The sequence below is a fragment of the Bradyrhizobium sp. CAR08 genome (assembly GCF_052871955.1).
In genome coordinates this window covers 166240-259791 of record NZ_JBIXJX010000014.1, presented here as the reverse complement: position 1 = coordinate 259791, position 93552 = coordinate 166240, and the positions used below count along the sequence as shown (strand labels likewise).

At 63.5% G+C, this 93552-nt stretch carries 88 protein-coding genes and 1 pseudogene; 46 read left to right on the top strand and 43 right to left on the bottom strand.

The window, feature by feature from the left end; all coding sequences use genetic code 11:
* The 3 genes from ACIPUD_RS28035 to ACIPUD_RS28025 all read left to right on the top strand — a co-directional run.
* The coding region (locus tag ACIPUD_RS28035) for a transposase domain-containing protein (RefSeq protein ID WP_143274074.1) at window positions 1–114 on the top strand (114 nt) is incomplete at its 5' end.
* 133 nt (window positions 115–247) lie between these two features.
* Window positions 248–1090, top strand: a complete 843-nt coding sequence (locus ACIPUD_RS28030; protein ID WP_446481925.1) for a hypothetical protein — start codon at window positions 248–250, stop codon at window positions 1088–1090.
* Window positions 1078–1563 carry a hypothetical protein gene (locus ACIPUD_RS28025; protein WP_446481924.1) on the top strand — a complete coding sequence of 162 codons (486 nt, stop codon included), beginning with the start codon at window positions 1078–1080 and terminating at the stop codon, window positions 1561–1563. Before ACIPUD_RS28030 ends, ACIPUD_RS28025 begins: the two co-directional genes overlap by 13 nt.
* Before the next feature lie 250 nt (window positions 1564–1813).
* Here ACIPUD_RS28025 and ACIPUD_RS28020 read toward each other — a convergent pair whose 3' ends face one another.
* On the bottom strand, window positions 1814–2176 hold the full coding sequence (locus tag ACIPUD_RS28020) for a hypothetical protein (protein ID WP_446481923.1): 363 nt from the start codon (window positions 2174–2176) through the stop codon (window positions 1814–1816).
* On the opposite strand from ACIPUD_RS28020, the gene ACIPUD_RS28015 reads away from it, so the two are divergent.
* A complete protein-coding gene (locus tag ACIPUD_RS28015) occupies window positions 2163–2588 on the top strand; it encodes a hypothetical protein (protein WP_446481922.1) in 426 nt (141 codons plus the stop codon). The genes ACIPUD_RS28020 and ACIPUD_RS28015 overlap by 14 nt on opposite strands.
* Here ACIPUD_RS28015 and ACIPUD_RS28010 read toward each other — a convergent pair.
* Window positions 2585–2701: a hypothetical protein gene (locus tag ACIPUD_RS28010; RefSeq protein WP_446481921.1), complete on the bottom strand. Its 117-nt coding sequence runs from the start codon at window positions 2699–2701 to the stop codon at window positions 2585–2587. The genes ACIPUD_RS28015 and ACIPUD_RS28010 overlap by 4 nt on opposite strands.
* 49 nt (window positions 2702–2750) lie before the next feature.
* Window positions 2751–3152, bottom strand: coding sequence for a recombinase family protein (locus tag ACIPUD_RS28005; RefSeq protein ID WP_446481920.1), 402 nt, complete (start codon window positions 3150–3152; stop codon window positions 2751–2753).
* Between the two features lie 419 nt (window positions 3153–3571).
* Here ACIPUD_RS28005 and ACIPUD_RS28000 point away from each other — a divergent pair, with 419 nt between their 5' ends.
* The 4 genes from ACIPUD_RS28000 (at window position 3572) to ACIPUD_RS27985 (ending at window position 8151) form a co-directional block, all read left to right on the top strand.
* Window positions 3572–3916: a hypothetical protein gene (locus ACIPUD_RS28000; RefSeq protein ID WP_446481919.1), complete on the top strand. Its 345-nt coding sequence runs from the start codon at window positions 3572–3574 to the stop codon at window positions 3914–3916.
* A 463-nt stretch (window positions 3917–4379) separates the two neighbouring features.
* The gene (locus ACIPUD_RS27995; protein WP_446481918.1) at window positions 4380–5615 is read left to right on the top strand and encodes a hypothetical protein; all 1236 of its coding nucleotides are present in this window, start codon (window positions 4380–4382) and stop codon (window positions 5613–5615) included.
* On the top strand, window positions 5612–6136 hold the full coding sequence (locus ACIPUD_RS27990) for a hypothetical protein (RefSeq protein WP_446481917.1): 525 nt from the start codon (window positions 5612–5614) through the stop codon (window positions 6134–6136). The genes ACIPUD_RS27995 and ACIPUD_RS27990 overlap by 4 nt, the downstream gene beginning before the upstream one ends.
* Window positions 6133–8151, top strand: coding sequence for an AAA family ATPase (locus tag ACIPUD_RS27985; protein ID WP_446481916.1), 2019 nt, complete (start codon window positions 6133–6135; stop codon window positions 8149–8151). Before ACIPUD_RS27990 ends, ACIPUD_RS27985 begins: the two co-directional genes overlap by 4 nt.
* Before the next feature lie 174 nt (window positions 8152–8325).
* Here the strand turns inward: ACIPUD_RS27985 and ACIPUD_RS27980 are convergent, their stop codons facing one another.
* From ACIPUD_RS27980 to ACIPUD_RS27965, 4 genes are all read right to left on the bottom strand, one after another.
* Window positions 8326–8724: a hypothetical protein gene (locus tag ACIPUD_RS27980; RefSeq protein WP_446481915.1), complete on the bottom strand. Its 399-nt coding sequence runs from the start codon at window positions 8722–8724 to the stop codon at window positions 8326–8328.
* A 51-nt stretch (window positions 8725–8775) separates the two neighbouring features.
* Entirely contained in the window at window positions 8776–9054 is a 279-nt protein-coding gene (locus ACIPUD_RS27975; protein ID WP_446481914.1) for a hypothetical protein, read from the bottom strand.
* Between the two features lie 90 nt (window positions 9055–9144).
* Window positions 9145–9483 carry a hypothetical protein gene (locus ACIPUD_RS27970; protein ID WP_446481913.1) on the bottom strand — a complete coding sequence of 113 codons (339 nt, stop codon included), beginning with the start codon at window positions 9481–9483 and terminating at the stop codon, window positions 9145–9147.
* Window positions 9447–10799: a phage major capsid protein gene (locus tag ACIPUD_RS27965; protein WP_446481912.1), complete on the bottom strand. Its 1353-nt coding sequence runs from the start codon at window positions 10797–10799 to the stop codon at window positions 9447–9449. The genes ACIPUD_RS27970 and ACIPUD_RS27965 overlap by 37 nt, the downstream gene beginning before the upstream one ends.
* A gap of 162 nt (window positions 10800–10961) precedes the next feature.
* On the opposite strand from ACIPUD_RS27965, the gene ACIPUD_RS27960 reads away from it, so the two are divergent.
* The 4 genes from ACIPUD_RS27960 to ACIPUD_RS27945 all read left to right on the top strand — a co-directional run bounded on the left by ACIPUD_RS27960 (window position 10962) and on the right by ACIPUD_RS27945 (window position 14877).
* Entirely contained in the window at window positions 10962–12626 is a 1665-nt protein-coding gene (locus ACIPUD_RS27960) for a CHAT domain-containing protein (protein WP_446481911.1), read from the top strand.
* Between the two features lie 250 nt (window positions 12627–12876).
* Window positions 12877–13557 carry a hypothetical protein gene (locus ACIPUD_RS27955; protein ID WP_446481910.1) on the top strand — a complete coding sequence of 227 codons (681 nt, stop codon included), beginning with the start codon at window positions 12877–12879 and terminating at the stop codon, window positions 13555–13557.
* Window positions 13558–13571: 14 nt separating this feature from the next.
* Window positions 13572–13787: a hypothetical protein gene (locus ACIPUD_RS27950; RefSeq protein WP_446481909.1), complete on the top strand. Its 216-nt coding sequence runs from the start codon at window positions 13572–13574 to the stop codon at window positions 13785–13787.
* A 4-nt stretch (window positions 13788–13791) separates the two neighbouring features.
* Window positions 13792–14877 (top strand): tyrosine-type recombinase/integrase, encoded by a 1086-nt coding sequence (locus ACIPUD_RS27945; protein ID WP_446481908.1) that lies wholly within the window; start codon window positions 13792–13794, stop codon window positions 14875–14877.
* 591 nt (window positions 14878–15468) lie between these two features.
* Here the strand turns inward: ACIPUD_RS27945 and ACIPUD_RS27940 are convergent.
* The 6 genes and pseudogenes from ACIPUD_RS27940 to ACIPUD_RS27915 all read right to left on the bottom strand — a co-directional run bounded on the left by ACIPUD_RS27940 (window position 15469) and on the right by ACIPUD_RS27915 (window position 20622).
* Window positions 15469–15669: a hypothetical protein gene (locus ACIPUD_RS27940; protein ID WP_377791940.1), complete on the bottom strand. Its 201-nt coding sequence runs from the start codon at window positions 15667–15669 to the stop codon at window positions 15469–15471.
* Between the two features lie 782 nt (window positions 15670–16451).
* Window positions 16452–17782: pseudogene (locus ACIPUD_RS27935) on the bottom strand (tyrosine-type recombinase/integrase).
* Window positions 17783–18312: 530 nt separating this feature from the next.
* Window positions 18313–18990, bottom strand: coding sequence for a hypothetical protein (locus ACIPUD_RS27930; RefSeq protein ID WP_026232578.1), 678 nt, complete (start codon window positions 18988–18990; stop codon window positions 18313–18315).
* Between the two features lie 54 nt (window positions 18991–19044).
* Complete coding sequence (gene greA / locus ACIPUD_RS27925; protein ID WP_204512277.1) at window positions 19045–19527, bottom strand: transcription elongation factor GreA; 483 nt, start codon at window positions 19525–19527, stop codon at window positions 19045–19047.
* Between the two features lie 91 nt (window positions 19528–19618).
* Window positions 19619–20134: a hypothetical protein gene (locus tag ACIPUD_RS27920; RefSeq protein WP_446481907.1), complete on the bottom strand. Its 516-nt coding sequence runs from the start codon at window positions 20132–20134 to the stop codon at window positions 19619–19621.
* 149 nt (window positions 20135–20283) lie between these two features.
* A complete protein-coding gene (locus tag ACIPUD_RS27915; protein WP_085349549.1) occupies window positions 20284–20622 on the bottom strand; it encodes a hypothetical protein in 339 nt (112 codons plus the stop codon).
* A gap of 254 nt (window positions 20623–20876) precedes the next feature.
* Between ACIPUD_RS27915 and ACIPUD_RS27910 the strand changes: the two genes are divergently transcribed.
* Complete coding sequence (locus ACIPUD_RS27910; RefSeq protein WP_007596464.1) at window positions 20877–21110, top strand: DUF3551 domain-containing protein; 234 nt, start codon at window positions 20877–20879, stop codon at window positions 21108–21110.
* Window positions 21111–21434: 324 nt separating this feature from the next.
* Window positions 21435–22970, top strand: a complete 1536-nt coding sequence (locus ACIPUD_RS27905) for a peroxidase family protein (protein ID WP_446481906.1) — start codon at window positions 21435–21437, stop codon at window positions 22968–22970.
* A 192-nt stretch (window positions 22971–23162) separates the two neighbouring features.
* Here ACIPUD_RS27905 and ACIPUD_RS27900 read toward each other — a convergent pair whose 3' ends face one another.
* The 3 genes from ACIPUD_RS27900 to ACIPUD_RS27890 all read right to left on the bottom strand — a co-directional run bounded on the left by ACIPUD_RS27900 (window position 23163) and on the right by ACIPUD_RS27890 (window position 27303).
* Window positions 23163–25016 (bottom strand): caspase family protein, encoded by a 1854-nt coding sequence (locus ACIPUD_RS27900; RefSeq protein WP_446481905.1) that lies wholly within the window; start codon window positions 25014–25016, stop codon window positions 23163–23165.
* Between the two features lie 184 nt (window positions 25017–25200).
* Complete coding sequence (locus ACIPUD_RS27895; RefSeq protein ID WP_446481904.1) at window positions 25201–25719, bottom strand: hypothetical protein; 519 nt, start codon at window positions 25717–25719, stop codon at window positions 25201–25203.
* 36 nt (window positions 25720–25755) lie between these two features.
* On the bottom strand, window positions 25756–27303 hold the full coding sequence (locus ACIPUD_RS27890; protein ID WP_085349553.1) for an acetolactate synthase large subunit: 1548 nt from the start codon (window positions 27301–27303) through the stop codon (window positions 25756–25758).
* A gap of 266 nt (window positions 27304–27569) precedes the next feature.
* Between ACIPUD_RS27890 and ACIPUD_RS27885 the strand changes: the two genes are divergently transcribed.
* Entirely contained in the window at window positions 27570–28148 is a 579-nt protein-coding gene (locus tag ACIPUD_RS27885; protein WP_007596474.1) for a L,D-transpeptidase, read from the top strand.
* A gap of 68 nt (window positions 28149–28216) precedes the next feature.
* Window positions 28217–29032, top strand: a complete 816-nt coding sequence (locus tag ACIPUD_RS27880; RefSeq protein ID WP_018453696.1) for a DUF2927 domain-containing protein — start codon at window positions 28217–28219, stop codon at window positions 29030–29032.
* A gap of 37 nt (window positions 29033–29069) precedes the next feature.
* Here the strand turns inward: ACIPUD_RS27880 and ACIPUD_RS27875 are convergent, their stop codons facing one another.
* Complete coding sequence (locus ACIPUD_RS27875) at window positions 29070–29876, bottom strand: class I SAM-dependent methyltransferase (protein ID WP_085349555.1); 807 nt, start codon at window positions 29874–29876, stop codon at window positions 29070–29072.
* Window positions 29877–29977: 101 nt separating this feature from the next.
* Window positions 29978–31105: a threonine synthase gene (locus ACIPUD_RS27870; protein WP_446481903.1), complete on the bottom strand. Its 1128-nt coding sequence runs from the start codon at window positions 31103–31105 to the stop codon at window positions 29978–29980.
* A 386-nt stretch (window positions 31106–31491) separates the two neighbouring features.
* On the opposite strand from ACIPUD_RS27870, the gene ACIPUD_RS27865 reads away from it, so the two are divergent.
* From ACIPUD_RS27865 to ACIPUD_RS27850, 4 genes are all read left to right on the top strand, one after another.
* Window positions 31492–32748: a GTP cyclohydrolase II gene (locus ACIPUD_RS27865; RefSeq protein ID WP_018453693.1), complete on the top strand. Its 1257-nt coding sequence runs from the start codon at window positions 31492–31494 to the stop codon at window positions 32746–32748.
* Window positions 32749–32755: 7 nt separating this feature from the next.
* Window positions 32756–33994: a URC4/urg3 family protein gene (locus ACIPUD_RS27860; RefSeq protein ID WP_446481902.1), complete on the top strand. Its 1239-nt coding sequence runs from the start codon at window positions 32756–32758 to the stop codon at window positions 33992–33994.
* A 91-nt stretch (window positions 33995–34085) separates the two neighbouring features.
* Entirely contained in the window at window positions 34086–34715 is a 630-nt protein-coding gene (gene upp / locus ACIPUD_RS27855) for a uracil phosphoribosyltransferase (protein ID WP_007614501.1), read from the top strand.
* 78 nt (window positions 34716–34793) lie between these two features.
* Window positions 34794–35003, top strand: coding sequence for a hypothetical protein (locus tag ACIPUD_RS27850; RefSeq protein ID WP_026232575.1), 210 nt, complete (start codon window positions 34794–34796; stop codon window positions 35001–35003).
* Window positions 35004–35021: 18 nt separating this feature from the next.
* Here the strand turns inward: ACIPUD_RS27850 and ACIPUD_RS27845 are convergent, their stop codons facing one another.
* Both ACIPUD_RS27845 and ACIPUD_RS27840 read right to left on the bottom strand, forming a co-directional pair.
* Entirely contained in the window at window positions 35022–36131 is a 1110-nt protein-coding gene (locus ACIPUD_RS27845; protein WP_026232574.1) for a M48 family metallopeptidase, read from the bottom strand.
* A gap of 3 nt (window positions 36132–36134) precedes the next feature.
* Window positions 36135–37280, bottom strand: a complete 1146-nt coding sequence (locus ACIPUD_RS27840) for a YjgN family protein (RefSeq protein ID WP_446481927.1) — start codon at window positions 37278–37280, stop codon at window positions 36135–36137.
* A 379-nt stretch (window positions 37281–37659) separates the two neighbouring features.
* Here ACIPUD_RS27840 and ACIPUD_RS27835 point away from each other — a divergent pair, with 379 nt between their 5' ends.
* Both ACIPUD_RS27835 and ACIPUD_RS27830 read left to right on the top strand, forming a co-directional pair.
* The gene (locus ACIPUD_RS27835; protein ID WP_018453688.1) at window positions 37660–38925 is read left to right on the top strand and encodes a cytochrome P450; all 1266 of its coding nucleotides are present in this window, start codon (window positions 37660–37662) and stop codon (window positions 38923–38925) included.
* Window positions 38926–39018: 93 nt separating this feature from the next.
* A complete protein-coding gene (locus ACIPUD_RS27830; protein ID WP_018453687.1) occupies window positions 39019–40293 on the top strand; it encodes a cytochrome P450 in 1275 nt (424 codons plus the stop codon).
* 290 nt (window positions 40294–40583) lie between these two features.
* On the opposite strand, the gene ACIPUD_RS27825 is transcribed toward ACIPUD_RS27830, so the two are convergent.
* Entirely contained in the window at window positions 40584–41504 is a 921-nt protein-coding gene (locus ACIPUD_RS27825; protein ID WP_085349559.1) for a LysR substrate-binding domain-containing protein, read from the bottom strand.
* 124 nt (window positions 41505–41628) lie between these two features.
* Here ACIPUD_RS27825 and ACIPUD_RS27820 point away from each other — a divergent pair, with 124 nt between their 5' ends.
* The 4 genes from ACIPUD_RS27820 (at window position 41629) to mdlC (ending at window position 46538) form a co-directional block, all read left to right on the top strand.
* Complete coding sequence (locus ACIPUD_RS27820; RefSeq protein WP_018453685.1) at window positions 41629–42798, top strand: acyl-CoA dehydrogenase family protein; 1170 nt, start codon at window positions 41629–41631, stop codon at window positions 42796–42798.
* A gap of 10 nt (window positions 42799–42808) precedes the next feature.
* Entirely contained in the window at window positions 42809–43912 is a 1104-nt protein-coding gene (locus tag ACIPUD_RS27815; RefSeq protein WP_026232572.1) for a CaiB/BaiF CoA transferase family protein, read from the top strand.
* A gap of 15 nt (window positions 43913–43927) precedes the next feature.
* A complete protein-coding gene (locus tag ACIPUD_RS27810; protein ID WP_247489384.1) occupies window positions 43928–44776 on the top strand; it encodes an FAS1-like dehydratase domain-containing protein in 849 nt (282 codons plus the stop codon).
* 139 nt (window positions 44777–44915) lie between these two features.
* A complete protein-coding gene (gene mdlC, locus ACIPUD_RS27805) occupies window positions 44916–46538 on the top strand; it encodes a benzoylformate decarboxylase (protein ID WP_446481901.1) in 1623 nt (540 codons plus the stop codon).
* Window positions 46539–46598: 60 nt separating this feature from the next.
* Here the strand turns inward: mdlC and ACIPUD_RS27800 are convergent, their stop codons facing one another.
* Both ACIPUD_RS27800 and trhA read right to left on the bottom strand, forming a co-directional pair.
* The gene (locus ACIPUD_RS27800) at window positions 46599–47393 is read right to left on the bottom strand and encodes an SDR family oxidoreductase (RefSeq protein ID WP_018453681.1); all 795 of its coding nucleotides are present in this window, start codon (window positions 47391–47393) and stop codon (window positions 46599–46601) included.
* A 56-nt stretch (window positions 47394–47449) separates the two neighbouring features.
* Window positions 47450–48145: a PAQR family membrane homeostasis protein TrhA gene (trhA, locus tag ACIPUD_RS27795; protein ID WP_018453680.1), complete on the bottom strand. Its 696-nt coding sequence runs from the start codon at window positions 48143–48145 to the stop codon at window positions 47450–47452.
* A gap of 184 nt (window positions 48146–48329) precedes the next feature.
* On the opposite strand from trhA, the gene ACIPUD_RS27790 reads away from it, so the two are divergent.
* Window positions 48330–49799 (top strand): YcjX family protein, encoded by a 1470-nt coding sequence (locus ACIPUD_RS27790; RefSeq protein ID WP_026232571.1) that lies wholly within the window; start codon window positions 48330–48332, stop codon window positions 49797–49799.
* Window positions 49796–50824, top strand: coding sequence for a YcjF family protein (locus ACIPUD_RS27785; protein WP_018453678.1), 1029 nt, complete (start codon window positions 49796–49798; stop codon window positions 50822–50824). The genes ACIPUD_RS27790 and ACIPUD_RS27785 overlap by 4 nt, the downstream gene beginning before the upstream one ends.
* A 193-nt stretch (window positions 50825–51017) precedes the next feature.
* On the opposite strand, the gene ACIPUD_RS27780 is transcribed toward ACIPUD_RS27785, so the two are convergent.
* Entirely contained in the window at window positions 51018–52583 is a 1566-nt protein-coding gene (locus ACIPUD_RS27780; protein WP_018453677.1) for a glycosyltransferase family 39 protein, read from the bottom strand.
* A gap of 225 nt (window positions 52584–52808) precedes the next feature.
* Here ACIPUD_RS27780 and ACIPUD_RS27775 point away from each other — a divergent pair, with 225 nt between their 5' ends.
* The 4 genes from ACIPUD_RS27775 (at window position 52809) to ACIPUD_RS27760 (ending at window position 56606) form a co-directional block, all read left to right on the top strand.
* A complete protein-coding gene (locus ACIPUD_RS27775) occupies window positions 52809–54542 on the top strand; it encodes an adenylate/guanylate cyclase domain-containing protein (RefSeq protein ID WP_018453676.1) in 1734 nt (577 codons plus the stop codon).
* 135 nt (window positions 54543–54677) lie between these two features.
* Window positions 54678–55877: a SorA family sulfite dehydrogenase catalytic subunit gene (gene sorA, locus ACIPUD_RS27770; RefSeq protein ID WP_018453675.1), complete on the top strand. Its 1200-nt coding sequence runs from the start codon at window positions 54678–54680 to the stop codon at window positions 55875–55877.
* 11 nt (window positions 55878–55888) lie between these two features.
* Window positions 55889–56197 carry a SorB family sulfite dehydrogenase c-type cytochrome subunit gene (gene sorB, locus ACIPUD_RS27765; protein WP_026232570.1) on the top strand — a complete coding sequence of 103 codons (309 nt, stop codon included), beginning with the start codon at window positions 55889–55891 and terminating at the stop codon, window positions 56195–56197.
* A gap of 208 nt (window positions 56198–56405) precedes the next feature.
* Window positions 56406–56606, top strand: a complete 201-nt coding sequence (locus tag ACIPUD_RS27760) for a cold-shock protein (RefSeq protein ID WP_007596519.1) — start codon at window positions 56406–56408, stop codon at window positions 56604–56606.
* Window positions 56607–56774: 168 nt separating this feature from the next.
* Here the strand turns inward: ACIPUD_RS27760 and ACIPUD_RS27755 are convergent, their stop codons facing one another.
* Entirely contained in the window at window positions 56775–57236 is a 462-nt protein-coding gene (locus ACIPUD_RS27755) for an Lrp/AsnC ligand binding domain-containing protein (RefSeq protein WP_018453673.1), read from the bottom strand.
* Between the two features lie 114 nt (window positions 57237–57350).
* Between ACIPUD_RS27755 and putA the strand changes: the two genes are divergently transcribed.
* The 3 genes from putA to ACIPUD_RS27740 all read left to right on the top strand — a co-directional run bounded on the left by putA (window position 57351) and on the right by ACIPUD_RS27740 (window position 62509).
* Window positions 57351–60350 (top strand): bifunctional proline dehydrogenase/L-glutamate gamma-semialdehyde dehydrogenase PutA, encoded by a 3000-nt coding sequence (gene putA, locus ACIPUD_RS27750; protein ID WP_018453672.1) that lies wholly within the window; start codon window positions 57351–57353, stop codon window positions 60348–60350.
* Window positions 60351–60463: 113 nt separating this feature from the next.
* Entirely contained in the window at window positions 60464–61669 is a 1206-nt protein-coding gene (locus ACIPUD_RS27745) for a CaiB/BaiF CoA transferase family protein (protein WP_085349570.1), read from the top strand.
* A 192-nt stretch (window positions 61670–61861) separates the two neighbouring features.
* Window positions 61862–62509 (top strand): glutathione S-transferase family protein, encoded by a 648-nt coding sequence (locus ACIPUD_RS27740; RefSeq protein ID WP_446481900.1) that lies wholly within the window; start codon window positions 61862–61864, stop codon window positions 62507–62509.
* A 9-nt stretch (window positions 62510–62518) separates the two neighbouring features.
* On the opposite strand, the gene ACIPUD_RS27735 is transcribed toward ACIPUD_RS27740, so the two are convergent.
* The 6 genes from ACIPUD_RS27735 to ACIPUD_RS27710 all read right to left on the bottom strand — a co-directional run bounded on the left by ACIPUD_RS27735 (window position 62519) and on the right by ACIPUD_RS27710 (window position 67746).
* Window positions 62519–62683: a hypothetical protein gene (locus tag ACIPUD_RS27735; RefSeq protein ID WP_007596528.1), complete on the bottom strand. Its 165-nt coding sequence runs from the start codon at window positions 62681–62683 to the stop codon at window positions 62519–62521.
* A gap of 27 nt (window positions 62684–62710) precedes the next feature.
* Complete coding sequence (locus ACIPUD_RS27730; RefSeq protein WP_446481899.1) at window positions 62711–64258, bottom strand: hypothetical protein; 1548 nt, start codon at window positions 64256–64258, stop codon at window positions 62711–62713.
* 93 nt (window positions 64259–64351) lie between these two features.
* Window positions 64352–65326: a hypothetical protein gene (locus tag ACIPUD_RS27725; RefSeq protein ID WP_166517553.1), complete on the bottom strand. Its 975-nt coding sequence runs from the start codon at window positions 65324–65326 to the stop codon at window positions 64352–64354.
* 269 nt (window positions 65327–65595) lie between these two features.
* Window positions 65596–66093 carry a TPM domain-containing protein gene (locus ACIPUD_RS27720; RefSeq protein ID WP_446481898.1) on the bottom strand — a complete coding sequence of 166 codons (498 nt, stop codon included), beginning with the start codon at window positions 66091–66093 and terminating at the stop codon, window positions 65596–65598.
* Between the two features lie 3 nt (window positions 66094–66096).
* Window positions 66097–67005, bottom strand: a complete 909-nt coding sequence (locus ACIPUD_RS27715; RefSeq protein WP_018453666.1) for a TPM domain-containing protein — start codon at window positions 67003–67005, stop codon at window positions 66097–66099.
* Between the two features lie 132 nt (window positions 67006–67137).
* On the bottom strand, window positions 67138–67746 hold the full coding sequence (locus tag ACIPUD_RS27710; protein WP_007596535.1) for a LemA family protein: 609 nt from the start codon (window positions 67744–67746) through the stop codon (window positions 67138–67140).
* 184 nt (window positions 67747–67930) lie between these two features.
* Between ACIPUD_RS27710 and ACIPUD_RS27705 the strand changes: the two genes are divergently transcribed.
* The 3 genes from ACIPUD_RS27705 to ACIPUD_RS27695 are packed head-to-tail and all read left to right on the top strand — an operon-like array spanning window position 67931 to window position 71151.
* Complete coding sequence (locus ACIPUD_RS27705) at window positions 67931–68785, top strand: enoyl-CoA hydratase (RefSeq protein ID WP_018453664.1); 855 nt, start codon at window positions 67931–67933, stop codon at window positions 68783–68785.
* A 5-nt stretch (window positions 68786–68790) separates the two neighbouring features.
* On the top strand, window positions 68791–69939 hold the full coding sequence (locus tag ACIPUD_RS27700) for an acyl-CoA dehydrogenase family protein (protein ID WP_446481897.1): 1149 nt from the start codon (window positions 68791–68793) through the stop codon (window positions 69937–69939).
* A 15-nt stretch (window positions 69940–69954) separates the two neighbouring features.
* Window positions 69955–71151: an acyl-CoA dehydrogenase family protein gene (locus ACIPUD_RS27695; RefSeq protein ID WP_377791924.1), complete on the top strand. Its 1197-nt coding sequence runs from the start codon at window positions 69955–69957 to the stop codon at window positions 71149–71151.
* Window positions 71152–71258: 107 nt separating this feature from the next.
* Here the strand turns inward: ACIPUD_RS27695 and ACIPUD_RS27690 are convergent, their stop codons facing one another.
* From ACIPUD_RS27690 to ACIPUD_RS27675, 4 genes are all read right to left on the bottom strand, one after another.
* Window positions 71259–73583 carry a xanthine dehydrogenase family protein molybdopterin-binding subunit gene (locus tag ACIPUD_RS27690; RefSeq protein ID WP_247489369.1) on the bottom strand — a complete coding sequence of 775 codons (2325 nt, stop codon included), beginning with the start codon at window positions 73581–73583 and terminating at the stop codon, window positions 71259–71261.
* A 124-nt stretch (window positions 73584–73707) separates the two neighbouring features.
* The gene (locus ACIPUD_RS27685; protein WP_018453660.1) at window positions 73708–74793 is read right to left on the bottom strand and encodes a S1C family serine protease; all 1086 of its coding nucleotides are present in this window, start codon (window positions 74791–74793) and stop codon (window positions 73708–73710) included.
* A 168-nt stretch (window positions 74794–74961) separates the two neighbouring features.
* A complete protein-coding gene (locus tag ACIPUD_RS27680) occupies window positions 74962–75837 on the bottom strand; it encodes a dihydrodipicolinate synthase family protein (protein ID WP_018453659.1) in 876 nt (291 codons plus the stop codon).
* A gap of 63 nt (window positions 75838–75900) precedes the next feature.
* The gene (locus tag ACIPUD_RS27675) at window positions 75901–76866 is read right to left on the bottom strand and encodes a VOC family protein (RefSeq protein ID WP_446481896.1); all 966 of its coding nucleotides are present in this window, start codon (window positions 76864–76866) and stop codon (window positions 75901–75903) included.
* Window positions 76867–77067: 201 nt separating this feature from the next.
* On the opposite strand from ACIPUD_RS27675, the gene ACIPUD_RS27670 reads away from it, so the two are divergent.
* Together ACIPUD_RS27670 and ACIPUD_RS27665 are read left to right on the top strand one after the other, a co-directional pair.
* On the top strand, window positions 77068–77934 hold the full coding sequence (locus tag ACIPUD_RS27670; protein ID WP_018453657.1) for a S1C family serine protease: 867 nt from the start codon (window positions 77068–77070) through the stop codon (window positions 77932–77934).
* Entirely contained in the window at window positions 77931–78302 is a 372-nt protein-coding gene (locus ACIPUD_RS27665; protein WP_018453656.1) for a response regulator transcription factor, read from the top strand. The genes ACIPUD_RS27670 and ACIPUD_RS27665 overlap by 4 nt, the downstream gene beginning before the upstream one ends.
* On the opposite strand, the gene ACIPUD_RS27660 is transcribed toward ACIPUD_RS27665, so the two are convergent.
* The 4 genes from ACIPUD_RS27660 to ACIPUD_RS27645 all read right to left on the bottom strand — a co-directional run bounded on the left by ACIPUD_RS27660 (window position 78299) and on the right by ACIPUD_RS27645 (window position 83116).
* Complete coding sequence (locus ACIPUD_RS27660; RefSeq protein ID WP_018453655.1) at window positions 78299–79372, bottom strand: sensor histidine kinase; 1074 nt, start codon at window positions 79370–79372, stop codon at window positions 78299–78301. The genes ACIPUD_RS27665 and ACIPUD_RS27660 overlap by 4 nt on opposite strands.
* Complete coding sequence (locus ACIPUD_RS27655; protein ID WP_018453654.1) at window positions 79359–80051, bottom strand: response regulator transcription factor; 693 nt, start codon at window positions 80049–80051, stop codon at window positions 79359–79361. Before ACIPUD_RS27655 ends, ACIPUD_RS27660 begins: the two co-directional genes overlap by 14 nt.
* 97 nt (window positions 80052–80148) lie before the next feature.
* Window positions 80149–80589, bottom strand: coding sequence for a hypothetical protein (locus ACIPUD_RS27650; protein WP_018453653.1), 441 nt, complete (start codon window positions 80587–80589; stop codon window positions 80149–80151).
* 190 nt (window positions 80590–80779) lie between these two features.
* Window positions 80780–83116: a Tex family protein gene (locus tag ACIPUD_RS27645; RefSeq protein WP_018453652.1), complete on the bottom strand. Its 2337-nt coding sequence runs from the start codon at window positions 83114–83116 to the stop codon at window positions 80780–80782.
* Between the two features lie 314 nt (window positions 83117–83430).
* Between ACIPUD_RS27645 and atzD the strand changes: the two genes are divergently transcribed.
* Together atzD and ACIPUD_RS27635 are read left to right on the top strand one after the other, a co-directional pair.
* The gene (gene atzD / locus ACIPUD_RS27640; protein ID WP_247296127.1) at window positions 83431–84543 is read left to right on the top strand and encodes a cyanuric acid amidohydrolase; all 1113 of its coding nucleotides are present in this window, start codon (window positions 83431–83433) and stop codon (window positions 84541–84543) included.
* 124 nt (window positions 84544–84667) lie between these two features.
* Complete coding sequence (locus tag ACIPUD_RS27635; RefSeq protein ID WP_085384401.1) at window positions 84668–86137, top strand: amidase; 1470 nt, start codon at window positions 84668–84670, stop codon at window positions 86135–86137.
* A gap of 38 nt (window positions 86138–86175) precedes the next feature.
* Here the strand turns inward: ACIPUD_RS27635 and ACIPUD_RS27630 are convergent, their stop codons facing one another.
* Complete coding sequence (locus tag ACIPUD_RS27630) at window positions 86176–86496, bottom strand: hypothetical protein (RefSeq protein ID WP_027565258.1); 321 nt, start codon at window positions 86494–86496, stop codon at window positions 86176–86178.
* Between the two features lie 148 nt (window positions 86497–86644).
* Between ACIPUD_RS27630 and ACIPUD_RS27625 the strand changes: the two genes are divergently transcribed.
* Both ACIPUD_RS27625 and ACIPUD_RS27620 read left to right on the top strand, forming a co-directional pair.
* The gene (locus ACIPUD_RS27625) at window positions 86645–87553 is read left to right on the top strand and encodes a PaaI family thioesterase (protein WP_446481895.1); all 909 of its coding nucleotides are present in this window, start codon (window positions 86645–86647) and stop codon (window positions 87551–87553) included.
* 69 nt (window positions 87554–87622) lie between these two features.
* Entirely contained in the window at window positions 87623–87988 is a 366-nt protein-coding gene (locus ACIPUD_RS27620; protein ID WP_166517536.1) for a hypothetical protein, read from the top strand.
* Here the strand turns inward: ACIPUD_RS27620 and poxB are convergent.
* The 3 genes from poxB to ACIPUD_RS27605 form a co-directional block, all read right to left on the bottom strand.
* Entirely contained in the window at window positions 87985–89721 is a 1737-nt protein-coding gene (poxB, locus tag ACIPUD_RS27615; protein WP_085349586.1) for a ubiquinone-dependent pyruvate dehydrogenase, read from the bottom strand. The genes ACIPUD_RS27620 and poxB overlap by 4 nt on opposite strands.
* A gap of 80 nt (window positions 89722–89801) precedes the next feature.
* Complete coding sequence (locus ACIPUD_RS27610; RefSeq protein ID WP_018453644.1) at window positions 89802–90434, bottom strand: 2-dehydro-3-deoxy-6-phosphogalactonate aldolase; 633 nt, start codon at window positions 90432–90434, stop codon at window positions 89802–89804.
* Between the two features lie 13 nt (window positions 90435–90447).
* Window positions 90448–91362: a 2-dehydro-3-deoxygalactonokinase gene (locus ACIPUD_RS27605; RefSeq protein ID WP_018453643.1), complete on the bottom strand. Its 915-nt coding sequence runs from the start codon at window positions 91360–91362 to the stop codon at window positions 90448–90450.
* Between the two features lie 239 nt (window positions 91363–91601).
* Between ACIPUD_RS27605 and ACIPUD_RS27600 the strand changes: the two genes are divergently transcribed.
* Both ACIPUD_RS27600 and ACIPUD_RS27595 read left to right on the top strand, forming a co-directional pair.
* Window positions 91602–92699 carry an LLM class flavin-dependent oxidoreductase gene (locus tag ACIPUD_RS27600; RefSeq protein ID WP_085360501.1) on the top strand — a complete coding sequence of 366 codons (1098 nt, stop codon included), beginning with the start codon at window positions 91602–91604 and terminating at the stop codon, window positions 92697–92699.
* A gap of 57 nt (window positions 92700–92756) precedes the next feature.
* On the top strand, window positions 92757–93326 hold the full coding sequence (locus tag ACIPUD_RS27595; RefSeq protein ID WP_204512308.1) for a flavin reductase family protein: 570 nt from the start codon (window positions 92757–92759) through the stop codon (window positions 93324–93326).
* The last annotated feature ends 226 nt before the right edge of the window (window positions 93327–93552 follow it).

Below are 93552 nucleotides of genomic sequence, written 5' to 3'. Positions count from 1 at the left end.
CTCGCCTACCTCACCGACGTCCTGACCAGGATCGTCAACGGACATCCAAACCGCGACATCGACCTGCTACTGCCCTGGGCCTACCGCGCTCAAGCCCTCAAAGCCGTGGCCTGACAACGACGCTTACCCTCAATAGCCCCTCCAGTTTTTGCAACGCGGCCCTCGGTTGAGGGAGGCGGAATTGTCCGACTTTAAGGACGAACGTGGGCCAAGGCGGCTTACGACGCGCGCAGCGCATGCGGTCGAGTTGCCGCGCGCGCTGACCGCTCGCTCCGAACATGACGTGATGCGGGAATTTATCAAGCGCAACAGGAATCATCTCCGGTACCACCATCAACGCAGGCAGTGGCTGGTCTGGCGCGAGCATTACTGGAAGCTGGACGGCAAGCAGGTCGCTTTTGCCGATGCGCTCGACCTCTGCCACCAGATCAGGTCCAAACCCGCGCAGAAGGTGCGGTTTGCTGCCGCAGTCGAACTGGCGGCGCGAGCGCAGGCGGACGTGTCAACCGAGGCCGACGAATGGGATCGCGATGAGATGCTGCTCGGCACGCCTGACGGCGTGGTCGATTTGCGCAGTGGCGAACTACGTGGTGGCCGTCCCGACGATCTGATTAGCAAAGTCACGCTGGTCAGTCCGACCGACGATGCCGAATGCCCGGTGTTCGATGCGTTCGTTGCCTTTGCGCTTGACGACAACGCAGACAACATCGCGTTTCTAGATCGCTATCTAGGGTACTGTCTGACCGGGCTGACGCGCGAGGAGTTCTTGCTATTCCTGCTCGGCAAAGCAGGCGCGGGAAAAGGCACGCTGACGAAGACGGTGATGAACATCATGCATCAATATGCCAAGGCGGTGCCGATTGAGATGTTTACCGACAAGTCAACAAAACGCGAATACTATCGCGCCGATCTGCAAGGCTATCGCTTCATCGTCGCCGCCGAGCCTGAGAAGGGATCGGCATGGAATGAGGCCTTCGTCAACGAGGCCACCGGTGGCGATCTGATGAGCGGGCGTCATCCTGGCGGGAAGCCGTTCGACTTCGATCCGGCACAAAGCTGTGTATCCACGGCAATGCGGTGCCAGACCTGAAGGCGGCGGCATCCGGCTTGAAGCGGAGGCTCGGTATCCTGCCGTTCAATAGGGTGCCAGATAAACCGGATGAGCGGCTGAAAGAAAAGCTGCGGGAGGAGTATCCGGCTATCCTGCGGCGCATGATCAATGGCTCCCTCGCCTATCAGCGGCAGGGTCTTGCCATACCGGCAAATGTGCGCTCCGCAGCGAGCGAGTATTTTGACCGGCAGGACCGGCTGTGCAGATTTGTCGAAGACGAATGCGTCTTACTGCCGACGGCGCAGGTGCGCTCCAGCGAGATGATGCAAGCCTGCAATCGTTGGGCCGACCACAATGGGGAACGGCGGCTCAACACTACGATGTTTCACGATCTGATCGAGAACGCCACCGACCCCACGATCCGCAACGAGAAGCGGCACGGCAACACCAGTTGGGTGCGGGGATTGGCCTTCAAACCCCCGCCGCAGGGAGAGGTTGGTAGGGCTGGTTAGGGCGACTACCACCGGGTGCCAACGCGCGCGCGTGGGGCAACCATGATATTGGACCTAACCACACCTAACCATCACTGAAATTGTTCCCGAAAAACGGAATGGCGAAACGTCACCGGCGGATGCCGCGCAAGAAGTCTGCAACAGATGCCGGTGCAGGAGCGGCGAAGCCGTGCATCTGGCGACCGGGTCGAACCCAATGTAAAATTCACTTATGCCCGGACGTCCATCGGTATGGCCTGATCGCAGCCTCTTAGAGTTTCACCCGCAACTCAATGCCAATGCGATGAACCGCGTCGGCGCATTCGTGGCGGGCGCGAGAACCGTCTGGCGATGGCCGCAGGGTCAGAAAGCTACGGTGCTCGCCACACAGGGCCAGATTTTTTTGATCCGTGATCGCGTCCAGGTGATTCGATTTGGGCCGATCCCGCTCGCGCTGATGTACGGCGGCGAGCGCGTGCGGTTCTTCTGTCCATCGTGCGGGCGTGGCTGCTATTATCTTCACGATAAGGCTGGCGTGTTCGCGTGCCGCAAGTGCTGCCGATACGACTGGCGATGCCGTCATCGCAATCGCTACAATCCGTTCGTGTTGGAGGAAGCCGATGGCCGATCTCATAGTCGATCTCGTCGATGACGATCTCGACGCCCAAATTCTTACACATCGGATGGCGGGGATCAGCGTGCGCGCCATCATGCGCCGCTATGGAATGACCAAGCGCGATGTCGAAGCCGCGCTGGATCGGGCACTGCCGCAGATCAACAATGCGACGCGGATTGCCACCATCAAACTAGAATTGGAACGGCTCGATCAGTTGATCCGGCCATTCTTCGTCAAGGCCCTCGCTGGCGACACGGCCGCAGCTTCTATCTTGGTGAAGTTGAGCGAACGCCGATCATCCTTACTCGGGCTTGACGCGCCGCTGCGCATCGACGCCACGCTGGTGGAGAGCTACGACAATCCGACCACCACAGCCGATCTTGAATCCGCGATCAACCTTTTGGTCGGAAAGCCCGCGCAATCGCATTAGCCTGCGGTGATCGAATCCGCGTGCCTGTCGGCAAGGCGGGAGATCGTGCTGTGATTGACGTTAAACGATCTTGCGACGGCACGCATCGCTTCGCCCGTATCGAGGCGCGCCATGGCCTCGCGTTGCTGATGAATCGTCAGCTTGGGTTTGCGCCCGAACTTCTTACCCTCGGCCTTGGCACGGGCGCGCCCCGGACGTTCGTTGCAGGATCAACTCGCGCTCGAATTCAGCAATGCCGGAAAGAACGGTCAGCATCAGCCGCCCGTGCGGCGTCGTCGTATCCGCCCATGCATCGCCTAGCGACCTAAAGTCAGCCCCGATGGTGCGGATGCGATCAACCATGCGCAACAGGTCCAGTGCCGATCTCGCCAGACGGTCGAGCTTTGAGACCACCAGCACGTCACCGGGATGCATCATGCCGAGCAGCCGCTTTAGCTCGGGCCGAGCGGCAACGCCGGAAACCTTCTCGCTGTGAACCTTGTCGACGCCAGCGGCGGCAAGGGCGGCGTGCTGCGTGGCCAGGGTCTGGCCTGTCGTTGAAACGCGGGCATATCCATAGATCATTTCGCACCTATCTTTCGCACCAGCTAACTGTCTGTGAACGCTGGAGATTTAATCGGTGCGGTAGTTGTAAGTTATGCACCATCCACCGGCAAGCCCCAGTGCGAGTTTAAGCCATCGCACAATCAAAGGTCGCGGCGCGACCGGGGAGTTGAATCTCCGGGCGCGAGCGGTTCCGTCCGGGTTCCACGGCACCGCCCCGCGACTCGATCTCAAAAAGTGGTCGCCGCGCGCCGATGTGTCCGATTCCCGTTTCAACCCCCTCCAGCGGCGCGCCGCGCCTCGCTGGTGAGTTCGTCCGCATCCGCCCGTTTCCCCCTCCCGCCGATTTCCGACGCATGGGTGGTCCCCTTGGATTTGGCGGGACCAGGACCAGCGTCATACAGTGGGCTGCCTGTGGCTGGGGACCGCCGGAGTCATCAATGCGCGACCCGAACACCGTTGCAGGAATTGTCAACGCATTGAGACAGGTCCATGGCGATGGCATTGCGCGGGCCATGCTCAATGACGGCATGTCGCTCGCCGTTCTAATCGACACCTTGCTGCGCTCGTCGATGGTGAACCGGGAGGCGATCAAACTGATCACGCGAATGCTCAACTCTGGCGATTTCATCATCACGCCCGAGTTTGGCGCGGTGTGGCATCTCAAGTTTCTCTATGACCGTCCCAAATCACTCCACGTCGTTGACATAGCCGTCGAGACGCTGGAGCACGGAACTGTTGTCAGCACGGGCATACGTTTGCGGCTGCTGCCAACCGGGGAATGAAGTCAATCGAATGCCTGCACGGGAGTTTGTCTACTGTGCGAGGCGTTTGCAGATCAGTTCACGAGCGAACCGAGTGCCGTCCGCCCGCGCTTTTTCGATGGTACACGCAGGTCGGATGGGGACCCGCGTAACGGCTAACTCGGTTGCTTGCCATGGATGAAGACACGAGCCGACAATATCCTGACGCGGACCGGCACCTTATTCGCTGACATGTTGGACTAATGATGTACCGAAACACCGCTTGCAGCAGAGGTTGCGAATAAGGCAAGGTACTCGCCGGGTAAAGGGGACAATTTCGCATGCTGATCTTACGGGTCTGTCTGGTGGCTCCAATTTGCGCGAATGCGACTTGGCTCCGCCAATGCCAGCAATGACTCAATTGGAGGCCGACGATGCCGTCCAGAAGTCCCTCGACGCCTTATACGCGGGCCGGTTGGCTCTCCTGTGTGGCGCTGGATTGTCCATGGCTGCACCAAGTTCGCTCCCCAGCGCGGCAGCACTCGCGGTGCAAGCCAAAGAAAAATACGATGCGACCTTTGGAGATACTCGCCCACCTCTGCCCGCATCCATCGACGACCAAGCACAATTCTTCTTTGAACGAGGCGAGTTAGCGACGGTCTACCTGCGGACCTACATCGACAGGAACGCCTTCGCGTCGCCTCCGAACAGTGGACACATAGCGGCAGCAGACCTCTTACTGGTCGGGGGAATCTCGATCGGCGTCTCAACTAATGTCGACACGATGATCGAAAATGCCGGAAACCAACTGTTCGGCCATGTTGGTGTCGGCACTAATCGTGCCGTCGTTGCAGCGTTGCCGCCCGGTCAGTCTCCGCTTCTGAAGGTTCACGGCTGTTGGTCTGATCCGAGCGGAACTATCTGGGCACGCGGCCAAGTTGATGCGGAGCCAACACATACGCGAATAGTCGACAATGCCGATTGGCTCCGAACGACGCTGCTCGACAAAGACATTGTCATCGTTGGCTTCTGGACCGATTGGGACTATCTCAATACTGTTTTGGAAAGGACCCTCGGAGCAGTTGCTCCCGCGCGGATCATCGTCGTCGATCCGTGTCCGTCCGACGATCTAGAAACAAAAGCCCCCGCCTTGTTTGCTCTTGGCCAGCGCGCAAGCGCCGAGTTCATCCACGTCCGTTCATCTGGTGACGCCTTCCTAGAGAGTCTCCGCGTCGCCTTCTCGAAGGGTTTCCTTCGACGCGCTTTGCAGCAGGGCGTTGCGGGCTACCAGCAACAGTTCGGCGCACCGCCCGACCCGCAATGGCTGCAGGTTGGCTCGACTGACGCGACCACTCTGTGGCGAATTCGACGGGACCTAGAGGGCTGCAATCCAAATCACCCAGCGAAGCTCCGAGACCCTGTTCCCGAACCGCTACTCGGACTGACCATTTTACAGCTAAAGAGACGCGGTGCTATTGACGCTGCGGGCGGCTACTATGATTTAAACGGCACCCGCATTCGCGTGCTAAGAGCCGCCAACAGGCTCTTGCACGAAGTCGAAGCGGCCTTTGTCCGCGAAACTGCACCCGCGACTGCTCCCAACATTACAATCGCGGTAGGAGCGGAGCCGCTAAGGGTACCGGCGAACATCGCTCGGAACACAGGGACCGGCTCTATCGCGAGAGGGGCCTCTGGCAGATGGCTTTCGCGTGGCGACGCGACGGAGGAGCTAAAACTGTGACATCCACCATCAGTAAAGTTCAGACCATCCTGACCGACGCCGGGTACGCGATGGGTAAGATCGGTCAAACGACCACCTTCGAGGACGACGTCGTTCTTGGATTCGTTTTTATGTACCCGGACGCCGCTGCGCTTATGGAACGTTGGTATGACGACCACACACAAGTCTTGAAGAATGCGCAGTTTGCCTTGCGGCGCTCTGATGCCAAGGCATGGAACGTCTACTTCCTTGCTCTAGCCGACCAACCGGCCAACTACGCGGAGAAGGTAACTCTTAGCGCGATTGAGGAAAACTTGGTCGGCACTCGGAAGATCGCTAGGGCTGGCATGATTGTCGGAGACGATCTTCGCGAGGCACTTCTGCCATTGTTGCCCATCCACAATACATCGCAGGTGCAGGCCGTAGACATGCCCGCCGAGATACGACTGCGAACCACCGAACTGTCGACAGAGCTCGTCGAAGTCTTTCTGTCTGATGCACCCGTAGACACAGTCCTGCAAATGCTGGAAGGCAAGCTATGAAGCTAGCATATGTAGACCTCAGCGGTTTTCGCGGCTTTGAGAAGAGGCTCCGAGTTGATTTTTCGCCTAGTTTCACGATTATCGACGGGCGAAATGGCGCAGGTAAAAGCACCGTCTTTGATGCGGTCGAATTTGCCCTGACAGGCACAATTAGCAAGTACTTGGATGCGAAAGCGGACGGGGAAACCGTTTCTGACTACCTTTGGTGGTCGGGAGCAACAACGCCAGAATCGAGATTCGTTGAAGTTGGGTTTTGGCACGAGGGGAAGATTCATCAGGTCAGACGGACGCCTCGTGAGGACGGAGCGTCGGGACTTATTACTATTATAGGTCTGCTGTTAGACAACCGTTTGGCACCGCAAGGTGCCATTGAACAGCTTTGCTCCGCAACCATCATCCGGGACGAGCATATTGCTCGATTAAGCTTAGACCTCAAAGAAGCGGACCGATTTTTGCTGCTCAGAAACGCAATTGGTGCGACAGACGCTGAAAAGTGGATCACGCGCTCGCAGCAATTGGTTACGGGAACTAGCAACAGACTGAAAAATGCTCAAGGCCAATCGGAAGATGCTCACCTTTCCGTGCTACGGGCCAGTCGTCGGTTAGAACAAGCCCGATCTCTTTTGGCACCTCCTCCGGCTGTACGTCAGGCAACTACTCGGCTTCAAGCCAAGCTCAACACCAGCGCGACCGAGGACGATCTTATTAATCTTGCGCATGTAGAGATCGCGCGGCTCGCCCCCCAAATAGAGATATTGAATGGACTGCGACTGAATCAGCCGCGTGTTTCCAGAGATAAGGCCGACCTCCCAAGTCTTGAGAGCCAATTGGAATCCCTCACGCGGGCAGCCGCTGAAGCCGACAAGCAATTCAGACAAGCAAGTTTGGCGGCTGAATCCAATCCGCTCTCCGCTTCCAGTCTGACTGTCCAGGCCCAACAACTCGAACAGTTGGTATCTTTAGGTAAGGAGATCGGCGAGCAGGACGGTAAGTGCCCCCTCTGCGCAAGCGAGATTGATCACAAGCATTTTGAGGCTGGCCTTGCTAGGGCGATCGAGTTGGCGACGTCCATTGACCAGCGCGCAGTCAAGCAAGCTGAACTCGAGCGCGCTCTTGCCGCAGCTCGTGTGGTGAAGAGCAACGCCGACGAAAGAAGGCAAACGGCGCAGTCGAGAATCGATCAACTCAAGCAAGCAATTCAGTCGCAGGAAATAGCTCTGAAAGCGGCGGGTGTATCCGATTCCGGACACCCGTCACTCTCCCAAATCATCGCCGACCTCGAGACGCGACGGGAGGAAATGGCAGCAGACCTTCGACTCCTTGAGACGGTGAACGTAAATCCCGTTATCGCCGCAGCAAGCGAGGAATTAACGAAAGCACAGGAACGGTTCGCGAAAGCTGAGGCAAATCTCGGAAGGGTTCGTCTAACCGATGAGAGCGCTAAGGCTCTGCACGATGCGGTAAGGCGCGCCGCAGCAGAATCCCTGGAAGAACGTCTGGACCGAGCGCTCCCGCTCATGGCCGAACTTTACAAAAGACTTAGGCCTCATCCCATCTGGGAGAATATCGAATACAGCATTCGGGGGGATGTACGTCGCTTTCTTAAGCTCCAAGTTGGTGACGAAATTAATCCTCAGTTTGTGTTCTCCAGTGGGCAGCGGCGAGCAACGGGTCTTGCCTTTCTGCTTTCCGTGAACCTGTCGATGGCTTGGAGTAGATGGCAGTCAGTTCTGTTGGATGACCCCGTGCAGCATGTGGATGATTTCAGAACCGTCCATTTGGCGGAGGTCTTGTCGCGTTTATGTGCTGGCGGTCGTCAAGTCGTATGCGCGGTGGAAGATAGCGCACTAGCCGATCTCATGTGCCGCAGACTGAGTTCCCACATCGAGGATTTGGGTAAACGCATCACCTTTGGCGCGGATCGTGATGGAGCACTCGGAGTGCGGTCGCAGGAGATCGTGCCTAAACTCGCCACCAGAATCCTCTCAGCGGATTCAGGAGCCTTAAGCGCGTGATGTTGTGCACAGCCAATCGGAGCCGCATAGGCGCGCAACCGGAGTTGCAGGGCGTCGTGTAGTTATTGCGGCGGCATGAACTCAAGCATGACAATCAGGTCATGCCGTTCCAGCACTGCAGGTCGACGCCCAAAAAGACGGTGCGCTGACCTGCGTTCCTCTCGCACGCCAGCATCAATCGCCGCGAATGATTCCAGCGGCAATCATGTGCGGTCGGTGATCGATCATGGTCTGGCTGTCGCCCGCATCCTCGAGCATGACCCCGCAGGCACAGAACAGCGCGCGACCACCTTCCTTTCCTCCAAACAGCAATCTTCGCCGCTCGTGATCAGCCGCCATCAAGTTTGCACCGACCTTCAGCCTTTCGAGGCGCAACTTGGCGAGTTGGTGTCTCCGCCAATCCTCGAAATACTTGTCTCGCTGCTCGCGGCTCATATTCAATTCCGGCTTGCTGCGCACGAGCCGAATGAAGCTAATTTGATCATCTTCGGGGACCCAGAGCGGGTCCTTGCCGTTTTCGGCAGCGATGACGTCCATTTCTACAAACAGGCATTTCTGCTCTTGCTCGGTCATGGCTTCGGTCCTTTTTGCTGCGTGGGTTGATCTCCTTTTTGTGGCAGGGTCTTAGAACTCGGGTGTCTGCGTCGTGACTTCGGCTCGCGTATTGTAGAGCCGATAACCATCCACCGGATCGTCCGCCATTTCGTTGAGGACCAAGATGTCGATCCATGACATCAATTTCATGGCGTCGACGTCATCGATGTCGAGCGGGCCGTTATGCTCGTATTTTTTGAACTCCGCTTCGGTGTTGCCCGACGCGAGATACTTGCGCAGCGCGGCGGCGCGCACCTTGGCGCGGTCGCTGACTTCCAGATTGAGGGTCAGGATAACGAATTCAGTCATGTTTGATCTCCTTTGTGGTGATTGTCTAATTCTTCCAACGTGGAAGAACTACAGTTCGTCTTCGGCCATCGGCTCGTAGGCGTTGGCATTTCAGAACGGGATCACTGCCGCGCGTGCGTTCTGGGAACGATCCGGCTGCGGCAGCGCGGTGGCGGTCAGATAGTAGCCGTTGCGCGACCAGTAGCTCGTCTCGCGCGGCAGGTCGGCGGGATCGCAGCGCGCGCGATAGTAACCAAACCACGGGCCGATGTCGTCGCCGCTGCCATGGATGTGCAGTCTTTGACAGAATGGACATAGGACCGAGAGGGTATTGCGTCCGACCCGGCGCACGCGCATGATCGGGATGTGCCCATCAACGAACAAGCTCATCATCTGGCGTGGCCTTTTGATGTTTACTTGATCCGCAGCAATCGTGCCGCGTTGGCGCACGTCACTGCTCCGCCGACGCGGGCCTCAAACTTAAATAGCGAACAGAACCCTGCGCTATAAGGGTCATGCTGCATCGTGACGGCCTTGCGGTTTGCGATCATGTAGGCCGACTTCCAGTTTCCGTAGGCGACGGGAGTTGCACCGGGTGCGACATCGGGCATCTGCGTAGCGATCCGCAGCGGCGAACCGAGCAATGTGAAGACCAGCGGGTCTTGCAGGCTCGGGACGAGGATTGGCCTGCCATTGGCATCGCTCATGCTGAACAGCAATTCGGCGGTATTTTGGTTCATCAGATAGCCGCTCGACGTCGGGTCCCAGAACTGCATCGGCACCTGAAAGCGCAGCATGACAAGGTCCTGCCAAGTGAACTGTCCTGCTGGTGTCGGCGCGGCGGTGTCGCAGATCGGAATGCCTGCGGCGGGGTTGAGGATGCCCATGGGCATGCCCACACCGGAGCCGATCATCACCGCTTCGCTGACCGTGTTGCGGAACGCGCGGGTGACCTTGCCGAGCAGCCAGTTCTCTATATTGAAGCCGCTGTCTTCGAGCAGGTCAGAGGTGGCACAAGCGATGTATCGCAGCGGCTCCGGCTTGATCTCCAATTCCCCGAGCAGGCTGGCCAAATCGATGCCTGTCGGATTGTTGGCGAAGCAGGCGCTCTGGCAGGCCCACGCTGCATTGTCGATGTCGCCTCGGTCCACCAGAAACTTGATCGACGAGCCGCTGATCGTGACGGCGTCGAACAGCGATGTGATGTCCGTCGGACTGACCACGCAGGACAAAATGCGGTCGCTCAATTCAACCGGCAAAATAAAGCCGTTGCTGCCGAACGAGAACGACGACAGCGCTTTGCGCATCGGTTCAGGCAGCCTCCCGACGTCGGCGCTGTGCATCAGCGCCTTGATGGCCTCGATATGGGTCGTGGCCTCGGTGATCTGCTCCTCCGAAGCCGTGAACGGATGCTGCACATCATGCTTGGGAATTTTCAGATCGTGCTTCAACCGTAGCAATCCGATGGCCGCCTTGCGGTTGGCGTCTTCGTCAAAGCTGTCGGGGCCAGGACGGCCGACGCGCAGCGCCAGTCGGTCAACGTCGTCTTTGATCTGCTTGAGGCACCGGTCCCGGTCAGTGTCGCCTGCGGCGATAGCGTCTCGCGTCGCCCGGACTTCGTTGAGGAGGTCGATTAGCTCCGCACCCATGGGAAACCCCTGTCTGCGCCCGACTGCTGCTGGTGGCGCTCCAGTGATCTCCCTGCCGAATACTAGATTAAAGGCGACCGCGCCGCCATACGATTTTCCATCGGATGTGCGTCGCAATGAGACTGGGCGTATCGCAACACCCCGGTGGACTTCACTGTCACACCTATCATCGATTCGATTGCAACTCTGGCGGGCGTTTAGTAAAGGAACCGATCTTTTGTGCGTAACCTAGAGGGAATTGCCTTGGATCGCGAGAACTCAGAGGCGGCAGGAGGCGACTTGAAACTGCGGCTGGACGATCTGTACCGGATGACGTCGTTTATTTATCACGACGGCAATCTGGGACGAAGCCGCGAAGCGACCTTGCTGCACTTCGTCGAGGTCTGCGGGATGCTGACGCTCCTTGATCGAAAGAAGAAACGTGATCGCGTTGATATCCCTGGGGCACTTTGCAAAGCGTTGGGCTGGTACTTTCCGTTGCTGGCTAAAATGGGAGTGGACAGCGTCGAGCGCCTCCTTTTCACCAAATATCCATCAGTCTGCCCTTATTGCCGGAAATCGCCGCACGTCGAGCAGCAATGCAAATTGGTCAAGGGAACGGAAGGAGTTGTGTCGCACGCACTCGTTCGCGAACTCACCGAGGCCAATTGGGAGTCCCGGCCTAAGGGCCTTAACGACTGGCAGCGGATGTTCGACGATATCTACCCACGCTCTCTAAATGCCACGGGCGGATTCAGCATCATTGCTCTTCTCGAAGAACTCGGTGAACTCGCTGAGGCGATTCGAGTGTTCGACCGCTATCCACATTATTTCTATGGGGAAGCCGCAGACGTTTTTTCTTATCTCATGGGATTGGCGAACGAGTATGCGATCCAATGCGCCGAACGGGGGGAGACGTTCAACTACGAACTGGAGTTTCTGTCCCGATATCCGGGGCTTTGCATCGCGTGCGGAGGCCGAGTTTGCATATGTCCTACGGTACCTCCGGCAACGGTCGGCCGGATGGCTAAGGAGATGCCGATCAGCGTGCCCAGCATCTTAGATGCTGGCAAATTTGACGCTGCCGGTCGCGAGACCGCTGACAAGGTCCTTGAGAGTGTGGGCAAGGTACCTGCGCTTGCCAAGTACTTGCCCTACGACCGTGGCGACATGAATACGGCGCTCACTCAACTCGCCTTTCGACTCGCCAACGCGCTGGAGATCGACCACAAGGATACTGCCGACCGCTTGCTCGCGTTAGCAATCGAATTAGGGCGGGAGAAGCGCCCTAGCGGGACGGTTGCGCATAAGATCACCGCCGACATTCTCGACGTCCTCAAGGAGGCATGGCTTCAGGCCGATCCTGCCGTGCAACAATCGATTGCGATTGAACAACCTGACCTCGGTAAACTGGCCCATATCTTAGAGACCCGCGTTCTGATTGTTACCGGCAATCCGCGCGGCAAGAATGAAGCCCTTCGGCTAGATAAAGAAGTTAGCGCTATTCGCCTTAGGGTGAGACTTGGATCGGCTCGAGATCGGATTCATATTGAGACGTTGACGGCGGCGAGCGTGGACAGTTTGCGCCTCGCCCTACTATCCAACAATTACGACATCATCCACTTCGCGGGACACGCCGATGCGGAGGGGCTTGAATTGCTAGGCGATGACGGAGTCCACAACCTTACGTTCGACGCTTTTGCGAAGATGCTTGCGGGGCAAGAAAGTTTGAAATGCGTGGTTCTCAATGCGTGTAGCGCCATGCAGGGTTTAAGCACAGCATTTGCGCCGCTTGTGATCGCTATGGTCGATGACATAGACGACGAAGAGGCAATCGTGTTCGCGAAAGGGTTCTACGATGCCGTCGGTGCTGGCCAAAGCCCGTTAAAAGGATATGAAAGTGGAGTTACTGCGCTCGAGTCAGAGGGATTCGATCCGCACCTTGTAGCCAAGATTACACGTTAATTCTTGCCCACCCATCGGCCAAAGTGACTTTATCGGACGCCGTAGAGCCACGCCGGGATCGCAGATTTTCACGTTTGGCTGCTCTTAAGAAAGGCCGTTGACACGAAGACTCGATCAACGCGGTCCGTTGCGAACCGACACGATGTCGTTGGTGCAGTTGGATTGGAACTTGGGTTTTGGCATAAAAAACCTTGGTAATTTCCCAGGAATTGCTCTATGACATTCGTGGGATTTTCCCATGGAATGCGTTATGAAGTTGAAAACGCTCGCTTCTCACCTCGCAAACCACCTCGACCGAAGCCCATCCACCTTCGTCGAATTATATCGGGCGTTGCGCGAGGGACTATTCGCGGCCCTCGCCGATGGCGTTGACGGTTTTAGTCCGCCTCCCGTACCCGCCGACTTTTTGGATCGCGACATGACCGCGCTGCTGATCGGGCGCAGTGGCCCACAGGGCGGCGTTGCAGCCGATCCGTATGTCGTCGCATTGCTCGTGATCGCCTCGCTGGTTGATAGCCCTCGTGTCGATGTGGCGCGCCGCGCGTTCGACGTCTTTGCAGCGACATCGGACTCCGGCGTGTGTCCGCTGACCGGGGCGAGATATTTTGGCGAGGCTCTTGTCGCTGCCCTCACTAACCGAGACCTCTTCTTCCCGGCTGACCGCATCGCGCTTGTTGAACTATCTCATGACGCGGGGCACGCCATGATCAGCTATGACGGCGACAACCCCGACGACGACCAATGCCGAATGTCGCGCTTCGTAGTTCCGAATCGGCCATGGCCCCCAAAAACCTCGTTCTTCTCTGGCAAGCTGACCTTTGTCGGCCTGCGCCGACTGCACGAATTCATCCGTGGCAATCCCGAATTCAACACCGAAGCCGCCGACGAAATCAAGTTGCGGCTCAACGCCAATAAAGTGACCACGACCTAAGATGGAAGCTCCTGATGGTGCGGCGTCGCTGCACGTTCAAACTTACCGATCTTACACGCGCGTTGAAGGCAGCGCAGGCTGCACATGCGGTAGTGAAGATCGAATTTGAGGACGGAAGGATGACCGTCACCACCATGGATGACGAGAAGCAAGCGACAGACAGCAACGACGCTAACGACAGCAACGAATGGGACGAGGTGTTCGGCAAAAATGGCTCGGATAAGACTTAAATACGTGAACGGCTTCTGTAACAAGAAGCGTAACAACGGCAAGGTGCGATACTATTTTCGCCGTCGCGGCTCCAAGCCGGTGCCGCTAACGGGGTTGCCGGGTTCGGAAGAGTTCATGGCGCAATACGCCACGTTATTGGCAGGTATACCTGATCAAGAACCGCGCGCACTCGGCGCGAGCCGCACACAGCCAGGCACAATCGACGCGCTGTGCGTCTCTTATCTTGAATCGACTTCGTGGACGACGCTCGCCGATGACACGAGATTGGCGCGCTTCCGGATCATCGAGAAATTCAGACTGAAGCACGGCAACAAAAGAGTGCGGATGCTGGGCGAGCCGCACGTTATTAAGATGATGGGAGAGATCAAAAGCCTGTCGGGGAAACGCTCTTGGCTGAAAACGATCCGGCATCTCTTGCAGCATGCTGTGCCGACGATGATCAGGAAAAATCCGGCCGAAGGTATTGCGCAAGTGAAGCTGCCAAAGTCGAAGGGCCATCACACATGGACTGATGATGAGATCGCGACCTATCGTGCGTTCTGGCCGTATGGCACGCAACAACGTCTGGTGATGGAGTTCGCTCTTGAGACCGTGTCGCGGCGCGGAGAGGTGGTGCGGCTTGGGCCACAGCATATCAGCCACGGGCGCATCCGGATCGAGCGCACTCATGGCTCAGAGGACGTCGATATTCCTGTATCGGGGGACTTGCAGGCGGCCTGCGACGCAATGCCGAAGAAACACCTAACTTACATTGTCACGGCCTACGGAAAGCCACGCTCGAAGTTTGGTCTCGGGACCGACTTTGCGGAGTGGGCGCGCGCCGCTGGGCTGCCGGATCGGTGCCGCATGCATGGATTGAAGAAGAGCGGTATGCGTCGCCGTGCGGAAGTCGGCAATACTGCGCATGAATTGATGGCCTTTTCGGGCCACAAAACGCTAACGGAAGTGCAGCGTTACACCGAAGCCGCCAATAAAAAACGATTGGCAGATTCCGGGGCTGCGAAGATGCGGCAAGAGCAAAGCGAGAACGGCGTTGTTACAAACAAGGTAGTCCAAAAGTTACAAACGGCCCGCAAGTCTTTGAAATGATGGAGGCTAGAATATGGGTTGGCGCTCCCTAGGGGAATCGAACTCCTGTATCAGCCTTGAGAGGGTAAATTCGATCCGCTTGATGATTATTGTGAGGAGAGCTCTGCGATAGGACTTTGGGATATCAAGCCGGGCTCGGCTGCATGAGCAGGCGTTGCTGCACCAGTTTCGCCTCAGAAACGACCCTGCCGAAGCGCAACGAACCCGACCAGATTCAAACAAAACCTCAGCAAAATCAACAAAGCCGATCGTTATCCCGCCGCTCATAACGGCCTGATTGATGGTTCGAAGCCTACCGGACATATCGGGAAATCGCCCGCGCTTGATTTTTGACTTGCCTCCTTGACCTTGCGGCTTTCAAGGCGCCATTACTTCGTATACCTGAACGCCGCGTGATAGCTCGCCACTAGATGGACTTCTTTTCTGCTGAACCTTCCAGAATGCTCCTCTAATCAACCGCCAAGTGCGGTTGCCAGCTGAAGTCATAGAGAGCGCTCAACAACTTCATGGACAGCAGCGACGAGAACGCAGATGACTTGCAACAACGTTCTGGTCGAGAGCATTCTATTGAAGAGCGTCATGATGCCGCGTCTAGCGCTGGTGACCGAGCCGGATTCCAAGCTTGAGCGCCTTTTGGCGGAGTGAGCCTTCGGAGCGCTTTGTGAGTTTCGCGATTTTTGCAACCGGCGTCTTCGCTTTCGAATGAGCGCGCAGCTCTTTCACGTCGGCCTTTGTGTATTCGCGACGCACAGTTTTCTTCTTCGTAGCCGTGTTCTTCGCCTTCTTCGCCACTTTTAGCTCCTCGATTCGAGAGTGGGCGTACTAGCACAGGCGCATTGAGGCGCATCTATCCATCATTTTGACTATGGTCCGATCCGTGAACGGTCTCGTGACGCCAGTATTGCAGTCGATTTGCCCGACCTGTCAGATTGTTCCGGCAATCAGTCGATCGAAGTGAGAGCTTTGATCTACGTTTCTTCTCTGCCGCATTTGCGGGCCGGCATGCACGATGCCTGTAAGATGACGCTGCAAGAGCTCCGGACGCGGCTCGACCTACCTGCGCCCTCACGCGATGCGTAGGCAGGGAGAAAGCTTCTTCTCGCTTTACAAAATGCTTTGCCTAGCCATTCCGCGGACAGGAACGATTCGTCCTATTTGCACGCCACAGCTACCCAGCCGCAATATCTGTGCTCTCGATCCCTTTCTTGCTCGAGAAGCCTCGAACCTAATGCCTAGACCAATCACGGTCCAGGGCAAAGGCATGAGCGGCAAGGGCGAAGCGACTCGGATCGAGCGATTAAAGGCGCCGAATAGTCTGGATAAGCCGCTCGCGGCGAAGCGCCGTCGAAAGAACCGTGGCTTGCCCCCGCCAGCGACGTTCGATATCGATACGCTGCCGGGCAGCTCCAACTTGACCGCATGGGAAGCGGCAGCGGTCATCCGGCGCACGCCCGGTGCACTTGAGCAGTGGCGGCGCGACCCGAACCACCCGCTGAAATGGCGCTACGTCGATGGCCGGCCCCTCTATCGTGTCGATGCGGTGCGGGACTATTTGGCCAAGTGCGATAAGACGACTAGGACGCCTCGGCCGCATAATGCTCACGGAGACGGCCGAGCAGCTCGGCCTTGATCGGGTCAAGCGGATTCGTCCGCTGCAGGCGCACGATCTTCCCGATGCGTTTCGCGCCAACCAGCTCTGCAACGTAGTCGTGAGCCGCCTCGAACGCCATCTTGCGGATGATCCACTGTTCGTCGTGATTGTAGACTTGATCGATTCCGCTTGGCTTCTGCCCAACGCACAACCGCTGGATTTCGTTGTCGTAGCCACAGCGCGACATGATGTGCGCAAACTGCGCCTTAGGTCATGCATGGTGAACTTGGCAACGCCCGCTTCCTTGACCAGGCGGTTGACCATCTTGGTGAAGCCCGACATCTGCCCACCGGTCTTCGGTGACGGGAAGACATAGTCGGACGTCGCGCGCTGGAAATGTTTCGCGGCCGTGAGCACCTCGTCAACCAGATGAGTGCGCGGCACATCGTGGTGCAGCCCCATCTTGGTCCACGCCGCATCGAACGTGATCCGGTCGTCCATGATGTGCTTTCGCCACTCGATCATGGTAGGCTCACTGCGCCGCGGGCCGCCGAGCAGGCACATGCGTGCCAGGAAACCGAAAGCCCCGAGCTTGCCGGATGCATCCCAGACCTTGATGATTTCCTCATCGGTCAGCGCGCGGCCCTTTGTTCGGCGCCCGACTCTCTGCGCGCGAGTTTCCTTGGGCGCGCGATAGCCGGCGAGCACGTTGTGCTCGACGTAACCTTCGCCGACACACCATTCGAGGAAGGTATGCACGTGCTTGCGCAAGTCCTTGGCGGCACCGCGCTTGCCAGTCTTGGCAATCTTGTCGACCGCAGCCATGATTTGCCGTCGCGTCAGGTCCCCCACGCCGCTCTCGGCGTGATCCTTGAGCCCGCGCCGCAAGGCCGACATTGCTGGCTTCCAGTTGACGACTTGACGTTCGGTCAAGGACGTCTGGTAGGGACCATCTTCAACAATGAGGGCCGCGAGCGTGGTGCGCTGCTTATCGGCTGCCTGTTGCCGCCTCGCCTCGCGCTTCGCATCGTTCGGGTCCAAGCCCTTGACGACCTCGCCTGCCGCGATGGTGGCGGCCTTGCGCGCGGCCTTTTCATTATATTTGGGCCACGCGCCGAGGGTCTTGCGCTGGGTCCCCCTCACCCCCGGCTTAGTGAAGAGGTAGACCCAGGTTCGGCCGCCGGTGGCGCGCATGCGCAAGGCAAGGCCGGGCAGCTTGTCGTCGTGGAGATAATGCTGCGCCTTACCCGGCGGCAGCGTTGCGTTGCGGATCACCGCATCGGTGAGTGTCAGCTGGTTGGCCGGCTCCGTCATGATCCATTCCCTCTCTCTGTGCCCTGATGTGCCCCGCAACAAGGGCGGCCAACCTCGAACAGAACCGGGTCTCAGACCTCCCCCGTTTTTGTGCCCCGAGGGAAAATCCAAGGCGGGCACAACGGGGGCATACAAAATGTAGCAAGGTCGCCTATGGGCTCTTATGGCCGCACAAGGCCATAACAACCATCAATTAAAGGGTTTTTTACATTTCAACTATGGCCGGATTTGGTTGGCTCAGGTCTACCGATTGTGGTTCACACGGGAGAGGTCCAAGGTTCGATCCCTTGTGCGCCCACCATTCACCTTCCTGAACCATAATTTGTTGCGGACGATAACCGACGCTCGGCGGCTGTCTTCACCCGTCCAAATCAAAAACAGCGAAAACAACCCCATGCACAGTAGCCGACCTCAGTCGGATCAATGAGTTACAGGATTGCGACTTTTCCGAAATATAATTTGACTCGTCGGGCAAAACACCGGCATGATGGCATCATCGCGGGGGACCTGAAGCGCGATCGCATCAAGCTTCACGCAACCCGCGCCGGTCGCCAGGCTGCGTACAAACCGACCAGGGTGCCGATAGTAACCAGCGCTGCGGCCAGCAGCAGCTGCAATTCTCCATCGTCCGTGGTGCCTACGGACGACACAAGTCTGGTCACCACGACGAACAGAATGCCCACAGAGGCTGCTGCGCCCACGCCGAGATAGGCGAGCTCGCGCGTCAGGTTGCGGCCGAGGAGTCCGAGTGCCGTGAAATACATCGCGCAGGCGTTGGGATGAACGAACAGCGCAATTCGCGCGTAAGGACCGTAGGCGTCGAGGAGGGACTCACACCGGTTCAGTGCCGCCTTTGAGGCAATCCGCTGCAACAGCGGTCTGAAAAAACGAGCCTGTCCGTAGCTCAGAACGGCGCCCAGGATGATGGCCAGCCATGCCACGATGAAAACGGAGACGTCCGCGGGCTTTGGATTGAGCGCCACGGACATCAGGATGAGAGCGGTTCCGGGGAAATAGCCAAAATACGGGAAGACCGCCTCCAGCAGCACGCAGACGAATATGAAGGCCGGAAACCACGCCGAGCCGGTCGCATCCTGGACGATGGCGTTCAGGTCGAAGAGATTTGTCCTGTACAGGACGAGGTACATGCACATGGCCAACCCGGCCAGCGCGTAAAACGGCAATGCTCCCGACAGAAACCGCCTCATCCAGCTATCGCGCCTTGTTGCGCGGACACAGCGGAAACCATCGATAAACGCCCCCTACTCAATCGACAAAATCTCGATCTCCTGCGCACCCGATCCCACGACATCCCCGACCGCCTTCCCCATCAACGACTTCGCCACCGGTGCCACAAATGAGATCGTGCCGGCCTTGGGATCGGCTTCGTCCTCGCCGACGATGCGATAGGTTTGCACGCGGCCATCGGCGCGGCTGAACGTCACCGTGCTGCCGAAGGCGACGACATCGGTCGAGGCCGGGGCGGGAATGACCTGCGCCGTGCGCAGCCGTTCGGTGAGATAGCGGGCGTCACGCAAGGGCACCGCCGACTGCCGGCGCTTTTCGTTGACGTCTTCGATGGCTTGCGCGGCTTCATAGGCCTCGCGCGCGTCCTGAAGCTGCTTTTGCAACGCCTGCAAGCCTGCTTCCGTCACGAGATTTGGATGCGGCGAGATCGGCCGATCCGGCAACAGCGTCTCGGCGGCGGTTTCCGCGCTCTCTTCCTTGGTAAAGGCAACGCTCAAGTCGAAAATCCTGTCGAACTGTTCGGGCTCACGGCCCGCGCCTTCGCGCCGCAAGCAATCGCGGCGGGCAGAAGCTGGCGATCATCCCGGATCATATCTCAAGTACGACGAAACGGCGCAGCTTGAAAACGATGTCCGGCATGGCCTGCCGGAACCGCGTGGCATCCCGGAACGTGGTCGAGAACGGCGCGAAGGTGATCATCGCGTTCCAGTGCCTGTAGCCGTAGACCGTGACGGAGGCGCCGGTCGCCGGAAAATTCTCGAGCTTGCGCAGCTCACCCAGGACGAGATCGGCGATCGCTTCAGCAGGCAGCAACTGCTTGCCATCAGGTGTCGTGGCGATCTTCGCTGGCGGCTCGACTGACTTCGCGGGGGCCAGCGCCGCATCGGGCGCGTTCTCGGAATTTGTTTCGGGCTTGTCCTCGAGGTTGGCCGGCGGTGTATCGGCGGCGGGCAGCTCGACCAGCTCAAATCCGTTCGTCGGCGCGGTCGGCGGCGGAACCTCGATGACCGGCGGCGGCGCAACACTGTCTGCGGCGCGCCTGTTGCCTCCCAGGATGCTGCTGATCATCGCCACGAGGCCAGCATCCTTCACGTCGTCACTCATTACTCCCCCCAGGCTTCGACCTACTCTAGCACCGCTCGCGCGGACCGCCACTGGGGATGTATGGCCGGATTCCGTCCGGCCAAGGTCCTATTTCACGCGATGGCATTGGCGGCGCGATGCCCGATCACGCCGCGCTGCCGTGCGATCCGTCACTGCTTATCGAACGGAATGTATTGTTGGTATTGCTTCGGCACCGAGCTGCGGTAGCGCGCGGGCACCGTGCCGCTGTCGACCGAGTGATCGATCTCCTGCTGCCGCGTCATCTTCTTCTTCGCCGGCTTCTTCGACGCACTCTTTTTGGAGTCGGTCGGCTGGCTGGAGGTGTCGCTGGTTGCGCCCGGCGCGGTCGTCGTCGTTGCCGGCGCGGCGGTTGTCGTCGCAGACGCCGCGGTTCCGGCGGCGGCTGGTGCGCCCTGCGCCAACGCGAGCGGTGCCTGCATGAGAAGCGCCAGCGCTGCTGTCGCAGCCAGCAAGTATGATTTCTGCATTAGAACCTCCAAAATACCTGATCCGAATAAGGCAAGCGTATTTCTGCGGGATCGACGCGTGCAAGTCCGTTCACGATGGGCTCGAACCCCATGGTGAACTGTGGCCGAGATCACATTGCCGGCAGCAGGCTGCGTCATGATGTGCCTTGTCGCGAACGCAAAGCATTCTGGCGACACCAATACAGGCATGACTGCGCAACAGACGAGCCAGGCTCGCTGGCATTCCCACCCACTCGCTCTCGAAGGAGACTGACATGCGTCGCACCATCCTCACTCTCGCATCGCTCGCGGCCCTGCTCGCCGTAGCATCCCCGGCAGCCCAGGCACATCCTGCGAACGATCGATATTGCATCCAGGGCCGCTCGTGGGGTTACCCCGGCAATTGCCAGTTCGCCAGCTATCAGCAGTGCCTCGCTACCGCCTCCGGCACGTCGTCCTATTGCGGCATCAACCCGCGCTACGCGTTCTCGCAGCAGCGCGACTACTGACGAATTGGCGGCGTGCGCGTATGACGCGCGCGCCGCCACAATTTTTGCGTGAAGACGACCCGCTCCGCCGACGTGCCGGCGAATTGAAACTGTGCGAAGCCGCTTGCGTCCGTCGATGACGAGAATGTTATCCGTCATCAGCACCGAGAAATTCACGATGCGCAGCCGTGGCTTGCGGGCCAAGGCGCACCTTCCGAAAATTTCGATACCGGGCAATTGTGATCCATCTCGCTCGTGGCAGGCGTGATCGCGCCTAGGCTGCAAACTCCAGCGCGAGAAACCTTAGCCCGATCTTTCCATTCGACTTTTCAGGAAGGTGTTTCAATGAGCAGCCGCCACGCAATTGTTCCGCGCGGTCTGAACGCAACGCGTTCGCCGCTTTCGCAAGGCCGCTTCGGCCGCATGTTCCGCAAGCTCGCACCGGCCAAATTCGGCCCGAACGATTCCAACACGATCGCAAACCTGTCGGCGCTCGCCGACAAGATGGTCGCCGGCTTCGACGGGCCGAAGGACGGACCGGACGCGGAAGAGAGCGGCATTCCCTCGCTCTACACTTATTTCGGCCAGTTCATCGACCACGACATCACCTTCGATCCGGTCAGCTCGCTGACCAAGCAGCAGGACCCCGACGGTCTCGTCGATTTCCGCACGCCGTCGCTCGACATGGACAATGTCTACGGCCGCGGTCCGAACGACCAGCCCTACATGTATGACGGCATTAAGTTCCGCCTCGGCGAAAAGGTCACCGGCGCGGGCGTGCCCGATGCGGTCGATTTGCCGCGCTTCAAGGGCCGCGCGCTGATCGGCGATCCCCGCAACGACGAGAACAGCATTGTCTCGCAGTTTCAAGCCTTGATGCTGCGCTTTCACAACCGCATGGTCGACGACAATGACAGCCTGTCGTTCGAAGACGTGCAGCAGCGCGTTCGATTCCACTATCAGTATGTGGTGCTGAACGACTTCCTGCCGCGCATCGTCCACGCCAGCGTGCTGGACCAGCTGAAGACCGCGGGTCACTACGATCGCAGCAAGCTCGCTTACTACCATTGGAAGACTTATCCGTTCATGCCGGTCGAGTTCTCGGTCGCGGCCTACCGGCTCGGGCACTCCATGATCCGCCCTGGATACCGGCTGAACGACGCGGCCAACATGCTGCTGCAGATCTTCCCCGATCCCAACAATCCCGACCACAACGCACTGACCGGCTTCCGCGCCATGGGACCGGGACGCGCCATGGACTGGGGCCGCTTCATCGATCTCGACACGCGCCCCTACGGGGTCGAGGACGTCGACACCAATCCCGACAACAAGAGGCGGCTGCAGTTTGCCTATCGCATCGATGCCTCGCTGGTGGACCCGCTGCGCAAGCTGCCGCCGGAAGTCGCGTCCAATCCGGCGTCGCTGGCGCTGCGCAATCTCGAGCGCAGCTGGCGGCTCGGACTGCCGTCGGGCCAGGCCGTCGCCAGGGCGATGAACCTGACGCCGCTGAGCGACGACGAGATCATCATCGGCAAGGCCGTCGACGAGCCCGGGACGGGCGATCCGCAAGTCAAGATCGCGAGCATCGCGAACGGCGTGTTCGCCGACAACTGCCCACTGTGGGCCTACATCCTCGCCGAGGCGCGGCAAAACGCGACCGACATGCCGATCTCCGCCACCGGCGGGCCCGCCACGGTCAAGACACCGCAACTCGGACCGGTCGGCGGTCGCATCGTCGCAGAAGTCTTCCTCGGCATGATGTTCGGAGATAATTCCTCCGTGCTGTCGCTCGACCCGCAATGGACGCCGGTGACCGGCTCCGGCTTCGCGCTGAAGGACCTCGTCGCCTACGCGCTCGGCCAGCGCGATCCGCTGCATTGAGCGGGTGACGGACGATGATGATGCAAGGCCGCTCGTCATGCGAGCGGCCTTGCGGCTCCCCTCTCATCAACCGGCAGAGGTGAACCGCGGCGTGCATCGATCAAAAGGCGATGGCGGAAGCGACAATGCAACCTTGGGCGAAGTTCTGCTAGCCTGCTTGGGGCCATAGCAGCCCAAGCCCATGCAAGGCGATCAATTGCAGACTTCTCTGCTCCGGCCAGCCTGGCCCGTCATCACCGAGCTCATGTCACCACTGCTGGCGCTCTCTATCCTGCATCCTTTGCCGACAGGGCGGCAGCCAGCAGCATTGCAAAATATCTGGCTCGATGCTTGCGGCTTCGATGGCGACGTCTCAACCTGCTTCCGTTCTGCATCTCGCTTCTTGGACTCCTCACGGCTGGCGACCGGCTTCTTATCTTGGACCTTCTCGCATTCATTATCGTCATTGACGCGATAGCCAACTCGGCAGGCGATCTTCACGCAGGTGTCGCCATCCGCTCTGAAGCCCCGATCACAGACCTGCGGACAGACCCGTCCGGGTTTGGCCTTGATCGTATCGAGCGCGTCGAAGCTCGCGAGCTTGGCGTCGAACTTCGTGCCAGCGTATTTGTTGAAGGTGGAAAGCGATCGCTGCGACGCTGCATTCCAGTCTCCATCCGCCGCGCCAGATAGACAACCGACGCGACGCAGCTCCGACTGCACAAGCTTCGCTGTTTCCCGCGGTGATAGGGTCGGCTGCGACGAGGTCGGGGCAATGGCTGCGACCTTTTGCTCGCCACCGTCGTTCGCCTTCTCGGCGGACTGTCTGGCAGCGAGTTCGGCTGCGGCCGTGTCACTAGCGATCTTGTCCGCAAGCGCCTTTTCGGCGGTCTGCTTCTCGGCGAGCGCTTTGGCAACGGCGGTTTCAGCTTCCTTTCTCCGCTGCTCGGCGGCGGCGGCTTTGGCCTCCTCAACCTGCTTGGCCTTCTCGGCAGCGAGCCGGGCGTCCTCGGCGATTTTGGCGGCAGCGGCCGCCTTGTCCTGCTCGGCCTTCTTGGCGCGGTCCGCCGCGAGCCGTGCTTTCTCATCTTCAGCCTGCCGGGCCTTCTCAGCAGCGGCGGAGCGCGCTTGCTCGGCCTCGATCTTCCTCAACTGGACCTTGGCGAGATCGGCGTAGAAGCCATCCGGGTACGTCCGCAGGAAGGCATGCCATGCGTCTTTCTCGCCTGCCTGCAAAGCCAGCTCATAGTCTCTGCGAACCGCGTCCTGCGGGCTTGCCTGCGGTCCAGGAGCGGCTACCGGCTTCGCGGGCACCAGCGGCACGTCGTCGCCGCCGAGCGAGCCGTATACATAAGGCTCCTGCTTGTAGCCGGTGTTCTTGAGTACGTCGTCTCGGATGAAGCCGAAGGCCTTGCGCAGGTCGAGCCCCGGCGTCGGCAAACGCTCGACCAGCGCTGCGGCGAAGGGACTGTTCTTCGAGTCGCCATCCGAGGCGGTCGAGCCCGCCTTGGCGGCGAAGGCGATCATCGTGTTCGGGCTTGTCGGCTCGATCTTCGCGAGGCCCCGGCCAATGGCTCGGGCAGCGACCGTCCGCTTCATCGTCTTGGCGAAAGGATTGTCGCGGCAGGCGTCCAGAATGACGAGCCGGAGCTGCTTCGCAGGCTCGACGGCAAACAGCGCGCGGTCGAGTGCCACGGTCTCATCGAGAACGTCGCTATCGGTCTCGAGAGTTGCATCGGTTGGAATCAGGTAATTGGTCCCGTCGAGCTCGATGCCGTGACCGGCGTAGTAGATGACGGCAACTTCGGCGTCTCGCGCCCGGCCACCAAAGTCGCGCAGAGCCTTGCGCATCTCGGTAGCATTGAGATCAGTCCTGAGGTCGATCCAGTCGAACCCGGCCTTCTTGAACATGCCACCGACCAGAGCAGCATCGTTCGCCGGATTGGCGAGCCTCGGCACGCTCCTGTAGGCGGAGTTGCCGATGACCAGCGCGACGCGGCGCTCGGCATGCGCCGAGCCGCAGGCTAGGATGAAAAAGAACAATGAAAACCAGCGAAACGCGCCCATCGAAGCCCCGAGTACTATGTGCGCAGCGTATGTAGAGCCTGTCAAAAGGCAAGCTCCTGTTCTGTGACGCTGGTCACGCTCATGGTCGGCTGGTCGTCGAACGCCTACAACGGATCATAGCAGTCGATGTCGTCCGGCGGGGCGACTCAGCTTCGTCCTCGAATATGACTTATGAGTAGACGCTCTAACGCGCAGCCCCAAGGTGGACCTCCTCCAGCCGCGTAGCGAACCAGCGCGACAGCGGCTGATCGAGGACGCCGCTGACATAGACCTCCGAGATCGTCACGTTGTCCTTGTCCAGCACCAGCAGCACGCCGATCCAAAAGGCGAACCAGACATGCGCATCGGTCAGCGCCATCAGCTTGTGCTGGTCGTGGTCGAGCGCGGTGTGATTGCTCGCCTTGCGGATCTCCACGGTGAGCAAATTGTTCGGGATCTCGCGCTGATGAACCACGACGTCAGGGTAGATCGACTTGCCCAGATGATCGTCGGTCGAAATGATGGTGCCGTGCGGCAGATGCAGCGTACGCTCGCCGAGCCGGTCGTAGTTGCAATCGACCGACCAGCCGGGGAATTGCTTCTCCAGATGCACGGCGAAGCGGTGCGTGATGGCACGCTCGCCGATGTCCTTCTCGAACAGGAATGCTTCGTGTGCGTAGAAGTCCCGGAGCGCCGCGATCACCTTGTTCAGCTCGGTCTGCATCTTGCCCCCGGCCCTCGGCGCTCCTGATGCGGTGCCCTACATCTGGACTTCGATCAGCCGCGGTCCGGGCTCGGCGACGGCCTCGGCCAGCGCCTTGTTGAACTCGTCCGCGTTGGTGACGGCGCGGCCGGGCACGCCCATGCCCTTGGCCAGTGCCACGAAATCCAGCGTCGGCCGGTCGAGCCGCAGCATGTCGTTGGCGCGCTGTCCGGGCTCGCCGGCGCCGACATTGTCGAACTCGCCGCGCAGGATCTGGTAGATGCGGTTGGCGAACACGATGGTGACGATGTTGAGGTTTTCTCTCGCCTGCGTCCACAGCGACTGGATCGTGTACATCGCGCTGCCGTCGCCGACCATGCAGATCACCTTGCGGTCCGGGCAGGCGATCGCGGCACCGATCGAGAGCGGCGTCGAGAAGCCGATCGAGCCGCCCATGTTCTGGAGCCAGTCGTGCGGAGCAGCCGCCGCTGTCGGCGGGAAGAAGGCGCGGCCGGTAGTGAGGGATTCGTCGACCAGGATCGCGTTCTCCGGAATCGCATAGGCGATCGATTGCGCGATCGAGGCGTGGGTCAGTGCGCCGGTCGGCTTGAGCAGCTCAGCCGCGGCCTGCGGCTTGACGTCCTTCGCGCTGGCCTTCACCGCGCCGGCGAGCGCTTCCAGTGCAGCGACCGAATTCTCCCCCCAGGAGGTCATGCGATGCACCTCGCAGCCCTCGGGCTTGAGGATGCTCGGCTTGTTCGGATAGGCAAAGAACGCCACGGGATCGTCGGACTCGACCAGCACGATATGGCGGAACCTGGCCAGCATCTGCAGCGCGTTGTCGATCACGTAATGGATGCGGTCGATCGAGAAGCGGCCGCGGCCGCGCGCCATCCTGGGACGGAAGGTCGGGCCCATCACGGTGCAACCGGTCTTGGCGGCGATGCGCTCTGCCAGCGCCAGGCCCTGCTCGCTCAGCGCACTGCCGGTCATCAGCAGCAGCGTGCCCTCGCCGTCGCCGTGCAGGATCTTTGCGGCCTGCTCGACCGCCTGCGGCGAATAGCTCGCGCGCTGCTGCTCGGCCGGAACCTCGGCGATGCCGTCCGCTTCGTTCCAGGCGGTGTCGGCGGGCAGGATCAGGGTCGCGATCTGCGGCGGCGCGCTCTTGGCGGCGGCGATCGCCGCGGCACCGTCGGCAGCGACCGATTTGGAGTCCGGCGAAGTGCGGACCCAGGACGACATCGGCCGGGCCAGGCCCTCGATGTCGGAGGTCAGCGGCGCGTTGTAGTCGATGTGGTAGACGGCGTGCTGGCCGACGATGTTGACGATGCCGGAATTCGCCTTCTTGGCGTTGTGCAGATTGGCAAGGCCGTTGGCAAGACCGGGGCCGAGATGCAGCAGCGTCGAGGCCGGCGTGCCCTTCATGCGGAAATAGCCGTCGGCGGCGCCGGTCACCACGCCTTCGAACAGGCCGAGCACGCAACGCATGCCGGGCACGCGGTCGAGCGCTGCGACAAAATGCATCTCGGAGGTGCCGGGGTTGGAGAAGCAGACGTCGACCCCGCCCTTGACCATCGTCCGCACCAGACTTTCCGCACCGTTCATCCGTCAGCTCCCGCAACCGGCAATGTTCCAACAATCCATCCGATCAATCATTGTTCGCTCGTCTCGTCAAAGCAATAGCCGGCGTCGCCGCCCTGCCCCGCGCGGCGATGCGCTGGTTTGGCTAATCCTTTCCGGCAAATTGGCGCGGTTGCCGGTTTGGTAACTCCAACCGTTAAGGATGCCCCGTCTCACGAGGCCGTGGCTTGCGGAAAGCCCGCAAATATGGCCTGTAACTTCAGTTGAATCGATTTTTTGCTGGGGGAACAATGATCCGGTATTTTGCCGCGCCGATTGCCGCCATCGCACTGCTGTCGGCGACCGCCGGCGGCGCCTTCGCCGAGGAGTTCGACTCGCGCGACATCATGGGCGGCGGCCCGAATTTCTTCCGCGGCGGCTCGAGCCCAGTTCCCCGCACCACCGTCATGTATAACGGCAACTACGCCCCGGGCACGATCGTGGTGAACACCTCGGAGCGCCGGCTCTATCTGGTGCTCCAGAACGGCCAGGCCCTGCGCTACGGCATCGGTGTCGGCCGCGACGGCTTCCGCTGGGGCGGCGTGCACCGGATCACCGCCAAGAAGGAATGGCCGGACTGGACGCCGCCGTCACAGATGCTGGCGCGCCGGCCGGACCTGCCGCGTCACATGAAGGGCGGCGTCGAAAATCCGCTCGGTGCGCGCGCGATGTATCTGGGCTCGACACTCTATCGCATCCACGGCTCCAACGAGCCGGAGACGATCGGCCAGGCGGTGTCCTCGGGCTGCTTCCGCATGACCAATGACGACGTCACCGACCTCTACGGCCGCGTCGGGGTCGGCACCACGGTGGTCGTGCTGAACAACTAGCAAGAATCGGCGGCGCGTGGATATGCGGCCTTGTGCGTCGGTTCCGAATACGGCAGCGTCGCCTGGCAATGAGCGCATTGGCCCCGTCTCCGTCCGGCTTTCGCATCGTGCTGCTGGCGCTCGCCACCGTCGCGTTCGCGCCTGACACCGCTACCATCGCCGTCGCGGGCGAATTGCCCGCGATCGCTTCGCGCCAGCGCGCCGAGAAGAAGAGCTTTACCGACGGCGAGATCGTCGACGGCTTTCTGAAGACGGCGTTCGGCGCCGAATACCACCTTGCCGGCCGTGTCGATCGCATCCGCAAGTTCGACGGACCGGTGCGCGTGTTCGCCGAGAGCGATCGCGCCGACCGCAAGGCGCAGCTCGCGAAAGTCGTAGCCGACATCGGCAAGCGCGTGCAGCATCTCGACATCGCCATGATCGACTCCAGCGAAGCGGCGAATGTGCGCGTGAAGCTCGTGCGCGACCGCGATCTGTTCCGCACCATCTCGAGCTTCTACGGTGCGGAGAAGGCCCGCGAGATCCGCACCTCGCTCGATCCGCAATGCCTGTCCGGCTTCCGCAAGAACGACAATTTCGAGATCGAGCATTCCGACGTCATCCTCACCGTCGACAACGGCGATTTCACCTTCCTCGACTGCGCCTATGAGGAGCTGCTGCAATCGCTCGGCCCGATCAACGACACCGCCAGCGTGCCCTGGACCATGTTCAACGACAACGTCTCGATGGGCTATTTCGACGTCTATGACCAGTACATCCTCAACCTGCTCTACGATCCCCGCATCAAGGCCGGCATGACCGTGGCTGAGGTCAAGGCGGCGCTGCCCGACGTGCTCACCGATGTACGCATTTGGGTGAGGCGCGTGAACGATCTGAAGGAGTGAGATCGCAAGGGGAGAAGGAAAGCACCGTGGCGCGGCTTTACGCCTTCTTCGCCTTCGACATCAAAAATTGCTGGCGCATCACGTTGTTGCTTCCGTCGTAATATTCGGAGATCAGCGCCTCGAACTCGCTGCGAAAACTCCGCAGCCTGTCCGGCTCGTCCTTGTACTGGGCGACGAGCTTGATCAAAGGCCCGATCGTCGTTTCCATGGTGCGGCGGAAATGCTGCGGGCTGAGTGCGGACGGCGTCATGATGTCCATCTCGAAGGCGATATCCTTCACTTTCCCCGCGAGACGTTCGGCGACGATCTTCGGATCGCCCCACGACACCGGTGATGCCACGCCCTCGGGCGGCGGCAGATGGCGGCCGATCAGCGCGAACATCCGGCCGACATAGAGATGCGGCGGCCAGGTGGAGAAGGCGATGGTGCCGCCGGGCTTCAGCACGCGCAGCATCTCGCCGATGGCGACCTCGGGGCGCGGCGCGAACATGTGGCCGAACTGGCTGAGCACCACGTCGAACTCGTTGTCGCCATAGGGCAGGCTTTCGGCGTCGCCTTCGGCGAAGTCGACATCGAGATTCGCCAGCTGCGCGTGCTCGCGGGCGCGCTCGAGCAGGACCGGCGACAGGTCGAGACCCCTGACCTTCGCACCGCGGCGCGCCGCCGTGATCGCGGCAACGCCGGTGCCGCATCCGACGTCGAGCAGCATTTGGCCGGTCGCGACCCCGGCGAAGCTCACGAGTTTGGCGGCCGAGGGCGTGGTGAACACTTCCATCGGCGTGAACAGCGACCAGGCTTCCTTCTGGACTGCCTTGAAACCAGCAAACGGGTCTTGGTCGGCCATGGAACTCTCCCTTGTTCGATGCCAGTTTTCATGAGGCTGACGACGGATGCCAAAGGTTCAACGCAAGCCCATGAAGGCGACGGCTTCGCCTCCTCGCGGTCCTATTGCACGAGATCGGCAACGATGGTCGCGGCCTTGAGGCCGGTGCCGGTGAGGACCGCGACCGTGGTCTCGGTCGCCTTGATGCTACCGGTGGCGGATAGTTTCTCCAGCGCGGCGGCAGCACTTGCGCTGGTCGGCTCGGCGAACAGGCCCTGCCGCGCAAGACGCCGCAGCGCGGCGACGATCTCGTCCTCGGTCAGCGCGACAGTGCCGCCACCGCTCTCGCTTAACGCGCCGATGATCTCGCGCAGGCGCAGCGGATGCTTGATCGCGGTGCCTTCGGCGATGGTCTTGTTCACCTCGCGCGCGACAGGGGTGTCGACGCCGGCCTTGAAGCTTGCATCGATCGGCGAGCAGTTGAGCGGCTGCGCCGCGAACAGCCGCGGCAGCTTGGTGATCTGGCCGGCTTTCAACAGCTCACGGAAACCAAAGGCGCAACCCAAAAGGCTGCTGCCGGCGCCGACGGGAACGATGACGTTGTCGGGGGCGCGGAAGCCGAGGTCCTCCCATATCTCATAGGCGAGCGACTTGGTGCCTTCGAGGAAGAACGGTTGCCAATTGTGGCTGGCATAGAAGGTCTGGCTCGACTGCCGGATCGCCTCGGCCTCCGATTCCTCGCGCGGCCCCTCAACGAGCTGCACCGTGGCACCATAGGCGCGGACCTGTGCGATCTTGGCCGGTGACGTGGAAGCAGGCGCCAGAATCTTCACGCGCATGCCGCCGGCGGCACCCAACCCCGCCATCGACGAGCCGCCATTGCCGGACGAATCCTCCAGAATGGCGTCGACGCCGATCTGCCGAAGGAAGGACAGCATCACGGCGGAGCCCCGGTCCTTGAAGCTGCCGGTCGGGTTGAACCATTCGAGCTTGAAGAACGGGCGCAGCTCGCCCCAAGCCTGCTGCACCAGCGGCGTGAAGCCTTCGCCGAGCGTGATCGGAGTCTCGATCTCGACCGGCAGCGCCGCCCGGTAGCGCCAGAGCGAACGCGTGCGCGGCTCGATCTCCTCCCGCGACATCCCTGCCCCCGGCGTCACCAGCAGCGGCGTGCGCTCGTCCGAGCACCAGCGCGGCTGGTCCAGCGGATAGAGCTTACCGTTGCGGGGGTCGATGTAGGCGGGGGCGGGCATGGCGGTCTCCAAGGAAGGCGATGCGGCAAAGGCGATCTGTACGTTTTGGTTTGATGACACGTTTTGTCCGGAAACTCGACGCCCGGCACGCCAACCGTGTGGCGCCTCTTGAAAACGTGAAAACCATAATTACTTCATCATCTTACTGCGATGGCGGAGAGCTCCGCCAGTGCGGTAGCGTGGCACGCGGGCAAGCGCTGCCGGGTCGCACGATGACGGGAATTTGGCATCGAGCCGCCCTGCCCCGCGCAGCACGATTAACTTGTCTGTCGCGACTGCCCGCTACAATATGTTGGATTGAGCTCGCGCCGCCGGTGCCGCATCGGCAGCGCGACGAGCCAAGGCCCGTCCGAGCGGCGGGCCGTTGGCTTTTTAGGAGTTTGGTCATGAGCCGCGCGAACCGTACCGACCACATCCGCCTCACCTCCCATCCGGAGCCGGGCAGGACAGCCGCCTTCCCGATCCACTGGGGCGCCGCCGACGCACGCACCCGCGGTCCGATCATCGGCACGGTGTCGCGCGCGGGAGATCGCAACGTGATCGGCAGCCATGGCGGCTCCTATGCGATGTACCGCGCGCTCGCGGTGTCCGCCGGCGCGCTCGATCCGATTCGTAGGCCCGACCTCACCAACACGTTTCCCGCGGCGACCATCGGGCCGTTCCCGCAATGGAGCGATCCCGCCAAGATCGTCGCGCTCGATCCCTGGGGGCATCTCGTCGCCGAGAATTTCGGCAAGGACATCGCCGAGGGCATCGACATCAGGCCGAGCATCGCGGTGACGCGCGCGCGGCTGGACCTGCCGGAGATCCGCGAGGCGCTCGCCGCCAAGCGCCTGCGCGCCGACGGCGACGTGGTGCACGCCAATGGCAGCGTGTCGGTGGTGAAGATCGCGATTGATCCGGTCTGGTATCTGCCAGGCCTTGCGGAGCGCTTTGCGACCAACGAGACCGAGCTGCGGCGCACGCTGTTCGAGCAGACCGCCGGCATGTTCCCCGAGCTGGTGACCCGGCCGGACATGAAGGTGTTTCTGCCGCCGATCGGCGGCACCACCGTCTACATGTTCGGCGACGTCACCAAGCTGCCGGACCATCGCACCAAGATCACCTGCCGCGTGCATGACGAGTGCAACGGCTCCGACGTGTTCGGCTCCGATATCTGCACCTGCCGGCCCTACCTCATTCACGGCATCGAGGAATCCGCGCGCGGCGCGCAGGAGGGCGGACTCGGGCTCGTGATCTACAACCGCAAGGAAGGCCGCGCGCTCGGCGAGGTCACGAAGTTCCTGGTCTACAATGCGCGCAAGCGCCAGGAGGACGGCGATGCGGCCGCCGCCTATTTCGAGCGCACCGAATGCGTCGCCGGCGTCCAGGACGCGCGCTTCCAGCAATTGATGCCCGACACCATCCACTGGCTGGGCCTGAAGCGCATCGACCGCTTCCTCTCGATGAGCGACATGAAGCATGACGCTTTGACCTCGCAGGGCATCGACATCGTCGAGCGCGTGCCGATCCCGCCCGAGCTCATTCCCGCCGACGCCTATGTCGAGATCGCCGCGAAGAAGGCCGCCGGCTATTACTCCACCGACATTGCGCCGGAGAAGGACGTCGACGGCGTGGTCGGGCGTTCGCTGGAAAAATACTGATCGATTGATGGCAGACGCTTTGGAATTGCAGGCCCGTTCGCTGCTTAGCGCAGCAGCGGTTCGCGCGCGTGCCGGCGAGATGTTTGGGATCGGTCTGAACGGCGGGCTGACGCATTTCACCATCGATCTCGATCGCATGGATGGCGTTGCCGACGCCGTTCTCGCCGTGACGCGCGAGGCCTATCCGACGCTGGAGATTCCGTTCCATGCGCGCTGGCGGCATTTCGTGCTTGATGGCGTCGACCGTTGGGCGCGGCTCGCGGACGCGACGTCATGGCCCGACCGCGCGGCACGGGCGCGCGCGGAGTTCGACCTTGCCATCGTCAGCGTGCTGCTCGACGCCGGCGCGGGTGCCGCGTGGCGATACCGCGACGCGGTGACGGGACAGAGCGTCGGCCGATCCGAGGGACTCGCGATTGCGAGCCTCGACATGTTCGCAAGCGGCCTTTTTTCCCACGATCCCCGCGCGCCCTTCAGGACCGATGCCGACGTGCTCGCGCGACTGCCACTCGCCGCGCTCACTTCGGCCTTTCAGGTGAGCGATGCCAATCCGCTGCTCGGGGTCGAGGGGCGGACCGATCTGCTGCGCCGCTTGGGCAAGCTGGTGGCGGAGCGGGCGGACGTGTTCGGCGCGCACGACACCCCGCGGCCGGGCGGGCTGTTCGATCACATCGCGGCGCAGGCGAAGGGCGGCGCGGTTCCCGCGCCCGCGATTCTCTCGGCGGTGCTGAATCAGCTCGGACCGATCTGGCCGTCGCGGCTGGAGCTTGCCGGGATTCCGCTCGGCGATTGCTGGCGCCACCCGGCGATCAAGGCCGATGACGCTACCGCGGGCCTTGTGCCCCTGCACAAGCTGTCGCAATGGCTGAGCTATTCGTTGATCGAGCCGCTGCAGCGCGCCGGATTCGACGTCACCGACATCGACGGCCTGACCGGGCTTGCCGAATATCGCAATGGCGGGCTGTTCGTCGATCACGAGGTGCTGCGCCTGCGCGACGCCGCCGATGCCGAGCGCGCGCATGCGGTGGATTCCCTGCTCGTCGTCGAGTGGCGCGCGCTGACCGTGGCGCTGCTGGACCGGCTCGCCGAACTGGTCCGCGCCAAACTCGGGCGCACTCCTGAGACATTGCCGCTCGCCAGCATTCTCGAAGGCGGCACCTGGGCCGCGGGCCGCGCCATCGCCTTCGCGCGCCGGCCCGATGGTTCGCCGCCGCTCAAGGTGATCAGCGACGGTACGGTGTTCTAGTCTCTCGTTCGAGTTCGCGGAAACAGATCCTTCATCCGGCGCTTCGCGCCACCTTCTCCCACAAGGGGAGAAGGAAGAAAGGCATCCGATCATGCAAGGCGTCACGATCGTCGATCATCCGTTGGTGCAGCACAAGCTGACCCTGGTGCGGGACAAATCGATCTCGACCAAATCGTTTCGGGAGCTGATCAAGGAGATCGGCATGCTGCTGTGCTACGAGGTGACGCGCGACCTGCCGCTCGCCGATACCGTTATCGAAACGCCGCTGGCGACGATGCATTCGGCCAAGATCGCGGGCAAGAAGCTGGTGTTCGTGCCGATGCTGCGCGCCGGCACCACTTTCGTCGACGGCATGATGGATTTGGTGCCGACCGCGCGCGTCGCCCATATTGGCCTCTACCGCGAGCCGCACAGCTTTGCCGCGGTCGAGTACTTCTTCAAATCGCCGTCCGATCTCAGCGAGCGCCTGGCGATCGTGGTGACGCCCGTGGTTGCGACCGCCAACACGGCTGTGGCCGCAATCGACCGGCTGAAGGAGCGCGGCGCCAAGGATATTCGCCTCGCCTGCCTGATCGCCGCCCCCGAAGGGCTCGAACGGCTGCGCGGACTGCATCCTGACGTGCCGATCTGGACGGCCGCAGTCGATGAAGGTCTCGACGAGAACGGCTTTATCCTGCCGGGCCTCGGCGACGCCGGCGACCGCGCCTACGGGACGAGATAGGCGCCGGCTTGCAAACCGCGTCACGTTAGGAACAGGTTCGCTCGCGCAAGGTTTTCCTGCTCTACGATGGAGAGCACGATGACCTATCAGGATGACCGCAGGGCAGACAGAGCACGCCGCAACAGCCCGGTGGGCTGGGCGATCGGCGCGATCTTCGTGATCGCCGTGGTCGCTGCCGTCTTCTTCTACAATGGACGCGACGTCGGCCCGCAGACCACGACCTCCAATCCGAACAACGCGCCGAGCGTCACCACCGGATCGAATCCACCTGCTGCGCCCGCGAAGTGATGCGCTGAGGGCGGGCCGTCACACCTTGCCGCTGCCGCAGATCCCCTTCAGCGCCTGCCACTCCGCATCCGTGAGCAGCGGCGGGCCGCTGGCGGGGCGGTCTTCTTTCGTCATGCGCGCGAGGCGGTCCTCGGTCAGCGGATGGCTCGCCAGGATCGACGTGAGGCCGCCGCCTTCCTTGCCGGTGATGCGGAACATCAATTCGGCTGCAGGCTTAGGCGAACGGCCGAGCTTGTGCATGATCTCGATGGCAAACGTATCCGCAGCGGTCTCGGCCTCGCGCGAATAGGAAGCCTCAACCACGCTGCGCGAGGCGAAGATCACGGCGCTCGAGCCAGTGACGTCGCCGAACAACAGGCCGATCAGGAACGAGGTGCCGCCGTTGTAGATCAGGCCGCGCATGTTGTCGTAATGCTTGAGATGACCGAGCTCGTGGGCGAGGATGCCGGCGATCTCGTCGGCATTTTCGGCCTTGTCGAGCAGGCCCTTCAGCACGAACACCTTGCCGCCCGGCAGCGCGAACGCGTTCGGCACCGGGGTCGGCAGCACGCCCGCGGTCATGGAATCGTCGTCGAGGCCGGCGGCATCGCGCAGCCGATTGACGAGCTTGACGAAGGCGGCTTTCCCCGCCCCATCCTGGCACTCGCTGCGCCCGAAGATCGTCTTCACCTGAACCTCCGCCGCATCTCCAATGCGCCGCTCGATCGGTTTCGGCACCAGCGGCGCGAGGCGGTCGGCAGCGAGCGGCACGCCGAACAGCACGACGCAGACAATGGAGACGGCGGCAGCCATCGACCAGCCGACGATTTTTGCGACCCCGCGGCGCGAGGTCTGGTGCTCGTCGAGCCGCATGCAGCGCGCGGTCACGTCTGACGCGAGCAGAGCGTCGCGGATTTCCAGCCGGGCCAGCGGCGGAGCGGAAGCGCAGGCGAGCCGCAAGATGCCGGGCGGGCTATCGGCGCGGCGGATGTCGGCATAGGCCCAGCGAACGGGCGTCGCACCCTCTTCGAGGATCTCGAGCGCGTCACCGAGCGTCAGCGCCACCTGCCGCCTGCGGCTCGACACGCCGTCGAAGAAGATCGTCGGCTTTGCGGATTGCGCCGGGACCTCTGTGGACAACTCACTCACAGCTCAGAATCCCGCGACATCGAGTCCATCGGCAAAGCCTTCGCCGAGCGCGCTGGCGAGCTCGGCGCTGCCGCGCACATCCGCCGCGGCTCCGATGTTGTGCACCTCGACAGTTTCCAGCACCTTGGCCCAGAGATCGCGCTGGAGATAGACCCGCATGACGATGTTGAGGGCGAGAGCGAGTGCGAAGTAGCCGATCACCATCATCACCAGCGTCGGGATGCTCTTGGCGGCATTGCCCGGCACCAACGCCTGCTCGACCGAAAGACCGCTCAGCTTGACGACGAGCATGGTCGCTCCGCCGATATAGGCGGCGAAGATGGCCGAGAGCAGCATCCACCAGCCGATCACTTTCCAGTACAACGCGTAGAATGCGTTGTGCGGCAATTGCGAGGACACGCTGACGTCGCCGATGCGGATACCGTCGAGCCACCAGCGCCACTCGCGCGCCTTGAACTCGGCATAGAAGAACGGCGCGAGCGGGAAGATCACCATCGCGATCGGGCTCAGCAGCCACAGCCACCAGCCGCGCTTGAAGAATGTCCAGCCGTCGCCTTCGAAATCGCCGCGTAAATCGCCGTAATGGGTGTGCCGCATCTTGTAGCGTTCGAGCGAGGCCTCGCGCCACGGCAATGCGAGCCCGAGCGTCAGGAACACGAGCAAGCCCCACAGCATGGCGCGGAACGAATAGGCCCAGCCCGATCCGTCCATCCAGAACCGCACGCCGCGCCAGACCGTGCGCGTCAGGCGATAGCGCCGCGCGCGAAAGATCGCAAACTGACCAAAGGCGTAGAAGCTGATGAACAGCGGCGTCGAGGCAAAGCCCTGCCAGCGTTCGAACTCGATACCGACAAGGAAGTAAGCGAGGTAGATCGGCACCAGGATCGCGAGCGCGAACAGGAAGCCGACCAGCAGCTCCTTGGCCCGCCCGGTATATTCGGCGGCGTCGCCATCAACCGCGGTGTTCGCCCACAGATGACGGCGGATGTCGGTGACGAGCCAGAACCGGTAGAAGCCGAAGGTGACGAGCTCGAGCAGGGCACCCTTGGTGACCAATTTGCGAAACTCGGTACGGTTGCCGGTGAAATCGACCCGCGTGGGCGGCAGCGGCGGGGGTAAGGGTTCGGAGCCGATGGGGGCCCATTGCATGTCGTTCACGGCGGCAACCTCGGGGTGCGGACCTGGTTCGATCAAACTTATAGATCAGAGATTAGTCGATCCCCAAGATGGGCGGGTTCGATTTAGCTCGATTCCGGTCGATTTCTGGCACGATTCCACGGCCGAGGGCGTGCGCGAGATCACGTTGTTGGATCAATGGCCTCGTAGTCCGGATGGAGCGCAGTGCAATCCGGGACAGCGGCAGTGGCGGACCGAATCCCGGATTTCGCTCCGCTCCATCCGGGCTACATCACACCCATGTGGCAAAACTCGCCCTTGCTCCGGCGCAGACAACCGGCTGTAATTGCAAATCAAATACCGCAGCGCAGAATTCAACGAGAACGCGCGGTTGATGTCAGGGAGAGCGGTCATGCATGGGACCATCGAAAACGCGGCGAAGCTCGACGCGTTACGCGCACGCGCTACGTCACTGCCGCTGGAGCAGTTCGATCCGGGCGACCCAGAGCTGTTCAGGACCGATACGTTCTGGCCCTATTTCGATCGCCTGCGCCGCGAAGATCCCGTGCACTATTGCAAGGACTCGATGTTCGGGCCGTATTGGTCGGTGACGCGCTACAACGACATCATGGAGATCGAGACCAATCATTCGGTATTCTCCTCGGCCTCCTCGCTCGGCGGCATCACCATCCGCGACATCGATCCGGAACTGCGCCGCGAGAGCTTCATCTCGATGGACCCGCCGCGCCATGCGGCGCAGCGCAAGACCGTGGCGCCGATGTTCACGCCGACGCATCTGGACAATCTCGCGCTCAGCATCCGCCAGCGCTCGGCCGAGTGCCTGGACAATCTGCCCCGCGGCGAGGTGTTCGACTGGGTCGACCATGTCTCGATCGAGCTCACCACGCAGATGCTCGCGGTGCTGTTCGACTTTCCCTGGGAGGATCGCCGCAAGCTGACGCGCTGGTCGGACATCGCGACCACCATTCCCGGCCCCGACGGCCTCGTCGCCACCGAAGACGAGCGTCAGGCCGAGCTGACGGAATGCGCGGGCTATTTCACGCGACTGTGGAAGGAACGCATCGAACAGCCGCCGAAGAGCGACCTGTTGTCGATGATGGCGCATGGCGCCGCGACGCGCGACATGGACGCGAAGAACTTCCTCGGCAATCTCATCCTTCTGATCGTCGGCGGCAACGACACCACCCGCAACACCATGTCGGGCTCGCTCCACGCGCTGAGCCAGCACCCGGAGCAATATCGCAAGCTGCGCGAAAACCCAGCGCTTCTCGACAGCTTCGTGCCGGAAGTGATCCGCTGGCAGACGCCGCTGGCCCATATGCGGCGCACAGCGCTTGCGGACTTCGAGTTCCGCGGCAAGCAGATCAAGAAAGGTGACAAGGTCGTGATGTGGTACGTCTCGGGCAACCGCGACGCCGATGCGATCGAAAAGCCTTACGAATTCATCATTGACCGCGCGCGGCCGCGCACGCATCTCTCGTTCGGCTTCGGCATCCACCGCTGCGTCGGCTTGCGGCTTGCCGAACTCCAGCTCAAGATTATCTGGGAAGAGATCCTCAAGCGATTCGACCATATCGAGGTGGTCGGCGAACCCAAGCGGGTCTATTCGAGTTTCGTGAAGGGTCTTGAAACCTTGCCGGTGAAGATCGCGGCTTAGATTCGCAAAGATGAGTTCGACACGTCCACAAGGAAGCTGTGCCCCCTCTCCCGCACGCGGGAGAGGTCAAGCAAGCAACTGGAGCAAACCACCATGAACATCCAAGCGCCGGTTCAAGTGGACAAGGCCGAACGCATGCGCAGGGCGCGCGAGGAGGCCTATGCGACGCCGCTGGCGCAATTCCACCCGGGCGCGCCCAGGCTGTTCCAGGACGACACCCTGTGGCCGTGGTTCGAGCGGCTGCGCAAGGAAGAGCCGGTGCATTACTGCACCAATGCGCCGATCGAGCCGTATTGGTCGGTGGTGAAGTACAACGACATCATGCATGTCGACACCAATCACGGCCTGTTCTCCTCGGATTCAACGCTCGGCGGCATCGGGATCCGCGACGTGCCGGAAGGCTATGACTGGCCGAGCTTCATCGCCATGGACCAGCCGCGTCATTCGTCGCAGCGCAAGACGGTGTCGCCGATGTTCACGCCGACGCATCTGGACGAACTGGCAAAACTGATCCGCCAGCGCTCGCAGACCGTGCTCGACAATCTGCCGCGCAACGAGACCTTCAATTTCGTCGAGCGCGTCTCGATCGAGCTGACGACGCAGATGCTAGCCACCCTGTTCGACTTCCCCTGGGAAGAACGGCGCAAGCTGACGCGCTGGTCCGATGTCGCGACCGCGCTGCCCAAGAGCGGCATCGTGGCCTCGGCCGAAGAGCGCCGCCGCGAGATGGACGAATGCTACGCCTACATGTCCAAGCTCTGGAACGAGCGCGTCAACTCCGCGCCGCGCAACGACCTGCTGTCGCTGATGGCGCACAACGACGCCACGCGCTTCATGGACCCCGATAATCTCATGGGCAACATCATCCTGCTCATCGTCGGCGGCAACGACACCACGCGCAACACCATGACCGGCTCGGTGCTGGCATTGAACGAGAATCCGGAGCAGTACGACAGGCTGCGCGCCAACCCGGAACTGATCGATTCCATGGTGCCCGAAGTGATCCGCTGGCAGACCCCGCTCGCGCACATGCGGCGCACCGCGCTGCAGGACACTGAAGTTGGCGGCAAGCACATCAAGAAGGGCGACCGTGTCGTGATGTGGTACGTCTCCGGCAATCGCGACGAGGAGATGTTCGAAAAGCCGAACGAGTTCATCATCGACCGCCCGCGGCCGCGGACCCATCTCTCCTTCGGCTTCGGCATCCACCGCTGCGTCGGCATGCGCCTCGCCGAACTCCAGCTCAAGATCGTCTGGGAAGAGATGCTGAAGCGCTTCGACCGCATCGAGGTGGTCGGCGAGCCCAAGCGGATCTATTCGAGCTTCATCAAGGGGTACGAGTCGCTGCCGGTGAGGATACCGGGGTAGGCCCCACTGTCATGCCCCGCGACCCGGCTACGCCAAGGCTTCGCCGGGCTGAGGTCCAGGGGCGCCGAAGCTTTAGCGTAGGCGGCAAGCGGGGCGTCCAGTATGCCGCGGCTTCTCGGCTCAAGCACTGCGGGCTCTGGAATACTGGATTTGCCCGCCTTCGCGGCAATGACACCGAGGGTGGATTGAGAGCGGGCGACTCCACCCCAGCTATAAAATTCCGGCATGACAGCTCGCGCAACATGCGATGGGTCGCATACGGCCTTCTGTCCTAAACCGCACCGCCACATCTAACTCAACTTGATGTCCCACACGCCGTCCTTGCGGCAGGCGGCGACTTCCTCGCGCAGGAGGGCGGTGACGGCAAGCGAGGCCGTCGAGACCGGACGGTCGATCGGAGAGGCGAATATGAGTTCGCGCGTCATCGGCTTCGAGACGACAGCCGTTTCCAGCCGCCCGTCCGCGACCTCGCCGTGGACCGACGAGGGCGGCAGCAGCGCGAAGCCGAGGCCTTCCTCGACGAGGCTCGTGAGCACGCGGAACGAATCCGCTTCGAGCTGGACGTTGAGCTTGATCTTGCGCTGGGCCGCCGCATGCTCGATCAGCGCACGGAGACCGTGGGAATGACTGGGCAGCACCAGCCGTTGCCGCAGCAGCCAGCCGACATCGACGCTCTTCTTGCGCGCGAGGCCACAACCGCGCGGACCAACCGCGACGATGTTGTCGCGCCCCAAGCTCTCCACGTTGAGATGCAGATCGGCGGAGCGGCCGTAGAGGATGGCGAGATCCATCTCGCCGCGATGCAGCCATTCGACGAGATGGCCGCTGTAGCTCTCGACGATGCGCAGCGAAATGCCGGGAAATTTTTCGACGCAGCGCCGCGCGAAGCGCGCCGACAGCACGCAGCTCACGGTCGGGACCAGGCCGAGCACGACCTGGCCCGATGGCGGCCCCTTGGACGACTGGATGTCGTCGCGGATCTGGTCGATCTGCCGCACGATGCCGGAGGTGCGCGCCAGCAAGAGGCGGCCGGCATCCGTGAGCACCATGCCGCGGCCGTTGCGGGTGAACAATTCCGTGCGCAGCTCGTGTTCCAGGAGCTTGATCTGCCTGGAGAGCGCCGGCTGCGCCACGCGCAACGTATCGGACGCCTTGGAGAGGCTGCCGAGCTCCGCCACGCAACTGAAGGTCCTGAGCTGACGGAAATCCATGCTTGCCAATCCTGGAAGGCTACTCCATACGCTATAGCAAATGAGCATAGGGGGCTGGCAGTGTTTTCACAACGCCAGAGGATCGGCCGGCATTATCTTAACTGCCGCACATACGGGAAACCCCATGAGTGAAGAACACCACACCGAAGATCACGCCGACATCCGCGAAGCCGTCGCAAAGCTCTGCGCGCAGTTTCCCGGCGAATACTGGCGCAAGCTCGACCGTGAGATGGCCTACCCCAAGGCCTTCGTCGACGCGCTGACCGAGGCCGGCTATCTCTCGGTGCTGATCCCCGAGGAATATGGCGGCGCGGGCTTGAAGCTTTCAGCGGCCGCGGCGATCCTCGAAGAGATCCAGCGCGCGGGCTGCAACGGCGGCGGCTGCCACGCCCAGATGTACACGATGGGCACCGTGCTGCGGCACGGCAATGACGAGCAGAAGGCAAAATATCTGCCGAAGGTCGCGAGCGGCGAATTACGGCTGCAGGCCTTCGGCGTCACCGAGCCGACCAGCGGCACCGACACCACGTCACTGAAGACCTTCGCGCGCAAGGACGGCAATGCCGGCTACGTCGTCAACGGCCAGAAGATCTGGACCAGCCGCGCCGAACATTCCGACCTGATGCTCCTGCTGGCGCGCACCACGCCGAAGGACCAGGTCAAGAAGCGCACGGATGGACTTTCGGTGTTCATCGTCGACATGCGCGAGGCCAAGAACAAGGGCCTTGAGATCCGCCCGATCCGCACCATGATGAACCACGCCACCACCGAAGTGTTCTTCACCGACATGAAGGTGCCGGCAGAGAATTTGATCGGCGAGGAAGGCAAGGGCTTTCGCTACATCCTCTCCGGCATGAATGCCGAGCGCATTTTGATTGCTGCCGAATGCGTCGGCGACGCCAAATGGTTCATCGCCAAGGCCACCAGCTACGCCAAGGAGCGCAGCGTTTTCGGCCGGCCGATCGGCCAGAACCAAGGCATCCAGTTCCCGATCGCCAAGGCCTACGCCGCGATGCGCGCGGCCGAACTGATGGTGAAGGAAGCGACGCGCAAATACGAGGCCGGGCTCGACTGCGGCGCGGAGGCCAACATGGCCAAGATGCTCGCGGCCGATGCGTCCTGGGAAGCGGCGAATGCCTGCGTCCAGACCCATGGCGGCTTCGGCTTCGCCGAGGAGTACGACGTCGAGCGCAAATTCCGTGAGACGCGGCTCTATCAGGTCGCGCCGATCTCGACCAATCTCGTGCTGTCCTTCATCGCCGAGCACGTCCTCGGCATGCCCCGCTCGTACTGAGGCAGCCATCATGGGAGCACTTGACGGGATCAGGGTGATTGCGGTCGAGCAGGCGGTGGCGGCACCGTTCTGCTCGTCGCGGCTGGCGGATGCCGGCGCGGAAGTCATCAAGATCGAGCGGCCTGAAGGCGATTTCGCGCGTGGCTATGACGCGGCGGCCAAGGGCCAGAGCAGCTACTTCGTGTGGCTCAACCGCGGCAAGCAATCCGCGGTGGTCGATCTCGCCACCAGGGAAGGTTGCGCCGAACTGGAGCGACTGATCGCGAGCGCCGACGTGCTGATCCAGAACCTCAAGCCGGGCTCGATGGACAAGCTCGGCTTTTCGCGGGAGCGGCTCTTGAAGGATTATCCCAGGCTGATTTCATGCACGATCACCGGCTATGGCGACGACGGCCCCTATGCGCACCGCAAGGCCTATGATCTCCTGATCCAGGCCGAGAGCGGCCTTGCCTCGATCACCGGCAATCCCGACGGCGCCTCGCGCGTCGGCATGTCCATCGTCGACGTCGCGACCGGCGCCACCGCGCATGCGGCGATCCTGGAGGCGCTGATCGGGCGCGGACGCACCGGCAAGGGCGCCGACATCCGCATCTCCATGTTCGACGTGATGGCGGACTGGTGCACCGTGCCGCTGCTCAATTCCGAAGCCGGTAATCCGCCCAAGCGCATGGGGCTGCGCCATCCCTCGATCGCACCCTATGGCGTGTTCACGTCCAGCGACGGCAAGGACATCCTGATCTCGATCCAGAGCGAGCGCGAATGGAAGACGCTTTGCGCAAAAGTGCTGGACCAGCCGGATCTGCCCGCCGATCCGCGCGTGGCCAACATGGTCGAGCGCGTGCGCAACCGCGACTTCACCGACAAGACGGTCGCGGATGCCTTCGGCAAGATGACGCGCGATGAGCTATTGAAGCGGCTGTCCGAGGCCGACATCGCCTTTGCCGAGGTCAACACCATGGCGGACCTCACCAAGCATCCGCATCTGCGCCGCATCGAGGTGGACACGCCGCAGGGACGCGTCAGCTATCCCGCGCCGGCGCCGATCATTGTCGGCGAGACGCGCAGCTATGGTGCTGTACCGGCGATCGGCGAAAATCCCCAATCCAAGAAATAACAAGAGCGAGGCGTCATGACCGAGAAGCTCGACATCGATCATCTCAGGCAATGGATCGGCCGCAGCGAAGAGGCCACCGACACCGTCACCGCGCAGCTCGTGAAGGGCCTGCGTGCGACGCTGTTCCAGGAGGTCGGCGCGCCCAAGCCGGGCGACGCGGCGCCGTTCACGGTGCATTGGTGCCTGGCGCAGCCGGTGTTTCCGATGTCGATGCTCGGCCCCGACGGCCACCCCACCCGCGGCGGCTTCCTGCCGCCGGTGCCGCTGCCGCGCCGGATGTGGGCCGGCGGCGAGATCGAGTTCCTGCAGCCGCTGCGCGTCGGAGACGAATCGACGCGGAGCTCGCGCATCGCCGACGTGCAGGTGAAGACCGGCTCGACCGGCACGCTGTGCTTCGTCTCGGTCGAGCACAGCATCTCCTCGCCGCGCGGCATCGCCATCCGCGAGCGGCAGGACATCGTCTATCGCGAGATGACGACGACGTCCGCGCCGGCAAAGGCGCCGCCTCCGCCGCCGAAGGCGCAGCATCGCCAGACGCATGTCTCCGATCCCGTGCTGCTGTTTCGTTATTCCGCGCTGACCTTCAACGGCCACCGCATCCATTACGACCGCGACTACGTCACCAAGGTCGAGGGCTATCCGGGCCTGATCTTCCACGGGCCGCTGCAGGCAACGTTCATCATCGAGATGGCGGCGAAGCTGCACGGCGGCAAGCCGCCGAAGAGGTTTACTTATCGCGGGGTGCAACCGCTGTTCGAGGGCAGCGAGTTTTCCATCAACGCCAACGAGACCGAGGCGGGCATGGAGCTGTGGACCGCGAACGCGGAGGGGCAGCCGACGATGAAGGGGACGGCGGTGTGGTGATACACTGCTGCTAGACCCTCACCCTGAGGAGCGCGCCCTTTGCGCGCGTCTCGAAGGGCGAGGCCACCAGCCGGGCCTTCATCCTTCGAGACGCGCGAAGAGGCGCTCCTCAGGATGAGGAATTAGAGGAACGGAAACCATGGCGAAGAACGGCAAGACCGGCAGCAAATCCGTCACCGTCAAGCAGGCGACGCTCGACCTGCTGCGCTCCTTCGGCATCAAGAAGGTATTCGGCAATCCCGGCTCGACCGAGCTGCCGTTCCTGAGCGACTGGCCCGACGACATCGACTACGTGCTCGCGCTTCAGGAAGCCTCCGCCGTCGGCATGGCCGACGGCTATGCGCGGGCGACGCGCAATGCCGGCTTCGTCAATCTGCATTCGGCCGCCGGCGTCGGCAACGCGCTCGGCAACATCTATACCGCGCATCGCAACCAGACGCCGCTGGTGATCACCGCGGGCCAGCAGGCACGCTCGATCCTCCCCTTGCAGGCGTTCCTGTATGCGGAGCGTGCGTCCGAATTCCCACGGCCTTATGTGAAGTTCAGCGTCGAGCCGGCGCGGCCCGAGGACGTTCCGGCCGCCATCGCGCGCGCCTATTACACCGCGATGCAGCCGCCATGCGGGCCGACCTTCGTCTCGATCCCGGTCGACGACTGGGCGCATGCGGCCGCTCCCATCGAAGCACGCAAGGTCAGCCGCGAGATCGGGCCCGAAGCTGACGCGATGAAGGCGCTGGTCACCGCATTCAGTTCAGCCAAGCACCCTGCCCTCGTCGTCGGCCCCGGCGTCGATCGCGCCGGCGCTGTCGACCTGATGGTGCGCGTGGCCGAGAAGGCCAGGGCCAGCGTCTGGGTCAGCCCGTTTTCGGCGCGCTGCTCGTTCCCGGAACGTCATCCCCAATTCGTGGGCTTCCTGCATGCCTCGCCGGCGCAATTGTCGGACGCGCTGCGCGAGCACGACCTCGTCGTCGTGATCGGCGCGCCCGTATTCACCTTCCACGTCGAAGGCCACGCCGCGATCTTCGATGGCGGCGCGACGATCTTCCAGATCACCGATGACCCGGATGCCGCGGCGGTGACGCCGGTCGGCACCAGCATCATCGCGACGATGAAGCCGGCGCTCGCAATGCTGCTCGACCTCTTGCCGGAGAGCAAGCGCGCGGCACCGAAGGGGCGAACGCTGCCGCCGGCGCCGCAAGCCGCCGATCCGTTGCCGGTCGAATTCCTGCTGCATTCGCTGTCGCAGGCGATGCCGGACGGCGCGTCGCTGGTCGAGGAAATCCCCTCGCACCGGCCGGCCATGCAAAAGTTCATGCCGATGCGCGGCCAGGACAGTTTTTACACCATGGCGAGCGGCGGCCTCGGCTACTCGCTGCCGGCCGCGGTCGGCATGGCGCTCGGCAAGCCGACGAGCCGCACGGTGTGCCTGATCGGTGACGGCTCGGCGATGTATTCGATCCAGGCGCTGTGGACCGCCGCGCAGCGCAAGCTGCCGCTCACGATCATCGTCATCAACAATTCCGGCTACGGCGCGATGCGCTCGTTCAGCCAGGTGATGCAGGTGAGGAACGTGCCGGGACTCGAGTTGCCGGGGATCGATTTCGTGCGGCTGGCCGAGGGCATGGGCTGCCATGCGGTGCGGGTGAGCAAGGCGGCCGAACTGGGCGAGGCGCTCAAGCGCGGGATGGCATTCGAAGGGACGAGCCTGGTGGAGGTGGTCGTGGATTCGGCGGTGCCGGTGCTGTACGGGCAGAAGCATTGAGGGCCGACCGTCGTCCTGGCGAAAGCCAGGACGACACCGGAGGTCGTGGCAGGCCCCTTCCTACGTCCCGAAATCTTCCCGCATCTTAGCCTGGATCTTGGCCATGCCGCCGATCCAACGGTCGTAATTCTCGGTCTTCTTGCGCATGTAGCCGAGCACCTGCGGGTGCGGCAGGATCAGGAACGTCTCCTGATCGAGACCGGCGAGCACGTCCTTGGCGACCTGCTCGGGCGAGAGGTCGCCGTCGCCGGATTGCGGGCCTTTGGGGATCGAACGCAGCATGTTGGTGTCCACGCCCTGCGGGCAGAGGATCGAGACACGGATGTTGTGCGCCTTGTGCGAGATCGCGAGATTTTCGGCAAAGCCGACCGCGGCATGCTTGGTGGTGGAGTAAGCCGGGCTGCCGACCTGCGACAGCAGGCCGGCGGCCGAGATCGTGTTAAGGAAATAGCCGCCGCCGCGCGCCTTCATGCGCGGGATCAGATGCCGCGCCGCATAGACATGCGCCATGACGTGGATCGCCCAGCTGCGCTGCCAGGGCTCATCCGAGGCGCCGCCGGCATTGACCGACATCGGGTCGAAGCCGCCGCCGATGCCGGCATTGGAGCAGAACAATTCGATCGGGCCGAACTGACGCTCGGTCTCCTCGATGACGTGGGAAATATCCTTTTCCTGCGCGACATCGCATTTGAAGGCCGCGCCATCCACCGTGGCCGCGACCGCCCGCGCGTTGTCCGCGTCCATGTCGGCGACGACGACCTTGGCCGCACCCGCCTTGTGAAAGGCTTCGCACAGCGCCTTGCCGATGCCGTTGGCGCCGCCCGTGACGACCACGACCTTGCCGGTCACCTGCATGCGACGTCTCCTCTTGTCTTGTACCGTTTTGGCTTATTGCGCTTCGCGGAGCTTGCTCAGCTCAACACGAGGTCGAGCACCGCGGTATAATGGCACGCCGCGCCGGCCAAGACAAAGCCGTGCCAGATCGCATTCTGGAAGCGCAGCCGCCGCCAGGCATGAAAGATCACGCCGAAGCTGTAGAGCAGTCCACCCGCAAGGACGAAGCCCAGCACCAGCGCAGGCAGCGCCTTGACCACGGAATCGTAGAGCATGATGCCGCTCCAGCCCATCGCTAGGTAGATCCCGACCGCAACGCGGTCGAACCGGCCGGGGTAGAGAAGTTTCAGCACGATGCCGAGGAGCGCCACGCACCAGACGCCGGCGAGCAGCACCAGCGCGAACCCACTGTCCTTCACCTCCAGGATGAACGGCGTGTAGGTCGCCGCGATCAGGAGATAGATCGCCGAATGGTCGAAGCGCCGCAGCAGCCATTTGGCCGGCGAGACTGGCCACAGATTATAGGTCGCCGACAACACCAGCATCGAAAGCAGGCCGGCGACGTAGATCGAGACGCCGACGATGTCGGTCGCGTCGGCAAAGAGCACCGTCAGCACCACCAGCACGGTCGCGGCAATGATGCCGCAGAGCACGCCGATCGCGTGGATCACGCCGTCGGCGATCAACTCGGCGCGGTCGTAATGCCAGCCGACCGCGTCGGCGGCTGCGTGGACGGAGGAGGATGCGAGCTGTTTCAATTGGAAGACGGTCATGGCAATCCGCAAGGTGAGTTAATACCCTCTTGTATGGGTGTTTCGGGATCGGCGCGTCGTTCAAACGGCTGATTTGCCGACAAAGACGGTGGAAGTATGAAGCTTGATTTTCCTCAGGCAGTTGCCACTTTTGTGATTAGTCCTTTTTGCCTATCCGCCCTCGCCCGGGATTCCCAACGTTCATATGGCATTTAGTTTCCAGGATATGATCGAGGAGGCGCGCCTGTCGGCTCGGGCGCTGATCGACTACGGCGAGCATTTCTTCAATCCGACGGTACGATTGGGGGTTACCGGCCTGTCCCGGGCCGGCAAGACGGTGTTCATTACCGCGCTGATCCACGGCCTCACCCGTGGCGGCCGGTTTCCGGTGTTCGAGGCCTATTCATCCGGGCGGATCGCGCGGGCGCATCTGGCGCCGCAGCCGGACGACGCGGTGCCGCGCTTTGCCTATGAGAGCCATCTGCGCGCGCTGATCGAGGAGCGGCGCTGGCCGAACTCGACTGTCGACATCAGCGAGCTCAGGCTCGTCATCGACTACCAGCGCCAGAACGGCGCCGACCGCACGCTGACGCTCGACATCGTCGACTATCCCGGCGAGTGGCTGCTCGACCTGCCGCTGCTTCAGAAGAGTTTTGAGCAATGGTCGGCCGAAAGTCTCGCCTTGTCACGCGAGGCGCCGCGCGTCCATCTTGCCGCGGATTGGCACGCGCATCTCGCAACGCTCAAGCCCGAGGCGCGCGAGGACGAGCAGGCGACGCTGACGGCCGCAAAGCTCTTCAGGGGCTATTTGCAAGGCTGCCGCGACGAGCGGTTTGCGATGAGCCTGCTGCCGCCCGGCCGCTTCCTGATGCCGGGCAATCTCGCCGACACACCGGCGCTGACCTTTGCGCCGCTCGACGTACCCGCGGGTGGCCAGGCGCCGGAGGGATCGCTGTGGGCGATGATGGTGCGCCGCTATGAGGCCTACAAGGACGTCGTGGTGCGGCCGTTCTTCCGCGATCATTTTGCTCGGCTCGATCGCCAGATCGTACTGGCCGACGCGCTCGCCGCGTTCAACGCCGGCCCCGAAGCGCTGCACGATCTCGAAGCCGCACTCGCGGGCATTCTCGACTGCTTCAACATCGGCCGCAGCACATTCCTCTCCGGCCTGTTCCGGCCGCGGATCGACCGCGTGCTGTTCGCGGCGACCAAGGCGGATCATCTGCATCATTCCAGCCATGACCGGCTCGAGGCCGTGCTGCGCCGCGCGGTCACCCGCGCCGTTGCGCGCGCGGAAAATACCGGTGCGGCGATCGACGTCGTCGCGCTCGCCGCCGTCCGCGCCACGCGCGAGGCGCAGGTCGCGCATGGCCGTGACAAATTGCCGTCGATCTTGGGAACGCCCGCCGCGGGAGAAAGCGCCGGCGGCGAATTCTTCGACGGCAGCACCGAGGTGGCAACCTTTCCGGGCGACCTGCCCTTGGATCCCGAGCCGTTGTTCAACGGCACCGACGCATTCCGCGGCCTCTCGACCGAGGCCGCCGGGAAGAGCGATTTTCGCTTCCTGCGCTTCCGTCCGCCGAAGCTCGAACGTGAGGGGGCCGACCACCCGGCGCTGCCTCACATCCGCCTCGACCGTGCCTTGCAGTTCCTGATCGGAGACAAATTGTCATGAACGACCGATCGAAGCCACGGCGACCGGCGACGTTCCGGCTCGACGACCCCGGCGTCGTCGTCACCGAGGCCGACGAGACGACCCGGCTCGGCCGTACCACCATCCAGATCACGCCGGAGCCCGATCCGGCGAATTTGCCGGTGCCAATCGCAGCGACGCTTCCGGCGCGGCGCGGCTTTCCCTGGGGCCCAATGTTCTGGTCCGGCGTTGCCGGGCTGACGCTGCTCGGGGTCGGACTCGGCGTCGTCCGTCTGATCGAGGATCTGTTTGCGCGCAGCGACAGCCTCGGCTTCGTCGGAGTGGCCCTTGCCTTCATCACCGCGCTTGCGCTCGCGGTGGTGACCGGACGCGAGGCTTTCGGGCTGGCGCGGCTAGCAACCATCGAAAAGCTGCATCAGCGCGCAGCCGCTGTTCTTGCCAGCGACGATCGCAAGGAGAGCCGCATCATCGTGCAGGATCTGCTCAAGATAGCGCATCAGAACCCGCAGCTCGCGCGCGCCCGTGCCGCCCTGGAGAGCCACGCCGGCGAGATCATCGACGGCGCCGACATGATCCGGCTCGCCGAGCGCGAATTGATGTCGCCGCTGGACATCGAGGCGCGGCGGCTGGTGTCGTCAGCCGCGCAAAAAGTCTCAATCGTCACGGCGGTGAGCCCGCGAGCGGCGATCGACGTGATGTTTGTGTTCATCGTGTCGCTGCGCCTGATCCGCCAGCTCGCTTTCCTCTATGGCGGCCGGCCTGGCGCGCTGGGCATGATCCGCCTGCTCCGCCATGTCATCGCCCATCTCGCCATCACCGGCGGCATGGCGGCGAGCGACAGCCTGGTGCAGCAGATGCTCGGCCACGGCATTGCGGCGAAGCTGTCGCAGCGGCTGGGCGAAGGCATGCTGAATGGATTACTGACGGCGCGGCTCGGCCTCGCCGCAATCGACGTCACACGGCCGTTGCCGTTCGCCGCACTGCCGCCGCCGAAGCTGTCGGACCTCGCGACGGATCTGCTGCGGAAGAAGGACGAGGAAGAGTAGAACGCCATCTTGCGCGGCGGACTCGTTTTCCCCTCTCCCCTTGCGGGAGAGGGTGGCTCGCCGCAGAGCGGCGAGACGGGTGAGGGGTTCTCTCCGCGCGCGCCTCTCGCAGTCGTCTTAGCGGATAGAGACCCCTCATCCGGCGCTTCGCGCCACCTTCTCCCGCAAGGGGAGAAGGAAGAAGGCCGCCTTGCTAGGCGAGCGTACGCCGCTCAAACTCGCCCGCCAGCACGCGCCACCGGAACAGCGGCGAGTCTTTCGGCGGCGACAGCTCTGGGGTCCAGCCGGTGAGCTTTTCCAGCGTGTACGTGTCCATCACGAGACCGCGCCAGCGGCGCTCGACCTGACCGAGCGGCTCGCGCTTGGCGGGGATGTTCTCCCACAGTGATGAGCGATTGTCCGGCTCGCGCCCGACATAGATGCCGACGTGGCCCTTGATCCGGTCCATGCCCGGATCGCGAAAGTCCTGGAAGCGGCCGCGCTCGTTGATCTCGATCACCGGCACCCGGCCCCTGAACAGCCAGCGCATCATGGCATAGGTGCGGTAGTCCGTGGTGGCGATCCAGGTCGCGCCAGTCTCGTCCAATGCGGCCTGTGCGCGCGCGGCGACCTGCTCGTAACCGGACTCGGCACCGATCGGATCGATCTTGCCAAGTAAATTCCAGGGCGCGGCGACGTAGTAGAGGAACACGATGACGACAAAGGCGGTGCCGGAGACCACCGCCGTGTTGACCCAGAACAGCGACGATCTGATCATCCGCGCCGACCATTTTTCACGCGACAGCATGGTGAGGTTGACAGCGGCGGCGGCGAAACCGACCGGCCACATGAACATCGGCCAGGTGTCGCCGACGCGGAGGGTCAGCGATTTCGCCAGGAAATAGAGAAACGGCACCAGGACCGCGGTCGACAGCAAAATCGCGACCGGCTCGCGCGTGCTATAGCCGCGCCACGCCGTCAGCACCACCCCCGTCAGTACCACCGGCAGCATGACGAAGCCGACCAGTCCGAATTGCAGGCCGATGTAGTCGCCGAATGTGCGGAGCGAGATGCCGTAGCTGGTGGTGGCGCGCACACCCTGGAAGCGAATCGCGGCCCAGTCGTGCTGCACGTTCCAGATCAGGACCGGCGAGAACACGGCGATTGCGATCAGGACCGCGAGATAAGGATAGGGGCTGCGCAACCAGCGCCAGCGCCAATCCGGCACCAGCAGAAAGGCGGCAACCGCCGGTGCGAACATGATCACGGTAAATTTCGACAGCATCGCGAGCCCGGCGAACAGGCCGGCCGCGAGCCACCAGCGGCCGTCGCCGCCCTGCGCGAGCCGCACCAGGCACCACATCATTGCCACCGCAAACGGGATCATGGCGACATCGGGCGCGACCTTGGCCATCAGCAGTCCGTAATAGAGCGCGGCCTCCGGCATCAGCACCGCGAGCACGACGGCGCGCACATCATGAGTGAGGCGGCGGACGATGTCCGCGAGCAGGAGCTGCGTCACCAGCATCGCGACGATGCCGCCGAAGCGCACACCGAGTGTGGTGTCGCCGAAGATCGCAGTACCGAACCGGATCAGCCAGGCGATGCCGGGGGGATGATCCAGGAAGCTGAGCGCCGTCTCCTGCGACCAGGTCCAGTAATAGGCCTCGTCCGTGCGCAGCTCGATGACCGAGGCGTAGACGATGCGCAGCAGCGTCATCGCGGCGATGATCGCCGCGGCCATGACGAGCGGCCGGCGCGCCGCGCCGGCGGGGAGCATCGTGATGTCGGGAGCTGTCCTCACGGCGGCGCTTTTCGCCAACCTGGGAGGGGGAGTCAATGTTGGGTACCGTCGTCCCGGATCCGCGTGCGCCCCCGGGGGTGCTTGTCCAGGACGACACGGAGATTGCGGCCGCTTGCCGCGCATGTGATCGGGCGCGCTATCCACCCCCGGAATTAAACGCGACGCTGGCTGTTCTCCTTCATGAACTGATACAACAGAATCATGGCCGCAACCGCATCCACACGATTTTCCGATCTTTCCCGCGCCATCAGCGTACGCCAGGTGCGGCTGGTTTGCGGTGTCATCCTGTTCGCCTATGTGGTCAGCCATTTCCTCAACCATGCGCTCGGCAACATCTCGGTCGATGCCATGGAGATCGGGGTCTACTACCACATGCTGTTCTGGCAGTTCCTGCCGGTTGCGATCGTGTTCTACACGGCGGCGCTCACGCATATGGGGCTCGGCATCTACGCGTTGTATCAGCGCCGGCAGTTCCGTTGGCGGACGGTCGAGCCGCTGCAGCTCGTGCTGGGCTTGAGCATCCCCGCGCTGGTCATGGCGCATGTGATCGGGGTGCGGCTCGGTCAGACGCTTTACGGACACCAAAAACTCTATCCGCAGGAACTCTATCTGTTCTTCGTCGCGTCGAACCGTATCTGGACCATGACGATCCTGCTTCTCATCGCCTGGGTGCACGGCTGCATCGGCATCTATTTCTGGCTTCGCCTCAAACCGTTCTTCACGCGCGCGGCGCCCTATCTGCTCGCGGCTGCCGTGCTGATCCCGACGCTGTCGCTGCTGGGTGTCTACCAGGGTGGCCGCAGCGTCGAGGTCGAGGCCGACGACGGGGAATGGCGGACGCACAATCTCACGCGCCGCCAGCTGGGCACCACGGCAGAGGCCGCGATGCTCGACCGCATCACCGGCGGCCTCACCGCCGGCTATCTCGGACTGCTCGCTTTGGCGCTGCTGGCGCGTGGCGCGCGCGCCCTGTGCGAGCGGCGCGGCGGCATGATCGCGCTGTCCTACGGCAACGGCAAGACGGTGCGCGTCCCCAAGGGCCTCTCCGTGCTGGAAGCGAGCCTGCGCCACAATGTGCCGCATGCCAGCGTCTGCGGCGGCCGCGCCCGCTGCTCGACCTGCCGCATCCGCATCATCGGCGATCATGGCGCCCTGCCCGAGCCGTCGCAGCGCGAGGCGTTCGTGCTCACCCGTGTCGGCACCAGTGACCCCTCGATCAGGCTGGCCTGCCAGCTGCGGCCGACGTCGGATCTCTCCTTCTTCCAGCTCTTCACCGCGCATACGCTTTCGGCGAACACACAGGCCTCGACGCCTGCCAGAATCGGCCAGGAGCGCTATCTCGTCAGCCTGTTCGTGGATATGCGCGGCTCGACGCAGCTGGCCGAGAAGCGGCTGCCGTTCGACACCGTGTTCATCGTCAACCGCTTCCTCGGCGCCGTCTCGCAGGCTGTGATCGAGAATGGCGGCCAGCCGAACCAATTTGTCGGCGACGGCATGCTGGCGCTGTTCGGACTGAGCGCCGATCCGCAAACCGCCTGCCGGCAGGCGCTGAAGGCCGCCGCCGGCATCGCCAGGCATATCGATGAGCTCAACGAGCTCCTGTCCCACGATCTACGCCAGCCGATCCGCTTCGGCATCGGCATCCATGGCGGCGAGGTCATCATCGGTGACATCGGGTATCGCGATCACATCGTCTTCACGGCGCTGGGCGATGCTGTCAACGTCGCGGCCCGCCTCCAGGACATGACCAAGACGCTGGCCTGCGAAGCGATCGTCTCGGAGGAAGTCCGCCGGACCGCCGGCCTTGCCGACGATGCGCTGCCGCAGCAGGAGGTCGCGATCCGCGGCCGCGACGAACCGATGGCCGTGCGTGTGGTTGCGGACGCGAGGGAGCTGTCGGCGCTCGTCGATCCCGGCGAACGCGTCGCGGCGTAACACCGGCTTGCTGCAACGCAGCGGCATGGGCCTGCTGCGAAAGCACGAATTGACTTCATCTGAGTCGTTGCGACAGATGAGTGAGAGATCGCGGTGATGACCGTGATCCAACGAAAAGCTCCGGGAGGAGACCACATGTTCGATCGACGCGACCTGCTCAAAGGAGCGGGCCTTGCCGCTGTTGCGACTGCACTGAACTCGACCAAAGCGCTGGCACTCGACACCGTCGCCCTGCCCTTTGCCAATGGCGAACGGCCTTTGGTGAAATATCCGCAGAAGCGGCCGATGATCGGCCTGACCAGCCGCCCGCCGCAGCTCGAGACGCCGTTCGCGGTGTTCAACGACGGCCCGATCACGCCGAATAACGCGTTCTTCGTGCGCTATCACCTTTCCGACCTGCCCTACAGTCTCGACCCCGACAAGTTCACGCTCGAGGTCAAGGGCAAGGTCGACAAGCCGCTCAAGCTGTCGCTGAAGGATATAAGGAAGATGAAGGCGACCGAGATCGTCGCCGTCAACCAGTGCTCCGGCAACAGCCGCGGCTTCCTGGATCCGCGCGTGGCCGGCGGTCAGCTCGCCAACGGCGCGATGGGCAATGCGCGCTGGCGCGGCGTGCCGCTGAAGGCCGTGCTGGCGATGGCGGGCGTGCAGAGCGGCGCCAAGCAGGTCACCTTCAACGGCATGGACGGTCCGGTCAGCGACAAAACGCCCGATTTCGTCAAGGCGCTCGATATCGATCACGCCAACGACGGTGAGGTGATGCTGGCCTATGGCATGAACGGCGAAGACCTGCCGTTCCTCAACGGCTTTCCGCTGCGCCTGATCGTGCCCGGCTATTTCGGCACCTATTGGGTCAAGCACCTCAACGAGATCACCGTCGTCGACAATGTCTATGACGGGTTCTGGATGAAGTCGGCCTATCGCATTCCGGACACGCCGAACAATGCGGTCGAGCCGGGCACCGCGCCGAAGGCGACGATCCCGATCAACCGCTTCACCATCCGTTCCTTCATCACCAGCGTCCCGGACGGAGCCAAGCTGAAAGCAGGCGGCACGACGCTGCGCGGCATCGCCTTCGACGGCGGCAAGGGTATCAAGGAGGTCGCGGTCTCCACCGACGGCGGGAAGACCTGGACCAACGCCAGGCTCGGCAAGGATCTCGGCAAATACTCATTCCGTGAATGGACGCTGCCGGTGAAGCTCGCGGCGGGCTCCCACGAGCTCAAGGTGCGCGCCACCGGCAATGGCGGCGAAACCCAGCCGGATACGCCGCGCTGGAATCCGGCGGGTTACTTGCGCAACGTCGTCGAAACCGTCCGCGTTACCGTGGCTTGAGGGGAATGATCATGCAGCGCACCGTTTTCCTCGCCATCACGCTCGCCCTCGCCGCCGTGGTGGGTTCGGCACTTGCAGCACCGGTCAATTACAAGACCCCCGATGAGGTCGCGGCGTTCAAGCTCGGGCCCAATCTCGAAGTCGTGCAGGGCAATTGCAGCGCCTGCCACTCCGCCGACTACATCAACACGCAGCCGCCGATGAAGGACAAGAAAGGTTTCTGGCAGGCCGAGGTGACCAAGATGATCAAGGTCTATGGCGCCCCCATCGACGATGCCGATGTCAGCAAGATCGTCGATTATCTGGCCGCGACTTATTGACGGATGGCGCGCGGCGCGCCGACCAAGTGACCGCGAAAAGGGCAAATCCGGCAAAAACGCCGCGAAGTTGAGCGGAATTCGCCGAAATGCCGATGTGGTTTGAGCTACCAAGCCAGCCACATTCCGCGTATCGTATTAGGACCGAACCGGCCGGTTGGCGGGGACTGGCGGTTCGAGATCTCGGAGGAAGACCCGCGGAGAAGTCGTGATGGCTAAAGGTACGGTCAAGTGGTTCAACCCGACGAAGGGTTATGGATTTATCCAGCCTGCGTCGGGCGGCAAGGATGTGTTCGTGCATATCTCGGCAGTGCAGAAAGCCGGTCTGTCGTCCCTGAACGAAGGACAGACGGTTGAATATGAAGAGATCGCAAACCGAGGCAAAAGCTCCGCAGAGAACCTCAAAGTATAAGCCCGCCGGCTTTTGCTAACTCCCGGATCGATCCGGGAGCCGGGCCAAGAAATTTTAGAAACGGTCAGTGCACTCGACGACAGGCGTTGCGATTGCACAGGGAGAACTATTTGCCCGCGAAGACCGCCCATTGGACGCCACAGCAATGACAATCGCGACGGCACTTCGTTAGTCCACCGGCAATGGTGCGTCGCGCTTGATCTCCTCCATCACCGCATAGGTTCGCGTTTCGCGCACGCCGGGCATCGACAGCAAGGTCTCGCCGAGGAAGCGCCGATACGCAGCCATGTCTGCCAGCCGCGCCTTCACAAGATAGTCGAAGCCGCCGGCGACCATGTGACACTCCAGCACCTCGGGCGCCAGCTTCACCGCGCGGGCAAAACGCTCGAAATTGTCGGGCGTGGTCTTGTCGAGCAGCACTTCGACAAACACCAGGAGGCCGAGGCCGAGCCGGTGCGGGTTTAGCCGCGCGCCATAGCCCTCGATAAAGCCCTCTCGCTGCAAACGCTTCAGCCGTTCGCCGATCGAGGTCGGCGACAGCCCAATGCGCTCCGCGAGCTCGACATTGGCGATTCGCCCGTCCTGCTGCAAAATCGAGAGGATCTTCCGGTCGGTTCGATCTAATTCCATATTCCGTAAGGTCAAATGACTGGGCGACTTCATTTTCTAAGCCGAATGAGCTAAATTGTCTATCGAGCTAAGGTAGCGTGAGCATTATCCTGAATTGAAGCCACAGGACACGCCATGCCGAACATTCCGCCTCCCTTCTCCGCCGCCTACGCGCCCGATGACGCCGATATCGCCGCGCGCCTTTTGCCATCTGTGCATCTCGGCCCGCCGCAGGAGGCGCGGATCGATCGCACCGCGACGCGGCTGATCGAAGCCATCCGCAAGCGCGACGACCGGCTTGGTGGAGTCGAGGATATGCTGCGGGAATTTGCGCTCTCGACCAAGGAAGGGCTGGCCTTGATGGTGCTGGCCGAGGCCCTGTTGCGCGTGCCGGACGCGCGCACCGCCGACCAGTTCATCGAGGACAAGCTCGGCGAGGGCGACTTCATCCACCACGAGACCAAGTCCACCGCCTTCCTGGTCAACGCCTCGGCCTGGGCATTGGGCCTCTCGGCGCGGGTGATCCAGCCCGGCGAGACGCCCGATGGCACCATCGGCCGGCTGGTGAAGCGGCTGGGCGCACCCGCCGTGCGCACCGCCACGCGCCAGGCGATGCGGCTGATGGGAAATCATTTCGTGCTGGGGGAGACCATCGCGCAGGCCTTGGAGCGGGCCCGGCCGCGCTCCGGCGAGAGGCAGCGCTATTCCTTCGACATGCTCGGCGAAGGCGCCCGCACCGCCACCGACGCAAGGCGATATTTCGACGCCTATGCCAGCGCGATTCTGACTATCGGCAAGGCGGCGGGCAGCCATCCCCTGCCCGATCGGCCCGGCATCTCCGTCAAGCTGTCGGCGCTGCATCCGCGCTTCGAGGCAATCAGCCGCGACGGTGTGATGGCCGAGCTGGTGCCGCAACTGCTGGACCTGGCGCAGCGCGCCAAGGTCCATGATCTCAACTTCACCGTCGACGCCGAGGAAGCCGACCGGCTGGAATTGTCCCTCGACGTGATTGCGGCAACGCTCGCCGATCCCTCGCTTGCCGGTTGGGACGGATTTGGCCTCGCGATCCAGGCCTATCAGAAGCGCGCCGGCGACGTGATCGACTATGTCGATGCGCTCGCCCGGGCGCACGACCGCAAGCTGATGGTGCGGCTGGTCAAGGGCGCCTATTGGGACACCGAGATCAAGCGCGCGCAGGAGCGCGGGCTCGACGGCTATCCCGTGTTCACCCGCAAGGCGATGACGGATCTGAACTACGTCGCCTGCGCTCAAAAGCTGTTGAGTCTGCGGCCACGCATCTTCCCGCAATTCGCCACCCATAACGCGCTGAGCGTCGCGACCGTGCTGGAGCTTGCCGGTGCGAACGGCGGCTTCGAATTCCAGCGCCTGCACGGCATGGGCGAGGCGCTCTACGAGCAGCTCGCCAAGGATCACCCGGACATCGCCTACCGCACCTACGCCCCGGTCGGCAGCCATCGCGACCTGCTCGCCTATCTGGTGCGGCGACTGTTGGAGAACGGCGCCAACTCCTCCTTCGTGGCGCAAGCGTCCGATTATCGCGTGCCGGTTACGGCGCTGTTGCAGCGCCCGGCGGATGCCATCGTCCGGCCGCAGCACGCGGCCCATCCCAAGATTCCGTTGCCGGGCGACCTGTTCGCGCCCGAGCGGCGCAATTCGCGCGGCGTCGAATTCGGCGCGCGCGCCGCGCTCGACCGGTTGCTGACGGAGGTCAAAGCCGAGACGATCGACCTCAAGCCGATCGCGGACGCAACGCCGGATCAGGCCAATGCGGCAGTGGCTGCGGCGCGCGCCGGCTTTGCCGCCTGGAGCCGGACACCCGCAGCCACGCGCGCGGCGGCGCTGGAGCAGGCCGCGCATCTTCTGGAGAACCGCGCGCCCCATTTCATAGCGCTGCTGCAACGCGAGGGCGGCAAGACGCTCGACGATGCGCTGTCGGAGCTGCGCGAGGCCACCGACTTCTGCCGCTATTATGCCGCGCAGGGTCGCAAGCTGTTCGGCAACGATGTGGCGATGCCGGGCCCGACCGGCGAGAGCAATGCGCTGGCCATGCGCGGCCGCGGCGTCTTCGTGGCAATCTCGCCATGGAATTTTCCGCTGGCGATCTTCCTCGGCCAGGTCACGGCGGCGCTGATGGCCGGCAACAGCGTGGTGGCCAAGCCCGCAGAGCAGACCCCGCGCATCGCGGTCGAGGCGGTGCGGCTGCTGCACGAGGCCGGCATCCCCGCAAGCGCATTGCACCTCGTCACTGGCGACGGCCGCATCGGCGCCGCACTGGCCGCGCACCCCGATATCGGTGGAATCGTCTTCACCGGATCGACCGAGGTCGCGCGCAGCATCAACCGGGCGCTGGCAGCCAAGGACGGGCCGATCGTGCCGCTGATCGCGGAGACCGGCGGCATCAACACCATGATCGCGGATGCGACCGCGTTGCCAGAGCAGGTCGCGGACGACGTCGTCACCTCGGCGTTTCGTTCCGCCGGCCAGCGCTGCTCGGCGCTGCGGCTGCTGTTCGTGCAGGAGGACGTAGCCGACCGCATGATCGAGATGATCGCGGGCGCGGCGCGCGAGTTGAAGATCGGCGATCCAAGCGACGTCGCGACCCATATCGGGCCGGTGATCGATGTCGAGGCCAAGCAGCGCCTCGATGCGCACATCGCACGCATGAAGAGAGAGGCGCGGCTGCACTTTGCCGGCACCGCGCCGGAGGGCTGCTTCGTGGCGCCGCACATCTTCGAGCTTGGGGATGCCGGCCAGCTCACCGAGGAGGTGTTCGGCCCGATCCTCCACGTCGTGCGCTATCGTGCGGAAAATCTCGAACGCGTCCTGCAAGCGATCGAGCGCACCGGCTACGGGCTGACGCTCGGCATCCACTCCCGCATTGACGATACGATCGAGGCGATCGTCGACCGCGTCCAGATCGGCAACATCTACGTCAACCGCAACATGATCGGTGCCGTGGTTGGCGTGCAGCCGTTCGGCGGCAACGGCCTGTCCGGAACCGGCCCGAAAGCCGGCGGCCCGCACTACCTCGCGCGCTTTGCGACCGAGCAGACCGTGACGATCAACACCGCAGCAGCCGGCGGCAATGCTGCCCTGCTCGCAGGGGATGAGTGAGGCGCGGCGAGGAGCGTTGCATCCCGCCGAAACATCGGTCTAATGCTGCCGTGACGTGGCCCTCGCCAATTCCAGCGCGCGGGATACAACACGAGTGAGGGAGCAACGCCGCAATGGAAAAGGGCATTTTTGCAGGGCTCAAGGTGCTGGATTGCGCGAGTTTCATCGCAGCACCAGCGGCCGCGACCGTGCTGTCGGATTTCGGCGCCGATGTCGTCAAGATCGAGCCGCCCGGCGCCGGCGATCCCTACCGCAATCTGCCCAACATTCCGGGCTATCCGACCAGCGAGCACAATTTCGCCTGGCTGCTGGAGGCCCGCAACAAGAAGAGCATCGCGCTCGACCTCGCAAAGCCCGAGGCGCAGGCCGTGCTCTACAAGCTGGTCGAAGAGGCCGACGTCTTCATCACCAACATGCCGCCGCCGGTGCGCACCAAGCTCGGCATCACCTATGACCATCTCGCCCATCTCAATGATCGCCTGATCTACGCCTCGTTCACCGGTTATGGCGAGAAAGGCGAAGAGGCCAACAAGCCCGGCTTCGACAGCAACGCCTATTGGGCGCGCTCCGGCCTGATGGACCTCGTCCGCGCCGACACCGACACGACGCCAGCCCGCTCGGTCGCCGGCATGGGCGACCATCCCTGCGCCATGGCATTCTACGGCGCGATCGTCACCGCGCTGTACCAGCGCGAGAAGACCGGCAAGGGCTCGCACGTCGCCTCCAATCTGATGGCGAACGGCGTGTGGGCTGCGAGCGTGCTGGCGCAGGCAAAGCTCTGCGGCGCAAAATTCGCCGAGCGGCGGCCGCGCGAACGCGCATTGAACGCGGTCGCCAACCACTACCAGTGCAAGGACGGCCGCTGGCTGATCCTGTCGCTGCTGAGCGAGGAGAAACAGTTTCCAACGCTGGCCAGGTGTCTCGGCCGCGAAGATCTCATCACCGACCCGCGCTTTGCCACCAAACCCGACCGCCACGCGCGCTCCGTCGAGCTGATCAAGATCTTTGACGAGACCTTCGCGACCAGGGATCTCGCCGAATGGCGCAAGATCCTCGACGGCAACGGACTGGTGTTTGGCATTGTCGGCATTTTGGACGACATCCCGAACGACAAGCAGATGCTCGATAACGAGGTGCTAGTGCCGTTCGAGAACGACACCATGCTCACCATCTCCAGCCCGATCTGGATCGACGGCGCCAAGAAAGTGCAGCCGCGCAAGCCGCCCGGCGTCGGCGAGCACAGTGACGAAATTTTGCGTGGCGCGGGATACGACGACGCCGCGATCAAGCAGCTGCGGTCGCAGGGGGCTGTGGGGTAAGGAGACGACAGCGGTCATACATCCACGCTGTCGTCCCGGCGAAGGCCGGGACCCATATCCCAGAGAGGAAGTTGTCGGACGAAGCTGATAACTCCAAATCTTCGCCAAACTGCGTTCGGTGGTTATGGGTCCCGGCCTTCGCCGGGACGACGACGTAGATCGCTTCAACAATCACAGTCATCGCGAGGTCCCATGCCCAGCTACCGCCTGCACTACTTCCCCGAATCCGGCAACAGCTACAAGCTGGCGCTGATGCTGACACTTTGCGGCGAGAGGTTCGAGCCGGTCTGGACCGATTTTGGCGGCGGCGTTACCCGCACGCCGGAATGGCGCAAGAGCGTGAACGAGATGGGCGAGATTCCCGTGCTCGAGGTCGACGGTGTGAAGATGACGCAGACCGCGCCTCTCCTGCTCAAGCTTGCCGAGCAGTACGGGCGTTTCGGTGCCGAGACCGAGGAGGAAAAGTTCGAGCTGCTGCGCTGGCTGTTCTGGGACAACCACAAGCTCACCGGCTACATGGCGACCTACCGCTTCATGCGCGCCTTCACGCAAAGCAACGATCCGCAGGTGCTGAAACATTTTCGCAGGCGGCTCGAAGACTTTCTCGGCATTCTCGACGGTCATCTCCAGCACAACGAATTCGCGATCGGAACCAGGCCGACCGTCGCCGATATCTCGATGATGGCCTATCTGCACTATCCGAGCGACGAGCACGGCTTCGACTTCGCGGAAAGCTATCCCGCCATTCACGCCTGGCTTGGCCGCATGGCCGCGCTGCCCGGCTGGAGGCCGGCCTACGAGCTGCTGCCCGGCAAGCGGATGACGAATTACGCGAAGTGAGGGCGCCGACTACTTCAGCGCCAGCCAGCCGAGCGTGAACAGGATTCCGCCGATGATGACGACGACCGCGACCGCCCAGGTGCTGACGCGGATGCTGCCGGTAACCTGCTTGGCCTCTTCATTCTGCGCGATCTCGCGATTGCGCTCCTTGTTGGCTTCGCTGGAGTCCGTCATGGGTCATCCAAACCGGTTCGAGACAGCCTAACGCGTCTTGATGAAGCACATGCCGATGCGGCGCGAAGCCGCGGCAGCCTGACAGGTCAATCCTTTAGCACAGCTCCATGACGTAAAACTCCTGTCGGTCGATCGCGATCCCGCATTTTCCAGGGAACAATGCGCGCCCCAGCCGTCCTGATATTCGGTCCCCGCCAGCTCAGTGCTGCCGCGGGTCTGCGGCCGGCTGGCAAATCCACGTGAGAAATCAGGACGTTTGCCTGCGGCCATCGCGGTCAGGATGTCACGGCGGCGGACCTGGTCGCCAAGAAAATGCGGCGAGGCCGGCACGATGGTCGAGTTGGACGGCTTGTCCGCAAGCCAATCAACGCCCGGGAAGTGAAAGCCGCCGATGCCGCGGGTCTGGTGGCAGCCGGCGCAGGTGACGTCATTGAGGCGGCGCTGGAAGCCCGCGACCGAGCGGACGTTCTGCATGTCCCCGCGCGCGGCAGCTTGCTTCAACGCACCAACCACGTCGTTGTCGGAGAAGACCGGCTCGCCCTGTCCCTCTCCGTTGCCCTCCCCTTGCACCATCCCGAACTCCGGCTGCAACGGAGAAGCATCGAGGCCGGCTGGCGTCGGCACGATTGCAGCCTTGGCCAGGAATTTCTCGGGGATCAGCACCGTACCGCGATCGAAGTCGCGAAGATGATCGGGCGCGAGCAGCCAATCCCTGAAGTCGCGCCGGAGATCATTGTCAGCGAGAATGCGGTCGCGGTCGATCTGGTTCTCCAGCGTCGATTCCTCGAACGTCTTCGAGGCGGCGTCGTACTTGAACACCTTGAGCAGATAGTCGGAGCGGAAATCGTGCAGCGCCGATTTCGCCGCAACTGAGATCTGAATGTTGGTCTCGATGCGATCGAGCATCGCATCGTAAGGGAAGAAGTCGCTGCCGATCAGCCCCTGCCAGTCGCCATTGCCGAGCCAGCGTCGCGCGACCTCGGCGCAGGTGATCGGCTTGCCGTTCCCGTCCATCTGGCGCACATCGCGCGCCTTCATCACCAGATTGAGCGTCATCGGCAGCCGCGTGGCTGTCCTGCCGCCATCCGGTTTGGTCTCGAAACGCACAAGACGATAGATCAGCCTGATCTCGCCGCAGGAGTCTTCCGAGACATAGGCCCGGTCCATGCGGTTGACAATGCCGGCCAGCACGAAACGGGTGTCGCGGGATTTCAGATTGGCGCGATCGAACAATTGTACGTCGAAGCCCTCGCCGATGCCGATGGTCTCGGTCGGATATGCCGCCTTCTGCTGGGCGACGTAGCGATCGATCTCCGCCTCGATCGCGGGAGGAATCTCCTTGAGCTGCGACAACCACGAAAACATCAGATCGGTCGTCAGCGGAAAGTTCGCGTTCCGCTCCGGCCACAACAGGCGCGAGATCGTGAGCGCATCGTGCTGGTCGAGCTCGCGCAGGAGATCGGGATCGGTGATCGCCGTGCCGCGTGCCAGTTGCGCGTTCTCCGCGGCCAACAACGACACGATGCCGCCGAAAAATACGGCGGCGGCAACGAGAATTCGCAAGGCGCGGCTCATGCCTCAGGTAACACCGCGCAGGGACGGCTATTCAAGCAAAAAGGCGCTTCACATCGTGGTGAAGCGCCTTTTCGGAAATCGGATATGGGCCGCTCAGCGCGCGACGATCAGCCCCTTGCTGGTGACGACCACCCAGCGGCCGTCCTGACGGCGGATCGCGTCGACACGGCCAACCCCTGGGATGGGGTCACCGGCATACACCTCGTAGAGGCCACCGCGGCCCTCGACCAGTGCGCCGCCGTTGGAGACGTCGCGCAGCACCCAGCCTTCGACCGTCGGCAACCGGCCGACCTCGGTCTTGGGTGCGACGGGAGCCGGCGCAGCTGCGGCGGTTGCAACCTGGGTCGGTGCGATCGAACCAGTGGTCTCCTTGGCGGGCACGGCGGCTGCGGCCTGGACGGGCGCCGCGGGCGGGGTGGCGCGGAGCTTGTCGACCGTCTCGGACAGCTTTGCGATCTTGGCCATTGGCTCGGCCTGCGCCTTCTCGAGCTTGTCGAGGCGGTCGTTGGTCCGGTTGAACTGGCCGAGGCCGGTCTTGGAGGTATGCTCGACGTTGGCTTTGAGCGCGACGACATCGGCATCAATCCGGGCGACCGAGGATTCCAGCGCGCTGGTGTCGGCAACCTGTGCCGGCGCGGAGCTTGCGAAGTGCATCATCCCTGCGGTCGCGAGCGCGCCGCTGATGGCGCCGACACTGGCTGCAATCGCCACTACCGCGGCCATCGCCGACAGGCGGCGCGTGCCGCCGCTCTCGCGCGGCTCGTCCGCCTTCACATGCGGCGCAAACTCCTCACGGTCCCAGGACCGCTCTGCGGGTGCCATGACGATGAGCTTGCCGGGCTTTGGCTCGGACTTGGTCTCGGCTTTGGGCTCAACCTGGGCCTCGAACTTCGGCACCTCGATCCGCGGCGGCTCAATCTCGATCGGATCAGGCTTGGGCGGCGCCTCGTGGTCAGGGGCAATCGAAGGGGCCTCGATTCCCGCAGACTCGACGGCCTGCGGCGCGGTCGCGGCGGCTTCGACGACGCTCGTCTGCTCACCGGTCGTTTGGGCAGCCTGCTCAGCCATTGGTTCGCTCACAGCTCAAATACTCCACTCTGGATTGACCTTTTGGTAACTTTCATTGCTTGCGAAATCCTTACTTCGGGACCCGCTTACCGAAATTTTAGGGAGTCATCCGGGGCCGAATTGGGCCGGGAACGTGGAACCGGTGTGGCGGGTATGAAGCAATTTGTAACCGGGCGAAGATGAACGGCCGCGCAACGGACAGGGTCTGCCGCCCCCACGTGGTCAACGACGGGCGTGGATGACGCCCGCTCTGTCCACATCACTGTTCGTCACATCAGCACCGGTGCATCCGGCAGCTCGTTGGGGTGCAGGCCGCTTGGCGGAAAGTGCTTTGCCAGCTCCCGGGACACCGCCTCGATGCCGCCGATCACGCCGCGCTCGAACTGCCCCGACCTGAACTCGACTTCCATGGCGCGGCAGATGCTCTCCCAACGCTCGCCACCAACCTTCGCATCGATACCGCGGTCGGCGATGATCTCGACATCGCGGTCGGCGAGCAGGAGATAGATCAGGACACCATTGTTGTGCGCGGTGTCCCAGATGCGCAGTTGCGAGAACACGTCGAGCGCGCGCTCGCGCGCCGGCTGGTTGCGAAACAGCGGGCCGCCGTCGAGCGCGCCTTCCACCACGAAGCGGAGCTGGCCGGAATGGCTGGCTTCGCCGCGCTTGATCGCCTGCTCGATGCGGTCGAGCACGCCCTTCGGGAACACCTGCTTGGCACGCCAATGGTGCTGGAGCAGATGCCGGGTGATGCGCCTGATGCTCATGACCTACCAGCTCCCCGAGGCGCCGCCGCCGCCAAAACTGCCGCCACCACCGCTGAAGCCGCCGCTCGACGACGACCCGCTGCTCCAGCCGCCGGATGACGAGCCGCTCGACCACGAGCCACGACGCGAGGACCCCGTGCCCGATCCCGCCCCAAACAGATCGGCGATAAACGTCAGGACAGCGCCGAGCACACCGACGCCCAGTCCGATGATCGCTGAGCCGATCACGAACCAGGCGAGGACACCAACGATCGCTCCCGTTATTCCCGAACCGAACAGCCGCCCGAACATGGAGCGCAGGATGCCTCCGATCACCAGCGGGCCGAACAGCAGGAAGTAGAAAAGCGGCTCGACGTCGTTCCAATCGCCGAAATTCACGCTGCGCGAGGGCGTCGGCAGCGGCTCGCCGTCGATGACGCGGATCATGCGGTCGACGCCCGCCGTGATGCCGCCGGCGAAATCGCCGCTCCTGAATTTCGGCGTGATGGCTTCATCGATGATGCGCCGCGACGTGACGTCGGTGAGCGCGCCCTCGAGGCCGTAACCGACCTCGATGCGCAAATGCCGGTCGTTCTTGGCCACAACGAGGATGGCGCCGTCGTCGACCTTCTTGCGTCCGATCTTCCAGGCCTCCGCGACGCGGATCGCGAATTGCTCGATGGTCTCCGGGTCCGTCGTCGGCACGATCAGGACGGCGATCTGGCTGCCCTTGCGCATCTCGAAGTCCTGCAGCTTTTGCGACAGCGCGGCGATGTCGCCGCTGGAGAGCGTGCCGGTCTGATCGACCACGCGGCCGGTCAGTTGCGGCACGGCGACATCGGCTGAGGCGGGGAGCGCAAAGGTGAACAGGAGCGCGAAGACGAGGACGAATGCTGAGAAGCCCAAAACGGCACGCCACAACATCGTTGTCATCGCCCGCGAAGGCGGGCGATCCAGTATTCCAGAGGCAGCAGTGATTGAACCGTGAAGCCGCGGCGTACTGGATTCCCCGCTTTCGCGGGGAATGACGGTGGTGGGTGGGGCATGCATCGGGGTCGAAGGCACTTACTTCGACGGCGCGGGCGCCGGATTGAAATCGACCTTCGGCGCGGTCGAGATTTCCTTCTCGTTCCCGACCGTGAAGTTCGGCTTTTCCTTGTAGCCGAACATCATCGCCGTGACGTTGCTCGGGAACGAACGGATGGTGACGTTATAGTCCTGCACCGCCTTGATGTAGCGGTTGCGCGCCACCGTGATGCGGTTCTCGGTGCCTTCGAGCTGCGACATCAAATCCTTGAACAGCGCATCCGACTTGAGCTGGGGGTAGTTCTCGGTGACCACGAGCAGCCGCGACAGCGCGCCGGAGAGTTCGCCCTGGGCGGCCTGGAATTTCTGGAATGCGGCGGGATCGTTCAGCACCTCGGGCGTCGCCTGGATGCTGCCGACCTTGGCGCGGGCATTGGTGACGCCGAGCAGCACGTCCTTCTCCTGCTGCGCAAAACCCTTCACCGAGTTGACGAGGTTGGGCACGAGATCGGCGCGACGCTGATACTGGTTCACGACCTCGGACCAATTGGCCTTGATCTGCTCGTCCTCGCTCTGGATCGCGTTATAGCCGCAATTGGTGAGGCTCAACGAGGCCAGCGCCGCCAGCACGGTCAGGATCTTGCGCATCAAATTTCTCCCGGTGGAATCGGGCGCAAGCTACCAGATTGCGCGCGCGAGATGCCAGACATCTTGCGTCCCGGCCGTGGCCTGTGAAAAGCAGCCGATGTACGCAAGCCTCTTGCTTAATCCTGGCTGTAATAGTCAACTTGAGGGAACAATAATGCCAGGTCGGGAACGCCAGGGGAACGCGATGAGCTCGTTCGAGACCATCCTCGTGGAGAGGCCGGAGCCGGCGATTGCCCGGGTCGTGATGAACCGGCCCGACGCGCGCAACGCGCAGAACCTGCAAATGACCTACGATCTCAACGCCGCCTTCGACGAGGCGGTGCAGGACGACGCGGTCAAGGTGATCATTCTCGCCGGCAATGGTCCGCACTTCTCCTCAGGCCATGACCTGCGACCCGGCAGCAAGAATGAAGCGGGCGTGGATTTTCCGCCGATCGGAAATTGGGGCGGCTTCGCCGAAGCAAACGCCCATGGCCGCTTCGCGCGCGAGCAGGAGATCTATCTCCAGATCACCCGGCGCTGGCGCAACCTCGCCAAGCCGACCATTGCAGAGGTTCACGGCAAGTGCATCGCCGGCGGCCTGATGCTGGCCTGGGCCTGCGATCTCATCATCGCGAGTGACGATGCGCAGTTCTGCGATCCCGTGGTCACCATGGGTGTCTGCGGCGTCGAATGGTTCGTGCATCCCTGGGAGCTCGGCCCGCGCAAGGCCAAGGAATTTCTGTTCACGGCCGACGCATGGAGCGCGCAGGAGGCGCATCAACTCGGGATGGTCAACCGGGTCGTGCCGCGCGCAGAGCTGTCATCCGCCGTGCTGGCGCTGGCGCGCAAAATCGCGTCAAAACCGTCCTTTGCGCTGAAGCTGACCAAGGAAGCCGTGAATCGTTCGGTTGACGTGATGGGCCAACCGGCTGCAATCGACCAGGCCTTTGCGCTGCATCAGCTCTGTCACGCGCATAATCTTCAGGAATTCGGCATGATCGTCGATCCATCGGGCCTGCACCCCTCCGTCCGCAAGCCGCCGGCGGCCGCGGAGTAGACAGGATGGATCTCAATCTCAGCGACGAGCAACGCCTGCTGCGCGAAAGCGCGGAGCGCTTCGTGGCCGAAAGCTACGATGCCGATCACCGCCGCAAGATGGCGAACGATCCGCTCGGCTTCAGCCCGGCGGTGTGGACGCAATTCGCCGAGCTCGGCTGGCTGGCGTTGCCGATCGCGGAGGAGTTTGGCGGGCTCGGCGGCAGCGCGGTCGAGATCGGCATTTTGATGGAAGCCTTCGGCCGCGGGCTGGTGTCGGAGCCGTATATCGCGACGGTCGTGCTTGGCGCCGCGTTGATCGAGCGATGCGGCAGCATGGCGCAGAAGCAGGCAATCCTGCCGAAGATCGCGGACGGATCGTTGAAGCTCGCGCTCGCGCATTCCGAGCGCGCTGCGCGGTTCGATCTCGCTAGGGTCGCGACGACCGCGACCAAGACGGGCCAAGGTTGGCGCCTTGCCGGCAGCAAGATTGCCGTGCTCGACGGCCATGCCGCCGACGAGATCATCGTCTCCGGGCATATCCATGATCATCAGGGCTCCTCCGGCCGCATCGGCCTGTTCCTGGTGCCGGCGACAACTCCGAGTGTTGCGATCTCCGACTACGAGCGCCTCGGCGGCGGGCGGGCCTGCAACATCGAGCTGTCGGACGCGCAACTGCCGGAGGATGCCTTGCTCGGCAACGGGCATGACGCGCTGCCGGCAATCGAATGGGCTGTTGATCGCGCCATGGCTGCGCTTGGCGCCGAGGCCGTCGGCATCATGCAGGTACTGCTGGATACTACGCTGGAGTACACAAAAATCCGGAAGCAATTCGGCCGGCCGCTCGCCGCCAACCAGGTGATCCGCCACCGCCTCGCCGACATGGCGGTCCAGGTCGACGAAGCGCGCTCGATGGCGCTGCGCGCCGCGCTGAAGCTCGACGCCGATCCGGTCGAGCGCGCGCGGGCCGCATCGGGCGCGAAGGCGAAGATCGGCAAATCCGCGCGTTTCGTCGGCGAGCAGTCGATCCAGCTTCACGGCGGCATGGGCGTCACCGAGGAGCTCGAGGTCGGCGCTTATTTCAAGCGGCTGGTCGCGTTCGACACGTTGTTCGGCGGCAGCGCGCACCATTATGGCCGCCACGCCCTGCTTGGCCGCCCCACCGTGCCGGCCTGACACAAGGAGCGCATCATGGACCTGTCGTTCAATGCCGAGGAGCGCGCCTTCCAGGACGAGGTGCGCGGCTTCATTGCCAGAAACCTCACCGAGGAGATGAAGCGCGCGACCGCGCTGACGCCGTCGGTGTTCTCCGACCCCGATATCGGCATGGCCTGGCAGCGCACGCTGCACAAGCAAGGCTGGGGCGCGCCGGGCTGGCCGGTCGAGCATGGCGGGCCGGATTGGACCCCGGCGCAGCGCTGGATCTTCGAGACTGAAAGCGCGCGGGCCGGCGTGCCCAATGTCAATGTGATGGGCGTGAAGATGGTCGGGCCCGTCATCATCGGTTTCGGCTCGCCCGAGCAGAAGAACTTCTACCTGCCGCGCATTCTGTCCGGTGAGGATTATTGGTGCCAGGGCTATTCCGAGCCGGGCTCCGGCTCCGACCTCTCCTCGCTGAAGACGCGCGCCGTGCGCGATGGCGACGACTACATCATCAACGGCACCAAGATCTGGACGACGCATGCCCACCACGCCAACCGCATGTTCGCGCTGGTGCGCACCAGCGACGGCCCGCGGCAGCAGGACGGCATCAGCTTCATCCTGATCGACATGAAGACACCGGGCATCACGACGCGTCCTATCCTCACCATCGGCGGCGACCACGAGGTTAACCAGGTATTCTTCGACGACGTGCGCGTTCCCGTGGCGAACCGCGTCGGCGAGGAAGGCAAGGGCTGGACCTACGGCAAGTATCTGCTCGAGTTCGAGCGCGGCTCCGGCATCGCCTCGGCGAAGCTGCGCGAGGGGCTGAAGGCGATCGCGGAGCTTGCCGAGTCCGATCTGACGGGCCGCGCGATCGACAGTCCCGACATCGCGACGCGCATCTCCGAAGTCGAGGTCGACATCGACGCGCTGGAGATGACCGAGCTGCGCGTGCTGTCGGCGCTGCAGACCGGACAGAATCCCGGTGCGGTGTCGTCGATCCTGAAGCTGCGCAACAGCGAGATCCGCCAGGCCGTGACCCGGCTCGGCGCCGACGTGATCGGCCATGACGCCCTCGCGGTCGAGCCGATGCGCCCGCTCTACAAGCTCAACCACGAGCCGGCGATGCCGGAGGAGATGCTGACGGTGATGCCGGAATATCTCAACGGCCGCGCCTATACGATCTTCGGCGGCACCTCGGAGATCCAGCGCGATATTATTGCGAAGATGATGTTGGGGATCTGAGGGGCACTGGCGCTACATTCTCACTGTCGTCCCGGTCTCACTGTCGTCCCGGCGAAGGCCGGGACGACGAGTTGGATTTGTGGCGACAGCCAGCACGACAATGGCCGCTAACCGCCCACCTTCGCATCCCGGATCGCCTGCCAAATCTTCTGCGGCGTCAGGGGCGTGTTGAGCTGGGTGATGCCGAGCTCGGCGAGCGCATCCATCACGCCGTTGGTGACGCAAGGGGGGCCACCGATGGCGCCGGATTCGCCGCAGCCCTTGGCGCCGAGCGGATTGGTGCGACAGGGCGCGGAATCGTCGAGCGTCACCACGATCGGCGGAACGTCGTCGGCGCGCGGGATGCAATAGTCCTGGTAGCTCGCGGTGAGCAGCTGGCCGTCGGCATCATAGGACACCCCCTCATACAGCGCCTGGCCGATACCCTGCGCCACGCCGCCATGGATCTGGCCGGTGACCAGCATCGGGTTCACGGCGACACCGACGTCGTCCACGGTGGTGTAGCGCACGACCTTGGAGACGCCGGTCTCGGGATCGATCTCGACCTCGCAGATATGGGTGCCGTTCGGCCAGCTCGGACCATCGACCTCGCCTTCGGAATCGACGCTGAGCTTTGCGCCGCCTTCCTTCTCGGCCAGATCGAACAGGCTGATGCGGCGGTCGGTGCCGACCACGGTGAGCATGCCGCCCTGGTATTCGATGTCCTCGATCGAGGTCTCCAGCACGTTTGCCGCCTTCTCACGCGCCTTCTGAATCAGATCGTTGGAGGAGACAGCGACCGCCGTGCCGCCGACGAACAGCGAACGCGACCCGACGCTGCCGAAGCCCGTCGCCAGATCGGTGTCGCCCTGGACCACGTCGATCTTGTCCATGGCAATGCCGAGCGTGTCGGAGATCATCTGCGTGTAAGTGGTCTGCAGCCCCTGCCCCATCGCCATGGTGCCGGAATGCAGGACGACGCGGCCCTGCGCGGTCGCGTGCAGGCTGACCTTCTCGGTGTGGGCGCGGCCGCCGGTCCACTCGATATAGGAGGTGAGCCCGCGGCCGTAGAGCAGGCCCTTCTTCTTCGCCGCTTTCTTGCGCGCGGCAAAGCCGTCCCAATCCGCAAGCTTCACGGCGCGATCGAGCATGTGCGCGAAGGCGCCGGAATCGTAAACCTGCCCCGCAGCATTCGTATAGGGCAGTTGCGCCGGCTTGATGTAATTCGCTTTCCGGATCGCGCGCGGATCCATGCCGATTTTTCGTGCAGCCGCGTCGAACAGGCGCTCGACGATGAACACGGCCTCCGGGCGGCCCGCACCGCGATAAGCGCCGACCGGCGCGGTGTGGGTCATCACCGACTTCACCTCGAAATGTACCAGCGGCAAATCGTAGACGCCGGTCTGCACGAACGGCCCCAGCACCAGCGGGATGATGTTGGCCGCGCCTGAGGAATACGCGCCGGTGCAGCCGATCGAGCTGACGCGGTAGGCCAGCACCTTGCCCTTCTCGTCGAGCGCAAAGGAAGCTGTCGAGGTAAGATCGCGGCCGTGGGTGCCACCGACGAATTCGTCGGTGCGGTCGCCGCGCCAGCGGATCTTCCTGTTCAGCTTGGTTGCGGCATAGGCGACGATGCCGTCCTCGGGATAGAGGTTGGTCTTCTGGCCAAAGCCGCCGCCGATATCGCCGACCAGCACGCGAACGCTGTCCTTGGGACGCTTCAGCACGGCCTCGGCCAGCACGTCGCGGGTCGAGGCAGGCGTCTGCGACTGCACATGCAGCAGGAGACGGCCGGACGTCTTGTCGATCTCGGCAATGGTCGAGCGCGGCTCCATCGCCGAGGGCACCAAGCGCTGGCTGACGAGATCGAGCTCGACGGTATGCGCCGCCCTGGCAAAAGCCTCGTCCACCTTGGCGGCATCGCCGTAAGCCATCGCGCCGACGATGTTGTCGGGGGCCTCCGGCCACACCACGGGCGCGCCGGGCTTGACCGCCTCGACGGGATCGACCACCGCCGGCTGCACGTCATATTCGACCACGATCGCTTCGGCTGCGCTCTGCGCGTCGGCACGCGAGGAGGCCACCACGGCAGCCACGGCCTCGCCCGCATAGCGCACGATGTCGTGCGCCAGCAGACGGCGTGGCGGCACCGTCATCGGCTTGCCGTCGGGGCGCTTGAAGATGCTCAAGGTCGGGATAACGCCGATGTCGTCCTTGACGAGGTCGGCGCCGGTATAGACCGCGGTCACGCCGGGCATCGCCGTGGCGGCGCTGGTGTCGATCGAGACGATCTTCGCATGGGCATGCGGCGAGCGCAGCAGGTACAACCACAGCGCGCCATCTTCCGGCTTGTCGTCGATGAACTGCCCCTTCCCGGTGAGCAGTCGCTGGTCTTCCAAACGCTTGACGGGCTGCCCCGCTCCGAAACGCAAATTGCCGGGAAGAATGTTCATTCCACCATGTCCTTGAAACCCAGAAAACGACCGCGGGGGTTTTAGCCGATTTTGCGGTCGATACAACCGAGCCGCGGTACATCTGCATTGCGTGTCACGCCCGCTCTGGCCGCAGATTGCCGGGTCAGGAGCGCTCTATGTCGATGATGCCCACATTGATATCACGGGTGTCCGAATCCCGCTTTACCGTGAGGCGAACGGTCTTACCGGCACCGGCCTGCTCGAGCGCATCAGTCAGGTCGGAGAGCCGCCGCACCGGCTTGCCTTCCACCGCGGTGATGATGTCTCCGACCGTTCCAGTCGACAAGTTGACACCGCGAATCCCCGCCTGTTCCGCAGGGCTGCCGGGGGCTGTCCGGACCACGATCACCCCTTGGACGCCAAGCCGCGTCGACACATCCTCGCTGGCGGCGACGATGCCGATGCCGGGCGTCGGCACGCGGCCATTGCGAATAAGCTCGGGGACAATCCGGTTCACGACGTCCACCGGCACCGCGAAACCGATGCCTGCATTCGAGCCGGACGGCGATATGATCGCAGTCGTGACGCCGATCAGCCGGCCGGCGGAGTCCAGCAGCGGCCCGCCCGAATTGCCCGGGTTGATTGCGGCATCCGTCTGGATGACATTGGCAATCTCCCGGCCGCCATGGGTCGGAAGCCTCCGCTTGAGGGCACTGATGATGCCGCTCGTCATCGACTGATCTAGCCCGAAAGGATTGCCGATCGCAAACGCGGATTGCCCGACTTTCAGGTCGGTCGAACTGCCGAGAGCCACCTGCGGTGGAAGCTCGCGCACGCTGCGGATCCGCAGGACCGCAAGATCGTAATTGGGGGCGGTGCCGATCAGATCAACCCGAGCCACCTCTCCCGACGCAAAGCGGACCGCGATCTCGCCGCCATTGGCCACAACATGGTTGTTCGTGACGAGATGCCCGTCGCGGTCCCAGACAAATCCCGTGCCGGAAGCGCCGCCCTGCCCCTCCTCTCCCATGACTGGAGTAGCGGCCGATCTCACCGCAACCTGGACAACCGAGGGCGACACTCGTTCGAAGATGTCGATGGTGGCCCTTTCGGCCTCGGACAGCGGACCACGTTGCTCGACGGCGCGCGCGGAGGGGGTTGTCCATGGCGCATGCTGGACCTTCACGGCAGTTACCACGAGCAGCAGGGCGGCAAAAGCCGCCGCAATGATTGCGTAGCGACGATTCATCAGTGATCACCGTGTCGTATGCTGAAGACGATCTCTCGAATGCACATGCCGGGAGGTGACAGAGCCAGCTCACGCAGCAACGTCGAAAATGAATGGAAGTTTCTCGAATCGGGCAGCTAAGGACGGTTCCGCTGCCCGTGCCGGGGCCCATTGCCGCGTGACAAACCGCTACGCCAGCTCCCGCAATGCCGCTTCTACGACCTTGCGCGCATCGGCGGTGAGAGCGGCCTGCGGCGGGACAGGATCGCCGACGTCGTACCCCTGGATGGCCAAGCCGGCCTTGATGCAGGCCGCCAGGTTGAAGCGGGCAAAAGCTTCGTTGATGCGCCACAGCCTGCGCTGGAGCGCCATCGCCTCGTCCCAGCGGCCGGCCTTGCAGAGGTCGTAGAGCGCGACGCTCTGGCGCGGAATGATGCAGGCGGGGCCCGCCATCCAGCCGAGGCCGCCGATCAGCATCACCGCGGCCGGGATATGGGCGGAGGCGGAGAACACCCGCAAGGCATCGCCGCAGCGGTTCATGATCGAGAGCAGCCGGCCGGTGTTGGTCGAGGCGTCCTTGATGTAGCCGATGCGCGGATGTTCGGCGAGGCGCGCGATGATTTCGAGGGTGAGATCGGAGCGCTGGAATTGCGGATTGGTATAGATGACGACGGGGATGTCCACGGCATCCGCGATGGCGCGGAAATAGGATTCGATCTGGGCGTCGGCGAGCGGGAAATACGCTTCCAGGATCGCCAGAATGCCGTCGGCGCCGAGCTTCTGATACGCCTTCGCCTGCGCCACCGCATCTGCCGTCGAGGTGGAGGCGACGCCCGCGACAACAGGCACACGTCCCCTTGCCGCCTCGATCGTGGTCTGCACGACCGCGGTGCGTTGGGCGGCGTTGAGATAGGCGAACTCGCCGGTCGAGCCGAGCGGGGTCAGACCGTGGACGCCCGCGCCGATCAGATCGTCGCAGAGCTTTGCGAGGACGTTCGTCCGCACCGCGCCATCGGCAGCGACGGGAGAGACGAGATAAGGGAAGACGCCGCGAAAATCGGACATGTCAGGTGTGAATCCCGGAAACTGGCTAGCGCCTGACGGTCTTACCAACGCTCGTGCCGGCGATCAAATCCTGATCAGCCGCACCCGCGTGCCCCAGGGATCGATCGCCTCAACGCCGTCCGCTAGCGCCGTGACTTTCGCGCCGCCCTTGCGCAGGCGCTCTTCCTGTGCGGCGAGCAGATCCTGCTTAGCTGTCACCAGCGAGAACCAGGCGAGCCCCGTTGTCTGATCGTCGCGTTGGCCGGCGCCCTCGCTCTGCCACACGTTTATGCCGAGATGATGATGGTAGCGTCCCGACGACAGGAACGCGGCGCCGTTGCGGCTGCGGGTCGGGTCGAGTCCGATCGTGCCGTGGTAGAAATTCTGCGCCTGCGCGAGGTCGCCGACGCGCAGATGCATGTGGCCGATGCGCATTCCGTCCGGTGCCTTGGCATAATCAGGCACGCGCGTATTGGTCAGCGACAGCAGGTCGGGAATGTCGAGCTCGTCGGCCGCCATCTTCACGTTGCCTTCGCTCCACTGCCATTGCGAGGGATCGCGGTCGGCATAGACCTCGATGCCGTTGCCTTCGGGATCGTCGAGATAGACGGATTCGCTGACGAGATGATCGGCAAAGCCCGACAGCGGCACGCGATGCGAAGCGGCTGCTACCAGCCAGCGGGCCAAGTCCTTGCGGGTCGGCATCAGGAAGGCGGTGTGATAGAGGCCGGCGGCGTTGCGCGGCTCGATCTCGGCATCAGGACGGGCCTCCAGCACCAGCAGCGCGATGCCGGCCGTGCCGAGCTTGGCGGCGCTCGCCGAGCGTTCCATCACGGTGAGCCCGATCACGTCGCGGTAGTAGTTCGCAACCTTGTCGAGATTCTTCACCCGGAGCGTCACCATGCCGACGCGCATCGGCGTGCGGCAGGCATAGGTCGGACCGCCGCCCTGCGGTGTGCCCTCGGCGCGCGCCGCGCCCGCAGCCGCCATTGCGAGCGAGCTGGCGCCGGCGAGTTGAAGCAGGGTGCGGCGGGTAAGGTCGATGGTCATCAATCAGGGCTCGCAAAAAGGCTTGAGGCCGTACGGCACAAGGTCGAGCCGATTGCTACACGTTCCCGTGAGCGGCTCCAATCACATGTTCGTCGGCCGTGCTCTTACGGACCAGCTTCCCTGCTTATTTCCTGGCCATGCGGCCAGTTACGCGATCGCCCGCGACATCCCAGATTGAGGACAGCTTTACAGGAGCCTGCCATGACCGACTCAACTCCCCTGACTTCGCTGTCGTCCGCGCTCGCGGATATGGTGTCCCGCACCGCGCCGTCCGTCGTCGCCGTCCATTCGCATCGTTCCCGCGCCACCGGCTTCGTCTGGAAACCCGGCCTGATCGTCACCGCCGACGAGGCGCTGGCCGACGAGGGCGACGTCGAGATCGGCCTCCCCGACGGCAGCACCGCGGCCGCCACGATCGCCGGCCGCGACCATACGACGGATATCGCACTGCTGCGCGCCGATACGGCGATTGCCCCGGTCAAGCTGGCCACAATTGTGCCGCCCCTTGGCGCGTTGTCGGTCGTCGTCGCCACCAACCGCGATACGCCGAGCGCCGCGCTCGCGATGGTGTCGCAGTCCGGCAAGAGCTGGCGCTCCCTGCGCGGCGGCGACATCGACGCGCGGATCGAGCTCGACGTCCGCTTGCGCTCCAGCCAGCAGGGCGGCCTCGCGCTCGACGCATCGGGCGAAGCCTTCGGCATGGCCGTGCTCGGCCCGAGGCGTGTGCTAGTGATCCCGACAGCGACGATCGAGCGGGTCGCGGCCCAGTTAGAGGCGCGCGGCCGCATCGCACGCGGATATCTCGGCCTCGGGCTGCAGCCGGTCCGGCTCGACGACGGCGTCGGCGCGATGGTGATGAATGTCGACAAGGCCGGCCCTTCGGCGGCGGCCGGCATCCGCCAGGGCGACGTCATCGTCGCGGTCAACGACCAGAAGCTGTCCGGCGTGCGCGCGCTGTCGCGGACGCTGGGTCCGGCGAGCGTGGGCGCGGTGGTCGATATCGCGGCGCGCCGCGGCGGCGAGCCGGTCAGCTTCAAGGTCACGATCGGCGAGAGGCCGGCGGCGTGAGCGAGGACATCGCGCCCGAGATCGTGTTGGCTTTGGAGATCGACGATCCCGCCCTCGCCGATCGCCTGGCTGCTCTGCTCGGCAATATCGCCGGGCTTCGCCTCGCCGAACCCGGCGAGAAAGCCGTCGCGACGATTGTCACTCGCGATCCGCGCATCATGCCTGAGGACATTGCGCTGACGCAGCGTGAGCTCGACGTGCTGGCGTTGATGGCGGAAGGCGGCTCCAACAAGATGATCGCGCGTCAGCTCGGCATTTCCGTCCACACGGTGAAATTCCATGTCGGCTCGCTGCTCGACAAGCTTGACGCTACCGGCCGCACCGATGCGGTGGCACATGCGGCCCGCCGCGGCGTGATCGAGCTCTAGGTCGGGTGCGGCGGGAAGCTGAGCTGGACCGTCAGGCCCGGCGCGTTGTCGTGCAGGGCAATCTCGGCACCATGGAGGCGAGCGACCGCGGCGACCAGGCTTAAGCCAAGGCCGTTACCCGGGGTGTAGCGGCTCTGCTCGAGCCGGTAGAAGCGTTTGAACACGTGATCGCGCTGATCCGCCGGAATGCCCGGGCCGTCGTCGGCGATCGCGATCGTCGCACCGCCGTCGGTGCTGCTGCAGGTGACGGTCACCTGCCCGCCTTTGCAGCCGTGCTTGATCGCGTTGTCGACGAGATTGGCGATAGCGTCGAACAGCAGGTCGCGATCGCCAATAATCGCCACCTCGCGATCGCCGCCGAGGCTGAGCCGCGTCGCAACCTGTTCGGCGGCGGCATCGTAGAGCTCGACGACCTCGCCGGCGATTTCGGCGAGATTGAGGGTGCGAAACGCACTACGGCGGGCGCGGGTCTCGATCTCCGAGATGCGCGTGATGGAGGCGAACATGCCGAGCACGGCGTCGAGATCGGCGATGGTGTCACCGATCAGCGCCGCGTCGGCCTCGCCATTGCGCGAGGCGTGATAAGCCTTTTCCAGCCGACCCCGCATGCGCGTCAGCGGCGTACGCAAATCATGGGCGACGTTGTCGCTGACCTGCTTGACCTCTCCCATCAAAGTCTCGATGCGGTCGAGCATCTGGTTGAGGTTTTCGGCGACCCGGTCCCATTCGTCGTGACTGCCGCGCAAGGGAATGCGCTGGTCGAGGCCCGACATCATGATGGCGCGGCTGGTGGCGTTGATCTCCTCGATCCGCCCGACCGTGCGGCGCGTCACCAGCACCGCGGCGAGCCCGGCGAGCACCAGCATCAGCACGGCGACAGCGGCCATTGCGAGCTCGATCATCGCGGTGAAGCCGCTGTGGTCGCCGGCATCGCCGACACGGCTCTGCACATAGGCGATCGTGCCGAAATAGACATAGGCCATGATCGCCGCGACGATCAGCCCGAACGCCGCGATCGCGATCAGCGCAAGGCGGAAGGTCGAGGAGCGGAGCGTTTTAGCCAGGAGCACGGAGACAATATCCGATGCCGCGGATGGTGTGGATCAGCGGATAGGCCTGGGCATCATCGACCTTGCGACGGACGCGTCCGACATAGACGTCGATGATGTTGGTGGAGGGATCGAAATGCAGATCCCAGACATGCTGGAGCAGCATCGCACGCGAGACGACGCGGCCCTCGTTGCGGACCAGATATTCGAGTAATTGGAATTCCCGCGGCAACAGCGGAATCTTCCGGCCGCGGCGGCTCGCGCTGCGTGCGATCAGGTCGATGGCGAGATCGCCGACCCGCAGGATCGTCTCCTTGGCGACGGTGTCGCTGCGCCGGCCGAGTGCCTCCAGCCGCGCCAGCAATTCGGTGAAGGAGAACGGCTTGACGAGATAATCGTCGCCGCCGGCCCGCAAGCCGCGCACGCGGTCGTCGACCTCGCCAAGTGCGGAAATGATTAGGAACGGCGCGGCGATGCCGTCGTCGCGCAACTGGCGCATCACGCTGATGCCGTCGATATCGGGCAGCATGCGGTCGATGGTGATCACGGCATAGTCGCGCGCGGCGCCGTGGCTGAGCGCTTCGCGCCCGGTGGCGGCGAGATCGACGTCGTAGCCGGAAGTCGTCAGCTCCTCGACGAGCTGGCCTGCGGTTTCCGCGTCGTCCTCGACGACCAGAATGCGGCGGTGAGCTCCGGTCATGACAAACTCCGCGCGACGATCGCCACCAGACTATCCCGTTCCGGGGCTGAGCGGAACCGTCCGATGACGATCGCGACAATGGTGCGGTACGGCGATGCTAGTACCAAGAGTCTCCGCACACATTGACCCATTGCCACCCATAGGGCGTCAAGCTCCTGCGCCAGCAGCCGTCATAGTAGCCGGCATAGATGAAAGGTGCTCCGAAGAAGAAGCGATGGTGGTGCCGGAAGAAGGCATGGCGGCCGATGAAGGGCCTGCCGTGCCAGCCGGAGCCAGCGAAGCGCGGCCCGATCGCCGCATGCGCGAAACGTGCACCGCCAAAGCCCGGGCCGCCGAAACGGGCGCCGCCCATGCCGCCGACGCGCATACCACCGAAGCCACCGGTGTGCATGCCGCCGCCACCGAAATGCCCACCACCGCCGAATCCGCCATGACCGCCACCGCCACCGCCACCGCCTCTGGCAAGCACCGGTGAAGCGAGCGCCATCACCGCTGCGATCGTCACCGCGGTGAGGCCTTTGAGAATCCTGTTGTCCATCGAAGCATCCTCCGTGCTGCGCGACAATATTCTGCCGCGCGAGGAGGATCAGATGAGAGGAAGGGACAGGCGCCTTCAACTTACAAACGCGCCAGATTCTGACGCGGAAGTTAGGGAGACGCTGCTCTCTCACTCCCTCGCCCCGTTCTTGCGGGAAGAGGGTGGGGTGAGAGCGGGGAGAGGTTAGAAGCTACGCCCGCTTGCCGCCGTTTTTCTCGGCCGCGCGGCGCAGCGCTTCGGCGAGCGCACCGCCGCCGGAAGACTCCTGCTGGCGCGGGGCCGACGACGTCATGCGGGACGGGTTACGTGAGCTGTTATCCCGCTGCATGCCGGGCGCGTCCTTCTTGGCGCCGACCTCGTCGTCGAGCCGTAGTGTCAACGAGATACGCTTGCGCGCGACCTCGAAGTCTAGCACCTTCACTTTGACGATGTCGCCGGGCTTCACCACTTCACGCGGATCCTTGATGTAGGTCTTGGACATCGCCGAGATGTGCACGAGGCCGTCCTGGTGCACGCCGATATCGACGAAGGCGCCGAACGCCGCGACGTTGGTTACGGTGCCCTCGAGGATCATGCCCTTCTTGAGGTGCTTGATCTCCTCGACGCCGTCCATGAACACAGCTGCCTTGAAGGCCGGACGCGGGTCGCGACCGGGCTTCTCGAGCTCGCGCAGGATGTCGGTGACGGTCGGCAGACCAAACGTCTCGTCCACGAAGTCTTTCGGCTTCAGCGTGCGAACGATGTCGCTGCTGCCGATCAGCGCCTTGATGTCGCTCTTGGTGGCGCTGAGAATCCGGCGCACCACCGGATAGGCTTCCGGATGCACACCGGAGGCGTCGAGCGGGTCCTCGCCGCCGAGGATGCGCAGGAAGCCCGCGCACTGCTCGAACGCCTTGGGGCCGAGCCGCGGCACGTCCTTCAACGCCTTGCGCGACTTGAACGGCCCGTTGGCGTCGCGGTGTGCCACGATGCTCGAGGCGAGGCCGGAGCCGACGCCCGACACGCGCGCGAGCAGCGGAGCGGACGCGGTGTTGACGTCGACGCCGACGGCGTTCACGCAGTCTTCGACCACGGCGTCGAGGGATTTGGCGAGCTTGGCCTGGCCGAGGTCGTGCTGGTACTGGCCGACGCCGATCGCCTTGGGTTCGATCTTGACGAGCTCGGCGAGCGGATCCTGGAGCCGCCGCGCGATTGACACCGCGCCGCGCAGGGTGACGTCGAGGCCCGGCAACTCCTCCGAGGCGAACGCCGAGGCCGAATAAACCGACGCGCCGGCTTCCGACACCACGATCTTGGTCATCTTCAAGTCGGGCAGGCCCTTGACGAGGTCGGCCGCGAGTTTGTCGGTCTCGCGCGAGGCGGTGCCGTTGCCGATCGCGATCAGCTCGACACGATGTTTCAGCGCGAGCTTGCCGAGGATCGCAAGCGCCTCGTTCCACTGCCGCTGCGGCTCGTGCGGATAGATCACGGCGGTATCCACCACCTTGCCGGTCGCGTCGGTGACGGCGACCTTGACCCCGGTGCGGAAGCCGGGATCGAGACCCATGGTGACGCGGGTCCCGGCGGGCGCCGCGAGCAGCAAGTCGCGCAGGTTCGAGGCGAACACGCGCACGGCCTCTGTCTCGGCCGCATTCCACAGCCGCATGCGCAGGTCGATGTTGAGATGCACCTGGATCTTGGTGCGCCAGGCCCAGCGCACGGTATCGATCATCCAGCGGTCGCCGGCGCGCTTAAGGTCGGCGATGCCGAACCGCTTCATGATCTTCAGCTCATACACACTCGGCACGCCCGGGGGCGATGGTTCGGCCTCGGCCTGGATCTGGAGATCGAGGATTTCTTCTTTCTCGCCGCGGAACATTGCGAGGATTCGGTGCGAGGGCAGCTTCGTCAGCGGCTCGGAGAACTCGAAATAGTCGGCAAACTTTTCGCCCTCGGTTTTCTTGCCGTCGCGCACCTTGGAGGTCATGCGCGCATTGGTCCACACCTCCTCACGAAGCGCACCGATCAGGTCGGCGTCTTCGTCGAAACGCTCGACCAGGATGGCGCGGGCGCCGTCGAGTGCCGCAGCAGCATCGGCAACGCCCTTCTCGGCATTGACGAAGGCTTCGGCGACCACCTTCGGATCGTTGGTGGGCTCGGCCATGAGCTGATTGGCGAGCGGCTCGAGGCCGGCTTCCTTGGCGATCTCGGCCTTGGTGCGGCGCTTCGGCTTGAACGGCAGATAGATGTCTTCGAGGCGCGCCTTGCTGTCGGCGGCGAGAATGGAGGCTTCCAGCGCCGCATCGAGCTTGCCCTGCTCGCGGACCGATTCGAGGATGGCCTTGCGGCGGTCCTCGAGCTCGCGCAGGTAACCCAGGCGCTCCTCCAGCGTGCGCAATTGTGCGTCGTCGAGCGCACCGGTCGCTTCCTTGCGGTAGCGGGCGATGAAGGGAACCGTGGCGCCGCCGTCGAGCAGCGCCACTGTCGCCTCGACCTGCTCCGCCCGAACCCCAAGCTCCTGCGCAATTTTCTGGTTGATATTTACCACGCGAGAACCCCTCTATCCAAGCACGCATCGCGGAGGCGAACCACCGGCTGCGGGACGCCGCTTATGGACCAATCGGGGTTGATTCATCAAGGTGCGGCGGACGACCGTCGACAAGGGATTTTTTGTCGAAGGGATTTTTTGTCGAAGCGATGCGATCTCGCCACAATCGTGGGTGCTACGCAGACGGCGCACGTCCTGCTGTCGTCCAGGCGTTCGCCCGGACGACGACGGGGATTGCCTCGACACCTTGACAGGCGCCCCGGTTCAGCGGCTGTTTTGTCTGCCGGACTCCTGAACTTCATGTGAGGATTATAATGCGGACGACATCGGTCGGCGTCTTCAAGGTCGCCACCAGAGGCCCCGGCGACGTCTCCGGATTGATGAGCATGATCGGCTCCGGCGCGATCGATCCGGCATCCATCCTGGCGATCCTCGGCAAGACCGAAGGCAACGGCGGCGTCAACGACTTTACCCGGGAATATGCCGTTGCCGCGCTGTGCACGGCGCTGGCGCCGCAGCTCGGGCTGTCGCCGCAGGAGGTCGAGCAACGCATCGCCTTCGTGATGTCGGGCGGCACCGAGGGCGTGCTCAGCCCGCACATCACGGTGTTCACGCGCCAGGACATTCTACAGCGCCCGGCAGGCCTCTCCGGCAAGCGCCTGAGCATCGGCATGGCGCACACGCGGGATTTTCTCCCTGAAGAGCTCGGCCGCTCCGCTCAGATCACGGAGACAGCCAAGGCCGTGAAGGCCGCGATGGCGGATGCCGGGATCGCCGATCCCGCCGACGTCCATTTCGTGCAGATCAAATGCCCGCTGCTCACCAGCGAGCGCGTCGAAGCGGCGAATGCGCGCGGTCACAAGACAGCGACGACCAGCGCCTACAGTTCGATGGCCTATTCGCGCGGCGCTTCCGCACTCGGCGTTGCGGTCGCGCTCGGCGAGATCGCAACCGGCGTTCGTGATGAGGACGTGCTGCGACGCTACGATCTGTTCTCGAACGTCGCCTCGACCTCGTCCGGGATCGAGCTCATGCATAACGTCGTCATCGTGCTCGGCAATTCGATGTCCTCGACGAGCGAATTCGAGATCGGGCATGCCGTGATGAGCGATGCGATCGACACCGCGGCGGTGCTTGCGGCGTTGGAGAGCGTTGGGCTCCGTGCCGGGCAACAGACGACGACCGGCAGCAAGCTTGTCAACATCTTCGCTAAGGCCGAGGCCTCCCCTGATGGCTGCGTGCGCGGCTTCCGCCACACCATGCTCGAAGATACCGATATCAGCTCGACACGCCACGCCCGGGCTGCCGTTGGCGGGTTGATTGCCGGCCTCGCCGGCACTGGTGCGGTCTACGTCTCCGGCGGCGCCGAGCATCAGGGCCCAGCCGGCGGCGGCCCGGTCGCGGTGATCGCAAAGTTCTCCAATTGATGCGCGCGCATGCAATTCGGGATTACCTCTCCATCCGGCGCAACCCTGCCCTTCGCGCCGCTCAGTTGATTAAAGTGTTCCTGTGCGAAACTAAGATGGCGGCGCACGAAGAGGTTTGGATCGCATGACTTTCCCGATGAGCTGGAACGAATGGGCGCAGCACGATGGCGTGGGGCTGGCCGCGCGCGTCCGCAAGGGCGAGCTCACGGCAAAGGAGTTGGCGCGCCAGGCCGCCGCGGGCGTCGCCAAGGTCAACCCGGCACTGTCGGGCGTGGTCGAGCTATTCGATGACGTGATCGCCGATCCGGCCAAGGACGGCGCCAATCTCGCCGGCCCGTTCGCAGGCCTGCCCTTCCTGATGAAGGACCTCGGCCCGACCATGAAGGGCCGGCTCCAGGAGATGGGCTCGCTGTTAATGCGCGGCAATCGCGCCAGCGCCGACACGTTCCTGACCGGCAAATTCCGCCAGGCCGGACTGAACCTGATCGGACGCACCACGACACCGGAGTTCGGCGTCTGCAGCTCGGCCGACAATCCGGCCGTCTATGTCACGCGCAATCCCTGGGACACCGACTACACCACCTGCGGCTCGTCGGCCGGGAGCGCCGCAATGGTCGCGGCCGGCGTGGTGCCGATCGCACACGCGACTGATGGCGGCGGCTCGATCCGCATTCCCGCCGGCGTCAACGGCAATATCGGCTTGAAAGTCTCGCGCGGCGTGTTCTCGCTCGCACCGCACATGTCCGATCTCACCGGCCTCGTCTCGATCCAGGGCTGCCAGTCGCGCTCGGTGCGCGACACCGCCGCCTTCGTCGATCATGCAAGGGGAGCGGCGCCCGGCGAATTCATGCCGTTCTGGACCACAGCGCAGCCCTATTCCGAGATGATCAAGCGCGATCCGTCAAAGCTTCGTATCGCGCTGTCGCACACCTGGGGCGACTACACCGCGACGCCCGAGATCGCGGCCGAGCTGGCGAAGGCCGGCCGCTTCCTCGAAGGCCTCGGCCATCACGTCGACTACGCCCTGCCCGAACTCGACTTCCGCGCCGCGTTCGAGGCGCAGACCACCTGCTACATCTCGAATTTTGCCGTGGTGATCTCCAACATGCTCGCCGCGCGCGGACTGGAACGGCCGCCGGAAGATCTCATCGAACCCATGAATATCCGGATCTGGGAAGCCGGCCGGCATACGAGCTTCGCCGAGCGGGCGAAGATGCAAGGCGTGTTCAACACGACCTCGCGCGCCTTCGGCGCCTTCTTCGAGCAGTGGGACGTGATCCTGACCCCGATCACGGCGCTGCCGACGCCGAAGGTCGGCACCCGGGAATATCTCACCATCTCCGACAACCCCGACGTGCTCGACTGGTTCGGCAATCTTTGGCGCTTCTTCGCCTTCACGCCGCTCGCCAATCTCTGCGGCATGCCGGCGATCTCGATGCCGATGGCCACGCAGGACCACGGCCTGCCGCTCGGCATCCAGGCGATTGCGAAACAGGCCAATGACGGCCTCCTGCTGCAACTCGCCGCCCAGATCGAGCGCGCGCTCGACGGCAAGTGGAACGACGGCAGGAAGCCGAAGGTGCATGTGAGCTGAGCGAGTTGATCGCATTAACTTGCGATCCGCGAACGGCCTCAGTTCTTCACCGAGGGAATTTCCTCCGGCCGGGGCTGCTGCTGGCCCTGCTGGTACATTGCCAGCGCCTTTTCGAGCGCTTCGCGCAGAGCCAGCGCCGCGGCCACGCTGCAACGCAGATGCGCGGTCTGGACCACGTCAACCCTGACGGCGGCGCCGACCGGCATCAGAAGGTTCGCCGCAAGCTCGATCTGAATCGCGCCGTTGTGGTGGCCGAAGCAGGAGGCACCGTCGAAATAGATGATCGGCGCCCGCTCCGAGCTCGATGTCGAAATGATGACGGGCCCCTGGCTGGTGGCGGGCGTTTCGGGATCGGCCATGGGCACTCCTTACGGCTGGTCGAACGAACGAGGCGCCCACCATCGTTGCTTCGGCCCGCCCTGTCGAGGCCAAACCGCCCCCGGCACCCGCCGTGGGACGCGCATCCGGGGTTTTGCGCCGCGCCCGCCACTGGTCTAGAACGTCCTCATGTCCCGCTCACCGACCACACTTTCGTTCGAGGACCTCGCCGAGGCGATCAAGGGTCGCCGCTCCGATTACGGCCAGATCAGCGGGCTCCAGCTCGACCGCTTCGCACCGCGCGAAGCCTGGTCCAGCCTGCCCTACCGGCCGGTCTTTGTCGGTGACACCGAGACCAGCGTCCTGCATGGCGGGGTCGTCACCGCGATGCTGGACGAGAGTTGCGGCATGGCGGTGCAACTCGCGCTGGACGGCACAAGCGCGATCGCGACGCTCGATCTGCGCATCGACTATCAGAAGCCGGCAACGCCGGGCCTCGACATCAAGGCGCATTCGGTCTGCTACCGCACCACGCGTTCGATTGCCTTCGTGCGCTCCACCGCCTATCAGGAGTCCGAGGACGATCCGGTCGCGACCGCGACCGCCTGTTTCATGATCGGCGCCAACCGCACCAACATGCTCGCGGATCGCAGGATGGATTCGCCCGGCATCCCGAGGCTGGAGGCGCCGGACGATCCGGAAGGCCCGTTCGCCAACAGCCCGTTCGCACGCTGCCTCGGCATTCGCGTCAACGACGACGGCACACTGACGATGCCGTTCTCGCCAAAGATCATCGGCAATCCGATTCTGCCTGCGATCCATGGCGGCATGACCGGCGCCTTCCTCGAAACCACCGCGATCTTCGGAGTGGCCCGTGAACTCGGCGCCACCGCACTGCCCAAGCCGATCGGACTGACCGTCAACTATCTGCGCTCCGGCCGCGCGCTCGACACGTTCGCCAACGTCTCGATCGTGAAACAGGGCCGGCGCATCGTCGCCTTCGAGGCACGGGCCTGGCAGGACGATGCGAATAAGCCGATCGCCACAGCCTTCGGCCATTTCATGCTGCGGCCGACGCCCGGAAACGACGAGGAATAGGCGCATTTTCCCTTGACGGCCAAGGTCTGGGCCACAACGATAGCGCGTCCCCTCACGAGAGGTATTGGCTTGCGGCATCCGCTCGACATCATCGCCATGTTCGCCGCGCTCTGGCTGCTGGCAGCGATGGTGCTCGACGCGCTGACGCCGAAGGAGCTGACGACGGTGATGATCGGCATCGCCATCGGACCCGCCGTCGTCATCACCGCCGTGTTCTACTATCTGCGCTGCCCGCGCACCGATTTCGCGGTGATGTTCGCCGCGCTTTGGCTGATCTCCGACATCGGCATCGCGTTCATCTCGCCAACGCAGCTGCCCCACTTTCTGATCGCGCTCGGCTTCGTGCCGGCGCTGCTGATCGGGATCGTGCTGCACTGGCAACGCTTCCAGCGCCGCCATGAGCGGCTGCCCGTGCCATCGGTCAAGCGCGGCTAGCGCGGCAGCAAATTGGTCTTGGCGAGATCGACGACCTCGTCGCCGCGGCCGTTCATCACGGCGCGCAAGACCCAGAGGCTGAAGCCCTTGATCTGTTCGGGCGTGATGGTCGGCGGCATCGACAGCTCCTGCTTGGCGGTGACCACATCGAGCAGCGCCGGTCCGTGGTGGGCCAGCATCTCCTTCATCGCACCTGGAAGCTCGCCGGGATCCTCGACCCGCCTTGCGAAGATACCCATCGCGCGCGCCATCGCCGCGAAGTCTGGATTCTCCAGATCGACATTGGTGTCGACGAAACCGGCCGCCTTCATCTCCAGTGCGACGAAGCCGAGCACGCCGTTGTTGAAGATGACCACCTTCACCGGCAGCTTCATCTGCGTCAGCGTGATCAGATCGCCCATCAGCATGGTGAAGCCCCCGTCGCCGGAGAGCGAGATCACCTGCCGGCCGGGCTGCGCGGCCTGCGCGCCGATCGCCTGCGGCATGGCGTTGGCCATCGAGCCGTGCACGAACGAGCCGATCAGCCGGCGGCGTCCGTTCATCTCGAGATAGCGCGCGGCCCACACCGTCGGCGTGCCGACATCGGCGGTGAACACCGCATCATCGCTCGCATGGTCGCTGATGACCTTTGCCAGGTATTGCGGATGGATTGGTTTGCTGCCCGGCGTGCCCTTGGCGAGCGAGTCGAGGCCTTCGCGCGCCTTCTTGTAGTGCGCGATCGCATCGTCGAGGTGCTTGCGCTGCGTCTTGGATTTCAGAAGCGGCAGCAGCGCCTCGAGGGTGAGCTTGACGTCGCCGACCAGGCCGAGGTCGATCTTGCAGCGGCGCCCGAGATTTTCCGGACGGATGTCGATCTGCGCGATCTTGGCATCGGTCGGGAAGAACTGCTTGTAGGGAAAATCGGTCCCGAGCATCACCAGCGCGTCGCAGGCGTGCATGGCGGCATAGCCGGAGGAGAAGCCGATGAAGCCGGTCATGCCGACATCGTAGGGATTGTCGTATTCGACATGCTCCTTTCCGCCCAGCGCATGCACGATCGGGCTCTTCAAGGCTTCCGCAAGCTGCATCAGCGGCGCATGCGCGCCGGCGCAGCCGCGACCGCAGAACAGGGTGATGCGTTCGGCGCCGTTCAGGAGATCCGCAAGCGCCTTCAACTCATCCGCCTGCGGCACAACCTTCGGCGCCGACAGCGCAAGGCCACGCGCCGTCGACAGCGCGCGCTTGGGTGGGCTGCGGAAGGCGACGTCGCCCGGCATGGCGACAACGGCGACGCCGCACATGCCGACTGCCGCGCGGATCGCGTTTTCCAGCACGTAGGGAAGCTGACTCGGATCGGAGACCAGCTCGCAATAATGGCTGCACTCGCGGAACAGGTTTTGCGGATGCGTCTCCTGGAAATAGCCGCTGCCGATCTCGGCGGTCGGAATTTGCGCGGCGATCGCCAGCACGGGAACGCGGCTGCGATGGGCGTCGAACAGGCCGTTGATCAGATGCAGATTGCCGGGACCACACGAGCCCGCGCACACCGCAAGGCTGCCCGTCATTTCCGCTTCCCCGGCGGCGGCGAAGGCCGCGACCTCCTCGTGCCGGACATGGATCCATTCGATCGTGCCGCGCCGCCGCAGCGCTTCGGTCAGCGCATTCAGACTGTCGCCGACGATGCCGTAGATGCGCTTGACGCCAGCCTGTTCGAGCGTTGCCACGAACAGATCGGCTACATTGTTGATCGCCATGTCGGTCTCCTGATCTCGCTGGTGCAGCAAGATAGGATAACGTGCGACCGTGACGACATCACGGCTTGTTTATTGCCGCTTCAGTCTTTCGCAATCGCCCGATCGTAGGCCGCGATCGTCAATTTTGCGCGAGCGGCAACGTCCGTTACCGTCATGCCGGGCTTGTAGAGGTTGGAGCCCAGCCCGAACGCCGTCACGCCACCCTCGATGTACTCCGCGAAATTCTGGTCGGAGACGCCGCCGACGGCGGCGATCATCACGCCGGCCGGCAGCACGGCGCGGATCGCGGCGATGCCGGACGCGCCGAGCACGCTTGCCGGAAAGAACTTCAGGCCAGAGGCGCCGGAGCGCGCGGCCAGCAGCGCCTCGGTCGGCGAAAACACGCCCGGCAACGTGACCATGGCGTATTGGTGCGCACGCGTGAGCACCTGCGTATCGACATTCGGCGAGACCATCAGCTTGCCGCCGACATCGTTGAGCCGATCGACATCCGCTGTGGTCAGCACCGTGCCGGCGCCGATCAGCACGCCGGCCGGCGCGAGCTTGACGGCGGTGGCGATGGAGCGGAACGGATCGGGCGAGTTTAGCGGGATCTCGATCGCGGTCATGCCGGCCTCGATCAGCACGCCGACGATGGCCTGCGTTTCCTCGGGCTTCACGCCGCGCAGGATCGCAAGCAGTGGCCGCTTCATCGCCGGAAAGGGAACGCACATTTCAACAGTCCTCTCATTTCGTCCAGATCGCGGCAGCCGCCATCGACAGACCGCGGCGGACCGCTTCATCGGCATCGACGGGGTTCACGGTGACCGACAACGCATCGAAAGCCAACGTGTACAGCATCGCGAGCCGCCCCGAGGCAATCAACGTAATGCCTGCTTTCGGCACGGCGCCGGAGAGCCCGGCGGCCAGCTCGATGCCGATCAAAGTGCCCGACAGCGTTTCGCGCGCCGCGGCCGGTGTGCTCCCGAACAGAAGCTGACGCGAGCGCGCGCCGAACAGAAAATTGGCCGCGAACGACGGCGCCTCATACGCAGCTCTCACCGCCGCCTTGAAGCTCGCGACGTCCTCGGCGTCTTCGGCGCCTGCGACCGCAAGCGACAAGATCGTCTCGCGCGACACAACGCTGAAGAGCTCGCCGGTCATGAAGGTGGAGAAATGCGCGATCGTATCGTCCTTCAGGCGTACCCATTTCGAATGCGTGCCGGGCATGCAGACCAGCGCCTCACCTGCGGCATCGAGACCAAGCGCGCCGAGCAGCTGCGTCTCCTCGCCGCGCATCACGTCCGGCGCTCTTGTATCGCGCTGCGCGATACCCGGCAGGATGCGGATATCGCGTGCTTCGCCCGGCACGTGCGCGGCCTGCTCCAGGACGGCCGCGAGCGGCGCGGGTGTATCGACATATCCGGCTTCGACCCAGCCCGTCTTGGCGCCGGCCATGCCGCAGACCAGAACCGGCAGATGAGCTGGTGCTTCGACGGCGGCAAGATGGGATTGCAGCACGGCCGCGAAGCCGGTCTTTGCCGCCGCCAGCATGCCCTCGCCGCTGCGGCGTTCGGCCAGCACTACGCCGGTACGATCGATCAACCAGAGCCGGAAGCTGCTGGTGCCCCAGTCCACCGCGACGTAAGCGGGTTCGGTCATCTCGGTTCTCGTCCTCGTCTCACCGGCAAGACGCCGTCTCGCGACAATGAGACGACGGCCCGCAAATTCGCCACGGGATATCGGCTATTGCCGCCGCAAACCAGCGTTTTCTCGCGGGACTGAGCCGCTGTAGCGCTGGCACACCGCTTGCGGAGCGGTGGCACACCGCTTGCTCAAGCAACCCTGCTCACGTCCGTGAACCGCGCAATAAGACGCGTCAACATCAGATGAGGAAACCCATGGAGATCGGCTATTTCACGATGCCTTCGCACCCGCCGGAGTGCGGCCTGAAGGAAGGGAACGACTGGGACCTGCAGGTCATGCGCTGGCTCGACGAGCTCGGCTATCAGGAGGCCTGGGTCGGCGAGCACCATACCGCGCCCTGGGAACCCAATCCCACGCCCGATCTGCTGATCGCGCAGGCGCTGATGCAGACCAAGAATATCCGTATCGGGCCGGGCGGCTTCCTGCTGCCCTATCACCACCCGGCCGAGCTCGCCAACCGCGTCGCCATGCTCGATCACCTCTCGGGAGGTCGGCTCAATTTCGGCGTCGCGGCGAGCGGCCTGCCGAGCGACTGGGCCATGTTCAATGTCGACGGCATGAGCGGACAGAACCGCGACATGACGCGCGAGGCGCTGGAGATCATTCTGAAGATGTGGAGCGATCCCGCGCCCTGGACCTACAAGGGCAAATTCTGGACGGTGACCAAGCCGGACACGATGTTCGACTTCTTGAAACCCCACATCAAGCCGTTGCAGACGCCGCACCCGCCGATCGGCGTCGCTGGGCTCTCGAAGAACTCGGACACGCTGAAGCTCGCCGGCGAGCGCGGCTTCATTCCAATGAGCCTCAACCTGAACCCGGCCTATGTCGGCAGTCATTGGGATTCGGTTGTAGCCGGTGCCGCTAAGACCGGGCGCAAGCCGGACCGGGCCGATTGGCGGCTGGTGCGCGAGGTGTTCGTCGCCGATACCGACGAGGAAGCGTGGCGGCTCTCGACCGGCGACATGATGGGCCGGATGATGGGCGAGTACTTCCTGCCGCTGCTCGGCCATTTCGGCTTCAAGGACTATCTGAAGCACGCGCCCGACGTGCCCGATAGCGACGTCACCGTCGAATATTGCGCCAAGCGGAACTGGATCGTCGGCTCGCCAGCGACCGTCGCCGAGAAAATCGAGAAGATCTACGAGGAGGTCGGCGGCTTCGGCGTGCTGCTGGTGTTCGGCTTCGACTACAAGCACAAGGCTGAAGCCTGGCATCACTCGCTGTCGATGCTGAAGAACGAGGTGATGCCGCGCCTGAAGCATCTCGGCTCCGCGAAGAAGGCGGCTTGACCCGGCGCGGGTGCGGCGCGATCGTGCCGCACCCACATCCATTTCGGAGATTTCCGCGTGACGGTGGACGCCAGTGCTTTCGACGCTAAGAATTTCAAGCAGGCGATGCGCCAGTGCGCCGGCGCGGTCGCGCTGGTGACGGTCGGCGCCGAGCACGGCAAGCGCACGGGGCTGACGGTGACCTCGGCCTGCTCACTGTCGGACTCGCCACCATCCCTGATCGTGTGCGTCAACCGCAACGCCAGTGCGCACGCGCGCATCCGCGAGGAAGGCGCGTTCGCGATCAACTTCCTGCACGAGGACCACGCCCTCCTGGCGCTTACCTTCAGTGGCCAGAAGGGCGTCAATGGCGACGACCGTTTTGCGTTCGGGGAGTGGACGCGCGGGGTGACCGGCGCGCCGGTGCTGAGCGATGCGGTCGCCGCATTCGACTGCGTGCTGGCGCAGGAATTCGAGACCAAGACGCATTCGATCTTCGTCGGCGAGGTGCGCGGCGCATCGCATTCCGACGGGGCGGCGCCGCTCGTGTATCTGCGCAGCAGCTTCCACGCCCCGCGCGAAATCCGCGGCACCGTAACAGTCGGCGACCTCGACTCGCGACATCTGAGCTGGAGCGATTTTTCGTAGAGAGCGCCAGCAGGCTCGCTGCCGCTCCCGTCTCCCCTTGCGGGAGAAGGTGGCGCGAAGCCCCGGATGAGGGGTATCTCTCCGCGGACTCAGAAGCAAGAGAGTCAAGTGCGGAGAGATACCCCTCGCCCGTCTCGCCGCGTTCGCGGCGAGCCGCCCTCACCCGCAAGGGGAGGGGGGAGAAAGAAGGCTACTGCGTCGGCTCGTTCGTCAACTGCTTGTTCAT

Excerpts from the sequence above, each read along its gene's own strand:
- ACIPUD_RS28015 (WP_446481922.1), top strand. The coding sequence starts at position 2,163 with ATGGCCGATCTCATAGTCGATCTCGTCGATGACGATCTCGACGCCCAA.
- ACIPUD_RS28020 (WP_446481923.1), bottom strand. The coding sequence starts at position 2,176 with ATGAGATCGGCCATCGGCTTCCTCCAACACGAACGGATTGTAGCGATT.
- ACIPUD_RS28010 (WP_446481921.1), bottom strand. The coding sequence starts at position 2,701 with ATGGCGCGCCTCGATACGGGCGAAGCGATGCGTGCCGTCGCAAGATCG.
- ACIPUD_RS28005 (WP_446481920.1), bottom strand. The coding sequence starts at position 3,152 with ATGATCTATGGATATGCCCGCGTTTCAACGACAGGCCAGACCCTGGCC.
- ACIPUD_RS28000 (WP_446481919.1), top strand. The coding sequence starts at position 3,572 with ATGCGCGACCCGAACACCGTTGCAGGAATTGTCAACGCATTGAGACAG.
- ACIPUD_RS27995 (WP_446481918.1), top strand. The coding sequence starts at position 4,380 with ATGGCTGCACCAAGTTCGCTCCCCAGCGCGGCAGCACTCGCGGTGCAA.
- ACIPUD_RS27985 (WP_446481916.1), top strand. The coding sequence starts at position 6,133 with ATGAAGCTAGCATATGTAGACCTCAGCGGTTTTCGCGGCTTTGAGAAG.
- ACIPUD_RS27980 (WP_446481915.1), bottom strand. The coding sequence starts at position 8,724 with ATGACCGAGCAAGAGCAGAAATGCCTGTTTGTAGAAATGGACGTCATC.
- ACIPUD_RS27975 (WP_446481914.1), bottom strand. The coding sequence starts at position 9,054 with ATGACTGAATTCGTTATCCTGACCCTCAATCTGGAAGTCAGCGACCGC.
- ACIPUD_RS27955 (WP_446481910.1), top strand. The coding sequence starts at position 12,877 with ATGAAGTTGAAAACGCTCGCTTCTCACCTCGCAAACCACCTCGACCGA.
- ACIPUD_RS27950 (WP_446481909.1), top strand. The coding sequence starts at position 13,572 with ATGGTGCGGCGTCGCTGCACGTTCAAACTTACCGATCTTACACGCGCG.
- ACIPUD_RS27930 (WP_026232578.1), bottom strand. The coding sequence starts at position 18,990 with ATGAGGCGGTTTCTGTCGGGAGCATTGCCGTTTTACGCGCTGGCCGGG.
- ACIPUD_RS27920 (WP_446481907.1), bottom strand. The coding sequence starts at position 20,134 with ATGAGTGACGACGTGAAGGATGCTGGCCTCGTGGCGATGATCAGCAGC.
- ACIPUD_RS27915 (WP_085349549.1), bottom strand. The coding sequence starts at position 20,622 with ATGCAGAAATCATACTTGCTGGCTGCGACAGCAGCGCTGGCGCTTCTC.
- ACIPUD_RS27910 (WP_007596464.1), top strand. The coding sequence starts at position 20,877 with ATGCGTCGCACCATCCTCACTCTCGCATCGCTCGCGGCCCTGCTCGCC.
- ACIPUD_RS27905 (WP_446481906.1), top strand. The coding sequence starts at position 21,435 with ATGAGCAGCCGCCACGCAATTGTTCCGCGCGGTCTGAACGCAACGCGT.
- ACIPUD_RS27900 (WP_446481905.1), bottom strand. The coding sequence starts at position 25,016 with ATGGGCGCGTTTCGCTGGTTTTCATTGTTCTTTTTCATCCTAGCCTGC.
- ACIPUD_RS27895 (WP_446481904.1), bottom strand. The coding sequence starts at position 25,719 with ATGCAGACCGAGCTGAACAAGGTGATCGCGGCGCTCCGGGACTTCTAC.
- ACIPUD_RS27890 (WP_085349553.1), bottom strand. The coding sequence starts at position 27,303 with ATGAACGGTGCGGAAAGTCTGGTGCGGACGATGGTCAAGGGCGGGGTC.
- ACIPUD_RS27885 (WP_007596474.1), top strand. The coding sequence starts at position 27,570 with ATGATCCGGTATTTTGCCGCGCCGATTGCCGCCATCGCACTGCTGTCG.
- ACIPUD_RS27880 (WP_018453696.1), top strand. The coding sequence starts at position 28,217 with ATGAGCGCATTGGCCCCGTCTCCGTCCGGCTTTCGCATCGTGCTGCTG.
- ACIPUD_RS27875 (WP_085349555.1), bottom strand. The coding sequence starts at position 29,876 with ATGGCCGACCAAGACCCGTTTGCTGGTTTCAAGGCAGTCCAGAAGGAA.
- ACIPUD_RS27870 (WP_446481903.1), bottom strand. The coding sequence starts at position 31,105 with ATGCCCGCCCCCGCCTACATCGACCCCCGCAACGGTAAGCTCTATCCG.
- ACIPUD_RS27865 (WP_018453693.1), top strand. The coding sequence starts at position 31,492 with ATGAGCCGCGCGAACCGTACCGACCACATCCGCCTCACCTCCCATCCG.
- ACIPUD_RS27860 (WP_446481902.1), top strand. The coding sequence starts at position 32,756 with ATGGCAGACGCTTTGGAATTGCAGGCCCGTTCGCTGCTTAGCGCAGCA.
- upp (WP_007614501.1), top strand. The coding sequence starts at position 34,086 with ATGCAAGGCGTCACGATCGTCGATCATCCGTTGGTGCAGCACAAGCTG.
- ACIPUD_RS27850 (WP_026232575.1), top strand. The coding sequence starts at position 34,794 with ATGACCTATCAGGATGACCGCAGGGCAGACAGAGCACGCCGCAACAGC.
- ACIPUD_RS27840 (WP_446481927.1), bottom strand. The coding sequence starts at position 37,280 with ATGCAATGGGCCCCCATCGGCTCCGAACCCTTACCCCCGCCGCTGCCG.
- ACIPUD_RS27835 (WP_018453688.1), top strand. The coding sequence starts at position 37,660 with ATGCATGGGACCATCGAAAACGCGGCGAAGCTCGACGCGTTACGCGCA.
- ACIPUD_RS27830 (WP_018453687.1), top strand. The coding sequence starts at position 39,019 with ATGAACATCCAAGCGCCGGTTCAAGTGGACAAGGCCGAACGCATGCGC.
- ACIPUD_RS27825 (WP_085349559.1), bottom strand. The coding sequence starts at position 41,504 with ATGGATTTCCGTCAGCTCAGGACCTTCAGTTGCGTGGCGGAGCTCGGC.
- ACIPUD_RS27820 (WP_018453685.1), top strand. The coding sequence starts at position 41,629 with ATGAGTGAAGAACACCACACCGAAGATCACGCCGACATCCGCGAAGCC.
- ACIPUD_RS27815 (WP_026232572.1), top strand. The coding sequence starts at position 42,809 with ATGGGAGCACTTGACGGGATCAGGGTGATTGCGGTCGAGCAGGCGGTG.
- ACIPUD_RS27810 (WP_247489384.1), top strand. The coding sequence starts at position 43,928 with ATGACCGAGAAGCTCGACATCGATCATCTCAGGCAATGGATCGGCCGC.
- mdlC (WP_446481901.1), top strand. The coding sequence starts at position 44,916 with ATGGCGAAGAACGGCAAGACCGGCAGCAAATCCGTCACCGTCAAGCAG.
- ACIPUD_RS27800 (WP_018453681.1), bottom strand. The coding sequence starts at position 47,393 with ATGCAGGTGACCGGCAAGGTCGTGGTCGTCACGGGCGGCGCCAACGGC.
- trhA (WP_018453680.1), bottom strand. The coding sequence starts at position 48,145 with ATGACCGTCTTCCAATTGAAACAGCTCGCATCCTCCTCCGTCCACGCA.
- ACIPUD_RS27790 (WP_026232571.1), top strand. The coding sequence starts at position 48,330 with ATGGCATTTAGTTTCCAGGATATGATCGAGGAGGCGCGCCTGTCGGCT.
- ACIPUD_RS27785 (WP_018453678.1), top strand. The coding sequence starts at position 49,796 with ATGAACGACCGATCGAAGCCACGGCGACCGGCGACGTTCCGGCTCGAC.
- ACIPUD_RS27780 (WP_018453677.1), bottom strand. The coding sequence starts at position 52,583 with ATGCTCCCCGCCGGCGCGGCGCGCCGGCCGCTCGTCATGGCCGCGGCG.
- ACIPUD_RS27775 (WP_018453676.1), top strand. The coding sequence starts at position 52,809 with ATGGCCGCAACCGCATCCACACGATTTTCCGATCTTTCCCGCGCCATC.
- sorA (WP_018453675.1), top strand. The coding sequence starts at position 54,678 with ATGTTCGATCGACGCGACCTGCTCAAAGGAGCGGGCCTTGCCGCTGTT.
- sorB (WP_026232570.1), top strand. The coding sequence starts at position 55,889 with ATGCAGCGCACCGTTTTCCTCGCCATCACGCTCGCCCTCGCCGCCGTG.
- ACIPUD_RS27760 (WP_007596519.1), top strand. The coding sequence starts at position 56,406 with ATGGCTAAAGGTACGGTCAAGTGGTTCAACCCGACGAAGGGTTATGGA.
- ACIPUD_RS27755 (WP_018453673.1), bottom strand. The coding sequence starts at position 57,236 with ATGGAATTAGATCGAACCGACCGGAAGATCCTCTCGATTTTGCAGCAG.
- putA (WP_018453672.1), top strand. The coding sequence starts at position 57,351 with ATGCCGAACATTCCGCCTCCCTTCTCCGCCGCCTACGCGCCCGATGAC.
- ACIPUD_RS27745 (WP_085349570.1), top strand. The coding sequence starts at position 60,464 with ATGGAAAAGGGCATTTTTGCAGGGCTCAAGGTGCTGGATTGCGCGAGT.
- ACIPUD_RS27740 (WP_446481900.1), top strand. The coding sequence starts at position 61,862 with ATGCCCAGCTACCGCCTGCACTACTTCCCCGAATCCGGCAACAGCTAC.
- ACIPUD_RS27735 (WP_007596528.1), bottom strand. The coding sequence starts at position 62,683 with ATGACGGACTCCAGCGAAGCCAACAAGGAGCGCAATCGCGAGATCGCG.
- ACIPUD_RS27730 (WP_446481899.1), bottom strand. The coding sequence starts at position 64,258 with ATGAGCCGCGCCTTGCGAATTCTCGTTGCCGCCGCCGTATTTTTCGGC.
- ACIPUD_RS27725 (WP_166517553.1), bottom strand. The coding sequence starts at position 65,326 with ATGGCTGAGCAGGCTGCCCAAACGACCGGTGAGCAGACGAGCGTCGTC.
- ACIPUD_RS27720 (WP_446481898.1), bottom strand. The coding sequence starts at position 66,093 with ATGAGCATCAGGCGCATCACCCGGCATCTGCTCCAGCACCATTGGCGT.
- ACIPUD_RS27715 (WP_018453666.1), bottom strand. The coding sequence starts at position 67,005 with ATGACAACGATGTTGTGGCGTGCCGTTTTGGGCTTCTCAGCATTCGTC.
- ACIPUD_RS27710 (WP_007596535.1), bottom strand. The coding sequence starts at position 67,746 with ATGCGCAAGATCCTGACCGTGCTGGCGGCGCTGGCCTCGTTGAGCCTC.
- ACIPUD_RS27705 (WP_018453664.1), top strand. The coding sequence starts at position 67,931 with ATGAGCTCGTTCGAGACCATCCTCGTGGAGAGGCCGGAGCCGGCGATT.
- ACIPUD_RS27700 (WP_446481897.1), top strand. The coding sequence starts at position 68,791 with ATGGATCTCAATCTCAGCGACGAGCAACGCCTGCTGCGCGAAAGCGCG.
- ACIPUD_RS27695 (WP_377791924.1), top strand. The coding sequence starts at position 69,955 with ATGGACCTGTCGTTCAATGCCGAGGAGCGCGCCTTCCAGGACGAGGTG.
- ACIPUD_RS27690 (WP_247489369.1), bottom strand. The coding sequence starts at position 73,583 with ATGAACATTCTTCCCGGCAATTTGCGTTTCGGAGCGGGGCAGCCCGTC.
- ACIPUD_RS27685 (WP_018453660.1), bottom strand. The coding sequence starts at position 74,793 with ATGAATCGTCGCTACGCAATCATTGCGGCGGCTTTTGCCGCCCTGCTG.
- ACIPUD_RS27680 (WP_018453659.1), bottom strand. The coding sequence starts at position 75,837 with ATGTCCGATTTTCGCGGCGTCTTCCCTTATCTCGTCTCTCCCGTCGCT.
- ACIPUD_RS27675 (WP_446481896.1), bottom strand. The coding sequence starts at position 76,866 with ATGACCATCGACCTTACCCGCCGCACCCTGCTTCAACTCGCCGGCGCC.
- ACIPUD_RS27670 (WP_018453657.1), top strand. The coding sequence starts at position 77,068 with ATGACCGACTCAACTCCCCTGACTTCGCTGTCGTCCGCGCTCGCGGAT.
- ACIPUD_RS27655 (WP_018453654.1), bottom strand. The coding sequence starts at position 80,051 with ATGACCGGAGCTCACCGCCGCATTCTGGTCGTCGAGGACGACGCGGAA.
- ACIPUD_RS27650 (WP_018453653.1), bottom strand. The coding sequence starts at position 80,589 with ATGGACAACAGGATTCTCAAAGGCCTCACCGCGGTGACGATCGCAGCG.
- atzD (WP_247296127.1), top strand. The coding sequence starts at position 83,431 with ATGCGGACGACATCGGTCGGCGTCTTCAAGGTCGCCACCAGAGGCCCC.
- ACIPUD_RS27635 (WP_085384401.1), top strand. The coding sequence starts at position 84,668 with ATGACTTTCCCGATGAGCTGGAACGAATGGGCGCAGCACGATGGCGTG.
- ACIPUD_RS27630 (WP_027565258.1), bottom strand. The coding sequence starts at position 86,496 with ATGGCCGATCCCGAAACGCCCGCCACCAGCCAGGGGCCCGTCATCATT.
- ACIPUD_RS27625 (WP_446481895.1), top strand. The coding sequence starts at position 86,645 with ATGTCCCGCTCACCGACCACACTTTCGTTCGAGGACCTCGCCGAGGCG.
- poxB (WP_085349586.1), bottom strand. The coding sequence starts at position 89,721 with ATGGCGATCAACAATGTAGCCGATCTGTTCGTGGCAACGCTCGAACAG.
- ACIPUD_RS27610 (WP_018453644.1), bottom strand. The coding sequence starts at position 90,434 with ATGTGCGTTCCCTTTCCGGCGATGAAGCGGCCACTGCTTGCGATCCTG.
- ACIPUD_RS27605 (WP_018453643.1), bottom strand. The coding sequence starts at position 91,362 with ATGACCGAACCCGCTTACGTCGCGGTGGACTGGGGCACCAGCAGCTTC.
- ACIPUD_RS27600 (WP_085360501.1), top strand. The coding sequence starts at position 91,602 with ATGGAGATCGGCTATTTCACGATGCCTTCGCACCCGCCGGAGTGCGGC.